The following is a 112451-nucleotide window of genomic DNA, read 5'->3' as shown; positions in this document are numbered from 1 at the left end:
GGCACGCCGTGCACCAGAATGCCGCCGCCGACCAGGAACATGGCCGCGGTGCCCGCAACCGACAGCCCCTTCATGAGCCACGGCGCCGCAGCGAGAATGCCTCGCCCCAAAGCCTGCGCGGCCTTGCTGGCTTGCTGGCTCAAATACAGGCCCGCGTCGTCGAGCTTCACGATGCCGGCAACCAAACCGTAGACGCCGACGGTCATGATCAGCGCAATGCCCGCGAGCACCGCAAGCTGCGTGGTGAAGGGCTGGCCCTGCACGGTGCCCAGCGTGATGGCGATGATTTCGGCCGAGAGGATGAAGTCGGTGCGCACCGCGCCCTTGATCTTGTCCTTCTCGACCGCCACCACGTCGACGGTCTCGTCGGCCACGGCGCGCTCGTGGCGCGCGGTGTCGGCCTCGTGCTCCTTCTTGTGCAGGAACTTGTGCGCAAGCTTTTCGAAGCCTTCGAAGCAGAGAAAGGCGCCGCCGATCATCAGCAGGGGCGTCACCAGCCAGGGCAGCCAGGTGCCGATGGCCAGCGCCGCGGGAACGAGGATGGCCTTGTTGATGAACGAGCCCTTGCACACCGCCCAGACCACCGGCAGTTCGCGGTCGGCCTTGACGCCCGAGACCTGCTGCGCATTGAGCGCAAGGTCGTCACCGAGCACGCCGGCCGTCTTCTTGGCAGCGAGCTTGGTAAGGATCGAGACGTCGTCCAGGACGGTCGCGATGTCGTCGAGCAGCAGAAGCAGGCTGGTGGCCATGGAAAGGTCGGTATGGAAAAAAGAACCGGCGAGCTTAGCCGCAAGCGCGGCCCGCGCCGGCAATACCCGTACGCGGGCGCGTCAAGGCGCGCCGGCCGCGGCGAGTCGTCAGGCGACGCTGCGCTTGAGGCGGATTTCTTCGACCCGCACGGTGCCCAGCGCGGTGGTCTTGGCGGTCTTCATTTCGCGCTTGAAGCCGGCGAGCTCATGGAAGCGCATGGCGCGGTCGTTGCGAATGGGCACCCATACGGTGACCGTGGTGCAGCCCTCCTCCTCGAGGCCTTCACGCGCGGCGTCCCAGAGGGCGACGCCGATGCCCTTGCCCCAGTGCTCGGGCTTGACGTAGATAGCCCAGATCTCGCCCGTGGTGGACGGCGTCTTGGGGTCGCGCGAGCGGTCGAAACCGACGAAGCCGACGATTTCGCCGTCGAGCACTGCCACCTGCACCTGCGGCTCGCTGAACTCGATGGCTTCGCGCCACTTGGCTTCGCGCGAGGCGGGAGCCAGCAAGCGCAGCTCTTCTTCGGGCAGGATGCCTTCGTAGGCAGCCTTGGCGGCCAGGGCGTGGACTTCGGCGACGGCCTTGGCGTCGCGCATGGTGGCGGGGCGAACTTCGTAATCTGACATGGATGCGGAAAATCAAATGGAACCGCGTATTGTCGCCGCACCGCTAAACTGCCCGCTACTTACGCCGCATACGCAGCATCAAAAGGAGTCGATATGGCCAAAGGTCAACAGCGCGCAAACAAGGAAGCCAAGAAACCGAAGAAGGACACCTCACCGCCCAAGCCGGTAGGCACCGGCGGCATCGAGCCCGTCCGCACGATCACCACGGCGGTGATTCCGCGCGGCAAACTCAAGAACAAGTGACCGAAGAGGCACCAGCGGGGCCTGTGCCGCCACCGGCGCCCGCCAAGCCGGCCCAGCCTCGCAACCCGCTGCACGGGCTCACGCTGGAGGCCATCGTGACGGCGCTGGCCGACTACTACGGCTGGGAGCGGCTCAGCGAGCTGGTTCCCATCCGCTGCTTCGCGATCGACCCGAGCGTGGGCTCCAGCCTCAAGTTCCTGCGCAAGACGCCCTGGGCACGCGAGAAGGTCGAGAGCCTCTATCTCTTCATGCTGCGCGAACAGCGCCGCGAGCAGCAACAACAGCAGCAGCCGCCGCCACAGGAATGAGGGTTCGACTCGAGCCGTCGGGCCTTGGTTTCGAGACCGAGGCCGGCACCACGCTTTTGAAATCGGCCGAGGCGGCCGGCATCGAGATGCCGAGCTCCTGCCGCAACGGCACCTGCCGCACCTGCATCTGCCAGCTGGTGTCGGGCGCCATCCGCCACGTCATCGAATGGCCCGGCCTGAGCGCCGACGAGAAAGCCGAGGGCTGGATCCTCCCCTGCGTGGCCGAGGCGCAGGGCGACCTCACGATCGATGCGCCCAAGGCGTTCTCGGTGTTCTGAAAAAGGCCGCCGCGCAGCTTCGCCCTACTTGATGGCCGCCGCCGGCATCGCGACCACCAGCCGATCGCGCTGCGCCAGCGACGGGAACAGCTTGAACCAGCCCAGCGCCACCATCATGGTGCCCACGCCGCCCACCACTACCGAACCCACCGGCCCCAGGAGCGCTGCGGTAGCGCCCGATTCGAACTCGCCCAGCTGGTTGCTCGCACCGATGAAGATCGAATTGACCGCGCTCACGCGGCCGCGCATGGCATCGGGGGTTTCGAGCTGGACCAGGGTCTGGCGGATCACCACGTTGACCATGTCGGCGCCGCCCGACACCACCAGTGCGATCAGCGAGACGATGAAGCTGCGGGAAATTCCGAACACCACCATGCACAGCCCGAAGAGCCCGACGGCCATCAGCAGCGTGCGACCGATGTTGCGCTCGATGGGCCGGCGCGTGAGCGCGATCGACATCACCAGCGCACCCACCGCCGGCGCCCCGCGCAGCAGGCCGAGCCCCCAGGGTCCCGTGTGCAGGATGTCCTTGGCGTAGATCGGAAGCAGCGCCACCGCACCGCCCAGGAGCACCGCGAAAAGATCCAGCGAAACGGCGCCGAGCACCGGCTTGCGCCTCCAGATGAAATCGACGCCGGCGAATACGGTGGCAAGAGTGACCGGCTCGCGGGCGGCCGGCGTATGGGCATAGCGAAGCCGCAATACGAGGCCGCAGGCCACCGCGAAGCACAGCACGCTGGCGCCGTACACCACCTGCATGCCTGCCACGAAAAGCAGGCCGCCGAGGGCCGGCCCGCCGATGATCGCGCCCTGCATGCCGGCCGAGCTGAAGGCCATCGCGCGTGGCAGCATCGTGGGCGGCACCAGGAGCGGCGTCAGCGCCTGCTGCGCAGGCATCTGAAAGGCCCGCACAGCGCCCAGCACCAGCGAGAGGCCCAGCAGCAGGCCGCGTGTGTCGAAGCGCTGCACCACCGCGAGCAGCAGCACCAGCGCCACCAGCCCCTGCACCGCGAAGCAGGCCGCCACGATGCGGCCCCGGTGATGGCGGTCGACCACGTGGCCGGCCAGGAGCGCCAGCAACAGCGCGGGAACGAACTGGTAAAGGCCCACGAGCCCGAGGTCCCAGGCGCTGCTGGTGAGCTCGTACATGTGCCAGCCGATCGCCACCATGAGCATCTGCGAGGCCGCGGTACCGAAGAGGCGCGCCACCCACATCCGCATGAAGGGGCGCTCGCGCGTGAGTTCGGAAAAACTCGGTGACGGGGAGCCAGAAGCGGGGGCGGAAGCAGGGCCGGACATTCGTTCGAGGATAGCCCAGGCTCCATGAGCCGCGCATGAGCGTGGGCTCTCTACACTCTCGGCACCCATGCCGGACACCGATCTCATCGAACTCATCTACCAGGACGCGCACCTGCTCGTGCTGAACAAGCCCGCCGGTCTGCTCTGCGTGCCCGGCCGCGGCGAAGACAAGCAGGATTGTTTGAGCGCGCGCGCCATGCAGCAATGGCCCGACGCCCTGATCGTCCACCGGCTCGACATGGCCACCAGCGGACTTGTTCTGATGGCGCGCGGCGGCGCCATGCAGCGTGCGCTCAGCGACGCCTTTGCCAACCGCCTGGTGCATAAGCGCTACCAAGCCATCGTGGATGGCGCGATGCCGGTGCGAGACGAATGGTCGGTCATCGATGCGCCGCTGATGGCCGACTGGCCTCGGCGCCCGCTGCAGAAGGTCGACCCGGCGGGCAAGCCCAGCATCACGCGCTGGCGAGCATTGGACTCATCGCCAGCAGGCGACCTCGCCGCTGCCACGCACGTGCTGCTGGAGCCGCTCACGGGCCGGTCGCACCAGCTGCGCGTGCATCTGCTCTCGATCGGCCATCCGATTCTGGGCGATGCGCTCTATGGCAGTGCCGAGGTTCAGGCGCGTGCGCCGCGCCTGCTGCTGCATGCGAGCGAACTGGGCTTCGTGCATCCGGCGACGCAGCAGACCCTTCGATTCGAAAGCCCTCCGGACTTCTCGCTGCTCAGCCGCCCTTGACCACCAGCACGGGCATGGGCGCGTCCTGCAGCACGCGCTGCGTGACGCTGCCGAGCAGCAGCTTCTCGATGCCACTGCGGCCATGCGAACCCATGACGATCAGGTCGGCCGCGATGGCAATGGCGGTGTCGACGATGCCTTCGTGCACCACGTGGCCGTCGATCACGCGCTGGTCGCTGTGCAGGCCCTCGGCCGCAAGTGCCGCAACGCCTCGCGCCAGCGCCGCATTCGCGCTCGCGGTGGCCGCCGCCAGGTACTCGTTCTGGCCCAATGCGTAGTCCGCCCCCACGCCGATGAAGGGATAGTTGTCGATCACGTGGATCAGCGTAATCCGGCTCCCGAACGCCAGCGCCAGGCCGCTGGCCTTGCTGACCGCGAGCATGGAAGTTTCGGAGCCGTCGATCGGAACCAGGATGTGATTGAACATGGCGGACCTCACTTTATCGTTCGCGGACAGACGCGGCTCGCAACCGAACCGTCCCTCGAATTTACCCCCTGCGCGGAGGCGTGACTGTAGGACTCAAGCCAGCAGGCTCAATCCCCCTGGAAACCCTGAGCGCGGCAAGTGACCACAAGGGTATCGCGCCAGCCGGCGGTACCCTCGTCGAGCGGCTGGATGGGCGTGGACTCGTGGATCACGCGTGCGTCGTCGAGCAACAGCAGCGTCCACGGCTCGGTCATGGTGAAGCGCTCGCCGCGCCGGCCGTTGGCCTCGAACACGCGCGTCTCGCCGCCCTTGACGCCGCTGCGTCCGACCAGCGCCACCGCCACCAGGTCGACGCCGTCGCGGTGCGCGCCTTCGGGCGTGGGCCGGCCGATGCCGCCCGCCGTGTCGATGCGGAACTGATGCGCTTCGACGAACCATGGCTGCGCCTTGGTGCCGCGCATGCCGCTGGCCGCTTCGCCCAGGCGTTGCAGCAGGCGCTGCCATACCGGCTGCGCCACGGTGGCCTCGTGCATGGGCGCAAACCAGCGCTGCATGCCGCCATGCAGCGCGTTGTATTCGACCGGCTGCCAGTGCGCACGGTGCGGCACCTGCGCGATCGCTTTGCCTTCGACGGTGAAGCACGCGTGGCGCCTCGTGCGGTAGCGGCCGCCGTCCTTCAGGTATTCGTCCGGTGGAAGATCGTTCCAGTCGGCATGCAGGCCCTCGAGCTGCGCGAGCGGCACGCCGAGCCAATCGCTCACGCCCTGCGGGCTCAGCACCGCATAGCCTTGTTCGCGCAGGGCGGCCGGCAGTTCGCCCGGCTGGATGAACGGCGGTGCGAACGCGGCCGTGGTCACGAGGCGCTGACCTTCACGTCTTTCCAGAATGCCACGCGGTCGCGGATTTCCTCGGCTTCGGGCTTTGGATCGGCGTAGTACCAGGCGGCGTCGGTGTGGAGTTCGCCGTTGACCAGCAGCGAGTAGTAGCTGGCTGTGCCCTTCCAGTGGCAGGTGGTCTTGTGGTTGCTGAAGGTGACGTGGTCGCGGTTGAGCGCGCTCATCGGGAAATAGTGGTTGCCTTCGACGAGCACGGTGTCGTCGCTTTCGGCGATGGTGACGCCGTTCCAGGTTGCTTTCATGTCTTGCTCTCCACGGGGAAGGGATATTGTGCCCTCTGCCTTTGGCATAGCTTTCTGTCCGGGTGTAGTGGCCTTTTTTCTTCCCGAGGCCGGGTGTCGCCCCGGCGGGCGACTCACTTTCTTTTGCTTCGCCAAAAGAAAGTAAGCAAAGAAAAGGCGACCCCACTGTCTGCGACCCTTCGCTTCGCTGCGGGCAACCTGCGGTGCTCGGGTTTCGCGGGGTCTCGCAGAACTCGCTTCGCTCAAACAGCTGCGAGCCCTGATCCGCGAAACCCTGCGCTCCTCGGCGCATACAGAGGGGCTTGGAAACCGAACGGGCCTTTGCTTCGCTCGGCCACCAGGCCACCGCGGCGCTGCGCGCCGCGGTGGCTGGGATTGGCTGTCTGTATTGAATTGGCTGTTGGTCTTGGGGCCGAGCGAGAGCGAAGGCCACCCGCTCCCACCCCTTCTGTATGCGCCGAGGAGCGCAGATGGAGGCGGGATCAGGGCCGCAGCTGTTTGAGCGAAGCGAGTTCTGCGGACCCCCGCTGGAGTCGAGCACCGCAGGTTTCCCGTAGCGAAGCGAAGGGACGCAGACAGTAGGGGTCGCCTTTTCTTTGCTTACTTTCTTTTGGCGAAGCAAAAGAAAGTAAGTCCGCCGCCGGGCGGATATCCCGGCCTCGGGAAGCAAACCAACCCAACAAACAAATCAGGCCCCCAACCAATGCACACTAAAAAGCCTCTCAGGATCCGTCCAAACCGCCAAAGGCCGAAACCCCGCCTTCACAGCCAGCGCCCTCAACCCCTCCACAGTGAACTTGTGCGAGTACTCCGTATGAATCGTCTCACCCTCGACAAACCCGAACCGCTCACCGTTCAATGAAACCGCCTGGTCGCGCCGGCTCACAAGATGCATCTCGATGCGCTGCTTCGGTGCGTTGTAGAACGCCGCGTGCGCAAAGCCGTCGACATCGAAATCGGTGTCGAGCTCGGCATTCGCACGCCGCAACAGATTGAGGTTGAACGCGGCGGTCACGCCTTGCGCGTCGTTGTAGGCCGCATGCAGCCGGTCCGGGTCCTTCACCAGATCGACGCCGATCAGGAGCCCTCCGCCGCGGAGCATCCGCGCCGCAAGCTGCAGAAACGCCAAGGCCTCGTCAGGCTCGAAGTTCCCGATGGTCGAGCCCGGGAAAAAGCCGACGCGCTTGCCCGCGCCCGGCAATGGCGTGGGCAGCACCAGGGGCATCGTGTAGTCGGCCGCAATCGGCTGTACCGCGAGCTGCGGATAGTCCGCCTTCAGCCGCTCGGCGGCGGCCTCCAGGTGTTCCCCCGAGATGTCGATGGGCAGGTAGCGCCGGGGCGATTCGAGCGCATCGAGCAGCAGCCGCACCTTGGTGAGCGAGCCGGCACCGAACTCCACAATTTCCGCGCCGGGACCGATCTGCCCGGCGATCTCCCCGGCGCATTCGCCGAGGATGCGCAGTTCGGTGCGCGTGGGGTAGTACTCGGGCAATTCGCAGATGCGGTCGAACAGCTGCGAACCCGCCGCGTCATAAAAATACTTCGGCGAAATCCGGCGCGGCTTGCGCGCAAGACCAGCCTGCATCTCGCGGCCGAATTCGGAGAGCGGCACGGGCGCAGTGGGCTGGCGCTTCTGCTGCTGCGCGGCGGCGGTGGCAAACGAAAAGGAGGACGAGGATGTTGGATTGCGCATGATTCAGACGTCTTTCGCGAGCCGCAGCCCCGAGAACTGCCAGCGCGCGGCCGGCGGAAAGAAGTTGCGGTAGCTGGGCCGCGTGTGCCCGGCCGGGGTGGCGACGCTGCCACCGCGCAACACCAGTTGACCCACCATGAACTTGCCGTTGTATTCGGCCGCGATACCGGGCATGGGCCGAAACCCGGGGTACGGGTCATAGGAGGACCGCGTCCACTGCCAGACATGGCCGGCCATTTGAGAAATGCCGGGCGCGTCGAAGGCGGCCTCCCATTCGAACTCGGTGGGCAGCCGCGCGCCGGCCCATTCGGCGTACGCGGCGGCCTCGTAGAAACTGAGCTGCGACACTGGTGCATCGGCCTCCATCGGCCGCACGCCGTGCAGGCCGAAGACCTGCCAGCCGCCCTGTTGCTGCTGGGTTCCGAGCCGCGGGTCGTTGGCCTCGATCCAGTACGCGGGGTGCCGCCAACCCTGCGCCTGCACGGCAGCCCAACCGTCGGAGAGCCAGAGCTCCGGCCGCTGGTAGCCGCCATCGGCAATGAACTGCGCGTAGTCGCCGCAATTCACCAGCCTGTCGGCAATGGCATAGGGCTGCAGCAGTGCCTGATGACGCGGCGTTTCGTTGTCGAAGGCAAAGCCTTGTCCTTCATGGCCCACCTGCACCATCCCGCCTGGCTGCGGAAGCCAGCGCATCGCCGGCGGCACGGCGGCAAGCCGCAACGCGGGCCCGGCGGCGGGCTTGTAGGCCGGCAGCAGCGGGTTGCATGACAGCGCATGAAGAATGTCGGTGAGCAGGAGCTCCTGGTGCTGCTGCTCGTGGTTCAGGCCGAGCGTGACGATGGGCTCGATGGTGGCCCAGTCCTGGTCGCCGATGTCGCTGTCGAGCAGCCTGAGCACCGCTTCGTCGACATGGCCGCGGTAGGCATGCACCTCGTCGACTGAAGGCCGCGTGAGCAGCCCGCGCTGCGGCCGTGGGTGACGCGGGCCGAGCGCCTCGTAGTACGAATTGAAGAGGTAATGAAAACGTGTATCGAACGGCCGATAGCCCGGGGCGTGCGGCTGGAGCAGCACGGTTTCGAAAAACCACGTGGTGTGCGCCAGGTGCCACTTGGTCGGGCTCGCGTCGGGCATCGACTGGATGCATTGGTCTTCGGCGGAGAGCGGCGCGGCGAGTGCCAGGCTGGCGGCGCGCACTTCGCGAAACCTGTCGCGCAGTGCGCTTGCCGCCTGGGTGATCGGCCGGGAAAGCGTCATGGTGTCTCCAGTCGGGTCAACCGCAATTTGTAGCCGATCGGTGTTGCCGCATCACGTAGGACAAGTGCCCGCCCTGCCCTATGCTGCGGGGGCCGCCCGATCGGTGGGGCAGCCACTTTGGCACAAGATGGGCTGGCGTGCAGGGCGCCTGCGTATCATCCGCTCGATGCAAACGAACAACGCCTCCGCCCGCCCCCGTGTCGTCATCGTCGGCTGCGGATTCGGCGGGCTCGAAGCCGCCCGCAAGCTCGAAAGCGCCGACGTAGACGTGACGGTGATCGAGAAGACCAACCACCATCTGTTCCAGCCCCTGCTCTACCAGGTGGCGACCGCCGGGCTGGCCGCACCGTCGATCGCGGCGCCGGTGCGCACCTTGTTCCGCCAGCAGCCGCGCATCACCACGCTGCTCGGCGAAGTGAGCGCCATCGATACCTCGGCGCACGCGGTGCATTTGGCCAACGGGAACCGCGTCCCGTACGACCACCTGGTCGTCGCGGCCGGCGCCACGCACAGCTATTTCGGCCACGACGAATGGGCGCCCGTCGCGCCCGGCCTCAAGACGCTGGCCGATGCCTTCGAGATCCGCCGCCGGGTGCTGATGTCGTTCGAGGCGGCCGAAACCGCCACCGACCCGCAGCGCCGCCGCGCCCTGCTCACCTTCGCGGTGATCGGCGCCGGGCCGACCGGTGTCGAAATGGCGGGCACGCTGGCCGAGATTGCCAAGCACACGCTCTCCGGCGAGTTCCGTCATATCGACCCCGGTAGCGCGCAGGTGCTGCTGATCGAAGGCGGGCCGCGCGTGCTGCAGGCCATGCCCGAGAGCCTGAGCCAGAAAGCGCTGGATCAACTGGAAAAGCTCGGCGTCGAGGTGCGGCTCAACGCCCGCGTTACGGCCATCGATGCCACCGGGCTCGAAGTGCAGTCAGGCGGGGGGACGGATGGCACGCCGGCCACCGGCTACCGCATCGACACCAGCTGCGTGGTGTGGGCGGCGGGTGTCGCGGCGTCTCCGCTCGGCCGCATGCTGGGCGAGGCGACCGGTGTCGAGTGCGACCGCGCCGGCCGCATCAAGGTCGAGCCCGACCTGAGCCTGGCCGGCCATCCCGAGATCAGCGTGGTCGGCGACCTTGCCGCGGCCCTGAGCCATGCGCCCGGCAAGCCGCCCAAGCCGGTGCCCGGCGTGTCGCCCGGCGCCAAGCAGATGGGCCGCGCGGCGGCCGCGAACATTCTGCACCGCATCAAGGGTGAGCCGACCGTGCCCTTCCGCTACCGCGACTACGGCAACCTGGCCACCATCGGCCGCAACTCCGCGGTGGTGGACCTGGGCACGCCCTTCGGGCCGCTGCGCTTCAGCGGTCGCCTGGCATGGCTCTTCTGGCTGTTTGCGCACGCGTATTTCTTGATCGGCTTCCGCAACCGCATCGTGGTGATGATGGACTGGGCCAGCGCCTACTGGAGCTTTCAGCGCAATGCGCGCGTGGTGGCGGACGTGCAGGGCAGGAGCGAGTCGTAGGACCAGCGCATGACCCGCCAGCGGACGGACGCGGCAGGGCTCAGAACAGCAAGTCGCTCGATTGGCTTTCGCGCTGGCGCCGCCGCCATTCCCAAGGCGGCGTAGGCCTGGCACCCGCCCACAACCCCAGGCCCTGCGTGCGCGCACTGTCCTGCAGCTTGAACAACCCGCCGCCGCGCCGCGTGGCGATTCCGTTGAAGTCGTACACCCAGGCCCAGCCTTCAGTGACCAGATGGGTGCCCGCGTCGTGCCCTTTGCAGCTCACATCGGCGACCGTGCGGCCATAGCGATCGGTGTCGCGCTCCTCAATCACGGCCTGCTCGAAATAGCAGAGGCGGCTCAGCGCCTGCCGGCTGCGTTGGCCATACGGCTGCGATCTTTCAGGTGCGTCGATCGCGGCAATGCGCACCTTGACCTCTTCGTAGGAACCGAAGCGGCCGCAGCGCGCGGTGAGCGTGTCGCCGTCGCTGATGCCGACCACCAGGCAGGTTCGAGGGGCGGACTGCGACAGCAGGGGCAAAAGCGCAAGGCAGATGACGGGGAAAAAGCGCAAGCGCATGAGCGGAGAAACCGTGGCAATCAAAGGCACGGATTCTCGGCGCGAAGTGCAGGGGCGCCGGGGCAGGAACCCGCTGTTACGCGGCGCTGCCGGTCTCGTCTTCCTGCAGCAGCCGCCACATCACCTTGCCGCTCCCGCTCTTGGGCAGCGCGTCGACGAACTGCACCTTGCGCGGGATCTTGTAGACGGCCATGTTCTCGCGGCACCAGTCGATGATCTCCTGCTCGGTGGTGTCCTTGTGCGTAGCGCGCAGCACCACCACGGCCTTGACCGATTCGCCGCGATAGTTGTCTTTTGTGGAGATGACGCAAGCTTCCTGGATGGCCGGATGGCGGAACATCAGCAGTTCGACCTCGGCCGGCCACACCTTGAAGCCGCTCGCGTTGATCATTCGCTTGAGCCGGTCGGTGATGAAGAAATAGCCATCCTCGTCCATGCGGCCCATGTCGCCTGAGCGGAAGAAGCGCTTGCCTTCGAACTCGACAAAAGCGGCACGGGTGGCGTCGGGGCGCTTCCAGTAGCCCTGGAACACCTCGGGGCCGTGGATGATGATTTCTCCCGATTCGCCGATGGGCATTTCGGCCAGCGTGTCGGGATCGACCACGCGCGCATCGGTGCTCATGAACGGAATGCCCAGGCACTGCTGCTTGGGGTTGTCCGACGGGTTGGTGTGCGATGGCGCCGCGGTTTCTGTGAGGCCGTAGCCCTCCTGGTACTTGAGCCCGTATTGTTCGAAGAGGCGCTGCGCCACGGCCTGCGGCATGGCCGCGCCGCCACCGCCGATGTGGGTGATGCTCGACAGGTCGTAGCTCGCGAAGTGGGGGCTGGCCATGAGGTCGATCACCATGGTCGGGATGTTGGTCCAGCTCGTCACCTTCCAGCGCGAGATGAGGCGCCCGGCCACGTCGCGGTCCCAACGCGGCATGATGACCAGCGTGCCCCCCGCGACGATAGAGGTGTGCATCATGCTCACCACGCCCGTGATGTGGAACATGGGCACCACGGCCAGCACCACCGCTTCCGACGTAGCCTGGCCCCAGAGTTGACCAGCCACCGCGTTGTGCATGAGGCTCGAGTGATGGTGCACGCAGCCCTTGGGCAGGCCGGTGGTGCCGCTGGTGTAGGGCAGCAGCGCCATGTCGTTGGCGCCCACCACGTGCTCGGGTGCGGCATGGCCCGCGGCCATCGCGTCGGTCCAGCCCATAGCCTTGCCGCCCGCCAGTTCGGGCAGGGGATGGCGCGTGGTGAGCCATTCCTTCCATGCCGGCGCGGGGGCGTCGTCGCCGTTCGCGTCGGCGTCGAAGGCATCGGTGAACTGGGTCACGATCATGTGGGCCAGCTGCTGCTCTGGCGGGAGCGCATTGCTGGCCTTGGCCAGCTCCCCGGCCAGGTCGCCGGTGGTGATGGCCACCTTGGCGTCGGGGTCGACGATGTAGTGCTTGAGCTCCTCAGACCGGTTCATCGGGTTGACGGGCACCACCACCGCGTTGGCACGCAGGATCGCGAAATGCGCAATCACGAGCTGCGGGCAGTTCTGCATGTTCAGCACCACGCGGTCGCCGCGCTTCACGCCCATGGCATGCAGCGTGCCGGCGAGGCGCTCGGCCTGGTCGGCGAAATCGCGGTAATTCACCACGCGGCCGAAGAACACCAGCGCAGCCTTGTCCGGATAGCGCGCCGCCGATGTCGCGAGGTTGTGCCAGAGCGAGGTTGCGGGCACGGTAATCGAATGCGGAAGGCGCTTGGGCCAGAACTTGTAGTGCGGGCGTTGTTGCATGGTCGGGGGCAGTCGGTCGAAGGGAGAGAAAAAGGAACAGTCCGCAGCCTAAGGCGGCCCGTCCGCCGCTCCCATCGGGGAAGCCCCCGGGGCCGTCACCTTGGCGACGCCCATTTGTTTCAACGCCGCGATCCGCACCGCACGCGCCTTGCGACTACAGACAAGCGCGGCATTCCGCGCGAACCTTCGGCTCCCCCCACCGTCACCCCTATGAAGGAGAGATTTCATGCCAGCAGACAAGCACGCAAGCGTTCACTGGGAAGGCGCCGGCAAGACCGGCAAAGGCCAGGTCAGCACCGAAACCGGCGCCCTCAAGGACTATCCCTACGGCTTCGCAAGCCGCTTCGAAGACGACAAGCGCGGCACCAACCCCGAGGAGATCGTCGGTGCGGCCCATGCGGCCTGCTTGACGATGGCCTTTGCCTTCGCGCTCGAGAAAGAGGGCTTCACCGCCACCAGGATCGACACCAAGGCCGCTGTGCGCCTGGCCAAGGACGGCGAAGGCTTCAAGATCGACCGCATCGCGCTCGAGCTCGACGCCGCCGTGCCAAAGCTCGACGAAGCCAAGTTCCACCAGATCGCGGCCGCCGCCAAGGCCGGATGCCCGTTGTCGAAGGCGCTGGCCAGCGTGCCGGAGATCACGCTGAAGGCCACGCTCGCGGGCTGAGCGCTGCTTATGATCGTCTCCACTACAAGAGGAGACGATCCATGGCCCACCGCCACCCGGTCCGCGCCGCCATCCTGGCGGCCTTTTCAGTCGCGTCGTTCGCATCGTTCGGCGTGGGTGGCCTTGCACAGGCCGCCTATCCCGACAAGCCGATCAAGGTCGTCATCGGCTTTCCGGCCGGTGGCCCGCTCGACCAGCATGCGCGCCTCTTGACCGACAAGCTGCAGGCCGTGCTCGGCCAGCCGCTGATCGTCGACTATAAGCCCGGCGCGGGCGGCTCGGTAGGCGCCGATGCGGTCGCCAAGAGCCCGGCCGACGGCTACACCCTGCTGCTTGCCAACACCGGCGTGGCCGTGATCAACGGCGCGCTCTACAGCAAGCTGCCCTACAACACGCAGCGCGATTTCGTGCCCATCGCGCGCACCGCGATGCAGCCCCTCGCCCTCTTGGTCACGCCCAAGCTGCCGGTGCAAGACCTCAAGCAGTTCGTCGACTACGCCAAGGCGCGGCCCGGCCAAGTCAACTACGGCTCGGCCGGCAACGGCGGCATCAGCCACCTGGTGCCCGAGATGTTCAAGACCGCGACCGGCATCTTCATGGTGCACATACCTTACCGCGGCAGTGCACCAGCCTTTACCGACCTGATGGCCGGGCAGGTGCAGTTCATGGCAGAGTCGATTCCGCAGGCCGCCAACTACCACAAGCAAGGCAAGGTGCGCGCCCTGGCCGTGACCAGCCGCGAACGCAACCCCGCCCTTCCCGACGTGCCGACCGTCATCGAATCCGGCATCAAGGGCTTCGAGGTGGTGGGTTTCTACGGCTTTCTTGCGCCCAAGGACACGCCCAGGGACGTTGTCGCCAAGCTCAGCGACGCGTTCAGGCAGGTGTTGACCAGCCCCGAGGTGCGCGAGCGCATGGTGAGCCAGGGCGCGGACCCGGCCTTCCTGGGCAGCGAGGAGTTCGCGCGCTTCCTGGCGACGGAAATGCCGCGCTGGGAAAAGGCGGTGAAGGCTTCGGGCGCCCGAATGGACTGACCAAACGCCCGCATTTTGGGCGGCTTGTGCGCAGCCGCTACCCATTTCGGTGCACATATCTTGCATACCAGTTGGCACAAAAGCTGCTGGTATGCAGGCCTATGGCCATCTCCGCATCCGAAATCAGTGCACGCATCGTCGAAGCGGTGATGGCGCAAAAGCTCGCGCCGGGTTCGCGCCTGGGCGAGCAACAGCTTGCCATGCTGTTCGACTGCAGCCGCACCATCGTGCGGGAGGCGCTCACCCGCCTGGCCGCACGCGGCATCGTCACCGTGAGCGCGCGGCGCGGCTGGTTCGTGATCGAACCCTCCCAGGACGAGGCGCGCGAAGCCTTCGAGGCCCGGCGCGTCATCGAGCTGGGCCTTATCCGCAGTGCAGGCAGCACCGGCAAGATCGACAAGGCCGCACTGCGCCAGTTGAAAGCGCACCTCCAGCGTGAAAAAACGGCGCTGAAGGAAAACGACGTCGGCAACCGCAGCTTCCTGCTCGGCGACTTTCACGTCTGCCTTGCCGAATGCCTGGGCAACACCCTCCTGGCCGACACGCTGCGCGACTTCACGGCGCGCACCACGCTGATCGCCATGCTCTACCAGTCTTCGCACGATGCCGTGCAGTCCTGTGAGGACCACGTGCAGATCGTTGCCGCACTCGAACGGGGCGATCACGCCGCCGCCGAGGCATTGATGGCCGCGCATATCGGCACGGTGCAGTCGGCGCTGCGCGTGCAGGCACCCACCGATCCGCTCGCGCAACTGCGCGATGCCCTGGCACCGCTTCAGAACACCTCGGCCAAGCCGAAGCGGCGCAAAGCCGCACCCTCCCCCGACGACACCGATTCAACGACTTACCTAGGAGCCCTGCTATGAACTTCTCTTCGTCCAAACGCCACCTCACGCTCGCGCTTGCTTCCGTCGCCATGCTGGCGGCGGCCGGTGCCGCCCAGGCTCAGAACGCCCTGGACAACGTGCTGAAGGCCAAGACCGTCAAGATTGCCGTGCCGACCGACTACCCGCCGTACGGCTCGGTCGACAAGAACATGAAGCCGCAGGGCCTGGACGTCGAAATGGCCGAGCTGATCGCCGCCAAGCTGGGCGTGAAGGTCGAGCTGGTGCCCGTGACCAGCGCCAACCGCATTCCCTATCTGCAGACCCGCAAGGCCGACCTCGTGATCTCCACGCTGGGCAAGAACGCCGAGCGCGAGAAGGTGATCGAGTTCTCTTCGGCCTATGCTCCCTTCTTCCAGGCCGTGTATGCGGCCAAGAGCATGAAGCTCACCAGCTTTGCCGACATGGCCGGCAAGACCGTCGCCGTGACGCGCGGCGCCATGGAAGACCAGGAACTGAACAAGGTGGCGCCGCCGAACGTCGACTACCGCCGCTTCGAGGACAACAACGCGACCATCGCAGCCTTCGTGGCCGGCCAGACGCAAACCATCGCAACCAGCGCAGCGGTTGCCGGCGACATGCTCGCCAAGAACCCGAAGGTGAGCGCCGAGTTCAAGCTGCTGCTGAAAGACAGCCCCTGCTACGTCGGCGTCGCAAAGGGCGAAACCGCATTGAAGACCAAAGTCAACGAGATCATCGCGGCGGCCAAGAAGGACGGCACGCTCGATGCCATGTCGAAGAAGTGGCTCGGCAAGGCGGCCGGCGACCTGCCCGTCTGACCCACCACGCTGAACCTCCGATAAAGGCGCCGCCATGGAATTCGACTTCGGTGCAGTTCTCGTCGACTGGCGGCTGCTCGCCAAGGGCGTTGCCTGGACGATCGGCCTGACGGCCATTGCCACGGTCATCGGCATGGCCGTGGGCGTGGCCTGCGCATGGGCGCGCGCCAACGGGCCGCCGTGGCTGCGCTGGGTGGCTGGCAGCTACGTCGAGCTGATCCGCAACACGCCCTTCATCGTGCAGCTGTTCTTCATCTTCTTCGGGCTTCCGGCCGCGGGCGTCAAGCTCACGCCGGAGACGGCATCGATCATTGCGATGGTGATGAACCTCGGGGCCTACTCGACCGAGATCATCCGCGCCGGCATCGAGGCCACGCCCAAGGGGCAGATCGAGGCGGCCGTGAGCCTGGCGCTCAACAAGGTGCAGGTGTTCACCCGCGTGGTGCTGCCGCCGGCGCTCAAGAAGGTGTGGCCCGCCATGGTGAGCCAGATCATCATCGTGATGCTGGGCTCGGCCGTCTGCGGACAGATCTCCACCGAAGAGCTGAGCTATGCAGCCAACCTCATACAGAGCCGCAACTTCCGCGCTTTCGAGTCCTTCATCATCGCCACGCTGATCTACCTGGCACTGGCGGTGGCGCTGCGCAAATTGCTCAACTGGGCCGGGCCGAGATTCTTCTTCGGCCGCTGAACGCAGGAAGCCACACCATGGTCGATTTTTCTCTCTGGGACATCCTGCGCAACCTGCTGATGGCGCTGCGCTGGACGGTCGTTCTGTCGTTCATCGCCTTCGTTGGCGGCGGACTGGTCGGCGGCTTGCTACTGTTTTTGCGTCTGCGCGGCGGCAGCGTCATGAACCGCACCGTCGGCATCTACGTGCAGCTGTTCCAGGGCACGCCGCTCCTGATGCAACTGTTTCTAGCCTACTTCGGCATCGCGCTCTTCGGCATCGACGTGTCGGCGTGGACCGCGGCCAGCGTGGCGCTCACGCTGTACACCAGCGCCTTTCTCACCGAGATCTGGCGCGGCTGCGTAGCCTCCATTCCCAAGGGCCAGTGGGAGGCTTCGGGCAGCCTGGCCCTGAGCTTTGCCGAGCAGATGCGCCACGTGATCCTGCCGCAGGCCGTGAAGATCGCGATCGCGCCGACCGTCGGCTTCCTGGTGCAGGTCATCAAGGGCACCGCGCTCGCCTCGGTCATCGGCTTCGTCGAACTCACCAAGGCCGGCAGCATGATTTCGAACGCCACCTTCAAGCCCTTCGTGGTGTTCAGCTGCGTGGCGCTGCTTTATTTCGTGCTGTGCTTCCCGGTAAGCCTGTACGCCAAGAACCTCGAGAGGAAATCCCATGGCCGCCGTGCTTGAATCCCCCGTCTCCTCCGCCGCGCCCATCGTGCGCGTGACCGCGCTGCGCAAATCGTACGGCACCAACGAGGTGCTCAAGGGCATCGATCTCGACGTGAAGCGTGGCGAGGTCATCGCCATCATCGGCAAGAGCGGCTCTGGCAAGAGCACGCTGCTGCGCTGCATCAACGGGCTCGAGGTGTTCCAGGAAGGCTCGCTCACGGTCGATGGCAAGCCCCTGCTGCACGAAAGCGCCATGGCCATGCGCGAGCTGCGCCAGCGCGTGGGCATGATCTTCCAGAGCTTCAACCTGTTTCCGCACCTCTCGGTCGGCAAGAACGTGATGCTCGCCCCCACGCTGGTGAAAAAGCGCGGCGGCATGGAGGCGGCATCTCAGGCGCGCAAGCTGCTCGAGCGCGTCAACCTCGCCGAGAAGTTCGACGCCATGCCCGACCAGCTCTCCGGCGGACAGCAGCAGCGTGTGGCCATTGCTCGCGCGCTCGCCATGGAACCCGCCGTGCTGCTGTGCGACGAAATTACGTCCGCGCTAGACCCCGAGCTGGTGGGCGAAGTGCTACGCGTGGTCGAGTCGCTGGCCGACGAAGGCATGACGCTTCTCATGGTCACGCACGAGATGAGCTTTGCGCGCAAGGTGAGCGACCGGGTGATCTTCATGCACCAGGGCCGGGTGCATGAGATCGGCCCGCCGGCCGAACTGTTCGGCAACCCGCAGACAGCCGAGCTCAAGCAGTTTCTTTCTTCGCTGCACGACTGAGGCGGCACGGCACCTCTACTTGCGAGTCTGCGCCTTCGTGCGCTTGCGCACGGCCATGCCAGGCGGCGGCTCGAAGTTGTCGTCGGGGCCGAGGCCGGTGGCGACCCCGAGCCGGGCCGCCAGGTGCGCGGCGTCGTAGGGTGCGTGCACCTTCACGTCGTTGTCGAAATAGCAGTACACGTCGCGTCCCTTGCGCCCTGACAGTCGGCGCAAAGGCGCGGCCAGCCTGGCATCCTTGACCTGGCCTCCATGGCGCCATGCATCGATGCGCTCGGCCCAGCGATCGAGCGCCTCGTCGCTGTAGCCGCTGGCGTAGAGCTCCTTGTCGCCATGCAGCCGCATGTAGACGAAGTCGGCGCACAGGTCTTCGAGCAGCGGCCAGCGCCCTGCCGTGTCGGCAACGACCAACGCGACTTTCTGCCGGCGCAGCAGCGCGATGAATTCCGGATTCGCGAAACTGTCATGCCGCACTTCCAGTGCATGGCGCAGGCGCAGTTTCGCGGGCACCTTCAACAACGTACGGTCGTCATCGACCTTCTCGTTGTGCTGGCGCGCGAGCGCCAGCGCGGAACGGCCGTCCCGGGGCAGCAGCGTGAAGAATTCCTCCAGGCGATCGGCGTTGTAGGCAAAGTACGGCGGCAGCTGCCACAGGATCGGCCCGAGCTTGGAGCCCAGTGCGAATACGCCCGAGGCAAAGAAGTTGGCGAGCGCGGTACGAGGTTCCTTGAGTCGCAGGTTGTGCGTGATGTAGCGCGGCCCCTTCACCGCAAAGACGAAGCCGTCCGGCGTCGCGTCGTGCCATGCCTGGTAGGACTCGGGCCGTTGCAGCGAATAGAACGAGCCGTTGATCTCGATCGTCGGCAGCATGCGCGAGGCAAAATCGAGCTCGAGGCGCTGCGCCAGACCCTGCGGATAAAAGCGCCCCCGCCATGGCGCATAGCGCCAGCCAGAAATTCCGATTCGCGTGGCGCCCTGCATCGTTCGTCTTTTTCTTGCCAAAGCCCCGAACGTGGCTCGCCGAACAGCGCCGGCGCGTAGGAAATATTCCCTTCCGCATAGCAGCATGGGGAGCCTGCGAACGCGCCGGGGGCCGCTGGCTGGAACCACGCAGGCTGTGGCAAGCTCCGAGAAGTATGCAAATCCCTCCCATGCCCTTCAACTCCCGCCGCTGGATGCTGCGCGCGCTGCTCGGCGCCACGGTCCTGCAATCGCCGCTTTCGGCGCTGGCAGGTTTCAATTTCTTCCTAAGCGAATACACCGCAACCCGCGACGAATTGCAGGCGCAGATCGCCAAGCGCTTTCCGGTGGCCGAACGCTATGCCGAGATCTTCATGGTCGGCCTGCGCGATCCTCAACTGGGTCTGGATGCGCGCGGCAACCGCGCGGCCATCACGGCCACGCTGACCATTGCGAGCCCCCTCTTGGCCGTATCGCCGGTGCAGGGCGTGGTTTCGGTGAGCAGCGCGTTGCGCTACGACACCGCCACGCGCGCGCTGCGGCTCGACCAGCCGAAGGCCGAGCGCCTCGAATTGCAGGGCGTGCAAGGCCGCGATGCCGAGCGGCTGCAAAAGATCGGCGCAGTGGTCGCGCAAGAACTGCTGCAAGGCCAGGTGCTGCGCAGCTTTACCGCCGAAGAACTCACCGTCGGCCGCAAGACCTACGAAATCGGCGACATCACGGTGCAGGACGACGGCATCAAGGTGCAGCTCAAATGAAATACCCCCTGCTTGCCGCCGCACTGCTGATTGCAGGCTGCGCGGCCATCCTCCCCAAGGCAAAGCAGCACTTCGACCTGCAGGCCCACCGTGGCGGGCGCGGCCTCGCACCCGAGAACACGCTGGCGGCTTTCTCGAAAGCGATCGACCTTGGCGTGAACACGCTCGAACTCGACGTCGGACTCACGGCCGACGGCGTGGTCGTCATTTCCCACGACACCGCGCTCAACCCCGACCACACGCGGGACGCAAACGGCGCGTGGCTCGCTCCGAAGAGCGGCGCCACGGTCCGCTCGCTCACGCTGGCGCAGCTTCAGAGTTACGACGTGGGCCGCCTCAATCCCGCGAGCAATTACGGCAAGCAGTTCGCATTGCAGATCCCGCAAGACGGCGAACGCATTCCCACCCTGGCCGTCCTGTTCGACCACGTGCGCGCACGCGGTGCCGCAGCCACTACCGTGCGCTTCAATATCGAGACCAAGATCGATCCGGCCAAGCCGGAGGAGACCGCCGCACCCGAGCCGATGGTGCGCGCGCTGCTCGCCGAGATCGACAAGGCGCAGATGGGCGGCCGGGTCACCGTCCAGAGCTTCGATTGGCGCACGCTCGCGCTGGTCGGCCAGCTGGCGCCGCAGTTGCCGCGCGCCTATCTCAGCAGCGCGCGCACGCTCAAGGACAGCCGCTGGACAGCAGGGCTCGACGCCGCAAATTTCGCCTCGACACCTCAACTGGTCAAGGCCGCTGCGGGCAAGACGGAAGGCCCGGTGATCTGGTCGCCGGCCTACAACGACCTGACCCCGGAGGCCATCAAGGAGGCACAGGGCCTGGGTTTCAAGGTGCTGCCCTGGACCGTGAACCAGCGCGCCGACATGCTGCGGCTGATGGACTGGGGCGTGGACGGCATCATTACCGACTACCCCGATGTGCTGCGCGACTTGATGCGCGAACGCGGCTTGTCGTTGCCGCCACCCGGAAAGGCCGCGTCATGAACACCGCCGCACGGCAACTCGAAGACCTCGGCAGCCGCATCGCGGCATTGCAAAGCGGCAGCGGCTCGGCCTCCGTGCTGTCGAACGAAGCGCGCGCCAGCGCGGACCTGCTGGGCGCCCTGCCGCCGCGCTACGCGGAAGTACTGCTGAACCTGCTCGATCGGCTCGAATCGAGCGCGCTCTTCAGTGAGGAGAGCTGCTCCTTCAGCCAGAAAGACCTGCTCGACAATCTGCAGGTGTGGGTCGACAAGGCCCGCGGGCAGCTCGTGTCTTGAGGAGAACCCATATGCAAAGACGCACACTTCTTCTGCGCGCCGGCCCGGTGCTGGCGCTCGCCTCCACCGCGGCATGGCCGCTCGCCGCATTGGCCGCGGCGCCGATGGTCGAGATCTGGAAGGACCCGAACTGCGGGTGCTGCCAGGATTGGGTCAAGCACCTCAATGCAAACGGCTTCGCAACGCGCGTGCACGACGACGGCAACACCGCTGCGCGCGCCCGGCTCCGCGTGCCCGACAAATTGGGCTCGTGCCACACCGGCATGGTGGGCGACTATGCGCTCGAAGGCCACGTGCCTGCCCGCGAGGTACACCGGCTGCTGCGTGAAAAGCCGAAAGCGATCGGCCTTGCCGTGCCGGGCATGCCGGTCGGCTCGCCGGGGATGGACGGCGCGGTCTATGGAAACCGGCGCGATCCCTACGACGTTCTGCTGGTGCTGGCCGACGGCGGCACCCGCATTTACCAGGGCTACCGCTGAACCGGTACGGCTCGGTCAGCTGAAGCGGCCAGGATCGAACGGGGCCAGCGCCGTCTCGGGCGCGGTGCCGGCCAGCAACTGCGCCGCCAGCCTGCCGGTGCGCGCGGAGCCGCAGAGGCCCACGTGTCCATGCCCGAAGGCGAGCACGACGTCCGGGCTGGCCGCGGCGGTGCCGATGCAAGGCAGCCCATCGGGCAGGCTGGGCCGGTGGCCGAGCCAGTGCTTCACCACGACCGAAGCCCCCGGCTGATCGGCCAGGGCGGGAAACATCGATTGCAGGTGGCGATGCAGGATCTCGGCGCGGCGCCAGTCGGGCGCGGCCTCGAGTCCGCCGATCTCGACCTGCCCGGCCGCACGCAGGCCGCCGTCCATCCAGTGCGCGATGAGCTTGCCGTCGGCCACCATGGTCGGCGTGCGCGGACCCACGGCAGCGCCTTCGACCACCACGTGGTAGCCGCGCTCCGATTCGAGCGGCACCGGAGAGCCGGCCGCCGCGGCGAGAGCGCCCGAGCGCGCGCCCGCGCAGATGGCGGCAGCGTCGCAGGCGATCTCGCCGGCTTCGGTTTGCACCGCGCGCAGCCGCCCGCCTTCGATACGAAAGCCCGCGGCGCGCGCCGCCACGCGCTGTGCACCGACCTCCATCGCATGTCGCGCCAGCGCGGCCACATAGGCGCCCGGGTTGCGGCAGTGGCCGGCCTCGGGCACGAAGATGCCGAGCGTGTAGCGCGCATCGAGATCGGGTTCGCGCTGCCGCAGTTCCGGCTCCAGCCATTCGTCCCATTGCACGCCGGTGCGCCGGCGCACGCGCCAGCCGAGCGCGTCGCCCTCGAACTCTTCACGCGACCGGTACGCATGCAGCAGTCCGCGCTGCTCGATGAGTTGAGGCACACCGGCCTCGGCGGCGAGCCTGGCGTGCAGCGCCGGCGCATCGGCAAGCAGCGTGCGCAGTGCGTCGGCCGTGCGCTGGACGCGCGCCTCGGTCCAGCCCGAGACCAGGTAGCGCAGCAGCCAGGGCAAGGCGCGCGGCAGGTAGCGCCAGCGCAGCGCGAGCGGCCCGAGCGGATCGGCCAGCCAGCCTGGCACCTTGCGCCACGCACCGGGCAGCGCGGGCGGCACCACGGAATGCGACGACAACCAACCCGCATTGCCGTAGCTCGTGGCTTGCGGGCCGCCCGGCTCGCCGGGCTCCACCACCGTCACGCGCAGGCCGGCGCGCAAGGCCTCGATGGCCGTCGCACTGCCCACGGCTCCCGCGCCGATCACGACCACGTGGCGCCCGGCGCCGCCCGCGGAGAAACTTCTTGCAACTGTCATGGCCGCCTATCGTAGAGGGGCGGTCCCATAATCGGCCGCCATGTCCGTTCCCTCTTCCGATCTTTCGCCTTCAGGCGCCATCACCGATGTCGCCGGCATCGAGGTAGGCCATTTTTCCGACACGCGCCGGCCCACCGGCTGCACCGTGATCCTCGCGCGCGAAGGCGCTGTTGCAGGCGTCGACGTGCGCGGCGCCGCGCCCGGCACGCGCGAAACCGACCTGCTCTCGCCCGGCAACCTGGTGCAGCAGGTGCACGGGATCATGCTGGCGGGCGGCAGCGCCTGGGGCCTGGCCGCGGCCGAGGGCGCGATGCGCTGGCTCGAGGAGCGGAACATCGGCATGGACGTGCGCTTCGGCATCTTGCCCATCGTGCCGGCCGCTGTGCTGTTCGACTTGCCCATGGGCGACGCGCGCATTCGCCCCGACGCCGCATCCGGCTATGCGGCCTGCGAAGCGGCGAGCGATGAAGCCCCGGCCGAAGGCAACGTGGGCGCCGGCAGCGGCGCACTCGTGGGCAAGCTCTTCGGCGTGCATCGCGCGATGAAGGGCGGCATCGGCACCGCTTCGGTCACCGTGGGCGGCGTGACGGTGGGCGCGCTGATCGCTGTCAACGCGCTCGGCGACGTGATCGATCCCGACACCGCGCAGCCGGTGGCCGGTGCGCGCACCGAAGACGGGCTTGCACTGCTCGACACCCGTCGCGCCCTGCTGCGCGGCGAGCAGCCCAAGCCGCTGCTTGCGGGCACCAACACCACGCTGGGCGTGATCGCAACCGACGCGGTGCTGACGAAGGTGCAGGCCAACCGCCTCGCCAGCGTGGCGCACGACGGTCTCGCGCGCGCCATCAACCCGGTGCACACGATGAGCGACGGCGACACGCTCTTTGCGCTGGCCACCGGCCGCGTGCCGCTCGAAGGCAATGCCCCCGGCATGACCGTGCTCGGCACCATGGCCGCGGAGGCGGTGGCGCGCGCCACCTTGCGCGCGGTGCTGGCCGCGCGTTCTGTCACCGTGGGCGAAATGCACGTGCCGTGCGCAGCCGACCTCGCCACTACCAAAATTTGAATTGATTCCCATGGCCATGCCCAAGACGCTGAAGCTGATCCTGCTCTCGATCCGCGACCTGATCGCATCGGCCGGCCCGATCGTGTTCCTCGTGATCGGCCTGCTGATTGCCGCCTACTGGTGGCTGCAGCCGCAGCCACCCGGGCACGTGACCCTGGCCACCGGGCCCACAGGCAGCGCCTATTCGCAGTTCGGCAAGCGCTATGCCGAACTGCTCAAGAGCAGCGGTATCGAGGTGGAGCTCAAGGCCACCACGGGATCGTCCGAGAACCTGGAACTGCTTCGCAGCGGCGGCGCCGACGTGGGCTTTGTGCGCGGCGGCAGCGCCGATCCGGTGGCCGACGAGGAAGCCGGCCTCACGTCCCTCGGCAGCCTGTTCTACGAGCCGATCTGGCTCTTCTACCGAGCGGATAGCGCACAGAAGATCGACCGCAAGACGAGCACGCTGACATCGCTCGCGCAACTGCGCGGCTTGCGCGTGAATGTCGATCTCGCGGGCAGCGGCCTGCCCGAGATCATGGAGCGGCTCTTCAAGGCCAATCACCTCGACCCCGACGCGCTACAGCTCTCCAACCTCGAACAGGCGGCCGCCGCCGAAGCGCTGCAGGCCGGCCTGCTCGACGCCATCGTGCTGGCCTCCGCGCCGCAGTCGCCGCAGGTGCAGCGCCTGCTGCGCGCGCCCGACATCAAGCTCATGGATTTCGGCCAGGCCGACGCCTATACGCGGCGCTTCCCGTTCCTCTCGGCGGTCACGCTGCCGCGCGGCGTAGTCGACCTTTCTAGGGACCTGCCGCCCTCCGACGTATCGCTGCTCGCGGCCACCACCTCGCTGCTCTCGCGCGACGAGACGCACCCGGCGCTGCGGCAGCTTTTTGCTCAGGCCGCGCAAGGCATGCACAGCGATGCCGGCTGGTTCAACCGCGCGCGCGACTTTCCCAACACGCGCACCAGCGAACTGCCCGTGAGCCCGGAGGGCGACCGCGCGATCAACGGCACGCCGCCGTTCTGGCAGCGCTACCTGCCGTTCTGGGCCAGCAATCTGATCGAGCGCATGTGGCTGGTGCTCGGCGGCCTCTTGGTGCTGATGCTGCCGCTGAGCCGCGTGGTGCCGCCGCTCTACCAGTTCCGCGTGCGTCGGCGTGTGTTCCGCTGGTATGCGCGGCTGCGCGACATCGAGGCCAAGGTCGATGCGCGGCAAGGCGAGCGCAAGGAGTTGCTCGACGAACTCGACGAGCTCGACCGCGTGGTGAACAAGGTGGCCGTTCCACTGTCGTATGCCGATGAGCTCTATGCGCTGCGCAACAACATCCACACGGTGCAAAAGCGCGTGCAGATGCGCTGGCCGGAACCGGGCGACTTCGCGCCCCGAACGCCGCTGCCGAAGGAAGCCGCAGAAAGCGCTTGACTTGGAGCGCGCTCGAACTTCGAGAATTCCCGCCATGGAAGTCAGCTTGACCATCGCGGAAGTCGCGCAACGCACCGGCCTCACGGCCCACACGCTGCGCTACTACGAGCGCATCGGGCTGATTGCCGCGGTGCCGCGTGCACCGGGCGGTCAGCGGCGCTATGCGAGCGCCGACATGGACTTGCTGGCTTTCCTGTTGCGCCTGCGCGAGACCGGCATGTCCATCCAGGGCATGCAGGCCTTCGTCAGGCTTCGAAGCCAGGGGGACGCCAGCGTCGGCGAACGGCGCGAGATGCTCGAGGAGCACCTTGCCGAAGTTCAGGCCCGGGTGGCGGCGCTGCAGCAATCCATGCAAGCGCTGTCGCTCAAGATCGACCACTACCGCGCGGTCGAGAAGACGAAGAAGCGTCCTCCACCATCGGGCAAAGCCCGGCAAGGAAAGACGAGCAATGACGAACACACAACAGGACCAGGGCCACAACGACAACCTGCGCTACACGCGTGGCCTGGCCAAGCTCCACGAGATCGACGGTGAAGGCGGCGTCAAGGTGGTCGAAAGCCTGGCCGACATCGCGCCGGACTTTGGCCGCCTGGTGATCGAGTTTCCGTTCGGCGACATCTACTCGCGCCCCGGCCTCGACCTGCGCTCCCGCGAGATCGCGACCGTGGCCGCGCTCACCGCCATGGGCAATGCCGCGCCGCAGTTGAGGGTGCACATCCAGGCTGCGCTGAACGTCGGCGTGACGCGCTCCGAGGTGGTCGAGGTCATCATGCAGATGGCGGTGTACGCAGGCTTCCCGGCGGCACTGAACGGCCTCTTCGCCGCACGCGAGGTGTTTACGGCGGACGATGAAAAAAGCGCGCAGCCCCTTGCGGAACCGCACGCTCTTGCTGAAGCGACCTGAGGCTTACTTCAGAGCCTTGTAGCGCATGCGCTTGGGCTTGGCACCCTCTTCGCCGAGGCGCTTCTTCTTGTCGGCTTCGTACTCCTGGTAGTTGCCGTCGAAGAAGGTCCACTGGCTGTCGCCTTCGGCGGCCAGGATGTGCGTGGCGATACGGTCGAGGAACCAGCGGTCATGGCTGATGACCATGACCGTGCCGGCGAACTCGAGCAGCGCGTCTTCGAGCGCACGCAGGGTTTCGACGTCGAGGTCGTTCGAGGGTTCGTCCAGCAGCAGCACGTTGCCGCCCGCGATCAGCGTCTTGGCCAGGTGCAGGCGACCGCGTTCACCGCCCGACAGCGTTCCGACCTTCTTCTGCTGGTCGGCGCCGTTGAAGTTGAAGCGGCCCGCATACGCGCGGCTCGCCATCTGGAACTTGCCGACGTTGATGATGTCCAGGCCGTTGGAAATGTCTTCCCACACGGTCTTGTTGTTGGCGAGCTCGTCGCGGTGCTGGTCCACGAAGGCCATCTTGACTGTCGAGCCGATGATGACTTCGCCGCTGTCCGGCTGTTCCTTGCCCGCGAGCAGCTTGAAGAGCGTCGACTTGCCGGCGCCGTTCGGGCCGATGATGCCGACGATCGCGCCCGGCGGCACGGTGAAGCTCAGGTTGTCGATCAGCATGCGGTCGCCGAAGGACTTGCTGACGCCGTGGAACTCGAACACCTGTTGGCCCAGCCGCTCCGCCACAGGAATGAAGATTTCCTGCGTCTCGTTGCGCTTCTGGTATTCCATGTCGCTCAGCTCTTCGAAGCGAGCCAGGCGGGATTTGCTCTTGGCCTGACGCGCCTTCGGGTTCTGGCGCGACCACTCCAGTTCCTTCTTCAGCGCCTTGGCGTGGGCTTCTTCGCTCTTCTGCTCCTGCGCCAGGCGTTCGCCCTTCTGCTCGAGCCAAGTGCTGTAGTTGCCCTTCCAGGGAATGCCGCGACCGCGGTCCATTTCAAGGATCCACTCGGCCGCGTTGTCGAGGAAGTAGCGATCGTGGGTGATGGCCACCACGGTGCCCGTGAAGCGCTGCAGGAACACTTCGAGCCACTCCACCGATTCGGCGTCCAAGTGGTTGGTCGGCTCATCGAGCAGCAGCATGTCGGGCTTGGACAGCAAGAGGCGGCACAGCGCCACGCGCCGCTTTTCGCCGCCTGACAGCAGGCTGATCTTCGCGTCCCACGGCGGAAGGCGGAGGGCATCGGCGGCGATTTCCAGTTGATGTTCGGAATCGGTGCCGGCGGTGGCGATGACGGCTTCAAGTTGGGCCTGCTCGGCCGCCAGCGCGTCGAAGTCGGCGTCTTCGGCACCATAGGCGATGTACACCTCTTCGAGGCGCGCCTTGGCCGCAAACACCGCACCCATGGACTCTTCGACCGATTCGCGCACCGTGTGCTCGTTGTTGAGCTTGGGTTCCTGCTCCAGATAGCCGATCGTCATCCCCGGCATGGGCAGCGCCTCGCCCTCGAACTCCTTGTCCACACCCGCCATGATCTTGAGCAGCGTGGACTTGCCCGAGCCGTTCAGGCCGAGCACGCCGATCTTGGCGCCGGGGAAGAAAGAGAGCGAAATGTCTTTCAAGAGCTGCCGCTTGGGCGGCACGGTCTTGCTGACGCGGTTCATCGAATAGACGTATTGAGCCATCTGGGGGTAGTTACCTTGGGTAGCGGAGATTCGGAAAGCGCGGGTGCCGAAAGCGATTTTCGGGCGCGGCAAACCACGCATTATCGACTCATGCGACAATAGGCACCGTTGCCGGGTCCAGTTGCCCGCAACACCGGCTCTCTGCCGGGGACGAAGAAAGCCCTTTATCACGACGGGTTTTTCGGCTCCCACCCCTGACCTTCATCTGCCTTGACTGGCTCGGCGTTGCAAAAAGCGCCAAGCGGGCCGATGCCACTGCGCCGTGTATGGCGCTTATTGTTTCCAATGAATTTTGACGAACTGAAGCTGGCTCCCGCCATCTTGAAGGCTGTGCACGAGCACGGTTACGACACCCCCACCCCCATCCAGGCGCAAGCCATTCCCGCGGTTCTCGACGGGCACGACCTGCTCGGCGGCGCCCAGACCGGCACCGGCAAGACGGCCGCCTTCACCCTGCCGATGCTGCACAAGCTCAGCACGGGCGCGAGCGCCACCAACAAGTTCGGCGGCATCGGCATTCGTGCCCTGGTGCTCACGCCCACGCGCGAACTCGCGGCCCAGGTCGAAGAGTCGGTCCGCACCTACGGCAAGTACCTGGAGCTCGACTCCACGGTGATCTTTGGCGGCGTGGGCATGAATCCGCAGATCAGCAAGCTCAAGAAGGGTGTCGACATCCTCGTGGCCACCCCCGGCCGCCTGCTCGACCTGCAGCAGCAGGGCATGCTCGACCTGAGCCAGGTCCAGATGCTGATCCTGGACGAAGCCGACCGCATGCTCGACATGGGCTTCATCCACGACGTGAAGAAGATCCTCGCGCTGGTGCCCCGGGAAAAGCAGAGCCTGCTGTTCTCGGCCACCTTCAGCGACGAAATCCGCGACCTGGCGGCCACGCTGCTCAAGAACCCGCAAAGCATCCAGGTGACTCCGCGCAACACCACCGTGCAGCGCATCACCCAGGTGATTCACCCCGTGGGCCGCGGCAAGAAGAAGGCGCTGCTCGCGCACATCATCAACGAGAACAAGTGGAGCCAGGTGCTCGTGTTCACGCGCACCAAGTTCGGCGCCAACAGCGTGGCCGAATTCCTGACCAAGAACGGCATCGAGGCGATGGCGCTGCACGGCAACAAGAGCCAGAGCGCGCGTACGCAAGCGCTGGCCGGCTTCAAGAGCGGCGACATCCGCGCGCTGGTGGCCACCGACATCGCAGCCCGCGGCATCGACATCGACGAGCTGCCGCACGTCGTGAACTACGAAATCCCGAACGTCAGCGAAGACTACGTGCACCGCATCGGCCGCACCGGCCGCGCCGGTTCGAGCGGCGAGGCCGTGAGCTTTGTCTGCCTGGACGAAGAAGGCTTCATGCAGGAAATCGAACGCTTCACCAAGCAGACGATTCCGGTGCAGTTCGTCGAAGGCTTCGGTCCTGAAGACGGCGAACGCGCCGAACCGATCGCCATGGGTCGCCAGACGATCTGGGGCGGCGCCGGCCGTCCGCCGAGCCGCGACGTGATGCAGGCGGCCGCCAAGGCTGCTCGCACCGAAATGCTGCAACGCATTCGCGAGAACAAGGCCGGCCAAGGCGGCGGCGAACGCGCTGGCGGCGGTGGTGGCGGCAACGGCGGCGGTCAACGCCGTGGTGGCGGCCAGGGCGGTGGCGGTCAAGGCCGCAACGCCAATGGCGGCGGCCAAGGCCAGGGGCAAGGCCCGCGCGGCCAGGGTGCACGCCCGCCGCAGGGCCGTGGCCCGCAAGGTCCGGCACGCACGCCGCACCATGCACCCCAGCATCATCATCAACAACAGAATCATCTGCCGCATGACGAGCGCCAACCGCGCCATCACGGCAACAGCCACAGCCCGACGCAAGCCAACCAGGTCGCGCACCTGCGTGCTGAAGCGGTTGCAGGCGGCGATGGCCAGCCGGATCCGTTGCGTACGAGCGTCGACCACATGGGTGGCGGCCGCGGACGTGGCCGTCCGGGCGGCGGCGGTGGTGGTGGTGGCTACGGCGGCAACCGTTCGGGCGGCGGTGGCCGTTCGGGTGGTGGCGGTGGTTACGGCGGCGGCGGTGGCGGTGGTGGCAATCGCTCCGGCGGTGGTGGCGGTGGCCGTTCTTTCGGCCGCTAAGCGGAACCTCGGGTAGAACCAACTATCCCGCAAATGAACAAGGGCACCTCGGTGCCCTTTGTTTTTCTGTCCGGGCCATCAGCGCGGCGGCGCCGTGTTCGCGCGTATGTTCTTCGCGATCCGGGTGGCCAGCGCGGCGACCGCATCGTCGTAGCTGCGGGCCACCGCCTGCGGCTGCGCCACCAGCTCGCCAAAGCTTCCCCAGCGGTCGCGCGCATTGGCCGGCACGCTGCCGGAAGAATCGCCGCTGGCGTCGGCACCGTAGTAGATGGTCTCAGAGTAGACGGTGTCTCCATCCTTGGCGGTCATCAGATAAGCGCTCAGGTTCACGCGCGGCACATAGTCGGTCGAGAAGCGCGCGGAAGACATGCCGATTTCGTTGAAATAGACGTGCAGCACCGGCTCCGAGGTCGGCAGCAGTCCGTAGTCGATGTTGTCGGGCGAAGCCGCCGGCCTGGAAACACCTTCGAGCGCCTGCGCCTGATAGCCCTGCGCATTCAGCTGCGCGACCAGCGCCGCCGTCATCTTCGGGCCCATGTCCTTGCGGACGGCCTCCATGCGCTCGTTGAATTCAGAGCCCTTGACGCGATCGGCAATCGACTGCCACAGTACCCCGAGCGGGATGCCCTTGTTCTCGGTGTGAAGCTTCTTGATCGGCGCTACCGGAATCACCATGACGCGGGTGACGACGGGAAGCTCTGGCGCAATTGCGGGCCTGGAGCCGCAGCCCGCGAGCGCCAGCAGCCCAGTGAACACCGAGGCCAGCAGCACGCAGTGCGATGCGGAACAAGCGGTCGATCGATCCTTCATTTTTGTTTCCTCCCAATAGACAAGCCGGACACCGAATTGTCGTTTTGCTGATCACGGCACGACCGTGGTCCAGATTCGGAACCGGCACTTTTCTCGCGTTTTGTGGAATGCACCACACAAGCGTCTCGACGGATGCTTCGCCTATGAGTACAAAAGGCGTCCTCCCATCGCGGCACGCCGCCGGACACAATTCGCGAGCCATGCAATACATTCCGCCCAACTACGCCACCCTCTTCGTCGCCACATGCAACCTGCTCAATCTCGCGAACCCGCATCGGGTGTTCTACGAGAACCAGGATCCGTACGACGAACGCGAATACGAGCGCAAGGTCGACTGGATCGGTGAGCGTTTTCGTGCGCTCAATGCCGACGTGCTCGCGGTGCAGGAGGTCTGGGACGAGAGCGCGCTGAAGGCCGCCATTGCGCGCAGCGGCTTGCGCTACGACTTCGTCTCGGTGCCGGGTGCCGAGAACACGCCGCCGCACAACGGCGCACAGGGCACGCCGCGGGTCGGCATTGCCACGCGGCTGCAGGTGGACCGGGTGCAATCATTCGTCGACTTTCCGCCTGGTTTCGGGGTCGAGGTGCCCGGCCTCGGCCCGCACACGCGCTTCGAGCGTCCGCCGCTTCTGGTCACGCTGCGCATGAAGCACGGGCAGCAGGTGCACGTGCTCACGGTGCACCTCAAGTCGAAGCGGCCCAAGTTCCTGCAGGACGCGCAAGGCAATGCCCTGGAAGACCGCGAGGACCGGAAAGTCGGCGTGATGGCGTCGCTGCGCTCGCTCGTCATGCGCGGCGCCGAAGCAGCCGCCCTGCGTTGCATCGTGCTCGACCTGCTGCAGGGTACGAACACGCCGCTGGTGGTGATGGGCGACTTCAACGACGACCCGCACAGCGTCACAACGCAACTAGTGGCCGCCACGTCCGAAGTGGCCTACGACAAGGCTGCGCGCGACGTGGCGCTCTTCAACGCCTACGAAATGCAGGGCGAATCGGCGCTCAAGAAAGACGTGGCCTACTCCCACATCCACCAGGGCTTTCCAGCCGTGCTCGACCAGGTCTTCGTGAGCGAAGAGTTCGTGGCGACGAGCCGCAACAGCCTGGGCGACGTGCGCAGGGTCGACTACTTCAACGACCACCTGCACGAAGGGCGCGACCGCTCGCGCTCGGACCACGGCTTCGTGCGTGCGCTGCTCCGGCTGCGCACGGACTGAGCCGAAAGTCCAATATAAAAGCTCAGGGCATGCGCCGGCCGCTCTGGCGGTCGAACAGGTGCACCCGGTCGACGTCGATTGCAAGACCTATGGTCTCATCGGGCTGCGCGTCGACGCGGCCATGCACCGCCAGCACCAGTTTCGCCTCGCCCACCTGCACCAGCAGTTCGGTCTCGGCGCCCGTGGGCTCGACCACGATCACCTGCGCATTGACGCCGCTGCCGCCGCCCAGCGTGATGTCGCCCGGGCGGATGCCGTAGTGCACCGGCTGGCCATCGGGTGCCGAGGTGCGAGGCGGCACGGGCCAGCGCGCGCCGTGCGCCTCGACGTAGCATTCAGCGCCCGAGCGCCGGACGGTGCCTTCGATCACGTTCATCGACGGCGAGCCGATGAATTGCGCGACGAACAGGTTGTCGGGGCGGTCGTACAGGTCGAGCGGAGTCCCAATCTGCTCGACGATGCCGTCGTGCATCACCACGATGCGGTCGGCCATGGTCATGGCTTCGATCTGGTCGTGCGTCACGTAGACGGTGGTGGTCTTCAGGCGCTGGTGCAGCGCCTTGATCTCGGCGCGCATCGCCACGCGCAGCTTGGCGTCGAGGTTGGAGAGCGGCTCGTCGAACAGGAACACCTTCGGGTCGCGCACGATGGCGCGCCCCATGGCCACGCGCTGGCGCTGGCCGCCCGACAGCTCGCGCGGATAGCGTCCGAGCAGCGGATCGAGGTTGAGGATCTTCGCAGCCCGCGACACGCGCTCGTCGGTCACCGACTTCTCGGCGTTGCGCAGACGCAGGCTGAAGCCCATGTTCTCGCCCACCGTCATGTGCGGATAGAGCGCATAGCTCTGGAACACCATGGCGATGTCGCGGTCCTTCGACTCTAGGTCGTTGACCACGCGGCTGTCGATCATGATCTCACCGCCGCTGATGTCTTCGAGGCCCGCGAGCATGCGCAGCAAGGTCGACTTGCCGCAGCCCGAAGGCCCGACCAGCACCACGAACTCGCCGTCGGTGATGTCGAAGCTAAGGCCCTGGATGATCTGGACCTTGCCGAAGGATTTCTGGATATTGCGAAAGGATACGGAAGCCATTTTTATTCCCAGGGTTCGCTCAACTCTTGACGGCACCGGCGGTGAGCCCGCCCACCATGTAGCGCTTGAAGGCGTAATAGATTGCCGCGGGCGGCAATGCGTAGATGAGGCCCGTGGCCATCAGCAGCTCCCACGGCGAATCGTCGGCCGAGAGGAAGTTGCCGAGCGCCACCGCCAGCGTCACGCTCCTGTCGTTGGACAGCAGCAGGAAGGCGTAGAGGTACTCGTTCCATGCCAGCAGCAGCGAATAGGTGCCCACCGCCACCAGCGACGGCACCATGAGCGGCAGGTACACGAGGCGGAACAGCTGCAGCGGCGAAGCGCCGTCCATGCGCGCGGCCTCGTCGAGCTCGTAGGGCAGCTTGTCCGACGCCTGCTTCAGCACCCAGATGCAGTAAGGCGATGCAATGGTCACCATCGCGAGGATCAGCGCCCACTGGCTGTTGAGCAAGCCATAGTTGCCCATGGTCTTGTACATCGGCACCGCAAGAAAGGCCGCGGGAATGAAGTAGGTGAAGAGCGCCAGGTTCATCACGGTGCGCCCGCCGCGCACGCGTAGCCGGCTGATTGCGAACGCGGCCGTGGTCGCGACGAACAGCGTGAGCGCGCCGACGGACAGCGCGATCAGCAGCGAGTTCCATAGCTGGAGCCAGAAGTGGTCGAGGTAGAAGTGCTTCTGCTGGAACACGATGCGGAAGTTGTCCAGCGTCGGGTTCTTGGGCCACAGGTGGCCCGAGGTCGCGGAGTCCTTCGACGAGATCGCGAAGAGCACCATGTGGTAGACCGGGATCAGCGTCCAGAGCAGCACCGGAATGCCGATCAGCAGCAGCTTGGCCTCGGTCGCTATGGCCTTGGGGGTCCAGCGCTTCATTTCGAAAGCCTTTTCATCATGAAGTAGACAAGCGGCAGCACGAGGGGCAATGCCACCACGATGGAAGCCATCGACAGGTCGACCTGGTCGAGCCGCAGATAGCGGATGCCCAGCGTTGCGAGCACGTGCGTCAGGTCGGCAGGTCCGCCGCCGGTCAGCAGGTAGACGCTGTTGAAGTCACCCAGCGTCCAGATCATCGAAAGAATGAGGGACGTGACGTACAGCGTCTTCAGCGCGGGCCAGCTCACGAAGCGGAACTTCTGCCACGACGAGGCACCGTCCACGGATGCGGCCTCATATTGTTCGGTAGGAATGGCCAGCCGCCCGGCCACCAGGATCAGCGTCCAGAACGGCAGCGACTTCCACACGTGCACCACCATCGCGAAGGCCAGCGCAAGGGTGGGATCGTTGAGCCAATTGGGACCATCCGCGCCCGTCAGGCGGAAGATGGTGCTGTTGATCACGCCCCACTCGGGGTTGAGCATGAAGCGGATCGACAGGATGGTGGGAATCGACGGCATCGCCCATGGCAGGATGAAAATCGCCGAGATGATCTTGATCCACCATCGCGATGTCACGAAGAAGCCCGAGAGCACAAGCGCAATGAGCATCTTGATGTTGATCGCCACGACCAGGAAGATGGCCGTGTTGATCACCGAGCGGAAGAAGATCGGGTCTTCGACCAGCTTGACGTAGCTTTGCGGGTGGCGCGCGAGCCACAGCCCGTACCCCACGGGGTAGAGCACGAAAACCACGAACACCAGCAGGTAGGGCACGACCATGACCGCGCCCCAGAACTGCCAGCGCGCGTGCCGCGCCCCAAGATTGACGGTAGGCGCCGGGAGCGGCGCGGCGGTGGCAGTGGAGCTCATGCGAGTCAGCCCGGTGTAGGTGGTTTTCGAAGAAGCGGCTTACTGCGCCGCGACCGTCTTGATGCGCGCGATCATCTCGTCGACCGCCTTGTCCACCGGCACCTTGTCGGTGACGACGCGGCTCATGGCCTTGGCCCAGACGTTCTCGTTGTTGAGCACAGTGAACTTGTAGTTCTTGGTGAACTCGAAGGTCACGGTGCCGGCGGCGTACTGGTTGAAGACCGAGAGGCGGTGCGGATCGGCTTTCCAGAAGTCACGCTGCTGCGCGGCCTTGGTGACCGGGAACCAGCGGCCCAGCGAACCCTCGACGTACGGCGTGAGGTTTTCTTCCTGCAGCAGGAAGGCGACGAACTCCTTGGCACGGGCCTTGTTCTTGGCGTCCTTGAACACCACGCCGGTCTTCACCGCGCTGCGGTAGACCATCTTGCTGCCGTCCGGCTTGCTCGGGAAACCCGCAGTGCGAATGCGCTCGGTGTAGTTCTTGCGCGCTTCCTCACGCTGCTCGGGCGTGAGCGACGCGTTGTTCGAGTCGTCGAGCCACTTGGCGGCGATGGAGATGGTCGCGTTGTGCGTCATCAGCGTCGTCTTGTTGTGGAACGCGACGTTGTTGTCCGGGTCTTTCCAGCTGGTTGCCGACGGCGGCGTGCAGCCCTTGGTGTAGGGCGTGGTGTAGTCGGTCAGCGCGCCGATCAGGCCGGTGCGGACCTTCGGGTCGTCGACCAGCAACTTGCCGTTGTCGTCCACCAGCTTGACGTTGTACGCGTCCATGAAGGTCAGGAACGAATAGAACGAGTCGCTCGAATCCACGCCCATGGGCATGCCGATGCCGAAGGTGCGCTTGCCGCTCTTCTGGCGGCTGGCGGTTTGCGCCTTCTCGCACCAGAAGGTCCAGTAGTCCTTCCAGGTGGTGGGAATGTCGGTTTCCTTGAGGCCCGCCTCGGTGAGCATGTCGAGCCAGTACTCGACGTGCATCGTCTGCTGCTTGATCGGGAAGGCGTAGTACGCCTTGTTCTTGGTCTGCTCGTTGTAGAGGTACGCGGTCTCCAGCGTGTTGGGCGCAAAGCGGTCCTTCATGGGCGAGAGCACGCTGCTGAGGTCTTCGAGCTTGCCGTCGTAGGCCCACTTGCCCGTGACCTGGAAGTCGTACACGTCGGCGTACGCCACGTCGGGCGGGCTGCCGGAATCGAGCGCGGACACGGTCTTGGGGATCATGTCCTGGATCGGGTACTGCGAGAGTTCGATCTTCACGTTCTTGTTCTTGTCCTCGAACTTCTTGATGGCGGCGAACAACGCATCGTCCTCAGCCTTGTAGAAGCCCTTGACCCACCAGACGGTGAGCTTTTCCTGCGCGGCAGCGGGGCCTGCCGCCGCCAGCAACCCCAGTGCGAATAGCGTCGGCGCTATCAGCGATTTGACGACTTTCATGCTGTCTCCTCTTCTTCGGTGGAAATGCTCGAAACACGAGCGTGGTGAAAAACCTGTTGCAAAAAGCTGCACCGGCCGGCTAATGCGCCTTGAGCCGAGGCGGTGGGCGGCTGAGCCGCGGCAGCCGCCGGCGCGAACCGAGCACGTCTTCGATGTCCTGGCGCGCGCCGTCGATGAGGCGGATGACCGCTCGCTCGGCCTTGGCCGGATCGTGCGCAATCACCGCATCGAGCACCGCGCGGTGCAGCGGCAGCGAGAGCGCGGGACCGTCGGGCTTGGTGGTCGAAATTTCGAAGCTGGTGCGCAAGAGCGCGTTGAGCGCCTTGCTCATCTGCGCCAACATGCGGTTGCGTGCCGCGCTCAACAAGCCGGTGTGAAAGCGCAGGTCGAAGGTGACGTAGTCGCCGCCGTTCTCCACGGCCTCTTTCATGCCGGCGTAGGCGCGTTCGATCTCGTCGATGTCCTCCGGGTTGGCGCGCTCGGCCGCGAGCCGCACAGCCGCTGGCTCGACCACGCGCCGCAAATCCTGCAGGTCGCGCAGGAACTCGGGCGTGAGCCCGGCGCGCGACTGCCAGGTGATGACATCCGGGTCGAACCAGTTCCACTTGTCCTGGGGCAGCACGCGCGTACCCACCTTCGGCCCTGTCACGATGAGGCCCTTGGCGGCGAGCGACTTGATCGCCTCCCGCACCACAGTCCGGCTCACGCCCAGTTCCTCGCCCAGAATGGGTTCAGCCGGGATTGACGCACCGATCGCATAACGGCCGGCCACGACAGCTTCGCCGAGCAGCTCGAGCGTGCGACCGTGGATGTTCTTGATCATGTGCGTGATGTGAAATTTGATATGCCGACGCTCGAAAACACTAAGGGTCCGGCAGGTTCTTCGCACTTATCATATGATGATTGAAATGACTGATCGGCAGGACAAACCCTGAGGTTTGGAGTCGTAAGCGGTCGTAAACGGAGACAACCGATGAGCACTTCCCCCAAGAAAAAATCCAGTGATCTGCGCAGCCAGCAATGGTTTGGCCGCAATGACCGAGACGGTTTCATCTACCGAAGCTGGGTCAAGGGCAAGGGCGTGCCGCATGACCAGTTCGACGGCCGCCCGGTCATCGGCATCTGCAACACTTTCAGCGAGCTCACGCCCTGCAACTCGCACTTCCGCACGCTGGCCGAGCAGGTCAAGATCGGCGTGTACGAGGCGGGCGGTTTCCCGCTCGAGTTCCCGGTGATGTCGCTCGGCGAAACGCTGCTGCGTCCAACGGCCATGCTGTATCGCAACCTCGCGAGCATGGACGTGGAAGAAAGCATTCGCGGCAATCCGCTCGACGGCGTGGTGCTGCTCATGGGCTGCGACAAGACAACGCCCGCCCTCATGATGGGCGCGGCCAGCGTCGACCTGCCGACCATCGGCGTATCTGGCGGGCCGATGCTCTCGGGCAAATGGCGCGGCCAGGAACTGGGCTCGGGCACCGGCGTGTGGCAAATGAGCGAGCAGGTGCGCGCCGGCACGCTCAAGCTGCAAGATTTCTTCGAGGCCGAGAGCTGCATGCACCGCAGCCACGGCCACTGCATGACGATGGGCACCGCGAGCACCATGGCCTGCATGGTGGAGTCGCTGGGCATCGGCCTGCCCGGCAATGCGGCCTACCCGGCCGTGGACGGGCGGCGCAACGTGCTGGCGCGCATGGCCGGCCGGCGCATCGTCGACATGGTGCATGAAGACCTCCACATGTCCAAGATCCTCACGCGCGAGGCCATCGAGAACGCCATCAAGGTGAACGCGGCCATCGGCGGCTCCACCAACCTCGTCATCCACCTGCTGGCCATTGCGGGGCGCATCGGCGTCGACCTCAAACTGGACGACTTCGACCGGCTCGCCTCCGAACTGCCCTGCCTGGTCGACCTGCAGCCCTCCGGCCGCTTCCTTATGGAAGACTTCTGTTACGCAGGCGGGCTGCCGGTGGTCATCAAGGAGATCGCGCAGTACCTGCACAAGGACGTCATCACGGCCAACGGCCAGACGCTCTGGGACAACGTGAAGGACGTCGAGAACTACAACCCGCAGGTGATCCGGCCGCTGGCCGAGCCGTTCAAGGAAAACGCCGGCATCTGCGTGCTGCGCGGCAACCTCGCGCCCAACGGCGCCATCATCAAGCCCAGCGCCGCCACGCCGGAACTGCTGGTGCACAAGGGCCGTGCGGTGGTGTTCGAGAACGCCGACGACTTGCACCAGCGCATCGACGACGAGAACCTCGACATCGATGAGCATTGCATCATGGTGCTGAAGAACTGCGGCCCGCGCGGCTACCCCGGCATGTCCGAGTCGGGCAACATGCCGCTGCCCCCGAAGGTGCTGCGCAAGGGCATCACCGACATGGTCCGCATCAGCGACGCGCGCATGAGCGGCACGGCCTACGGCACCGTGGTGCTGCACACCGCGCCTGAGGCCGCAGCGGGTGGCCCGCTGGCGGTGGTGCAGGACGGCGACATCGTCGAGCTCGACGTGCCCAATCGCAAGCTGCACCTGCATGTGAGCGACGAAGAACTCGCGCGCCGTCTCGAGAAATGGGTTGCGCCCAAGGCGCCGCTCGATTCCGGCTACTGGAAGCTCTACGTCGACACGGTGCTGCAGGCCGACCAGGGCGCCGACCTGGCCTTCCTGCGCGGCCGGCGCGGTGCTTTCGTTCCAAGGGACAATCACTAGCACTGGGGCACACCCCAGGCTTTCCCCATGGAGTCGCATTGACATGAGCAGATTGGTGGCGGTCGACTGGGGCACGAGCTCCTTGCGCGGCGCGCTGCTCGATGCCGGCGGCCGAGTGCTCGAGGAGCGCAGCGATGCGCGCGGCATTCTCAAGGTGTCGGCGGGCGGCTTTCCGGCGGTGTTCGAGTCGCTGTTCGCCGACTGGATGCAGCCCGCGGGCACGCGCTGCCTGATCTCCGGCATGGCCGGCAGCAAGCAGGGCTGGATCGAGGCGCCCTATTGCGCCTGCCCCGCGGGGCGCGTCGAGGTGGGCCACCGGATCATCGACATCGACGTGCGGCCGGGTTCGCGCATTTCCATCGTACCGGGCCTGCGCGACGAGCACGACGGGGTTCCCGATGTCATGCGCGGCGAAGAGGTCCAGATCTTCGGCGCCATGGCGCTCATGGATGTCGACGAAGGGGTCTTCGTGCTGCCGGGCACGCACAACAAGTGGGCCACGGTCAAGAAGGGCCGCGTCAAGGGCTTTCGCACCTTCATGACCGGGGAGTTCTATGCGTTGCTGAGCCAGCACTCGATTCTTGCGCGCACGCTCGATGCCGATGCACCGCTCGATGAGGCCGCCTTCGTGGAAGGCGTCACGCGTTCGGACAACGGCCAGGGCCTGCTTCACAACGCCTTCGGCGCGCGCACGCTGGCGCTGTTCGAGCGCATGCCCACGGAGGAGCTCGCCAGCTATCTCTCGGGTCTCTTGATCGGCGAAGAACTGCGTACCCAATCGCTGCATGCCTCCGGCGAAGTGGTGCTGATCGGCTCCCCCGCGCTCACGCAGCGCTACACACTGGCGCTGCGCGCCACCGGCATCGCCACGCGCACGATGGGCGCCGAAGCCACCTGGGCCGGGCTGCATGCACTGTCCGGTTTTCTCGACGCAGACAGAACCATCTCATGACGACTCCTCAAGAAAAATTCAAGGCCGCGATGCGCGAGCTGCCCCTGGTCGCCATCCTGCGCGGGCTCACGCCGCCCGAGGCCGCCGACGTGGGCGACGCCATCGTCGAGTCCGGCTTCCGGCTGCTCGAAGTGCCGCTCAATTCGCCCAAGCCCTATGCCAGCATCACGCTGATGCGCACGCGCTTTCCCGAGGCCCTGGTGGGTGCCGGCACGGTGCTTGACGTGCAACAGGTGCGCTATGTGCATTCGGCCGGCGGCGAGCTGATCGTGTCGCCCAACTTCAACGCCGAGGTGGTCGCCGAAGCCGTGCGGCTGGGCATGGTCTGCCTGCCCGGAGTGATGACGCCGACCGAAGCCTTCGGCGCACTGGCCGCAGGTGCGACCGGGCTCAAGTTGTTTCCGGCCGAACTGGCATCGCCCGCGGTGGTGAAGGCATTGCTTGCGGTGCTGCCCGCCGGCACGCCGCTGATGCCCGTGGGCGGTATCACGCCCACCAACATGGCCGAATGGCGCGCGGCTGGCGCGTCCGGCTTCGGCATCGGCTCGGCGCTCTACAAGCCCGGCAAGCAGGCGTCGGACGTGCGTGCCGACGCCCAGAGATTCGTCGCTGCCTGCACGGGCGCAATCCACGCCTGAAAAGCTTCACCTCTTCGTCGTTTTCTTCTTCATCCAACATCCACGAGGTCCCGTCGATGTCCGCAGATTCAGACTACGCCAGCCCCGCCGTGCGCAAGTTGCGCGAAGACCTTTCGCTTGCCCTGCGGGCGGCCGCCCACCACGGCCTCTCGGAAGGCGTCTGCAACCACTTCAGCGTGATGCTTCCCGGCGCGCAAGACCGCTACCTGATCAATCCGCGCGGCCTGCACTGGAGCGAAATCGGCCCCGACGACATCGTGCTGATCGACGTGCACGGCGAAGTGCTTGCCGGCCGCCACAGGGTGGAACCGACCGCCCTTTTCATCCACGGCGCAGTGCACCGGCTGACCGGCCACGCGGTCGTGCTGCACTGCCACATGCCCTACGCCACCGCACTCACGCTCACGGCCGATCGCGCGCTCGATCCCACGCTGAGCCAGAACGCGATGCGCTACATGAACCGCATTGCAATCGACGCGGTCTACAACGGCCTGGCGCTCGATGACGCCGAGGGCGAACGCATCGCACGCGCCATGGAAGGAAAGGACGTGGCTTTCCTGGCCAACCACGGCGTGATTGTGGCGGGCGCCACCATTGCGCATGCCTACGACGATCTCTACTATCTGGAACGCGCCAGCCTGCATCAAGTGATCGCGCAGTCGACCGGCAGGCCGCTGATTCCGGTCGACGCGAAGCTGGCTGCGCATGCCGCGGCGCAGATCCAGGGCGAACGCGAGCAGTCCGACCTGTTCTTCGAGGCGCTGCGGCGCATGCTGCCGGCCCCGCCACACGGCTGACGTCCGTTCGGCCGGTTTCGCATCGGAAATGCGGCGCTTACGATGGCGTACCGGCCGCGCAGCGGCTTACAGCTCTTCATCCGATTTCGCTCCAGCCTTACACAACGTTCACATGGAGCCACGACGATAGGGCTTCCAACCACTCCATTGGAGTTGCCATGAAAAAGCTCACTCTCGCAATCGGCGCCGCGGCCCTGCTCTCGCTGGCAGCTCTCAGCGCACCGGCGCAGGCCCAGACCGGCGGCCGCTTTATTCAGACCCAGGTGTATGTGGTGCCCGCACCGCCGCCGCCGCCGCGCCATCAGTACTACGTGGCGCCGCCCCCGCCGCATCACTACTACGGCCCGCGCTACAGCGACCATGACCGATACGAGCATCGGCATCGCCGCTGGGAAGAGCGTCGCTACGGCCGTCGGGACGATGACGGCGACGGCGTGCCCAACCGCTACGACCGCCGGCCCGAGAATCCGTACCGCTACTGATTCTTCGGAGCACGAGGCCCGGGCCTGTGCGGCGGCAGATGCCGCCGCATAGCCTGGCGAATCGCCGGCAGGCCTCGTGTCTGTTCAGGCTTGCGCCACGCGCCGCAGCAGCCCGGCGGTGGTGCGCGGCCAGCCCACGCGGCCGAACCATGCGCCGCCCGCAATGGCCGAAGCGATGACCGTGCCGTACAGCACCATCGCAACACCCTGCGCCGCAAAGACGCCGGTCAGTCCCCCGCCCGCGCGAAAGACGAGCCAGCCGCCGATGCCCGCCACCGAAAGACGCGTCAGGTTGCCCAGCACCGGCCACAGCAGGCGCCCTGCCCCTTGCGAGGCGAAATACAGCACCAGCCCGACGCCGAAGAAGCCATAGAGCGGCCCCACCAGCCGCAGGTAGTGTGTACCCGTTTCGAGCATGGCGGGGTCGCTGCCGAACAGCAGTAGCCAGGGCCGCGGAAACAGTGCCGCCGCCAGGCCGATGCTTTCGGTGAGCACAAAGGCAATGGCCGCGCCGGCCCAGGTGGCGCGCAGCGCGCGTTCACGCTGGCCGGCGCCCATGCAGGTGCCGACCATGGCGACCAGCGGCGCGCCCAGGCCAAACACCAGCGGCACCAGCAGATATTCGAGCCGCGACGCGGTGCCATAGCCTGCCAACGCACCCGGTCCGAAATGGCCGGTCAATGCGGTGGCGGTGCCGATCGACAGGTTGGTGGCCACGGTCGCCACGGCGGCCACCAGGCCGACGCGCAGGATCTCACGGAACAGCGGCCAACGCAGTTTCAGCGCCGCGAGCGTAGGGCGCAGCAGGCTGCGTGGCGACCGCAGGTAGACGATGAGCGCCACCGAGCCCAACAGGTAGTACAGCAGCAGCGCCATCGCGCCGCCCGCAATGCCCATGCCCGGCAGCGGCCCCCAACCGAAGATCAAAATCGGCGACGCGGGAATGAGGAACAGCACGCCCACCACCGTCACGTTCGCCGGCACCGACATGTTGCCGGTGCCGCGGATGACGGCCGAAAGCGAGTTGAAGAGCCACACCAGCACCGCGCCCGCGAACACCCAGTTCGAATAGGTCAGGGCCGCATCCAATGCCGCGCCGGTGCCGCCCATGACGCCGTACAGCCGGCGTCCGCCGAGCAACAGCGCGAGCGAGAAGCACAGGCCGAACCCGAGCGCGATGACCACCGCGTGCCACACCAGCGCATCGGCGTCGGCGCGGCGGCGCGCACCCAGCGCACGGGCAATCGACGAGGCGATGCCGCCGCCCATGGCGCCGCTCGAGGTCATCTGCATCAGCATGACGACGGGGAACACCAGCGCCATGCCCGCCAGCGCATTGGTGCCCAGCTTGCCGACAAAGTAGGTTTCGATGAGCCCCACGGAGGCTTGCGCCAGCATCACGAGCACATTGGGCGCGGCCAGGCGCAGCAGCGTCGGCACGATCGGCGCTTCGAGCATGCGGCGCGTGCGCGGATCGAGTTCTTGGCTCATTCATTCACCTCCGTGCTGTGCACCGTGGTGCGCGCTCACGCCGCCGCCAGCTTCGAACGCACGAGCCGCGCTTCGCGGATCGGCAGGTGCACCAGCGCGGCGCCCGCGGCGAGCGCGATGTCGATGTACCAGACGATGTCGTAGTTGCCCGTGGCCTGGAAGACATAGCCGCCCAGGAACGCACCCAGGAAGCCGCCGACCTGGTGCGCCAGCATCACTATGCCGAACAGCATCGCCATGTTGGCCGGCCCGAACATCTTGGCGACGAGGCCGGCGGTCGGCGGCACGGTCGACAGGAAGGTCACACCCATCACGGCGGCGAACACCAGCATGACCACGGTCGTCTTCGGCGCCAGCAGGAACACCAGCACGGCGATGGCGCGTGTGGCATAGACCATTGAAAGCAGCGACTTCATGCGCCAGCGCCCCACGGCCCAGCCCATCGCAAGGCTGCCGACGATGTTGAAAAGCCCGATCATCGCGAGCGCCCAGCCACCGACTTCAGCCGGCAGCCCGCAGGCTGCGACGACGCCGGGCAAGTGCGTGGCAAGGAAAGCGACGTGAAAGCCGCAAACCAGGAAGCCCAGACTCAGGTAGCGGAAGCTGGGCGTCGCGAGCGCCTGGCCGATGGCTTGGCGCGCACTCAGCGGCTTTGTGCCCGATGCGGCCGCTGAAGCCGCGGCCATCGCGTTCGAATTGCCCTTGAGCACCCATGCGGCCGGCAGCGCCAGCAGCACCAGCACGCCGAGCCACTGCATGGCGCCGGCCCAGCCCACGGCCGCCGTCAGGCCAACGGCGATCGGCGCCATCGCAAACTGTCCGAAGGAGCCGCCGGCATTCACCATGCCTGTGGCCAGGCCGCGCTTGTTCGCCGGCACCAGGCGCGTGGTCGCGGCCATCAGCACCGAAGGGCCCGCCATGCCGGCGCCGCCGGCCGCGAGCACGCCGATGGCGAAGATCAGGCCCGCCGTGCTCGTCATGAGCGGCGTGATGAGCGTGCCGACGGCCACCAGCAGCACGCCGATGAACACCACGCGTCCGGTTCCGATGCGATCGGCCACGGCGCCAGCAAAGGGTTGCGTGAGTCCCCACCAGAGCTGCCCGAACGCGAACGCGAGGCTGATGCTGCCGATGCCGAGCGCGGTCGAGGTGTTGAGCGCCGAGAGGAACAGCCCCATCGTCTGGCGCACGCCCATCGTGAGCGCGAAAGCGCCCGCGGCTGCCAGCAGCACGAGCCACAGCGCATGGCGCCGCAAAGAGGTTTCATTCATCGCGGGCTCCTGTTTGGTCTTCCGGCTGTCCATCGCCCAGCCCTGCGCGCTGCAGCAGTTCCAGGCTCTCGTCGAGAAGGGTATGCAGCGCCAGCACGCGCTCCGTGCCGAGGATGTCGTTGAGCGCCAGTTGCGCGCCGTGCCACAGGCGCTGCGCCTCGGCTCGCTTCTCGCGGCCTGTATCGGTGATCGCCAGCATGCGACTGCGCGCATCGGGGCCCTCGGTCTGCACCAGGAAGCCCGCCGCCAGCAGAGGCTTGAGATTGCGCGTGAGCGTGGAGGCGTCGACGTTCATCTCGCGCGCCAGGTCGACCGGGCGCAGCGGCCCGAAATGCAGCACGTGCGAGAGCAGTGAATACTGCGTGGTCTTGAGCCCGCTGGGCGCAACGTGCGCGTCATAGAGGCGCGACGCCAGCCGGGAGAGCCTGCGCAGGCGGAAATTGGTACATCCTTGGGGCTTCAGCTGAGGCTTCAGAGCGGTGTTCATGGTTTCATTGTAGCTACAATGATTGTATATGCAACTATCAAGGATTTTTTCATGAGCGAGCCCCACTCCATCGACGCCTGGATCGCCCAAGAGGCAGAGGTCGTCCAACGCCTCGATGCGGGACCCGGCCCTGGCCTGGCACGGCCTGAGCAGATCGCCGGCAAGACCGGGCTCGAAATGATGCAGGCCATGCTGAAGGGCGAAATCCCCTATGCCGCTATCGCCAAGACGCTCGATTTCACTCTTCTTTCGGTGAGCCGCGGCGTGGCCGTGTTCCAGGGCACGCCGCTGCCGCAACACCTGAACCCGCTCGGCACCATCCACGGCGGCTGGATTGCCACCGTTCTCGATTCTGCGCTGGGCTGCTCGGTCCACACCATGATGCCGGCAGGCCGCGCCTACACGACGGCCGAGCTGAGCGTGAACTACGTGAAGGGCATCACACCCAAGGTGCAGCGGGTTCGCGCCGAGGGCAAGGTGATCCACTGTGGCCGGCAGCTCGCCACTGCCGAGGCGCGGCTCGTCGGACCCGACGGCACGCTGTACGCGCACGCCACCACCACCTGCCTCGTTTTCGAGATGCCCGCGCCGCGCTGAACCGGGATTTGCCGCCATGCCCTCGACTCCCCACGATCCCACGCTTGCACCGGCCTTCAAGGCCCTGCTCGACGAGCGCTACAGCTGCCGGGGCTACCTGGCGGAGCCGGTCCCGCGCGAAACGATCAAAGCCATCCTGCAGCTGGCGCAGCGCACCGCGTCATGGTGCAACTCGCAGCCCTGGCAGGTGATCGTGACCGGCGCCGCGGCCACCGAGCGGCTGCGCCAGGCCTTCGACTCCGAGGAAGCAGCTGCCGATGCTGCGTTCGATATCGCACCTCCCGCGGAGTACCGCGGCGTGTACCGCGAGCGCCGGCGCGAATGCGGCTTCCAGCTGTACGAAAGCGTCGGCGTGGCGCGCGGCGACCGCGAAGCCTCGGAGCGGCAGGCGCGGAAGAACTTCAGGTTCTTCGGCGCGCCGCACCTGGCCCTCGTCACCACCGAAGCGCTGCTCGGCACCTACGGCGCGGTGGACTGCGGCGCCTACGTCAACAACTTCGTGCTCGCGGCGCGCAGCCTGGGTGTGGCCAGCATCGCCCAGGCGGCCGTGGCCTCGCGCGCGAAATTCCTGCGTCGCTGGTTCGACATTCCGGACGATCGCCAAGTGGTGTGCGGCATCGCGTTCGGCTACGAGGATCCCTCGCATCCGGCCAATCGCTTCCGTACGACGCGCGCGCCGCTGGAACAGGTCTGCCGCTGGGTGGATTGAACGCGTAGCAGTGAACGTCTGGCGCGGCAGCTTCATCCGGGTAGTCCTGCGCCGTGTAAGTGCAAGGACGTAAAAAGCTCCCCACGGGCAGTGATAATGATTCTCATCGTCAGTCGCGTGGCTGCGATGCTTTTTCAAAACACGTCTCTGCACCTGGAGGATCCTTCATGACCGACCGCTTCGGCGTCCAAGGCCGCGCCGCCCGCGCACTGATCGGCGTCTCCGCCGCCTGGCTGGCGGCCGCCGCCCTGCCCGCCTACGCCGCCAACGACGAACTCACGCTCTACACGACGCGCGAGCCCGCGTTGATCCAACCGCTGATCACCGCCTTCAGCACGCAGAGCAACATCAAGGTCAACACCGTGTTCGTGAAGGACGGCCTGCTGGAGCGCGTCAAGGCAGAAGGCGCGCGCTCGCCGGCCGACGTGTTGATGACGGTGGACATCGGCAACCTGATGGACCTGGTCGACGGCGGCGTGACCCAGCCGGTGAAGTCGGCCGCGCTCGAATCGGCCGTGCCCGCCAACTTGCGCGGCGCCGACGGGCAATGGTTTGCACTCTCGCTGCGCGCGCGCGTGCTCTACGCCGACAAGAACCAGCCGCTCACCAGCTTCCGCTATGAAGACCTGGCCAACCCGAAGTGGAAGGGCAAGGTCTGCATCCGCGCGGGCCAGCATCCCTACAACACTGCGCTGGTCGCGGCGATGATCGCGCACGACGGCGAGGCCAAGACCGAACAATGGCTGCGCGGCGTCAAAGCCAATCTGGCCCGCAAGGCCACGGGCGGCGACCGCGACGTGGCGCGCGACATCCTCGGCGGCATCTGCGACATCGGCCTGGCGAACTCCTACTACGTCGGCCAGATGAAGGGCTCCAAGGAAGGCACCGATGCGCGCAAATGGGGCGACGCGATCAAGGTGGTCCGCCCGACCTTCGCCAGCGCAAAGAGCGGCGGCACCCACGTCAATATCAGCGGCGCGGCCGTGGCCAAAAACGCGCCGCAACGCGCCAACGCGGTCAAGCTGCTCGAGTTCCTGGTGTCGGAGCCGGCGCAGACGCTCTACGCGCAAGCCAACTACGAGTACCCGGTGCGCAAGGGCGTGGCGCTCGACCCGATCATCGGCGAGACGATCGGCGAGCTGAAGGCCGACACGCTGCCGGTGGCCGAGATCGCCAAGTACCGCAAGCAAGCCAGCGCTTTGGTGGACAAGGTCGGCTTCGATCAGTGACCGAGATGGCCGGGCACGCGTTCCTGGTGCCCGAATGCTGATCGGGCAGCGCCACTTGCCGGGCCTGCATGCTGCAGGCCCGCTCTGGCGCTCGGCCTCGTTCGCCATCGCCGTCGGTGTGCTGGCGCCGGTGCTCACGCTGGCGTGGCTGGCATTCGGCTCCGGCGTGGGGCACTGGGGGCCGCTGTTCGCGCACGTGTTGCCGCGGGCCGCACTCAACACCGCCGTGCTGCTGGCGGGCGTTGGCACGCTGGTACTGGTGATCGGCACCGGCTGCGCCTGGCTGGTCACGGCCTGCGACTTTCCGGGCCGGCGCGTACTGCACTGGGCCCTGCTGCTGCCGCTGGCAATGCCGACCTACATCGTCGCTTTTGCCTACCTCGATCTGCTGCACCCAATCGGCCCGGTGCAGGGCGCGATCCGCTGGGCGCTGGGCTTCGACAGCCCCCGCCAGTTCCGCCTGCCCGACTTGCGCTCGATGCCGGGCGCGATCTTCGTGCTCGGCTTCGTGCTCTATCCCTACGTCTACATGACCGCGCGTGCCATGTTCATGACGCAGCCCGCGCACCTGATGGAGGCTGCCCGCACCTTGGGCGAGAGCCGACGGGGCGCGTTCTTTCGCGTGGCGTTACCGCTGGCACGGCCGGCGCTTGCCGTGGGCCTGAGCCTCGCGCTGCTTGAGACGCTGAACGACATCGGCGCTTCGGAATTCCTGGGCATCAATACACTCACGGTCGCGGTCTACACCACGTGGATCACCCGCTCCGACCTGGCCGGCGCCGCGCAGATCGCCTGCGCCATGCTGTTCGTGGTGGTCGCGCTGGTCTGGCTCGAACGCAATGGCCGCCAGCACCAGCGCTTCGGTTCGGCGCAACGCATGCGCGCCATACAGCCCCGCCGCCTGCACGGCGCTGCCTCCTGGCTCGCAACCGCCATCGCCACGCTGCCGGTGCTGATCGGGTTCGTGGCGCCGGCCCTCTATCTCGTCTTTGAAAGCGCCAAGCGGCTGCACCAGGGCGGCGGCGTATCGCAGGGCCTGCTCGCAAGCCTCGGCAACACGCTGGCCCTGGCGGCCGGCGTCACGCTCGTGGCGGTGGCCGCGGGATTGGTCGTCGCATGGGCAGCGCGCAGCCAGGGCTCGCGCCCCAACCGCGCGCGCTGGCAGGCGCGCGTGGCCACGCTGGGCTATGCGGTGCCGGGCACGGTGCTCGCCATCGGCCTGCTCACGCCGGCGCTTGCGGTCGACGCGGCGCTGGCCAACCTGCTCGGCCTGCAAGGCCTGCCGCTCATGGGTGCGGGCATCGTGCTGGTGGTGGCCTGCGCGATCCGCTTCCTCGCCATGCCGGTCGGCGGGATCGAAGCCGGGCTGGCGCGTATTCCGCCCGCCATCGAACAGGCCTCGCGGCTGCTGGGCGAGACCAGCGGCGGCACGCTGCGGCGCGTGCACCTGCCGCTTCTGCAGCCCGCCATTGCGACCGGTGCACTGCTGGTCTTTGTCGACGCCATGAAGGAGCTGCCCGCCACGCTGCTGCTGCGGCCCGCCAATTTCGACACCCTGGCCACCTGGCTCTATGCCGAGGCCGCTCGCGGCACGTATGAAGAGGGCGCCATTGCCGCACTCGCCATCGTCGCGGTGGGCCTGCTGCCGGTGATGCTGCTGGCGCGCAATCAACTGGGCACGCCATCGGCCCTGCCCGGTCCGGACAAGACATGAGTTCCCCTCTTTCCATCGAATCGATCCAGCTCGCCTACGAAACACCGCGCGGCCTGCACACCGTGGTGAGCGACTTCTCGCTGTCGCTGCCCGCAGGTGAAATTGCATGCCTCTTCGGACCTTCGGGGTGCGGCAAGACCACGGTGCTGCGCGCGATTGCGGGCTTCGAGCCGCTGCGAGCCGGCTCCATCCGGCTCGGCGAAGTGCTGCTCTCTTCGCGAGAGGTGCACCTGCCGCCCGAGCAACGGCACGTGGGCATGATGTTCCAGGAATACGCGCTGTTTCCTCATCTGTCGGCGGGCCAGAACGTGGCCTTCGGCCTCCGCCGTTCGAGCCGTGCGTTGCAGCAGGCGCGCGTGGCCGAGATGCTGGCGCTGGTCGGCCTGGCCGATGCCGGCGAGCGCTTTCCGCATGAGTTGTCGGGCGGCCAGCAGCAGCGCATTGCGCTGGCCCGCGCGCTGGCACCGTCACCTGCGCTGCTATTGCTCGACGAGCCCTTTTCGAACCTCGACGGCGGCACGCGCGAGCGCCTGACGGCGGAGGTGCGCGGCATCCTCAAACGCGCCGGCCAGACCGCCATCCTGGTCACCCACAACGAGGCCGAGGCCCACGCCATGGCCGACCGCGTCGGGGTGATGCACGGGGGCAGGATCACGCACTGGCTGGATACCGCTCAATAGCACAAGCGGCCCATTTGGCGAATGGGCTTTTCGGGAAAAGGTTGTTCGGGGCCGCAAGAATCGCGGCGCACTCCCTTCACTTTTTTCTTCCGGAAACGCAACCGCCATGTCCAAGCCACTCACCCTCGTCAGCCACCTGCTGTGCCCTTATGTGCAGCGCGCGGCCATCGCACTGGCCGAAAAGAACGTGCCGTTCGAGCGCGTCGTGATCGACCTTGCCAACAAGCCCGATTGGTTCGTCGCCATCTCGCCGCTCGGCAAGGTGCCGCTGCTGCGGCTTCAGCGGCCCGACGGCAGCGAAGCGGTGCTGTTCGAGAGCAACGTGATCTGCGAATACTTGGAAGAAACGCAGCCGGGGCCGCGCCTGCATCCCGAAGACCCGCTCACCCGCGCCGAGCACCGCGCGTGGATGGAATTCGGCTCGGCCATCCTCGGCGACCTGTGGGGCTACGAAACCACGCGCGATGCCGAAGTGTTCGAGCAGAAGCGCCTGGCGCTGGCCGCCAAGTTCGAGCGCGTCGAAGCCGCGCTGGGGGCGGGGCCCTTCTTCGCGGGCGTCCATTTCAGCCTGGTGGACGCCGTCTTTGCGCCGATCTTTCGCTACTTCGAAGTGTTCGATGAGATCAGCAACTCACACATCTTCGACGCCTTGCCGAAGGTGAACGCATGGCGCCATGCGCTGGCGGTGCGCCCCAGTGTGCAGAGCGCCGTGGTGCCGGAGTATCCGCAGCACCTGCGCGAGTTCTTGCGCAAGCACGAGGCGCACTTGCTCGAGCTCGCGCAATAACGAAAATCGGCGTTCCTTCCCCTCACCAGAAATACCACGAGATGCGATTCCTCCACACCATGCTGCGCGTCGGCAACCTCCAGCGCTCGATCGACTTCTACACCCAGGTGCTGGGCATGAACCTGCTGCGCACCTCGGAGAACCCCGAGTACAAATACAGCCTCGCCTTCCTCGGCTACGGCAACGGCAACCCCGAGCAGGCCGAGATCGAGCTGACCTACAACTGGGGCACAGAAAACTACGAGCTGGGCACCGCCTACGGCCACATCGCGCTTGGCGTGCCCGACGCCTATGCCGCCTGCGAGAAGATCAAGGCAGCCGGCGGCAAGGTCACGCGAGAAGCCGGCCCGGTGAAGGGCGGCACCACGGTGATCGCCTTCGTGACCGATCCCGATGGCTACAAGGTCGAATTGATACAAGACAAATCGAAAGTCGACGGCCGGCCGGGAGCCGGAGCCGACGCATTGCGCGCCTCTTAGCCCCGCGCTGCGGCCTGACGCCGCCCCCGCGCCCGGACCAAGCGGCCCCCAAGAGGGCGGCCGTTTAAAATGAAGCGCGGCGAATTGAGGATACAAATGATCACCTTTTCGCGGGCGATCGGCATATTCTTTGCTGGTATTTTCTCCGGGTACGGCGCCGATGCTCAATGCTCCGCGCGCCGTTTCCCGAAATCGCAATCAAGCACCTTTAGAGTTCGGCAAGCCCGTCCATTCGGATGAATCTCCGGTGGCGCGCCTTTGAACTATTTTCTACCTTTGCGCTTCTTCCAAGCGGCCAGCCATTGACCATTCTCAGCATCCGCGGCAAAGCCATTGATCCGGCTATATCGCTCATCATATTTTTGTTTGCCGCCCTGATTGTGGGAGCAATACCTTTTGCTTACCACGACACGGCCGCTCAGAATTTTCCTGATGAAGAAACGCTGTTGAGTTTTTTCGGCGCCGACTCCTGCCAGATCGCCTCCACGTCGGTGGAGGAAAGAAACTCCTACGCATGCAGCGCTTTCCTCCTCGAATCGGTGGGGCTGAGTGCCAAGACGGCTCCGATTGCGGGCGCCCTGCTGAGCGTCTCGCTCACCCTCATACCGATATTTCAATTCAGCCGGATATCCCTCGGCGTTTTTCTTGTTTCGCTGGGATGGGGTTTCATCAGGGCCATTTTTCTTTCGGTCCTTTCGAAGGACATGCTCTCCGCCTGCGTGGTGCTGCTTTCGATCATGGCGGCGCAGCACAGCGGGTTCGGGCTCACGTGGTTTTTATCTTCCACGGTCTACGGCTGGGTGGTCAGAAAATACTGGCTGCTGGTCAGCGCCACCTGGCTCGGATTGAGACTCGTAAGAAATCAGCTCACCGTATTCAGGCTGTTTGTTGTCATCGTTTTGATCTACATCGCGCTGTCGCTGACGTTCCAGATTGCATTGGGCGCAACGCTCGACTTCGCCCGCGCCGCGGTCAATGAAAACAGAGACGTGGGCGCCGAAGGATCGCGTACGGTCATCGATGCGGTCATTGCTTCCGACAATGCGATGCTCCAGGCACTGAATGCCACGATCACATTTTTCCGCCTGGCATTTCCTCTCGAGCTTTTGCGTTTTGGATCGGTCAGCCAGTTGGCATTCATTTCGATCATGCCCTTTACCTTCATCTGGATGGTGAAAGCGATCGTCAAGGGCGTCAAATCCGACAGCAAAAATCTGATCCAGGCCGGCAAGGTGGCGTTGGCACCGCTGGCTTTTCTCATCATCGAGGGCGTGTTCGAGCCTGATTTCGGTTCGTTCGCCCGCCACTTCGCCATCGTGAGCCCGCTTGTTTTTTCAGCCTTGGCGCTGGTGCAGAAAAGCGAACTGGCGCAGGAAAAACTGCTGCGGCGCAGGCAAGCCGTCACTTCTACGACCGCCCCCACGACGACTCCCGCCGCTGCGGCCTTTGCTCGTCCCCTTGCCCAGGATCGCACTTCGTGAAGTCCCAATCCATTGCGGTCGATCAGCCCCAGTACGTCGAATCCATCCAGGCCGGACGAGGCATCGCCGCCCTCCTGGTCGTCATTCACCACGCGGCCCAAAAGGCGCATGCTTTGTCCGGCGGCGCGATTCCCCTGTTCGATTTCGGGATCATCGGGGTGGATGTCTTCTTCATGATCAGCGGCTTCATCATCTACTTCGTCACCGCGAACAAGACGATGACGCACGTGGAGTTCATGGAAAAGCGGATCGTGAGAGTCTTTCCGCTTTACTGGGGACTCTCGCTGCTGGCGCTGCTCGTTTTCATCATTGCGCCCAAGCTGATCAACAGCAACGCGAAAGAAGCGACGGACGTCGCCGCGTCCTTCTTTTTGTGGCCGACCTCGGCGCCCTATCTGGTCAACAACGGCTGGACGCTGACCTACGAGATCATCTTCTACGGGCTGTGGGCACTTGTCGCACTTCCCGTGGCAAAGCCAAGGAACGCCTACATCGCCTGCCTCGTATTGGCCGTCGCATCGTTCATCGGGCTGCTCTCCGGTATCGACCCCAAGGTGATGAATTTTTCCTTGTTCGTGGAGTTCGCGTTCGGCGTCGCCATTGGCGTCACATTCAAGAAGGGGCTGCTGCGGCAGCACATTCCCTTGTCGATTGTCTTGACCACCGCCGGCGCTCTTCTCGCCTACCTGGCCATTTCGCGAGGCTTGGGAAACAGCGAATTCCGGGGGTTTGCACTGGCAATCCCGTCGGCCATGATGTTCATCGGAATCATCATGCTCGGATCGGTGTGGGCCAAGGCACGCACGATTCTGGCCATTGGGGACAGCTCCTATTCGCTGTACCTTTTTCACCCGTTCATATTGGTGGCCATTCCCATCGCGGTAAAGGCGCTCGGACTCGCCTCGCCGGCCCAAATCCTTGCCATTGCCGCTGCGGTCTGCGTCGCCTCGTTCTGGGCTTCGCACATGGTCTACAGGTTCGTGGAATTCCCGCTCACCCAGATGATGCGAGGCATGATCAAGTCCGCGAAATCCCTGGGCGCAGCCAGGGCCAGGTGAGCGTCACGCTCAGCAGCCCAACAGATCCGCCAGCTGGTTGATGTCGCGGGCGTGCAGGTTGTTCTCAGCGTTGGGAGAAACGTCCTTGGACTGCGCGCTGCCGAATTCGTGGGGCCGTTCGATGTAGGCGGTCTTGAGGCCGCACACACGCGCCGCGGCCAGGTCGTCGTGATGCGCCGCGGCCAGCATGACCTGCCCGGGCGTCGCGTCGAAGACGCCCGCCACGCCCAGGTAGGTGCGCGGGTCGGGCTTGTAGGCCTTGAACACCTCGGCCGAGAGCACGCAGTCCCAGGGCAGCCCGGCCCGCTTGGCCATTTCGGTGAGCAGGCCGATGTTGCCGTTGGAGAGCGTGCAGATGGTGAACTTGCTCTTCAGGCGCGTGAGCCCCTCGACCGCATCGGGCCAGGCCGGCAACCGATGCCAAGCGCGGCTCAAGTGGCGCTTGGCGGCGGTATCGAGTTGCCCGGTCAGGCCGAAATCGTGCAGCACCTGCTCGAGCATGCTGAGGTGCAGTTCGTCGAGCAGCGTGAAGCCTCCCTCGCCCGCTGCGATGCGCTCCATCACGGACCTCATCGCGGGCAAATAGCCGGCGCGCCAGGCCAGTGCGAAGGTGGCGCCATCGACACCGGGCAACGCAAGCTCGGCCTCGGCGGCAATGCCGCTGTGCCAGTCGACCACGGTGCCGAAAACGTCGAACGCGATGACCTTCAGGTCGCTCGCGTCGAAATCCGCGCGCATGGTCAGCGCGGCAGCTGGCTCGCCGCGCGTGCCAGTTGCTCGATCAGCGCCCAGTTGCCGTCGCGGATGGCGTCGGTCGGCACGATCCAGGAACCGCCCACGCACGCCACGTTGGAGAGCGCGAGAAACTCGGCCGCATTGCCCGCGTGGATACCGCCGGTGGGGCAGAAGGTGACATCACCGAACGGCCCTTGCCACGCCTTGAGCATGGGCAGGCCGCCCGCCTGCAGCGCCGGGAAGAACTTGAGCTCGGTGTAGCCGTCTTCCTGCGCCAGCATGATCTCGCTGCCCGTGGCCACGCCCGGCAGCAACGGCAGGCCGAGGTCGTGGCAGGCCTTGCCGACCGCGCGCGTGTAGCCCGGGCTCACGCCAAACCTGGCGCCGGCGAGCGCCGAGGCCTGCGCATCGGCGGCGCTGCGGATGGTGCCCGCGCCAGCCACGGCATCGGGCACGTCGCGCGCAATGGCTTCGATGCATTCCAGCGCCTGCGGCGTGCGCAGCGTGACTTCGAGCATGCGGATGCCGCCGGCCACCAGCGCGCGCGCCAACGGGACGGCATGTTTGACGTCGTTCAGCACGATGACCGGGATGACCGGTGCATCGCGCATGACGTCGAGCGCGGTGAGTTTGTTGTTTTCTACAGCCATGAGCAGGCTCCTTCTTCAGCAGTCAATGCATTGCGGCGCATGCCGGCGAACAGTTCACGGCCAAGGCCGTGGCCGTCGGCGATGCGCTTTGCCTCGGGCAGCGTAGTGGTCTCGCGCTCGGCCCATTCGTCGTCGGGCACCAGCACGGCCAGCGTACCCGCCACGGCGTCCAGGCGGATCACATCGCCGTCGCGCACCTTGGCGAGCGGCCCGCCCGCGGCGGCTTCGGGCGACACATGGATAGCGGCGGGCACCTTGCCCGAGGCGCCGCTCATGCGGCCGTCGGTGACCAGCGCCACGCGAAAGCCCTTGCCCTGCAGCACCGAAAGCGGCGGCGTGAGCTTGTGCAGCTCGGGCATGCCGTTGGCCTGCGGGCCCTGCCAGCGAACCACGCACACCACGTCGCGATCAAGCTCGCCGGCCGTGAAGGCGTGGTGCAGCGCGGCCTGCGAATCGAACACACGCGCGGGCGCCTCGATCACGTGGCGGTCGTCGGGCACCGAAGACACCTTGATCACGCTGCGCCCCAGGTTGCCGTTGAGCAGCTTGAGGCCGCCGGTAGCGCTGAAAGGGCTCTCGACGGGCCGCGCGACGGCTTCGTCCTTCGACGGTGCGGCGGAATTCCAGACCAGGCGCTTGTTATCGTCCGCCAGGGACGGCACATTCGCAAATTCGCGGATGCCGCCGGCTCGCACGGTCAGCACGTCGGCGTGCATCAGGCCGGCGTCGAGCAGTTCGCCGATCACGAAGCCCGGGCCGCCTGCGGCCTGGAAGGCGTTCACGTCGGCGCTGCCGTTGGGATAGACGCGCGTCAGCAGCGGAATCACGTCGGAAAGGCGCGAGAAATCGTCCCAGTCGATCACGATGCCTGCGGAACGCGCCACGGCCACCCAGTGGATCAGGTGGTTGGTGGAACCGCCGGTGGCGAGCAGCGCCACCATGGCATTGACGATGCAGCGCTCGTCGACCATCTCGCCGATGGGAGGGCAATTGAATTTCGCCTCGCTGGCGCGACCCAGCACCGAGCGGACGGCCTCGCGCGTGAGCGTTTCGCGCATCGCGTCACCGGGCTGGATGAAGGCGGTGCCGGGCACGTGCAGGCCCATGGCCTCGAGCAGCATCTGGTTGCTGTTGGCGGTGCCGTAGAAGGTGCAGGTGCCCACCGTGTGATAGGCCGCCATCTCGGCGTCGAGCAGGCCCTGCCGGCCTACCAGGCCTTGCGCCGCCTGCTCGCGCACCTTGGATTTCTCGCCGTTCGACAGGCCCGAGGGCATGGGGCCGGCGGGCACGAACACCGTCGGCAGATGCCCGAAGTGCAGCGCACCGATCAAGAGGCCCGGCACGATCTTGTCGCACACGCCCAGGAGCAGCGCGCCGTCGAACATGTCGTGCGTGAGCGCCACCGCGGTGCTCATGGCGATCACGTCTCGGCTGAAGAGGCTCAACTCCATGCCGGGCGTGCCCTGCGTCACGCCATCGCACATGGCCGGCACGCCGCCGGCCACCTGCGCCGTGGCGCCGAGGCTGCGCGCCTCCTGCTTGATGATGTCCGGGTAGCCCTGGTACGGCGCGTGGGCCGAGAGCATGTCGTTGTAGGCGGTGACGATGCCGATGTTGGGCGCGCGCTCGGTCACCACCCTGAACTTGTCGTTGGCCGGGATGCCGGCCACGGCGTGCGCCACGTTGGCGCAGCCCATGCGGTCGGAACCCCGGTCGCGGTTGCGGATTTCAGTCAGGCGCTCGAGGTACGCGCTGCGCGGCCCCCGGCTGCGTTCGCGAATGCGATCGGTAACGTCAAGGACGGTGGGATGTGTGCTCATGGGGATGTGTTCGGTCGCGTGGCCGGCATGTCGGCACTGTCGCTTTCGCGACCTTCGACTCGAAAGTCAATAGTACCAAGACAGCAGGCACGGGGCCGATGGAAATCCACCACCCCGGCGATACGGATTTACCGTCCGCGCCAGTCGAGCGGCACGAGCGGGGGTTGTCAGTCGACCAGCTTGACCTCGACGCGGCGCGCCTCGGCGTTGTTGCCCGACCCCGCGGTGACCGCGGGCTTCTGCAGGTCGACCTTGCTGGCCGGCACGCCCAGGCCTACCAGCACGTCGCGCACCGTGTCGGCGCGCTTCTTGGCAAGCTGCTCGTTGGTGGTCGCGTCGCCCGTGGTGTCGTGAAAGCCGGAGACCACCGCCTTGCGGCCGCTCTCCACGCCCTTGATGACCGCCGCCAGCGCCTCGGCCGCCCCGGGCGCGAGATCGGCACTGCCTGTGGCGAAATAGAAGTTCACCACGCCGTTGGCCACGCGGATGCTCGCGCCGTCAGGGATCACGACCGTCACCGTCTCGGTTACTTCGGCCACCGTTGCGGTGGGAGCGGGCGCCGCTGCAACGGCCGCCACAGCGGGCTTGGCAGTGGCCGGCGCCGCGGCGTGCCCCTTGTGCCAGACCGCGATACCCACGACAAAGAAGATCACCAGCGCAATCAATGCCAGGAGAAATCCGAGGATGAAATTTTGCTGGCTGTCGTCGTCACTCATGAGGGGGCGTACTCCGTAGGAAAGTAGAGGTCGGTAAATAATGGTGCGGTGAACCATGATCACGAAATTGTAGGCGCCGCCCCTTCGGGACCTGCGCCAGACCCTGGGCCACCGGGACTGGACCCCATGCCCCGGCCGCTGCGCGACCCGCAGCCCATGCTCGAACAGGCCATTGCCGACTGGGGTGGCCGCGAGGATCTGTGGCTCTTCGGCTATGGCTCGCTCATCTGGCGCCCGGAGTTCGACTTTGTCGAGCGTCGGCAGGCCTGGGTGCACGGGTGGCATCGGGCACTGAAGATGTGGAGCCGCATCAACCGCGGCAGCGTGCAGACGCCGGGTCTCGTCTTCGGCCTGCTCTCGGGCGGCAGCTGCCGCGGCATGGTGTTCCGGGTGCCTTCGGCGCACGGCCTGGATACGCTTCGCAGGCTCTGGCTGCGCGAGATGCCGACCGGCGTGTACGACCCCAGGTGGCTGCAGTGCAACACGCCCGAAGGCCCCGTGCGCGCGCTGGCCTTCACCCTGTCGAGGCGCAGCCCCAACTTCACCGGCGAACTCAGCGACGATCGCTACCGCCACATCTTCACCCATGCGGTCGGCCGCTACGGCAGCTCGCTCGACTATGCGCGCCAGACCTTGCTGGAGCTGCGCCGGCATTCGATCCACGACGCGGCCCTGGCGCGGCTGGTGGCGCTGGCGCACGAGAAGCAGGAACAGCAGGAGCAAGACGCCAAAGAGGCGCAGCAAAAGCAGTCCGAGGCAGCCGCCGATTGCGGTACGCCGCCGGGTCCGGTATATGTTCCGGGGTCTCCGAACCCATCTTCCAAAAAGGAAAAACCATGAACCATCGCCTTTTCGCCGCCACCGGCACCGCTCTTCTCGCCGGCGCCCTGCTCTCCGCCTGCGGCGGTATGAGCAGCATGATGGGCGGCAAGCCGAGCGCGGCCGCCGAACTGACGCCGACCGCGGCGATCTCGCCCAATCCGACACGGGGCTCGGTGACCTTCACCGCCCTGGACCACGGCGTGCGCGTGGCCGGCGAAGTGCGCGGCCTGGCACCGGGCAGCGAGCACGGTTTCCACATCCATGAAAAGGGCGACTGCGGCGACAACGGCAATGCCTCGGGCGGCCACTTCAACCCCACCGGCGGCACGCACGGCAAGTTCGGCGCGCCGGGGAGCCATGCCGGCGAACTGCCGAGCCTGGTGGCCGACGCCAGCGGCGTGGCGCGCTTCAGCGTCGACGATCACACCATTTCGCTGACCGAAGGCGCCACCAACAACGTGGTAGGCCGCGCGCTCGTGGTGCACCGCGACCGCGACGATTTCACGACCCAGCCGGCCGGCAACTCCGGCCCGCGCACCGCTTGCGCGGTGATCACGCGGCGCTGACCGGCTAGCCAGCGCCCGCCGAACGCTCCCGCCACAAGGCCTCGGCGCGTGCCAGGGCCTCGGGCGTGTCGATGTCGGTCACGATGCCGACGTCGTCGACCACCAGGTCAGCCACCGCGTCGATGGCGCGCATTGCCTTCAAGACCGGTGCCGCGCCAAGGTTTCCACGCAGCGCCGCAAGCTGGGCCCGGCAGCCGGCCGAAAAGCCCACCGGATGCCCGCGCTCGCCTCTGTATTGCGGCTGCGCCGCGCAGATACGGCCGGTGAGCGCCGCGGCCACGGCGCGCAGTGTCTCGGGGCGCACCAGCGGCAGGTCGCCCGGCAGGATCAGCCAGCCTGCGGCATCGGGTGTGGCGCGCACCGCGGCGGCAATCGAATCGCCCATGCCCGGATGCCCGGCGTCTTCGAGCCGCCACGGCAGGCCACTGGCGCGCACGGCGTCGAGCGTGCGTTCGAGCAGCGGCTTGCCCGCGAGCGACGCCTGCAGCTTGGAACCGATGCCCCCGGCCGCGATGAAGCGCTCGCCGCGGCCCGAGGCCAGCACGATCACCAAGGGGGAAGTCGCCTTTGCCGCCATGCGCCGAGTATGTGCCCGGAATGCACTGGATGCCGTGTGGCGGTGCATGCGCAACAATGCCGCCATGACTTCTTCTCCCACCAACGAAACGTTGGCTGCGCTGCGCAAGAGCTACGAGCGCGCCGAACTCGGCGAAACCCACAGCGCCGACGACCCGCTGAAGCAGTTCGAGCGCTGGCTCGGCGAAGCCATCGACGCCCAGGTGCCCGAGCCCAACGCGATGACTCTGTGCACCGTGGCCAGCGACCTGCGACCTTCGAGCCGCATCGTGCTCATCAAGGGCTTCGATGCGCGCGGCATCGTCTGGTACACCAACTATGAAAGCCGCAAGGGCCGCGAGCTCTCGGGCAATCCGTATGCCGCCTTGCAGTTTCACTGGGTCGAGCTCGAGCGCGTGGTGCGCATCGAGGGCCGCGTGGAAAAAACCAGCGCCGAGGAAAGCGATGCCTACTTTTCGAGCCGCCCGCTCGATTCACGCATCGGCGCCTGGGCCAGCCCGCAGAGCGAAGTGATCAGCGGGCGCGACGTGCTGGTCAAGAACGCGGCCGTGGCGGCCGCCAGGCACCTGCTCTCGCCGCCGCGCCCGCCGCACTGGGGCGGCTATCGCCTCGTGCCGGATCGCTGGGAGTTCTGGCAGGGCCGCAAGAGCCGTCTGCACGACCGGCTGCGTTACCGGCTCGAAGGCGCCGCGTGGGTGCGTGAACGCCTTGCGCCCTGAATTTTCGTCAAGCCTCGCAGCCGACGACCTTGAACTCGACGCGCCGGTCGAGCGCATCGCTCGCATCGTCCGCACCCGTGCCCACGATGTTTTCGCGGAACCCCATGCCGGACTCGCGCAGTTTCTTCGAGAGCGGCGGCGCCTCGCCCACCAGCCGGCTCTTTACGCTGACCGCGCGCTGCAGCGACAGCCGCTCGTTGACCGATTCCGAACCGGTGCGGCTCGTGTGACCCGTGACCACCACGCATGAATCGATCTGCGCAGCCTGGCGCGCGATCTGGCGCAGCCACATCGGGTAGGCGGCGCTGATCTTCGGGTCGGCCAGGAAGTCGGTCGAGCCGGGCTTGAACAGGAACTTCACGCTCAGGTTGTTGGTTTCCAGCCCGAGCCGCGCGATGGTGCCGAAGGTCTTCTCCGCGTCCGCGGTGCGGCCGAGCTGGGCCTGCGTGAGGTACAGGCCGCTGTAGATACGCAGCTGCTGGCCGTCGGACCGGCGCGAGGCGGCTTCGTAGCGGCTGAGCGCTTCGCTCATGCGGCCGGCTTCATAAGCTGCCGTGGCTTCCTGCAGCACCGTCGACGTGGGCAGGCGCTCCAGGTACAGCGCATCGGCGGCCTGGCCCGGCTGTGTTTCGGCGGTGCGGATGTAGCCCTCCACGCCGCGGTCCTTGCCGTTCACAGGGCTGTCGCGAAAGAACGCAGTCGGCCGCGTGTCGAGCGTTGCATCGCTGATGCGCGCCACCGATTGCGCAATGACCACGCCGCTCTTGATCTCGGTCAGCGCCAGGTTCAGGCGGTAGCGCCCGTCGGCCGCGTCCTTGTCGCGCACCAGCGTGCCGTTGAGCACGTATTGCGCGCGCTCGATCTCGGCATTGTTGAACGGCGTGACGGTGAACTGCTTGAACTGCGACTGCATGCGCTGGACGATGCGCTGCTCGGCCACGCGCGTGACTTCGGTCTGCTGGCCGCTCGAGCCCTCGAGCAGCGGGTCGATCACGATGCGGCTTTGCTTGATCGTCGACTCCACCTTGGCCAGGAAGGCCGGCAGCTTCTGAGTCTGCACGATCAGGTCGTCCACCGCCTGGTTGACGGCCTGGTCGAAGGGCATGGCATTGCTCGGGGCCGGACGATGCGCGCACGCAGCAAGAAGCACGGCGGCGCATAGCGCCAATACGCGCAGCGCCGTGCGAATGGGGCGGGTGGTGTTCATCATCAGCATTGACTCCTCAATATCTTCATGTCTTCGTCCGACAGCGGCTCGCCGACCGCCGCGCGCATGTTGATTTCGGTGCAGCGCCTGGAGGGCGGCGGCCGTTTGGGCGCGGCAGCCTTCTCCACCTCCTGTGCCAGCGGGGCTGGGGGAGTCGCAGCCACGGCAATAGCCTGCGGCCTCGGTTTGGCATTCGGCCGCGTTGCCGCGGCAGGTGCAGGCTTGGGCTCCTCCGTTGGCTTCGCCGCTGCTGGCGGAATTGGCGTCGACTCGCGCGGCACCGCGGCCGAAAGGCAGGGCGTCCGGCACGGCTTGGTGTCCGCCGCCGCCTGCAAGACAACACAGTACAGCGCCATCACCATCGCGATCGGCGCCATGACGGAAAACGGCGAAGACCGCGCCTTGTAAATCATCAGCGGGCAAATGTAGAGCGGCAGGCGCCGCTCGCCATCTCGCCAAATGGCCACCCTGCCGAACGGCATAGGCGCCCGCCGTGCACGCGGTCGGCGCCTCGGTAGCGCTAAAGACTTATGAAAAATTCAGGGAAGCCACTGCACCAGGGTCATGACCAGGGTCAGCGTGGCCAGCGCGAGCACTGTCGACATCGCGACGCTGGCCGTGACCAGGTCTTCGGCCGTGCGGTAGCGCTGCGAAAAGAGAAAGACGTTGGCGCCGATGGGCAGCGCCGCCGCCACCACCATCACGGTGAGCGGAATGCCGCGCACGCCCAGCAGCCAGCCGATGCCGGCCACCAGCAGCGGATGCAGCAGGTTCTTCACCAGCGACTGCACCATGGCGCCGCGCCAATGCCGGCCGATGGGCGTCAGCGCGAGCGTGATGCCCACCATCACGAGCGCGACGGGACCGAAGGCCTGGCCGAGCAGCATGATCGGCTTGTCGATGGATTCGGGCATCGCGAGCCCCGTCTGCGCGAACAGCAGCCCCGCGATGATCGGCAGCGGCACCGGGTGGATGATGGCGTTGCGCAGCGCCCGCATCACGGTGCGCGCCATGGGGCGCTTCGCTTGGCCGCTCACCGCCGCATGCTCGCGCGCCACGGCCAGTTCCAGCACCACCGTGGCGCTGGTCAAAAGCACCAGCGAGTGCAGCGAGATCAGCGTGAGCAACACCACCATGCCCTGCTCGCCATAAGCGAGACCGACCAGCACGATGCCGATCATCACGGTGTTGCTGTAGGTGTTGGCCAGCGCAATGACGGCCGCTGTGCGGTTGAAGCCGCGCAGCGCCAGCGTGGCCGCGAACAGCAGGCCCGACGCAATGAAGTACGCCGCCACCGGCTTCAGGCTCAGCTCTTGCACGTGCACCGTGCTCATGGCGCGAAACAGCAGTGCCGGCGCCAGCAAGAGAAAGATCAGGTTGGAAAGGTCCTTGACGGCATTGCCGCCGATCCAGCGGCGCCGGCCGGCCAGGAAGCCCGCGGCAATGAGAAAGACGACGGGAAGGAGCGAAGAGATGACGAACGAATTCACCCGCCGAGGATAGCCTTTTGCCCGCCCCTTCCTCCCGCCGATGACAGAAGGAAGGAGCGGGACCGGCGCCTTAGAACGTCACGCGCAGGCCCACCTTCAGCGAACGCCCCGGCAGCGGCGCGTTCGGATACACCGTCGTCGTGAGGATCGAGGTCGGGCTGTAGGCCAGCTTGTTGGTGATGTTGTCGACGCGCGCATACCAGGTGAGGTTGGCGCGCTGCACCTTCATGCGATAGGAAATCGAGGCGTTCCACAGCGTGTAGGCATCGGTCTCCCGCGCGCCGACGCTCGGCACATGGCGCTGCGCCGCGTTGTAGTCGAAGCCGAAGCGCGCGCTCCATGGGCCGTTGCCATACGCCAGCGTCGCGCCGGCGCGGAACGGCGCGATGCGCGGCAGCGGCTCGCCGGTGTCGAGGTTCTTCGCACGCACCACGTCGCCGCGCCATTCCAGGTCGAGCGTCGAGGCATCGGCCATGCGCGCGAAGCCTTCGGTGCCCAGGAGGCGCAGGTTGCCGCTGGCCTCGATGCCGGTGAAGCGCGCGCGCACGCCGCTGTAGAGGTACTCGGCCAGCGTGTTGGTCGCCGCGGGGTCGGTCACCACCTGGCCTTCTTCATCGAGCGTGCGGCCCGAAGCCGTCAGGCCGATGTAGTTGCGAAACTGCGTGACGTAGGCGTTGACGCGGGCCGTGTTGGCGCCCGACTTCCATTGCGCGCCGAGATCGAAGCCGGTCGACTTTTCTTTCTGCAGGTCGGGATTTCCGACCTCCCAGGCGGCCGTTGCCACGTGCGGCCCGTTGGCGAGCAGCTCGTAGTCTTTCGGCGCCCGCTCGGTGTAGGCGAGGTTCGAGGTGAGCTGCCACTGCGGCGTCAGGTTGACCAGCGCACCCAGGGCCGCGCTGTGCGGGTTGAAGGTGCGCTCGCCAACGGCAAAGCGCGTCACCGTCGGATCGTCCGGGTAGCCGAGCGACGTCACGCGGACTTTCTCGGTGCGCGCGCCAAAGCTCAGGCGGCCCCACGAAGTGCCGAGTTCTTCATACATGAACAGCGCGTTGGAGCGGGTGCGGCTGTGCGGGGCAAAGGCTTCCTCGCCGTCGGCGGCAAAGTGGTTGCTTTCGCTCGCAAAGCCGACCAGGCCTTCGAAGTTGCCGATCTTGCGGTGGCGTGCCTCGATGCGCAGGTCGTTGCTCATGTTTGAGAACGTGGTGCCGGCTTCGCCGCCTTCGTATTCCGTGTGGCGGTAGTTGGTATGGCTGGCCTTGACGTGAACGGTGCTGATGATGCCGCCCGGGCGCCACTCGCCTTCGAGCGCGTAGCGGTCGGACTTCATGCCGATGGTCACGTCGTCTTCGGCCACGGTGCCGTAATTGCTGCGGTAGGTGCTGGCCGAGGCGCCGATATAGCCCTGGTCGAAGAACAGCGTGCCGCCCACCGCGCCGCCGTGCGCCTCGTTGGCCGAGTTGCAGATCTTGCGCGCCAGCCAGGGGCGCCCGGGCTTGCTGCACTCCAGGTCGATGGGCGCCGAGACGTCCTTGGCGTCGCGGTTGAACGCATCGACGTGCAGCGCGAAGCGGTCGTTGCCGCCCTCCAGCACCACGCCGCCGTTCTTCTCCTTGCTGCCGGTCGAAAAGCCCAGGTCGGCGCGGCCGCCGAAACCGTTGATGGGCTCGGTGGGAATGCGGTTGTCGATCACGTTGACTACGCCGCCCACGGCGCTGCCCCCGTACTGCAGCGCCGAAGGCCCGCGCAGCACTTCAATGCGGTCGGTGACCAGCGCGTCCACCGGCACGGCATGGTCGTAGCTCAACGCCGAAGCGTCAGGAGCGCCGCCGCCGTTCTGCAGGATGCGGATGCGGTCGCCGTCCTGGCCGCGGATGATCGGCCGGCTCGCGTTGGGGCCGAAGTAGCTGCTGCTCACGCCAGGCAGGTTGTTGAGCGTTTCGCCCAGCGTCGATTCGGAGCGCATCAACAGCTTGTCGCCCGACAGCGTGGTGGTGGGTGCGATCAGCTCGCTGGCGCCCAGCGGATTGCCGGTGACGGCGATCTCCGGCAGGCTGGCTGCTGCGGCCGCGTCGGCGGGTTGCGCCTGGGGTGCCGGCTGGGCTTGGGCCATGCTCGCAAAAGAGGCGAGCGAAAGAACGGCAGCGCCGATGGCGTTGCGACGGAAATTGGGAATCATGAATGAGCACTCGTTGAATCAAGGGACGATCTGCCGCCACCCGCAAAGGCGCGGGTGCAGCAACCGGAACACAGGGAAGATTCAGCGAGTGGAAGGCGGGCCGCGCGCGTCGAACAGCGCAACCCAACGGGCGATGGCCTCGCCCTGCAGATAGGCGAAGGTGGCCGACGGCAGCAGCACCGGCAGCACCACCGTGGGAACGCCCAATGCTCCCGAACCGTGCGACAGCTGGTCGTACAGCCGGCATTCAGCATCGGAGTGGTCGCCGAACAGGCCGGCGAGGCCGCGGGCTGCATGCTCGTGCGCGCCCTCCGCATGAACGGCCTGGGCAGTGGCATCGGCGGTTACATGGGCATGCGCCAGGCCGGGCACGTGCAGCGACCGGTGCATGAGCCCCAGCGTGCCCGCGAACCACAGCGCCACCATCAGCGCGATGGCGATCGCGCGGGTCGACAGGATCGACCGGTTCGGCGTTGGGCTGAGCGCGACGTGCATGAAAAGCAGGGCCTGGGGAGCGATCAGCCTTTGACCCGGGACGCGAAAGTCTTCTGGAACTTCTCGACCTTGGGGCCGACCACGAAGGCGCAGTAGCCCTGGTTCGGGTTGTTCAGGAAATAGTCCTGGTGGTAGGCCTCGGCCGCCGTGTAGTTGGCGAGCGGCGCCACCTCGGTCACGATCGGCGAGCCGTAGGTCTTGCTCGCCTCGATCTCGCGGATGACGTCTTGTGCCACCTGCTTCTGCGCGTCGCTCGTCACATAAATGCCGCTGCGGTATTGCGTGCCGGCGTCGTTGCCCTGGCGGTTCAGGGTCGTGGGGTCGTGCACCACGAAAAAGATCTCGAGAATTTCGCGCAGGCTGATGACGGCCGGGTCGAATTCGACCTTCACCACTTCCGCATGCCCGGTTCGGCCGGTGCAAACCTGCTCATAGCTCGGGTTGACCATCTGGCCATTGCAATAGCCCGATTCGACGTCCACCACGCCCTGCACGCGGTCGAACACGGCCTCGGTGCACCAGAAGCAGCCTCCGCCGAGCACGACGGTTTCGGTGGGCGACGGTGAGGAAGTCATAGGCTGCTCCGGCAGGTAGGAAAAAGGCGAACCCGATATTGTCGCGGCTTGACGGCCCGGATGCCGGTCACTACATTACTAACCCGTCAGTCATTAATCTCATGCCCACGCCCCGCTCCCTTGCCGACAAGCTCTGCCCGGTGCGCTCCAAACGCGAGCGCCGCAAGGAGGCGCGCCCCGGAGAGCTCCTGGCCGCGGCGCTCGACCTTTTCGTCGAAAAAGGCTTTGCCGCCACCCGCTCGGAGGAAGTCGCGGCCCGCGCGGGAGTCTCCAAGGGCACCCTCTTCCTTTATTTTCCGAGCAAGGAAGAGCTCTTCAAGGCCGTGGTGGTCGAGAACCTCAGCGGTCGGTTCTCCGAGTGGAACGACGAGTTCGAGGCCTTCGAGGGCACCACGGCCGACATGCTGCGCTATTGCATGCGCATCTGGTGGGAGCGGGTCGGCATGACCAAGGCATCGGGCCTGACCAAGCTCATGATGAGCGAAGGCGCCAATTTTCCCGAATTGGCCGAGTTCTACCGCCAGGAGGTGGTCCGTCCGGGCCATGCGCTGCTGCGGCGCATCCTGCAGCGCGGCATCGACCGCGGCGAATTCGCGCCGGTCGATGTCGACCATGCCATCTACGCCGTGCTTGCGCCCATGATCTTTCTCATGCTTTGGAAGCATTCGGCCATGATCTGCGTCGATGGGCAAGCCTCGCTCGACCCTGAAAAATTCCTTGCGACGCAGGCCGAGACGGTGCTGTACGGCCTCACACGGCGGCCCGGAGCAGCGGAATGACAAGCAAATGGATCACAGGTGTCCCGCGGGTCGGGGCCTGGCAACCTAAAATTGAAGGTTTGTCCTGAGCCCCACAAGGAAAAGCCCGAATGAACCCGACCCCCACCCTCGAGCGCTTGCGCTTCAACATGATCGAGCAGCAGATCCGGCCCTGGGATGTGCTCGACCTGGAAATTCTCGACCTCCTGGCCAGCATTCGGCGCGAAGACTACGTGCCGCCCGAGCATCGCGCGCTGTCCTTTTTCGACATGGAGCTTCCGCTGGGCGACGGCTCCGTTCCCGGCCAGGTGATGCTCTCGCCCAAGGTCGAGGCGCGCATGCTGCAGGACCTGCACGTGCAAAAGCACGAGTCGGTGCTCGAAATCGGCACCGGATCGGGCTTCATGGCCGCCCTGCTCGCCCATCGCGCGGCCCAGGTGCTGTCGCTGGAGATCGACCCCGTGCTGGCCGCCCGCGCCGCCGAAACGCTGCGCCAGAACGGCGTGGCCAATGTCGAGGTGCGCCATGCCGACGGCGCCGTGCCGCTGCCGAGCGGCCCGAGCTTCGACGTGATCGTGCTCAGTGGCTCCGTGGCGCGCATTCCGCAGAACCTGCTCGGCTCGCTCAAGGTGGGCGGCCGTCTCGCCGCCGTCGTGGGCGACGAACCGATGATGCGCGCCCACTTCGTCACCCGGAGCAGCGAAAGCAAGTGGGACACCATCCAGCCGTGGGACACCGTGGCACCGCGGCTGCTCAATTTTCCCGAGCCTTCGCGCTTCTCCTTCTGAACGGGACCACCGCATGATCGATCAAGTCCGCCCCGCCGACCTGGCCGCCTGGTATGCGCAGAACCCCGGCGCGGCGCCCGTGCTGCTCGACGTGCGCGAACCCTGGGAGCTGCAGACCGCGAGCGTCGCTCCCCAGGGTTTCACGCTGGTCGCGATCCCGATGAATGAAATTCCGGCGCGCATTTCGGAGCTCGGCGAAGGCCAGCGCATTGCATGCCTTTGCCATCACGGCGCGCGCAGCCAGCGCGTGGCGGCGTTCCTGAGCCAGAACGGCTTTGCCGAATTGGCCAACGTGGCCGGCGGCATCGACGCCTGGTCCGCACAGCACGACCCCGCCGTGCCGCGCTACTGATTCTTTCTTCAAGGACGTTCAATGCCTTCCAGGCCCAGGCTTTTGCCTCTCTCCGCAGCGCTCGCAAGTCTCTTTGCCACCCTGCTCGCATTGCCGGCCCAAGGCCAGACACTGAACGAACTCTACGAATCCGCGCGCGGCTTCGACGCCACCTACCAAGGTGCGCGTGCCCAGTACGACGCAACCGTGGCGCGCGCCGCGCAGGCCAAGGCCGGCATCCTTCCCGCCGTAGGGCTCACGGCTGGCGCGAGCCGCAACACGCTAGACATCGACACGCTCACCGGCGCCGGCCGCGGAACGAGCACGCCGCGCGACTTCAGCACACAGAACGTCGGCGTCAATGCCACGCAGCCGCTCTACCGGCCCGCCAACTGGGCCACCTACGAGCAGGGCAAGCGCCAGGCCGAGATCGCCGAGGCGGTGCTCACCACGGCCGAGCAGGACCTGATCGTGCGCGTGAGCCAAGCGTACTTCGACGTGCTCGCAAGCCAGGACACCCTGACGCTGGTGCGCGCGCAGAAAGCGGCCGTGGCCGAGCAGCTCGCATCGGCCAAGCGCAACTTCGAGGTCGGCACTTCCACCATCACCGACACGCGCGAAGCGCAGGCCCGCTACGACCTCGTCATTGCGCAGGAAATTGCCGCCGAGAACGACCTGCAGGTGAAGAAGGTGGTGCTCGACCAGCTGGTCGGCCGACCCGGCAGCGTGCCGGTGCCGCTGGCACAGCCGGTGGTGCTGCCCACCGCCATGCCGGCCAACATCGAGGCTTGGGTCGCGCAGGCCGATGAAGTGCATCCCGCCATCCGCCAGGCGCGGCTCGGCCTGGACGTGGCGGGGCTGGAAATACGCAAGGCCGAAGCCGGCCACAAGCCCACGCTCGATGCCAACCTGGGCTACAACATCACGCGCAACCCGCAAGGGACCGCCACCAGCACCGTGGGCACGCGCATCAACGCCGCCTCCGTGGGCGTGGTGTTCAACCTGCCGCTGTTCGCGGGCTTTGCCACCGAGAACCGAATCAAGGAAACGCTCGCACTCGAAGACCAGTCGCGCAGCGTGCTCGAAGGCACCCGCCGCAGCGTGGCGCAGGCCACGCGCGCGGCCTATCTCGGCCTGGTGTCGGGCGCGGGCCAGGTGAAGGCGCTCGAAGCGGCCGAGGCTTCGAGCCAAAGCGCGCTCGATGCCAACCGGCTCGGCTACCAGGTGGGCGTGCGCATCAACATCGATGTGCTCAATTCGCAGAGCCAGCTGTTCCAGACCAAGCGCGATCTCGCGCAGGCGCGCTACAACGTGCTGTTGGGTAACCTGAAGCTGCGCCAGGCCAATGGCACGCTCACCGTTGAAGACATGAACGCGATCAATGCGACGCTGGCGAAAAACGGGAGCACGCCTGCGCCGTCGCTTGGCGAACGCCCGCAGGGCGTGCCGGTCACGCCGCCTCCCATTCCCGTCGTGCCGCCGGTGCCGGTGCCGCCGTTCAATCCGCCGGCGCCGGTCATGCCTTCGGCACCGCCGCCGCCAGTCATCCTGAATCCGCCAGCGCGCTAGAACGCCGCGAAGCGTGCGAGCCGCCGGATCCGCGCGGCTCCCTCAGAGAAACAGGTACTCCCTCGTGACGCTGGTGCACCCGCCGGGCGTGCGCATCAGGTACACATGACTTGTCGGGCTTGCCGCCATCACTCCGATGCGCAGTCCGATGACGGGAACGCTGATGGTTGCGGACCCGGCCTTCAGTGCGTAGTCCTGGCATGACATGCGCCATAGCTGGACGACTTCGTAGACGACGTCGCAGCCGCCCCGAATCGTGGGAGCGAAGGTGGCCGACACCAGATCGGAAACGCCCTCACGGGCACGCTCTATCGCCACGGTCCAGGCGCTGGCGTCGGGGGCCACCGGATGGCTCATTGAAAGGACTGCGTAAGAGCCCTCCGGGCCCGTGAGCAAAGGCCCGGCCCGGCGCACGGCATTGAGACACGTGCCAAGCCCGGATTGAGCCGCCAGGCGCTGCAGCGTGCCCGGCTCCGGCGCTTCCTGCGCCAGCGCCGGAGAGTTCAGGAAGCACCCGAGCAGCGCCGCGGCGATGGCCCCCCTGGCGCCGCTGCGAAGAAAGAGCAAGCGCCCTCCAGATGCTGGCGGACCGCCAACCGCAATGATCTTTTTCTCCACCGTCGCCCTCCTCAACAATCACGATGTCGCATTGTGGGAGGAGTGCCTTCGCGGCATTGGGCTTATTTCACGAAGTCATCGCCTCTTTTCCTTCGGCGAAACAATCGTGAATTTTTAACTGTTTGTCAGGTCACTCCAGCGTTGGCTCTGCTCTGGAATCGTCCAGGGGCGCGCTTTCGGTGACCACGGGATCGGCGGCCTGCGCGATGGCCAGCACCGCCGCAGCCGTGCGTTCGGCCGCACCGCGGTTCGAGGACGAGAAGGCCAATGCCGCCTCCGCCATGGCGGCGCGGCGCTCGGGGTTCTCGACCAGCTTGAGCGCCGCGGTCACGGCCTGCTCCATGTTCTCGACGCGCAAGGAAGCACCCGCCGCGAGCGACAGCTGTGCCGCCTCGGCAAAGTTGAAGGTCGATGGGCCCATGACCACCGGGCAACCGCATGCGGCGGGCTCGATGAGGTTCTGTCCGCCCAGCGGCTCGAAGCTTCCGCCGAGTAGCGCGACGTCGGCCAGGCCATAGTAGAGCGCCATTTCGCCGAGCGAATCGCCGAGCCAGATCTCGGCTTCGGCCGGCTCGCCCGCGGCGCTGCGGCGCGCCACTGCAAAACCCTGCGATTCGATCAGCGCGGCCACTTCGTCGAAGCGCTGCGGATGGCGCGGCACGATCATCCATTGCACGTCGTGCACACGCTTGGCAATCGAACGAACGGCGCCCTGCTCGGGCGGCACGGGCGAGGTGGCGCCAAAGCGCTTGAGCACGTCGAGCAGCATGCGCTCCTCGCCGTCGCGCGAACTCGCGAGCACCACCATCGGTCGCGGCAGCCGTTCGCGCAGCGCCACGGCGGTGGCTAGCTGGCGTGCATCGGGCGAGGCATCGAACTTGAGGTTGCCGTAGATGCCGGCCACCTTGGCGCCGAGCGACACCAGCCGGTGCGCATCGGCTTCGGTCTGCGCCCACACGGCGGCGAGTGCCGAGTACGCGGGCCGCGCGAGCCAGCCGAGGCGCTCGGCCGCGGCCAGCGATTTCTCGTTGAGCCGCGCGTTGGCCAGCACCAGCGGAATGCGGCGCTCGGCGCAGGCGGCGGCCATCTCGGGCCAGACTTCGGTTTCCATCAGCACGCCGATGCGCGGCTGGAAGCGGTCGAGAAAGCGCGCCACGGCACCCGGCGTGTCCCACGGCTGCCAGACCTGCGTATCGCCGGGTTCGAGCAGCTTGGCGCCCTCTTCGCGGCCCGTGGCGGTGCCATGCGTGAGCAGGATCGGTATGCCCGGATATTGCCTGCGCAGCTCAGCAATCAGGATGGCGGCCGCGCGCGTCTCGCCGAGCGAAACCGCATGCACCCAGCACTGGCCTTCGCCGGTGATGGCATCGTCGTAGTGGCCGAAGCGCTCCTCGACGGCCACGGCGTAGCCGGGCTCGGCCACCGCGCGGCGCCGCAGCTTGCGGCGAACCAGCGGTTGCACGGCGGTGGTGAAGGCGCCGTAGAGGCGCAGCAGCAGCGAACGCACGGGGCTCAGTGCGACGCTTCGGCCAGCGTCGCGTCGGCTTTGACGGTTCGAAGGAGCGCGAGCATTTCGGCTTCGATGCGCTTCAGGGCCGCATCGGTCTGGCCCTCGAAGCGCAGCACCAGCACCGGCGTGGTATTGGAAGCGCGGATGAGCCCGAAGCCGTCGGGCCAGTCAACGCGCAGGCCGTCGATGGTCGAGACCACGGCGGGTGCCGCAAAGCTCGCGCCGGCAAGCAGCTTGTCGACCACCGCGTGCGGTTCGCCTTCGGCGCACTTCACGTTGAGTTCGGGGGTCGAGAAGCTCGTAGGCAATGCATTGAGCGTGTCGCTCGCGTTCGGCGTCTTGCTCAGGATCTCGAGCAGGCGGCAGCCCGCATAGGTGCCGTCGTCGAAGCCGAACCAGCGCTCCTTGAAGAAGATGTGGCCGCTCATCTCTCCGCCGAGCGGTGAATCGATTTCCTTCATCTTCGCCTTGATGAGCGAATGGCCGGTCTTGAAGATCATCGGCTTGCCGCCCGCCGCCTCGATGGCCGGCGCCAGGCGCTGCGAGCACTTCACGTCGTACACGATGGTGCCGCCCGGCACGCGCGAGAGCACGTCCTGCGCAAAGAGCTGCATCTGGCGGTCGGGAAAGATGTTCTGGCCGTCCTTGGTAACGATGCCAAGGCGGTCGCCGTCGCCGTCGAAGGCCAGGCCCAGTTCGGCATCGCCCGTGGCCAGCGCGGCCATCAGGTCCTTGAGGTTCTCGAGCTTGCTCGGATCGGGGTGGTGATTGGGAAAGTCGCCGTCGACTTCGCTGAACAGCTCGGTCACCTCGCAGCCGATGGCGCGAAAGATGGCGGGTGCCGTGGCGCCCGCGATGCCGTTGCCCGAATCGACCACGATCTTGAGCGGACGGGCCAGCTTGATGTCGCCGACGATGCGCTGCGTGTAAGCCTCGGTCACGTCGACCTTGCGCACGCTGCCGCCGGGTGCGAGCTTCGCGCTGCCCTCTTCCATCACCTTGCGCAGGCCCTGGATCTCGTCGCCGTAGATGGCACGCCCCGCCAGCACCATCTTGAAGCCGTTGTAGTCCTTGGGGTTGTGGCTGCCCGTGACCTGGATGCCGCTCGAGCACAGCGTGTGGGCCGCAAAGTAGAGCATGGGCGTGGTCACGGCCCCCACGTCGATCACCTCGACGCCGGTGGCAACCAGGCCGCTGATCAATGCCTCGACGAGCGCGGGGCCGGACAGGCGGCCGTCGCGGCCCACGGCCACGGTCTTTTCACCGGCCGCGCGGGCGGCGCTGCCGAAAGCCCGGCCGAGCGCTTCTGCGACCTCTGCATCCAGCGTGACGGGCACCACGCCTCGGATGTCATAGGCCTTGAATATCGATGCGCTGAGTTGCATGGAGGGCATTCCCTGTTGGTTCTGGAGACCGGGCCATTGTAGGCAAGCGTTCCAGCGCCCACATGTCCGAAAACGGCCAGTTGAAACGACTCGAAACCTTATCATTTGCCCATGCCTACCCCTCACGCCTCCACCGAAGCACTCGAGAGCGACGCCTGCTACCTGGCAATGAAGACGCACGACGCGCGCTTCGACGGCTCCTTCTTCACCGCGGTGACCTCCACCGGCATCTACTGTCGGCCTGTCTGCCGCGTGAAGTTGCCGCGGCGCGAGAACTGCAGGTTCTTTCGCCATGCGGCACAGGCCGAGGCCGAGGGCTTTCGCCCCTGCCTGCGCTGCCGGCCCGAACTCGCGCCGCGTGCCGCCAGCTGGTCGACCGAAGACGCCTCGCGCATCCTCGCATTGCAGGCCGCGCGGCTCATCGACGAACCCGATGCATGGGCCGAAGAAGGCCCCGGCGCGGCGCAGATCGCGGCGCGGCTCGGCGTGAGCGACCGCCACCTCAGGCGCATCTTCGAGGCGCAGTTCGGCGTGTCCCCGTTGCAGTATCTGCAAACGCGGCGCCTGCTGGCCGCCAAGCAGCTGATTGCCGACACCCGGCTGCCGATGACGCAGGTCGCACTGGCCAGCGGCTTTGCGAGCGTGCGTCGCTTCAATGCGGCCTTCGTGGAGCATTACGGCCTCAACCCCAGTGCGCTGCGGCGCGCCGGCGGTGCCGAGGGCGGCGAAGGCAAGGCGATTGAAGTGCGCCTGGGCTTTCGTCCGCCTTACGACACGGACGCAATGCTCGGCTTCTTTGCACGGCGCGCGCTGCGCGGTGTCGAGGTCGCAAGCACGGCCGACGGCAAGGCGCCTGTCAAGGGCAGCACGCCGACTTATGTTCGCCTGGCCCGGACGCTGCGCGTGCAGCAAGGCGGGCAAACGCATGCCGGCTGGCTGCAACTGCGCTTCGACATGGAGCGCGAGCAGATGCTGCTCTCGGTGAGCGATTCTCTCGCTGCGGTGCTGCCGATCGTGATCAGCCGCGCACGCGCAATGCTCGATCTCGATGCCGAGCCGATGGCCATCAACGCCGCGCTGCACGAGGCCTTTCCGCACGGCGACGGGCTGCGCGTGCCGGGCACGGTCGACGGCTTCGAGCTTGCGGTGCGCGCAGTGCTGGGCCAGCAGATCACGGTGGCCGCGGCGCGCACGCTGGGCTCGCGGCTGGTCGAGGCATTCGGCGAGCCCATGGCCACGCCCATCGAAGGCCTGGACCGCTTGTTCCCCACGCCCGCCGCAGTCGCCGCGGCAAGCGGCGATGCACTCGGGCAGCTCGGCATCGTGCGGCAGCGGCAGGCCGCACTGCAGGCCATTGCCCGCGAAGTCGCTGCCGGCAAGCTGGCGCTGCATGCGGGTGCCGACGTGCCATCGACCATCGCGGCGCTGCAGGAACTCCCCGGCATCGGCGCCTGGACGGCGCAATACATCGCGATGCGCGCGCTGCGCTGGCCCGATGCGTTTCCCGCGGGCGACGTCGCGCTGCAGAAGGCGTTGGGCGTGACCACCGCGCGCGCTGCCAGCGAGGCATCGCAGGCATGGCGGCCGTGGCGCGGCTATGCGGTGCTGCGTGCCTGGCATGCGCCGTCGCCCACCGCGGCCGCGGCGTCGTCCACCGCCGAGCCATCTTTCAACAACCTCACAACGGCAGGCCTCACAACCTGAAATGTCATGAAGTTCAAGAGCAAAGTCATCTACACATCGCACATCGAAACGCCGCTCGGCGGCATCACGATGGCGGCCACCGAAGAAGGCCTGGCGGGCATCTGGTTCGACCAGCAACGCCACTGGCCCGACACCACCGGCTGGCAGACGCGGGACGACCATCCCGCGCTTGTCGAAGCCGGTGCACAGCTGCGCGATTATTTCGCCGGCAAGCGCGACACCTTCGACGTGAAGCTCGACCTTTCGCACGGCACCGCGTTCCAGCAGAGCGTGTGGCAGGCGCTGCTCGCCATTCCCGCGGGCAAGACCATGACCTATGGTGCGCTGAGCGCCAACCTGGGCAATCCGGCCGCGGTGCGCGCGGTGGGCGCGGCAGTGGGGCGCAACCCGATCAGCGTGATCGTGCCCTGCCACCGCGTGCTGGGCGCCGACGGGTCGCTGACCGGTTACGCTGGCGGGCTTCATCGCAAGACCGCGCTTCTTGAGCTGGAATCGAAGTAAAGCCGCTTCCAAGGCGACGCGCACCATCGAGAACGTATGAGCACGACAACAAAAGACAACACTCCCGCCACCACGCCTTCGACCAAGCCCAAAGCGTGGCTGCTAGACCTCGTGCTGCTGGGCGCGCTGTGGGGCGCGTCCTTTCTTTTCATGCGCATCGGCGCAGCCGAGTTCGGTGCCTTGCCGGCGGCCGCGGTGCGCGTGGCAGTGGCCACGTTGTTCTTGCTGCCGCTCTTGTTCCTGCGCGGCCACGGCCCGGCGCTGGGGCAGCACTGGAAGGCATCGATGGCGATCGGCGTGCTGAACTCCGGCATACCCTTCGCGCTCTTCTGCTTCGCGCTCCTGACCATCAACAGCGGCCTGGCGGCGGTGATCAACGCCACGGTGCCGATGTTCGGCGCGCTGGTGGCATGGGCCTGGTTTCGCGACCGGCCCGACGGCTCGCGCATCGTCGGCCTCGTCATCGGCTTTGCGGGCGTGGCCATGCTGGCAAGCCGCAGCGCGGGCCTGCACGCCGATGCGGGCGGCAACGCCGCGCTGTGGGCCGTGCTGGCCTGCCTGGGCGCCTGCGCGAGCTACGGCGTGGCGGCCAGCGCCACGCGGCGCTACCTGGGCGGCGTGCCCGCATTGGCCACCGCCACCGGCAGCCAGATCGGCGCCACGCTGTTCCTCGCGCTGCCCGCGCTGTGGTTCTGGCCCACGCAGATGCCCAGCCTGCGCGCATGGCTGGCCTTGCTTGCGCTGGGCGTGGCGTGCACCGGCCTCGCATACATCCTGTTCTTCCGGCTCATCGCCAATGCGGGTCCGGCGCGCGCGCTCACGGTGACTTTCCTGGTGCCGGTGTTCGCGGTGTTCTATGGTGCGGTGTTCCTTGGCGAGAACATCACCCAATGGATGCTGATCTGCGCGGCCGTCATCGTCTGCGGTGTGGCCCTGTCCACCGGCCTCGTGAAGCTGTGGCCGGGCGCGGGCTCGCCGGCGGCTACATCGCCCCCGCGACCACGTTGACGGACAGCGCGAGCACCAGCATGTTGAAGGCGAAGGCCAGCACGCTGTGCACCAGCGTGATGCGGCGCATTTCCCGCGACGTGGCCTGCACGTCGGACACCTGCGTGGTCATGCCGACGACGTAGGCGTAGTAGAGAAAATCGAAATAGTCCGGGTCCTGCCTGCCCGGAAAATCCAGTCCGCCGTCGGGCGAGCCGTCCCGCTGGTCGATGTAGTAGCGATGCGCATAGTGAAAGGCGTAGATCGTGTGCATCATGAGCCACGAGCCCACCAGCGCCACGAGCCCCAGCGCGATATGCCCTGCGCGCACCGGCCCGCTCATCAGCTTGACCTGCTGAAGCAGCATCGCAATGGCCACCACACTCGCACCAATGACCACCAGCATCGACACCAATATCACCACATTGGGTTGATCGAGCGACTGTGCGCGCTTGCGGGTTTGTTGTGCATCGAAAGTATCGGCCAGCCACCATGTGAGCACGAGGAACACCACGCAGTTGGTGCACCAGCCCGCCAGTCCGCGTGCCATACCGTCGAGCGGCCAAGCGATTGCCGCGACGGCGATGCCCGCCACACCCGCATAGAGAAGACGCTGCGGACCTGTTGTCGCGGAAAGATGTTTGCGCATGCTCAAAGCTTAACTCTCTAGTACTTTTTCAGGCATGTGGACGCCAGCGTCGACGCCGTCCTACATGTTCGAGCGGCATTCGGCGCATGGGCGTTTTGCAGACGCACCATTAACGTGGCGATCATCAAAAGGGAGCAGCTGCCCGGAAGCCCTGCGCGCATAAAAATTGCGTGGCGAGCCCGAGGCTTTTTTTGTCCTCTCCTCTCACACAAGGACCTCCTCATGCTGTTGCTCCGCTCCCGCCCGCTCGCCAGCCCCGTACGGTTGACGAAGCTGGGCACACTGGCCGGTGTCGGGTTTCTCTTTGCTCCCGCATTGGCCTTGGCCGAACCGTCGCCTGCGCTCGACCGTTTCAGCTTCTCGGTGGGGGCCTTCAGCGCCGATCCCAAATTCAATGCGTCGGTCAGCTCGCCGTATGGTGCGCTTCGCACGCGCGACCTCGAACCCGGCCGCGTGACCATGCCGCGCGTCACGGCCGACCTGCTGATCGGCGACAGCCACGGCCTCTCGTTCGACTACTACCGCTACAAGCGCGACTACTTCGGCCAGGCCGGGGGCAACGAGTCCTTCGGCGGCTTCGGCACGGTCAGCGCGGTGGGCAATGCCAACCTCAACGTGAAGCTCGACTTCGCGAAGCTCTCGTACAAGTGGTGGCTCGGCTCGGGCAACACGGTGTTCGGCCTGGGTGCGGGCGCGGCCTACTACAGCATCGACGTCGGCACCAATGCCAACGTCGCGGTGAACGGACGGATCCGCACATTGAACGAAGACTCGAGCGACAACGCCGTTGCGCCATTGCTCGAGGTCGGCGTGCGGCATGCCATCAGTCCCGACCTGCGTCTTTTTGCCGACTTCTCCGGCGTGCGCAAGGGAGGCGGCCGCTTTCACGGCAGCATCTACAACGCCTCTGCCGGCGTGGAGTGGTTTCCGGTAAAGAACGTCGGCCTGGTGCTGGCCTATGGCGCCACCCACATCGACATGGCGCGCGAAACCAGTACGGCGGAAACCCGCGTCAAGGTCAAACTGAACGGGCCGTCGGCCTTCGTCAAGGCAAGGTTCTGAATCTCTGGCGGCGCGGCCCCTGCCATGCGCGGGGAGCAGTGCGCATAGGTGCTTGCGATCATCGGCGGCCGCGCCATGGCCCCCTATGATCTTTCGATGTACATCCCAGCCCCACCCCGCTTCGACAACCTCGATGGGTGCGCCGCCAGCGCGCGCCGCACCCGCAAGCCGCGCTCGCTTGGCCTTGCCGTCCCTGCGGCGGCGCTGCTGCTGGCCGCGGGCGCACCGGTGCACGCGCTGGTCATCGGCGTGACGGAAGGCGTGAGCTACCAGGTCACCGAGAGCCAGATCGCGCCGCGCTTCGAGCCCATTGCCGAGGTGCTGAGCAAGGCACTGAAGCAGCCCGTGACCATCAAGGTGTTCATTACGTACAACGGTGCGCGAGAAGCCCTGAAGGAACAGCAGGTCGACATCGCGTTCATCCACCCGGCCCACGTGGCGCTCGAAGCGGTCAAGAGCGGCCGCTACCAGGCACTGGCCTGGACCAGCGGCTTCACCGCATACAAGGTGTCGCTGCTGTGCAAGGAGCCGCAGCCCATCGCCGATTGGAAGGGCATTGCGGGCAAGGGACTGGTGATGCCCGACGCCGACTCGATCACCTCGGTGATCACGCGCGCCATGCTGCGCGAGCACGGCCTGCAGCCCGCCGCGCTCAAGCTCACCAATACCCGCTACCAGGACGCGGTTCCGTTCTACGTGCAGAACGGCTTCGCGGCCTATGGCGCCACCGCGGCATCGGGCGTGGTCAAGACCTGGAAAGATGGCGGCGGCAACGTGTGCGCGGAGTCGCGCCCGGTTCCCATCAAGCAATGGGTGGCGTCGCGCAAGCTCGACGCCGCCACGGCAAGCGCCGCGCGCGAAGCCCTGCTGGGGCTGGCACAAAGCGATGCCGGCAAGCGCGCGCTCGCCACATCGACCTACACTGGCTTTGTCGCACCCTCCCCCGAAGCCGAGACAGCCCTGATGACCTGGCTCGGCATCTGAAAAAAACCGGCGGGGCGCGGCGTCCCAACTCCGCTTTTCATGAACCGCCCATGACCGACCTGTCCCGCTTCCCCATCACCCAGAAATGGCCCGCCCTCCACCCTGACCGGCTGCAGCTCTATTCGCTGCCCACGCCCAACGGGGTGAAGGTGTCGATCATGCTGGAAGAAACCGGCCTGCCCTACGAGCCGCACTTGGTGAGCTTCGAGACCCACGACCAGATGTCGCCGGAGTTTCTGTCGCTCAGCCCGAACAACAAGATCCCCGCCATCCTCGATCCCGACGGGCCCGGCGGCAAGCCGCTCGCGCTGTTCGAGTCGGGCGCGATTCTTCTCTACCTGGCCGACAAAACCGGCCGGTTCATCCCGCAGGATGCCGCGGGCCGCTACGAAACCATCCAGTGGCTGATGTTCCAGATGGGCGGCATCGGCCCGATGTTCGGCCAGCTCGGCTTCTTCAACAAGTTTGCCGGCAAGGACTACGAGGACAAGCGTCCGCGCGACCGCTACGTCGCCGAAGCGAAGCGGCTGCTCAGCGTGCTCGACAAGCAACTCGAAGGCCGCAACTGGGTGACGGGCGACAGTTACACCATCGCGGACATCGCCATCTTCCCGTGGGTACGCAACCTGATTGGCTTCTACGAAGCAGGCGACCTGGTGGGCTTCAACGACTTCAAGAACGTCGCGCGCACGCTCGAAGCCTTCGTGGCGCGGCCCGCCGTCGCGCGCGGCCTGGGCATCCCCAAGCGGGGCTGATTTCCGGCCGAAGTTCTTCGGTGTGGGAGGCTCCGCCGCCCAGCCGAAAACAGAACTACTCATTTTTCGGCCGAGTGTCTTTTTCAGGGCACGCGCTGACGGTTCGCGCATCCTTTCCCGCCTCGTTCAGCAGCGGTTAAGGTTACACTTCAATAAGAATAATTCTTATTCAAAGTACCGAGTCACCTCGCGGATTGCGCCGGTGACCGGCCCGGGAACCACCACTGCGAAAGCTTGCAAGAAGGCGATCGGATGCGCGACCTCGTCCAGGAACTCGTGGCTCACTATGCGGACTTGCGCCGTCAGCTGACGCGCGACCTGCGGGACCCCCACTACGCGGCGGACATCGCGCAGTCGAGCTTCGAGCGGGTGTATGCGCACGCGCTCAAGTTGAACCACGACACCCGCATCGATACGGCATCGGACGGCACGCCGAGCGGCGGCATCGAGTCGCCGCGCGCCCTGCTGTTTCGCGTGGCGCGCAACCTGTGCGTGGACGACGCCCGCCGGCGCAAGGTGGCGCAGGACTGGGTCAGCACGCATTTCAACGTCGGCTCGCGCCAGACGGTGCCGTCCTGCGAATTCATCGCGTCGCAGCAGCAGGTGCTGGCACGCGTGGTCGAGACGCTGGAGACGCTGCCACCCCGCCGGCGCGAAGTGTTCCTGCTTTTTCGCGCCTACGGACACACGCGCGCCGAAATCGCCCAGCAACTGAACATCACCGAGATGGCCGTGGCCAAGCATCTGCTGCGCGCGGCCATCGACTGCTCGCGCGTGTTCGCCCGGCTTCGCTCGGAACTGATCGAACAGACGACCGTCTCCAACCGCACGGGCTTCGACGCGAAGCTGGCCGAAGACTTCGCCTGAGCGGCGCATCGTGGCAAGCGCGCCGGACGAAAAGCTCATCGAACGCGCGCTCGCGCTCATCGTCGAGAGCGAAAGCGCGCCGCACGACGCCGCGGTTGCCGCGCGCCTGGCCTTGGCCCGGTGGCGCAGCAGGTCAACCGAACATGCGGCCGCCGCCCAGGAAGCACGGCGGCGCTGGGATGCCCTTGGCGGCATCGCAGCCGAGTGGCGCGACTTGCGGAAGTAGCGCCGCAACCCTTCACTGCAGGCGCTTCTCTTCATGCCGCGCCTCCTCCAGCGCAGGCTTCATGAGCGCAGCCCCGGTCAACGCCCACAGGGTCAGCACGTCGTCCAGCGCGCTGATATTTTCGGGATCGACGCCGAGCCAGCGCACGAGTTGCTCCGCGCGCTCGGGCGAGGGCTCGTCATGCAGCGTGCAGAAGAGCGTCCAGGCGACGTTGAAGGCGGGGCCATCGGGAGGCCGGCTCTTGTGGGTCTTGTCTTTCATTCCCCTCCTTCACGCGGCGAGGCTTTCCCGCGATTCGCGCACCCTGTCTTCCGCGATCTTGCCCGCATGCATCGTGATGACGCGATCGGCCAGGTGAAAGTAGCGGTCGTCGTGCGAGATCACCACCAGCAGGTGTCCCTTGGCACGCAGCTCGGGCAAGAGCTCGGTGTAGAAGAGGTGGCGGAAGGTCGGGTCCTGGTCGGCGGCCCACTCGTCGAACACCAGCACCGGGCGGCCTTCGAGGTAGGCGTGCACCAGCGCCAGCCGCTTGCGCTGGCCGGTCGAGAGGTCGGTGGTGCTGAACGCGCCGTTCTTCAGGCTAACCTTGTGGGCGATCTCCAGCCGTTCGAGATAAGGCAGGGCCGTTTCGGGCAGCACCTCCATGCCGGCACCGCCCTCGCTCTCTTCGCCCGCTACCAGATCTTCGAACAGGTAGAAGTCCGAGAACACCGTGGTGAAGAGCTGCCGGTAGTCGTCGCGGCCCTCGGGCTTCACGACCGAACCGTCGATCAGAACCTCGCCCGCCTGCGGCGCATAGAGGCCCAGCAGCAGCTTGATCAGCGTGGTCTTGCCCGAGCCGTTGTCGCCCACCACGAACACCATCTCGCCGCGGCGCAGCTTCAGGTCGATCGGCCCGAGCGTGAAGGCCTCGCCGCCCTCGGGTGCGTCGAAGGCATAACGCACGCCGCGCATGCCGATCTCGTTCTTCAAAATCACGCCGTTGGACGCGCGCTCCAGGTGCAGGTGCGGTTCTGGCGTGGCAAAGCGTGCCGACAGGTCGCCGATGCGCTGGAAGGCGACCTTGGCGCGGCCCACGCCGGGCAAGGTGAGCGCGATCTGGTCCAGCGGCCCCTTGAGGAACAGCAGCACCAGCACGAAGCCGCTGACCACCGCAGGCTCGGTCGTGCGGAACGCCGCCCAGCCCAGGATCAGCGCGATCAACAGAAAGAACAGCGCCGAGCCGAAAGCGGTGGCAATCACATAGGTGTTGATCGCACGCCCGTTGACCACGCGGATGGTGTCGACGATGCGTTCGATCTGCCCCGCGAACATGCGCGTGCGGCGGGTGCGCTGCATGCGCAGCTCCTTCGCGCCTTCGCTGATGGCGCGGTAGGCTTTGTGCAACTGGTCTTCCTGTTCGCGCGCCTTCCAGAACCCGGCCTCGCCGCGGATCTGCGCCATGAGCTGCACGGTGATGCCGATCACCAGCGCCACCAGCATCAGGCCGAACAACGGCAGTGAAAGAAACGCGAGATAGCTCAGGCAGCCCAGCGCCACGGCCAGCGCAATCAGCGTTCCGGACAGTGCAAAGGCTACGTCGCTGATCATGTCCACGTCCTGCGACAGCACCGGCATGAGGCGGTGCGTGCGGTAGCGCTCCAGCGCATCGATGGGCGCCGAGAGAATCTTCTGCGCCAGGCTCTTGCGCACCTGGGCCACCAGGCGCTGCCCGACGAAGTTGGTCGACACGTCCGACGCCATGCGCCCGAACAGCGCCACGCCGCACAGGCCGATGAAGGTCAGCAACAGGCCACCCGCCAGCCCGCCGGGCTGGTTGAGCACCCGGTTGATGGTGCCGAGCAGCGCGACCGTGGCGGCACCGGCGCCGACGCCCGTGACCGCGGACAGCACGATCCACGGAAGAAAGGGTTTCAGCAGGCGCCCGATCTCGGCGCCGTTGCCTGTGGTGGTAGTTGTCATGCAAAGGCTCTTTCCGCCCGGGGGCGACAGCGGTGGCTTCGTGCCACCTACTGCCTAGACGGCTGAGCCGCGGCAATGTTCAGCGCGGCGCCACATGAACAGCCGCCGCGCGAATCCGTCTTGAAGGGATGACCCCGCGGAACGCCGACCCATGATCCCGCTGCTGGAGCCGTTGTTCCAGGGCGAGCTGGCCGCGCATGGCGAGAAGCTGCAATGCGCGGACACGGTGCCCGCCGATGCGGTGCGCGTGGCGGAACTCGCACGGTCACCCGCGCTGCTCGCCGACGTGCTGCAACGCAACGCGCGCTACAGAGGTGTCAGCGGCGCCGATTGGCGCCCCGTCGCCTCCGCGTGGAGCCTCGAATACATCGCGATGCTGTTGCCGCCGGTGATGGCCGCGGCCAGCATGCTGCGGCACGTGTTCCCCATTGCGGCGGAACACACCTGGGTGCGGCTGGATGCGCACGGCGGCCCGGTCGGATTTCATATCCGGCACCCGGGCCAGTCGCAACTTGGGGCCGATGCCGCCGAGCGCTATGAACCGCTGCTGTGGCAGCACCTCGCCCCACTCTTTGCAGCCCTCTGCGGCCTCACGCGGCTCGCGCCCAAGATCCTCTGGAGCAACACCGTCCGGCTCATGGAACCGGTGTTCGACGTGGCGCTGGCCGCAACCGGCGGCGCGCCGTCGATTGCAGAGGACTGGCAGCTGCTGCTTCACACCGCGACTTGGCCGCGCGATCTTCGCGCCAACCCGCTCCACGGCCGCCAGCGAAACGCGGCGGTGAAGCTGCACCGCGAGTGCTGCCTCAACTACCTGTTGCCGCACGAGCACCACTGCAACGCATGCCCGCTGGCGCCGGAGCACCGCGGCTTCGGGTGAACAGATTGCGGGCCATTCCGTCTTCGTTCTATCCATTCATTCCACACCTATGTCCAAGGCCAAGCTCGTCTACATCCTGTCTTTGAGAAACGCCGCGGCCGACAAGGCCGGCCAGCATGTTGCGTACAAGGGCGAGCAGCGCTACATGGCGTCCCCGCTCGAGTACCTGGCCCGGGCGCTCGATGAAACCCCGCTGGGCGACGCCTATTCGCTCGAAGGCATCGTCATCGACGACGACCCGCGCTCGCCGCGCGACCAGGCCGCGCTGCTGGACTACGGCTTCTCGTGCCAGCCCGGCAAGAAATGGATCTTTCCGAGCGGGCTCAAGACGCAGGGCAAGACGCTCACCGACATCTTCCATTCGGTGCCTTCCGAATATCGGCGGCTGCCGCTCGACGCGGCCGATCGCGTGGCCGGCAAGAGCCGCTTCGAGCGCACGCTGCTCGACAAGCTGCTGACGCTGCAGGCCGATATCGTCGTGCTCGACGGGCTGCTCGTGATCCTGGACGAACTGGTGCGGCCCGGCGCACCGTTCCACCGCAAGATCGTCAATATCCATCCGGGCATCACGCGCATCGAGTCTCCCTACGAACGCCGCGGCGCCTACGCCACGCTCGATGCGCTGCACGGCGCGCAGGGCCGCAAGATCGTCGACTGGGCAACGATGGAGAGCGCCGCCGTCGCGCCGCTGTTCAAGACAGGCGCCTCGCTGCACTACGTCGATAACGGCATCGACTCCGGTGAGGTGATCCACGACGCGCTGCGCACCACCATCGACCCCGAGGACACCATCCTCGAGCTGCGCTGGAACAACTTCAACCACAGCCTATTCCCCGCCCTGCACGAGGGCCTGGCCCTGCTTGCAGAGCAACGGCAACCGCTCACCGAAAGGATCGCATGACGTCCGCTCTCCATGTTTCCTACGCGGACGGCATGCCGCACGCGATCACGCGCGAGGGCGAGATGCTCAGCGTGCGCAACACGCAGGACGGCTCGCGCTCGCTATGGAAGACCGGCCAGGGCGCCACGCTTGAGTGGGTGGACGGCAGCGACGCCTCCACGGCTCATCTGCTCGCGGCACTCGAAGGCGCGTTCGAATACCAACCGGCGAACAAGACCTTCACCGTGGCCCCGAGCCATCCGGCCGCAGCACTCGTGCAGGCCGGCGTGTTGCTTCAGGCCGAAGATGGCAAGGCCCTCGCATGCCGCGACATGCTGTGGCAGCAGCCCTCTCTCTGGCTGCCCACCGTGCACCCGCCCATCGCGCTTCAATACGCATTGAGCAACGGAAAGCGCCACCCCGTGCGACCGCCCAAACCGCGCGGCGTGCTCTACCAGCGCTTCATCCCCTGGCTCGGCAAGACTTTTTCGTTTCGCAGCTTCGACTTCGAGGCCGACCTCGCGATGTTCAACCGCTGGATGAACGACCCCGACGTGGCCGTGATCTGGGAGGAAGAAGGCGACCTCGACAAGCACCGCCAGTACCTTTCGGCCATCGACCGCGACCCGCACATGCATTCGATGATCGCCTGCCTCGACGACGAGCCCTTCGGCTACTTCGAGATGTACTGGGCCAAGGAGAGCCGCATCGCGCCGTTCTACGACGTGGACGACCACGACCGCGGCTGGCACGTGCTGATCGGCGAGCCTGCGTTCCGCGGCAAGGCCTTTGCCACCGCATGGCTCACCTCGATTTCGCACTACATCTTTTTGTGCGACCCGCGCACCCAGCGTGCCGTGGGCGAGCCGCGCATCGACCACCTGCAGCAGATCCGAAACCTCGACAAGTCCGGCTACGCCAAGGTGAAGGAGTTCGACCTGCCGCACAAGCGCGCGCTGCTCGTGGTGATGCTGCGCGAACGCTATTTCACCGACGCCCTGTGGCTGCCCCGCAGCGACGGCGCCGCCACGCCCGCCCAACACTCTGTGTAAAGGAAAACCGCCATGGTGATTCACGACCTCATCGGCATCGGCTTCGGCCCTTCGAACATCGCGCTGGCCATTGCGCTGGACGAGAAACGCCGCGACGGCCGCCGCGTCGATGCGATGTTCATCGAGAAGCAGGCCGGCTTCGCCTGGCACAAGGACATGATGCTGGACCAGGCGCACATGCAGATTTCCTTCATGAAAGACCTGGCGACGCTGCGCAACCCGACCAGCCGCTTCACCTTCATCAACTACCTGCACGAGAAGAAGCGCCTGCAAGACTTCATCAACCTGAAGACCTTCTTCCCCAGCCGCCACGAGTTCAACGACTACCTGGGCTGGGCCGCGGCCCAGTTCGAGGACGCCTGCGTGTACGGCGAGGAAGTCTTCGAGGTGCTGCCCGAAAAGGAAACGCACGGCGGCGAGGTTTCATTACTGCGCGTGCGCTCGCGCGACGGTAGCGGCCAGGTGACCGAGCGGCTCGCGCGCAACCTGGTCGTCAGCATCGGCGGCATGCCCAACATTCCGGAGGGCTTCGGGCCGCTCCGGGACGACCCGCGCGTGTTCCATTCGAGCAGCTACCTGCGGGACATGGCCCGCCTGCCCGAAGCCGCAAAGATCGCCATCGTCGGCGCCGGCCAGAGCGCGGCCGAGATTTTCATGGACCTGCAGGGCCGGCCGCACGCGCCGCAGGTCGACCTGATCATGCGGGCCCGCTCGATCCGCCCGTCCGACGACAGCCCGTTCGTGAACGAGGTGTTCAACATCGAGTTCACCGACTACATCTACAACCAGACCGAGGACGAGCGCGCCGCGCTGATCGACGAGTTCGGCCACACCAACTACGCCGTGGCCGACCTCGACCTGATCCAGCAGATCTTCAAGATGTTCTACGAGCAGAAGGTCCGCGGCGAGAACCGCATGCGCTTCCTGCGCCGGCACGAGATCCGCGACGTGCATGCCACGGTCGACGGCATCCACCTCACCCTTTCCGACCAGGACACCGGCCGCGACAGCACCTCGCGCTACGACGCCGTGGTGCTGGCCACCGGGTACGCGCGCGAACAGCACAAGGCACTGCTGACGCCGCTCGCCCCGTACCTCGGAGATTTCTCGGTCGATCGCCACTACCGCCTCGGCAGCACGCCGGACTTCCATCCGGCCATCTTCCTGCAGGGCGCCTGCGAGTCATCGCACGGGCTGAGCGACACGCTGCTGTCGGTCACATCGGTGCGCACGGGCGAAATCGGCAATGCGCTGCTCAAGGCGATTCCGGCGGCCAATGCCGCAAACAGCGCCCTCCGCGAGCGCCAGCCGGTCCGCGCCTAGGCACGTCCTGCCCCCCGGGGAGGGTAGGCAAAAAGAAAGGAGACAGCCCGCTGTCTCCTTTTTTTTAAGTCAAACGTCTCATGTATGGAAGCACCAAGGCGCCGGAATCGGCCGCCTTGGGCGCCGAAACGTGAACACGTCGTATTCAAGCACCCTGGAGTCATCAACCTTATGCGTCCCCTGCCCCGTCAACGTCTATTGAATACCGCGCTTGCCGCGGCCTTCGGCACAGCCTTTTCACTTTGCAGCGTGAGCGCCTCGGCGCAAGCCACGGGACAGCAGCCGCGCGCCGCCGACCCGACCCTGCCCGCAATCACCGTGAACGCCACCACGGAAGAATCCGCCACCGGCCACGTCAACGGCTACCTGGCCAAGCGCAGCACGGCAGGCAGCAAGACCGACACGCCGATCGTGGAGACGCCGCAGTCGATCTCGGTGATCACGGCCGACCGCATGGACGCCATCGGCGCCACCAACGTCAAGGATGCGCTCGGCTACACGCCGGGCGTCAACATCGCCCCGTTCGGTGCCGATTCGCGCTACGACTGGATCGCGATCCGCGGCTTCGACGGCTATGCGCCCGGCTTCTACCTGGACGGCCTGCCGCTGCGCAACAACGGCACCTGGGGCATCTGGAAGACCGAGAACTACGGCAGCGAGCGCATCGAAGTGCTGCGCGGCCCGACCTCGGTGCTCTACGGCATGGCGAGCCCGGGCGGCGTGGTCAACATCGCGAGCAAGCTGCCGACGGCCGAGCCGCTGCGCGAAATACAACTGCAGTACGGCAATGATGCCCGCCGCCAGGTGGCCGGCGACTTCTCGGGGGCGCTCGATGCGGAAGGCAAGGTGCTCTACCGCATCACCGGCGTCCTGCGCGACGCCCAGCTGCCCGGCGGCAGCTCGCGCGACGACCGCACCTACATCGCGCCTTCGATCACCTGGAAGCCTTCGAGCGACACCACCTTCACGCTGCTGGCCCAGTACCAGAAGAACCGCGCAGGCGCCTACAGCCGGATCCGGCCCGTCGAGGGCTCGCTGAGGCCGACGCGCATCGGCACCTTCATTCCGAGCGACCTGAACGTCGCCGACCCGAGCTTCGATCACTTCAACCACGACCAGAAGATGATCGGCTACCAGCTGGAGCATCGCTTCAACGACACCTTCACCGCACGCCAGAAATTGCGCTACGGCAAGCTCGAAGTCGATTACCGGACTCTGCAGTCGCCGAGCTTCGCTGCCATGGACCCGACCAACGCGCTCAGCCCCGCCAACTACCGGTACCTGAACCGGGGCGTGTTCGGCAGCCAGGAAAGCACGACCTCGCTCACCATGGACAACCAGTTGCAGGCCGACCTGCGATCGGGGGACTGGCAGCACAAGGTGCTGGTGGGGCTGGACTACCAGCGCACCCGCATCGACCAGTACACCTTCAGCAGCATCGTCGGCGCGCCGCTGCTCGACATCTACGCCCCCGTCTACGGCGGCGCCATCGACCTTCCCGCCCCGTACGTCAATGGCGTGAACCGGCTGGCGCAGACCGGCATCTACGTGCAGGACCAAATCAAGTGGGGCGACCGGTGGTCGCTCACGCTGGGTGGCCGCTACGACACGGCGCAGAGCAGCAACTACAGCCGGCTCGACGGCACCACGCAGCGCATTTCTGAGCACAAGTTCACCAAGCGCGCGGGCCTCGTCTACCTGGCGCCGAACGGACTCGCGCCCTATCTGAGCTACTCCGAATCGTTCGCGCCCATTGGCGCGCTCGATCCCGCCACCAAGACGCCCTTCAAGCCGGAAAGCGGCCGCCAATACGAGGCCGGCATCCGCTACCAGCCGCCGGGCGGCAAATCGCTCTACAGCGCGGCCATCTTCGACCTGCGCCGCAAGAACTACATCACCTACGACGCGAGCTTCATGCCCAAGCAGACGGGCGAGATCTCGGTGCGCGGCCTCGAACTCGAGGCCACCACCGAGCTCATGCCGCGGCTGAACCTCACGGCCTCGTACGCCTACACGCCGCGCGCCATAGTCACGGCCAGCAGCAGGGTCGAGGAGATCGGCAAGCAGTCGATGTCGGTTCCGCGCAACCGCCTGTCGGTGTGGGCGGACTATCGCTTCAGCAACGGCCTGAAGGTGGGCGTGGGCGCGCGCTTCAACGGCTCGACCCATGGCGACGGGGAAATCGTCGCACCGGCCAAGGTGCCGTCGTACACGCTGCTGGACGCGATGATCGGCTACGACATCGACCGCTGGACGCTGGCGCTGAACCTGCGCAACCTGACCAACAAGACCTACGTCGCGAATTGCGCCTACGCTTATTGCTACCTGGGCACGCAGCGCACGGCGGTGGCAACGGCCACCTACCGCTGGTAAGCCCGGCGTTCCAGAGCAAAGGCCGGATGCCCTCGCGGGCATCCGGCCTTTTTTGCGTGAGGCCGCGGCGTTGCCGCGCTACGCGGGGTCGAGCGCCAGCAGGCGGCTCTTCACGATGGTGCCGAACTGCGCGTCGCGGATGATGTCCAGGTGGCCGGTGCGCGCCACGACCTCGGTCGAGAGCACGCGCGCACGCTCCGGCCAGCGGCGCAGCACACCGGGCGCCTGCAACGAGCGTTCGGCATAGAACACCTGCACCGGGAGGTCGGTCTTCGCCTCTGCATAGCGCGCGGACTGCACGCGGCTGTCGAGCGTGGCCCACAGCAGGTACTCGTAGGCCTCGTCGCCGGCGCCGTCGAGCGGCGACACCCAGGCCGGGGCCAGCAGTTGCTCGGCCACCCAGGTCCGCTCGGCATCGGTCATGCGGGCGAATAGCGCTTTCCATTGCACCGCCATGTCCGACTTTGCGAGCCAGGTGGCCAGCACCTCGTCGGCCCTCAGCCGCTCTGCCAGCGTCAAGTTGCCCGCCGGAACCATCGGCTCCGACTCGAACACATCGACCGCGCCGAAGAACACGATCTCGATGCGCCCCTGCAGCTGCCGCGCCACTTCGAAGGCCAAGTCACCGCCCAGCGACCAGCCCAGCAGTGCGCAGTGACCCCCGATGGCGGTTGCAACGATGAAGTCCGCATATTCGGCCGCGAGCTCGCGAATGGCAAAGCCGCGCCAGCGTTTGCGTGTGTAGACGTGGCTCACGAAGGCATACACCGGCCGGTCGCCCTGCACAGCGCGCGCCAGCGGTTGGAACTCGCGCGAGTTGACAATCAGGCCGGGCAGGCAGAACAGCGGCACGCCCGTGCCGCCTTCATGCAGGCACACCGCATCGTTCGCACTCTCGGCCCGTTGGCTCACCCGCGCGGCCAGTTCCCGGAGGCTGCCGGCCTGCATCACATCGGCCAGGCTCAGGTGACTGCCGCCGGGAAGTTGCTTGCGGATGCGCGCGATCAGCTTGAGGCTCAGCAGCGAATCGCCGCCCAGCTCGAAGAAGTTGTCGCCGCGCCCCACGCGCGCCACGCCCAACACCTCGCGCCAGATCGCGGCCAGCGCCGCTTCGGCATCGCCTTGCGGCGCTTCGTACGCGAGCTCGCTGCCCAGCCCTTCCGGCTCGGGCAGCGCCTTGCGGTCCACCTTGCCGTTGGCGTTCAGCGGCAAGGCCTTGAGCGTGACGATCAGGCGCGGCACCATGTAGTCGGGCAGCACCTGGCCGAGGCGCTCGCGCAGCACTGCGCTGTCGATGGCCTGGTCCGCATGCATCGCGATGTAGGCCACGAGCGATGTGCTGCTCGGGCCTTCCTTCGCCACGACCACCGCCTCGCGCACTTCGGGCTGCGCGAGCAGTCGCGCCTCGATCTCGCCCAGCTCGATGCGCAGGCCGCGGATCTTCACCTGATGGTCGATGCGGCCCAGGTACTCGATCTGCCCCTCGGCATTCCAGCGCACGAGGTCGCCGGTGCGGTAGAGCCTTCCGCCCTTGCCGTCGAACGGATCTGCCACGAACCGTTCGGCGCTCAGGCCCGGCCGGTTCAGGTAGCCCCGCGCGAGGCTTACGCCCCCGAGGTAGAGCTCGCCCGCCACGCCGCGCGGCACGAGGTTGAGTTCGGCATCGAGCACGTACGCCTGCGTGTCGGTGATCGGCTGGCCGATGGGCACCAGGCTCTGGCCATCGTCGCGACAGGTCCAGCGCGTGACGTGGATGGTGGTCTCGGTCGGTCCGTAGAGGTTCTGCAGCGTGGCGCCACTGAGGCGTTGCAGCGTCTCCTTCTGCGTCTCGGCCGGCATCGCCTCGCCGCCGCAGATGATGTGCCTGAGGCGCGTGCTGGCCTCGATGCCTTCGTGCGCAAGAAAGGCCTGCAGCATCGAGGGCACGAAGTTGAGCGTGGTGACCTGGTGGCGTTGGATCAGTTCGACCAGCCGGGCCGGATCGCGGTGGTCGCCGGGGTTGGCGACCACCAGCCGCGCGCCCGATGTCATCGGCCAGAACAGCTCCCACACCGACACGTCGAAACCGAACGGCGCCTTGTGCAGCACCGTGTCGTCGCGCGTGAGCCCGTAGGTCCGCTGCATCCAGGCCATGCAGCTGTGCAATGCATCGTGCCGGATGGCCGCGCCCTTGGGCTTGCCGGTGGAACCCGAGGTGTAGATCACGTAGGCGAGGTTCTCGCCGTGCAGCGCGACCTGCGGATCGGCATCCGACTCGCCGCCGAAGTCGATGCTGTCGATCTCCAGCGTGGTCAGGCTGCTGCGGTCGTCAAGGCAGTCGCGCGTGGCGCGGTGCGCCAGCAGCAACTCGATGCCGCTGTCCTGCACCATGTAGGCGAGGCGCTCGGCCGGATATTCAGGGTCCAGCGGCAGGTAGGCGCCGCCGGCTTTCAGGATGCCGAGCAGGCCCACCACGAGTTCGACCGAGCGCTGCATGGCGATGCCCACGCGCATGTCGGGCTTGACGCCGAGCGCGATCAGGCGATGCGCCAAGCGGTTGGCGCGGCGGTTGAGTTCGTCGAAGCTCAAGGCCTCGTCGCCGAAGAGCAGCGCGGTGGCCTGCGGCTGCGCGCGGGCCTGTTTCTCGATCGTCCGGTGCACGGGCTCGTGCTGTGGCTCGCGCTGTGCGTTCACGCTCCATGCCGTGAGCTGCGCTTTTTCGGGCGCGTCCATCAGGTCGACGTCGCCCACCGCGTGCGCGTCGTCGCCGGCCAGCGCACCGAGCATCGCGACGTAGTGCGCGGTCATGCGTTCGACGGTGCCCTGCTCGAACAGCTCCGAGGCATAGATGAAGCTCGCGTGCAGCCGCCCGTCCGCGTCCTCGCTGGTGCTCAGCACCAGTTCGAACTGCGCCACTGGTGCCGCCAGCGCATAGTCTTCCAGTTCGAGGTCGGGCAGCCGCTTCAGTGTGCGGGAGTCGGTCCGGTCGTGGCTGAACATCACCTGGAACAGCGGGCTCACGCTCAGGCTGCGCTCGGGCTGCAGCGCCTCCACCAGCTGTTCGAACGGAAGGTCCTGGTGCGCCTGCGCGCCCATCGCGGCCGCCTTCGCCTGCGCCAGCACCTTCGCGAGGCTCATGCGGCTTTCGACCGCGCTGCGCATGACCTGCGTGTTGACGAAGAGCCCGATCACGCCTTCCGTCTCCGCGCGGTGGCGGTTCGCCACCGACACGCCGACACGGATGTCGGGCTGACCGGTGTAGCGGTGCAGCAGGGCCTGGAACGCGGCCAGCAGCACCGCGAAGAGCGTTGCGCCCTGGGCGCGTGCGCGCTTGTGCAGGGCCTGCACCAGCTCGGGCGCAAGGTCGACGCCGTGCCGGGCCGCGGTGTAGTGCCCGCTCGGTCGCCGGCTGTGGTCAGTGGCGAGCTGCAACACCGGGTTGCCGGTGCCCAGGCGCTCGGTCCAGTAGGCGAGCTGCCTGTCCTTCTCGCCCGCTTCCAGCCAGTTGCGCTGCCATGCCGCGTAGTCCACGTAGCGGATCGGCAGCGGTGGCAGGTCCACGCCATCGCCGCGCACCCGCGCGCGGTACTGCGCCACGAACTCGCCCACCAGCAGATGCAGGGAGCCGCCGTCGGACACGATGTGGTGCATCACCAGCACCAGCACATGCACCTGCGGCGCGAGCCGGATGACGCCCACCCGCATCAGCGGGCCGGTCGTGAGGTCGAAGGGCGTGGCGCTCAGGCGGCGGGCTTCTTGGTGCACACGCGCTTCCACGTCGCCCTGCGCAGCGGCCAGATCGATCACCGGAATCTCGAGATCGACGCGGTCTTGCACGATCTGTTCGCACAGCCCTTGCGCGTCCGGCTGGAACACCGTGCGCAGCGATGCATGGCGTTCGACCAGCGCCGCAAAACTTTGCTTCAGCGCATCGATGTCCAACGCCCCGTGCAGCTTCAGCGCGCCGGAGATGTGGTACGCCGTGCTCTTCGGATCGAGCTGCCACAGGAACCACTGGCGCAACTGCGCATAGGACAGTTCGGCCCGGCTCCCAGCCGGCACGGCCACGATGGGGAGCTTGGCGAAATCCACGCCCTGCTTTTGCAGGATGGCCAGAAAGGCCTTCTGCTTTTCCCGGGGCAGACGCGCGAAACGGTCCGCGATGCTGTGCTTGTCGATCTCCATCAATCCTCCAGAAGGTCGAGCAGCGCGGCCATCCGGGCCAGGTCCTCGGACCCTCCCGCCGCCGCGGCGCCGACCTCTTCCTGCACGACGCCGGCCATCGCGGCCAGCGTCGGGTTTTCGAAATAGCGCTTGAGCGGCAGCTGGATCGCGAGCTGCTTCTGCACCTTGGTCTGCACGGCCAGCAGGCTCAGCGAGTGGCCGCCCAGCTCGAAGAAGTTGTCGTTGCGTCCGACGCGCTCCACCTCGAGCACCTCGGCCCAGATGGTGGCGAGCGCGCTCTCCACCTCGCCCACGGGCGGCGCATACGCACTGCCGCTCGCCAGCTCCGGATCGGGCAGCGCCTTGCGGTCGACCTTGCCGTTCGAATTCAGCGGCACGGCATCGAGCACCATGAGGGCAGCCGGCACCATGTAGTCCGGCAGCTTCTGCAGCAGCCGCTCGCGCAGCACCACGGCGTCCGCCGTCTGCCCCGCGCGTGCGGACACGTAGGCCACGAGCCGCGTGCCGCCTGCGCCCTCCTTCGCCAGCACGACCGCTTCGCGCACTTCGGGCTGCGCCAGCAGTTGCGCCTCGATCTCGCCGAGCTCGATGCGGAAGCCGCGAATCTTCACCTGGTGGTCGATGCGCCCGAGGTAGTCGAGCTGGCCGTCGCCGCGCCAGCGCACCAGGTCACCGGTGCGGTACAGCCGTCCACCCGCGGGGCCGAAGGGTGCGGCCACGAAACGCTCCGCGCTCAGGCCGGCCCGGTTCAGGTAGCCGCGCGCCAGGCCCGCGCCCGAGACATGGAGCTCGCCCGCCACGCCGACCGGCAGCGGGTTGAGGTCGCCGTCCAGCACCCACATGCCGAGGTCCGGAATGCACGCGCCCACCGGGCTGCTCTGTTCGTCGAGGTCGGCGCGCACGATCGGCCGGTAGGTCACGTGCACGGTGGTCTCGGTGATGCCGTACATGTTGACCAGCTGCGGCTGCCGGTCGCCGAAGCGTTCGATCCACGGACGCAGGCTCTCGGGCTCGAGGGCTTCGCCGCCGAAGATCACGCAGCGCAGCGGCAGGCGATCGCCCGTCGCCAGCGCCGCGCTGTGGATCAGCTGCCGGAAAGCCGAAGGCGTCTGGTTCAGCACGGTGACCTGCTGCGCGCGCAGCAGCGCCACGAAATCGTCGGGCGAGCGGCTGACCCAGAACGGCACGACCACCAGCTTGCTGCCGGTGCACAGCGCGCCGAAGATTTCCCACACCGAGAAGTCGAAGGCGTAGGAGTGGAAGTTCGTCCACACGTCCTGCGGACCGAAGCCGAACCAGGGCTGCGTCGAGTCCAGCAGCCGCGTCACGTTGCGGTGGGTCAGCTGCGTTCCCTTGGGACGGCCCGTGGAACCCGAGGTGTAGATCACGTAGACCAGCTGATCGGCATGCACCGCCACCTCGGGCGCGTCCGTGGGCTCCTCGGCCAGGTCGGCCGTGTCGAGCGCCAGCACATGCACGTCGTCCTGCAGCGGGAGCTTCGGCGCCACGTGGCTTTGCGTGAGCAGCAGGCGGATGCCGCTGTCCGCGATCATGTAGGCCAGGCGATCGGCGGGGTACTCGGGGTCGAGCGGCACGTAGGCGCCGCCGGCTTTCAGGATGGCGAGCAGGCCCACCACCATCTCGATGGAGCGTTCCACCGCAATGCCCACCTTGACCTCCGGCGCCACGCCGAGGCCGATGAGCCGGTGTGCGAGCCGGTTGGCGCGCAGGTCGAGTTCGGCGTAGCTCAAGCTTTCATCGCCGAAGACCACCGCCGTTGCATCCGCATGCAATGCGGCCTGCCGTTCGAACCAGCGATGCACGGGTTGCCCGGTGTCGGCGGCGTGCATGTTCTTCGCAGCTTCGGGTTGCGACGAATCGCCCTCGTCCTGCAGCCCGATGTCGCCCACCCGCGCGCCCGGTGACTGCGCGAGCGCTTCGAGCAGCATCTCCATGCGGCGCGCCAGCGTCTGCACGAGCGCCTCGCCGAACTGGCTGCGCGCATGGCTGTAGCTCAGCACCAGCGTCTCGCCCTGGTTCACCGAGACGGTCATCGGGTAGTTGGTCTCCTCGCGGTTCCAGACCTCGCCGAAGCGCAGCCTGTCGGGCGCGCCCTGCTTCAGCGCCTGGTCCAGCGGATAGTTCTCGAACACCACGATGCTGTCGAACAGGTCCTGCCCACCCTGCCCCGCCCAGCGCTGGATTTCGTAAAGCGGCGTGTGCTCGTACTCCTGCGCACCGAGGTTCTGCGCCTGCAGCGCGCGCAGCCAGTCGCCCACGCGCTGAGCCGGCTGCAGCGTGGCGATCACCGGCAGCGTGTTGATGAACAGGCCCAGCATCTGCTGCGCACCGGGCAGCTCCACCGGCCGGCCCGCCACGGTGGCGCCGAAGCTCACCGTGCGCTGCCCCGTGTGGCGCGCCAGCAGCAGGGCCCAGGCGGCCTGCACCAGTGTGTTGAGCGTCACGCGTTCGCGCTTCGCCGCTTCCATCAGCGCGCGCGTGCGCGGCGCTTCGATCTCGCAGCGGTGGATGCCGTAGCCCGGCTGCGCATCGCGCGGCTTGGGCAGGGTGTTGGCCAGCCAGGTGGGGCCTTCGGTGCGGCCCAGCTGCTCGCGCCAGTAGCGCTCGTCGGCCGCGCCGTCGCGCTGCTGCAGCCACGCGATGTAGTCCGCGTAGCGCCCGCCCTGGAACGGGACGGCTTCGCCGGCGTAGTGCCGCAGCATCTCGCCCATCAGCTGCGAGGTGCTCCAGCCGTCCAGCAGCAGGTGGTGCATGGTCCAGATGAAGTGATGCTTGCCGTCGTGCGCATGCACGAGCACGAGCCGCATCAGCGGGGGCTGCGCGAGGTCGAAGCCCTGTGCGAGCTGCGCCTCTGCCAAGTCGTCGAGCGCGCGAGCGATGTCACTGTTGCCGCGCCAGTCGTGCTCCACCATCGGCAACTCGATCTGCCGGGCCACCCATTGCAGGGCAGGCTCGTCCACGAGGAAGCCGGTGCGCAGCACCTCGTGCCGCTCCAGCATCGCACGCCATGCGGCCTTGAAGCGCGCAACGTCGAGTCCGTCGATGTCGACACGCAGCTGATTCAGGTAGGCGCTGCCGCCGGGCGCATAGAGGCTGTGGAACAGCATGCCCGCCTGCATCGGCGAGAGCGGGTACAGGTCCACCAGGTTCGCCACCGCAACCGGCAGGGCATCGAGCTGCTGCGGGCCGATGCGGGCCAGCGGAAAGTCCGATGGTGTCACGCCCTGCGCACCGCTCGTGCAATGCGCCACCAACGCTTCGAGCTCCTGCTGGAAGCGCTGCACCCAGCCGGCCACGGCGCTGCGGTCGTGGCGCGCGTGGCTGTAGCTCACGCGCAGCGTCAGCACGCCTTCGTAGACCTGGCCGTTGACCGCGAACTCGTGCGTCAGCGGCGCGCCCGGATCGACCGGCGCACCGCTCGGTTCTTGCGCGAGCACCCATTGCGCGCGCTCGTCGGAGCCGGCGTCGAACTGGCCGAGGTAGTTGAAGACCACCTGTGCCTGGGGCAACGCGCGCAGCGCCTGCTGTTGCGCGGCGTTGCCCAGGTGCTTGAGCACACCGTGCCCCAGCCCCTTGTCGGGGATGCGGCGCAGGCTTTCCTTCACGCGCTTGATCGCTTCGCCCGGTTCGCCCAGCGGATCGAGCGCGACCGGGAACAGGGTCGTGAACCAGCCGACGGTGCGCGACAGGTCGATGTGCTCGAACAGGTCTTCGCGGCCATGGCCCTCGAGGTCGACCAGCACCGTGGCGTGGCCGGCCCATGCGCACAGCGCGCGGCCCAGCGCGGTCAACAGCATGTCGTTGGCCTGCGTGCGATAGGCCGCGGGCGCGTCCTTCAGCAACGCCTGCGTCGTCGCCTTGTCCAGCCGGAGCTCGACCGTTTGTTGATCGGCGACGGTGTTCGATCCCTCCGGGCGGGCGCACGGCAGGCTCGCGGGAACGTCCGCCAGGGCCTGCCAATGACCGATCCCTTCGGCATGGTCTTGGGCGTAGCCCTGCAGTGCAGTGGTCCAGTCCTTGTAGATGCTGCTCTTGGCGGGCAGCACGATGGCATGCCCCGCGAGGCTCTTGCGGTAGGCGTCCTGCAGGTCTTCCAGCAGGATGCGCCACGACACGCCATCGACCACCATGTGGTGGATGGCCACCAGCAGCCGCGATTCGCCACCCGGCAACTCGACCGCGAGCGCACGCACCAGCGGTCCGCGCGCGAGATCAAGGCTGCGCTGCGCTTCGTCGCAGAGCGCTTCGAGCTGCGCCGCATCGCGGGCCTGGCGCACCCACAGCAGTTCGTCGAGCTCGCTCTGCGGCATCGCGGTATAGCGCTGGTGCCACGCGCCTCCGGCATCCTGGCTGTAGCGCAGGCCGAGGCTGTCGTGGTGCTGCACCACCGCTCGCAATGCCTGCTTGAAGCCCTGCAGCTGCAACGGCTCGGGGCACTTCAGCAGCACCGCCTGGTTCCAGTGGTTGCGCACCGGCATCTGCATCTCGAAGAACGCATGCTGGAACGGCAGCAGCGGTGCTTCACCCTGCGCATCGCCAGCGGCCGGGCGCTTGGCATCGCCCACGGGCTCGGCCGTGCCCGCAAGCTGGGCCACGGTCTGGCGTTCGAAGATCTGCTTGGGGCTCACCTTCCAGCCCGCGAGGCGCAGCCGCGCCACGATCTGCAGGCTCAGGATGGAGTCGCCGCCAAGCTCGAAGAAGTTGTCGTTTCGGCCCACGCGCTCCAATCCGAGCACGCCGGTCCACACTTTGGCGATGGCCTGTTCGGCCTCACCCTGCGGCGCTTCGTAGGCCTTCTCGTCCTGCGCAAGTGCGGGCTCCGGCAGGGCCTGGCGGTCGACCTTGCCGCTGGGGCTCAACGGCAGCGCATCGACCACGACGATGGCCGAAGGCACCATGTAGTCGGGCAGCGCGCGAGAAAGTCGCTCCTTCAACACCGCCACGTCGACGGACCGTTCCGCCTTCAGCGACACATAGGCCGCGAGCCGCGCACCGCCCGGCCCGTGGCGCGAGATCACCACGGATTCGCGCAGCTCGGGCTGGGCCAGCAGCTGCGCCTCGATCTCGCCGAGCTCGATGCGAAAGCCACGGACCTTCACCTGGTGGTCGATGCGCCCCAGGTATTCGAGCTGGCCGTCGTCGCGCCAGCGCACCCAGTCGCCGGTCCGGTAGATCCGTCCGCCGGCATCGTCGAAAGGGTCGGCCACGAAGCGTTCGGCCGTGAGCGCGGCGCGATGCAGGTAGCCGCGCGCAAGGCCCTCGCCGCCGAGGTACAGCTCGCCCGCGACATTGCGCGGCACGAGGTTGAGGTCGGCATCGAGCACGCGCGCGCTGCGGTCGCCCACGGGGCGGCCGATGGGCGCGTAGCCCTCTTCGAAGCGCGCCGCGCCATCGACCTTCCACAGCATCGGCGTCACCACCGCTTCGGTGGGGCCGTAGCCGTTGATCAGCAGTTCGGGCTTCAGGTGCCGGCGCACCGCGTCGAAGCCCTCGCGCGACATCGCCTCGCCGCCGAAGGAATACAGCTGCACCGGCGGGCAACGGCCGGTGTCGCGCGCCCAGTCGGCCAGCTGGCGCAGGTAGGCCGGCGGAAAGCCGGCATTGGTCACGCCATGGCGCTGCATCGCGTCCAGCGTCTGTTCGGCGGTCCACAGCGACGTATCGCGCAGCAACAGCGACGCGCCGCAGCACAGCGCGGTGAAGAGACGCTCGTGCGCGCCATCGAAAGAGAAAGAGAGGAAGTGCAGTTCGCAGGACTGCGGCCCCATCTCGTACAGCACGGCCGTCTCGACGCAATGCGCGGCAAAAGGCCCGTGCGACACCATCACGCCCTTGGGCATGCCCGTCGAGCCCGAGGTGTAGATGATGTAGGCCAGGTTGCCGGCATGCACTGCGATTTCAGGCGAGCGGTCCGGCTCGGCGCCCAGGTCGAGCGTGTCGATCTGCAGCACGCGCACGTGTTCGCCGCAGGGAATGCGTGCCTTCACATGGCTTTGCGTCACGAGCAGGTCGATGCCGCTGTCCGCGACCATGTAGGCCAGGCGGTCCGCGGGGTACTCCGGGTCCAGCGGCACGTAAGCGCCGCCAGCCTTCAGGATGCCAAGCAGGCCGACCACCACGTCGAAGGAGCGCTCCACCGCGATGCCGACGCGTGTGTCCGGCTTCACGCCAAGCGCGATCAGTCGGTGCGCCAGGCGGTTGGCGCGGCGGTCGAGCTCGCCATAGCTCAGCACCTCGTCGCCGAACAGCAGGGCTGTGGCCCCGGGGCGCTCGCGCGCCTGCCGCTCCATCAGGCGATGCACGGGCTCGCTGCCCTGCCCGGCCGGTGCGTTGACACCCCACTGCGCGAGCAGATCCTTCTCGCCGGCCGCGAGCATGTCGATATCGCCCACCGCCTGCGCCGGGCTGTCGGCCAGCGCACCCAGCACCGACAGGTAGTGCCCCGCCATCCGCGCGATGGTCTGCGCATCGAACAGCTCCTGCGCATAGTGGAAGCTGGCCTGCACATGGCCCTGCGCATCTTCGATGGTGCTCAGCGTGAGCTCGAATTGCGCGGACTGCCCGCCCAGTTCGTGGTCCTGCATCGTCAGGCCCGGCAGGTTCTCCAACGCGCGATGGTCGCGCCGCTGGTGGTTGAACATCACCTGGAACAACGGCGCCGTGCCCAGGCTGCGCTCGGGCTGCAGGGCCTCCACCAGCTGCTCGAACGGCAGGTCCTGGTGCGACTGCGCGCCCAGCGCCGCATCGCGCGTGGCTTCCAGGGCCTGCAGCAGGCTCGTGCGGCTGGTCAACACATTGCGCAGGACCTGCGTGTTGACGAAGAAGCCGATGACCTTTTCAGCCTCCACGCGATGACGGTTGGCCACCGGCACGCCGACGCGGATGTCCTGTTGCGCGGTGTGGCGGTGCAGCAGCACCTGCAGCCCCGTCAGCAGCACCATGAACAGCGTGGTGCCCTGGGCCTGTGCGCGCCGATGCAGCGCATCGACCACCTTCTGCGGAAGAACGATGTCATGGCGGGCGGCGCGGTATCGGCCGTCCGTGCGCCGCGCGCGGTCCGTCGGCAACTGCAGCACCGGATGCTCGGTGCCCAGATGCGCTTTCCAGTAGTCGAGCTGGCGCTCCTTCTCGCCGGCCTCCAGCCAGTGCCGCTGCCAGACGGCGTAGTCGGCGTACTGGATCGGCAAGGGCGCAACCCGCGACGGCTGCCCGTTGGCCCGTGCACGGTAGTGCGCCACGAACTCGTCCACGAGGATCTGCAGCGACCAGCCGTCGGACACGATGTGATGCATCACGACGACGAGCAGGTGCGTCTGTGGGTCCAGGCGGATCAGCGCGACCCGCAGCAGCGGATCGGCCGTCAGGTCGAAGGGTTTCTCGGCGATGCGCCGGGCTTCTTCCTGCGCACGCGCATCGCGTTCGCCGTCCGCGAGCATGCCGAGGTCGATGAGCGGAATCTCCAGCCCCGCGCGCTGCTGCACCACCTGCTCGACCAGGCCTTCGGCATTCGCGCGGAACACCGTGCGCAGCGATTCGTGGCGTTCGACCAATGCGTCGAAACTCGCCTGCAGCGCGTCCCTGTTCAAGAGGCCCTGAAGCCGGAGCGCGCCGGTGATGTGATAGGCCGAGCTGCCCGGCTCCAGTTGCCAGAGGAACCACTGGCGCATCTGGGCATACGAAGGCGCGCAGGCAACACGCGCCGCCTCGTCGCGCGCAAGGATCGGAAACTGCCCGATGGTCAGCCCCTCGGCACGGATCTTCTGGTACACCGCGCGGCGCTGCGCCGGGTTCAGCCTGGAGAAACGCTTGCCGATCTGGTCATGGGTGGCCGCGATGTCCATCAAGCGATCTCCAGGCTGTCCATGAAGGCGTCGATGTCGGAGAGAGACTGGGCCACGGGTTTCCTTTCGCCGGCACCTGCAATGAGTCCGGCCATGTCCATCAGGACAGGCTGTCGAAAAATGTCGGCGACCGTCAGGTCCGCATGCATCGCGCCCTGCACCCGGGCGACCACCTGCACGGACATGAGCGAATGCCCGCCGAGCTCGAAGAAGTTGTCGTGGCGGCCCACGCGCGGCACGCCGAGCACCTCGGCCCAGACGGCCGCCAGCGCTTCTTCGGTGCCGCCCTGCGGCGCCTCGTAGGCCTGGGCGCTTGCGCGCTCGGGTTCTGGCAGTGCCTTGCGGTCGACCTTGCCGTTGGGGTTCAGCGGCAGGGTCTCCAGCACCATGACGAGGCCGGGCACCATGTAGTCGGGCAGCGCCCGGCCCAGGTGTTCGCGCAAGCGCGCGGTGTCGATGGCTTGCCCGGCCTGCGCCGAGACATAGGCCACAAGCCGCGCGCCGCCTGCGCCCTGGCTCGCAACGACGACGGCCTCGCGCACTTCGGGCTGCGCGAGCAGTTGCGCTTCGATCTCGCCCAGCTCGATGCGAAAGCCGCGGATCTTCACCTGGTGGTCGATACGGCCCAGGTAGTCGAGCTGCCCGTCGCTGTTCCAACGCACCAGGTCGCCGGTGCGGTAGAGCCTGCCACCGCCTTCGCTGTCGAACGGATCGGCCACGAAGCGCTCGGCGGTCAAGGCCGCGCGCTGCACATAGCCGCGCGCGAGCCCCGCGCCGCCCAGGTACAGCTCGCCCGCAGCGCCCGGTGGCATCAGGTTCAGCTCGGCATCAAGCACATAGGTCTGCGTGTCGTCGATCGGCTGCCCGATCGCCACCTGGCTGCGCCCGTCGTCGCGGCAGGTCCAGTGGGTCACGTCGATGGCGGCTTCGGTGGGGCCATAGAGGTTGCAGAGCGCGGCCTGCGGCAGTCGCCTGAACACTTCGTTCTGCGCTTCGGCGGGCAGTGCCTCGCCGCTGCAGACGATGCGCCGCAGACTGGTGCAGGCTTCGACACCCGGGTGCGCGAGAAAGGCCTGGAGCATCGAGGGCACGAAGTGCAGCGTGCTCACTTCATGCGTGCGGATCAGCTGGGCGAGACGCGCCGGCTCGCGGTGGTCGCCGGGGTCGGCCACGGCCAGCCGGGCGCCGAACATGAGCGGCCAGAAGAATTCCCATACCGACACGTCGAAGCTGAACGGCGTTTTCTGCAGCACGGTGTCCGACTCGCCGAGCTGGTAGGCCTGCTGCATCCAGACCAGCCGGTTGTAGAGCGCGCCGTGGCGGTTGGCCGCGCCCTTGGGCTTGCCGGTCGATCCCGAGGTGTAGATCACATAGGCGAGGTTCTCGCTGTGGAGCGACACGGCCGGGTTGCCTTGCGGGTGGCCGCCGAGGTCCAGCGTGTCGAGCGCCAGCATCGGCGTGGCGGCCTGCAGCGGCAGGCGTTCTTTCAGGCGGCTCTGCGTCAGCACCAGCGCGAGCGCGCTGTCTTCCACCATGTGGGCGATGCGGTCCACCGGGTATTCCGGATCGAGCGGCACGTAGGCGCCGCCCGCCTTCAGGATCGCGAGCAGGCCGACCACGAGCTCGGTGCTGCGCTCCAATGCCACGCCGACCTTCGCCTCGGGGCGCACACCCTCTGCGATCAGGCGGTGCGCCAATTGATTGGCACGACGATTGAGTTCGCCATAGCTCAGGACTTCATCGCCGAAGATCAGCGCGACGGCATCCGGGCGTTCGGCCGCCTGTTGCTCGATCAGGCGATGCACGCATTGCGCCTCACCGCGGCGATGGGTGTTGACGCCCCACTGCGCGAGCTGCTTTTGCTCCGCGTCGCCCAGCAGCGCCAGTTCGCCCAGCTTCGACGCCGGCAGGCGCACGAGCGCTTCCAGCACGCGCTGGTAGTGGCCCGCCATGCGCTCGATGGTCTGCGGCTCGAACAGCTCGGCCGCATAGCGGAAGTTGGCCCGGATGCCGCCGTCTTCGCGTTCGATGGTTTCCAGCGTCAGCTCGAAGGGCGCCGCACGTTCCTCGAGGTCGATGCGCCGCACCTGCAGACCGGGCCAGCCGCGCAGCGGCCTGTCCCCCTGCCCGAGGTGGTTGAACATCACCTGGAACAGCGGCGCGGCGGTGTGCCCGTGCTCCGCGCGCAGCGCCTGCACCAGGCGTTCGAACGGCAGGTCCTGATGCGCCTGGGCTTCGAGCGAGGTGTCTCGGACCTGCGCGAGCAGTTCGGCCAGGCTCGTCTGCGCATGCAGGCGCGCATCGAGCACGAGCGTGTTGATGAAGATGCCGATGACGCCCGAAGTCTCCGGTCGGCTGCGGCCCGCGACGGGCACGCCGACGCGGATCTCGTTCTGGCCGGTGTAGCGGAACAGCAGGGCATGGAAGGCCGTGAGCAGCGCCATGAACAAGGTGCCGCCCTGCGCGCGCGACAGCTGCTTCAGTTCCTGCGCGAGGCCGACGGGCAGGTCGAGCGAATGCTGCGCCGCGCTGTAATGGGCCTCGGCGGAACGTGGCCGGTCGGTGGTCAGCGCGAGCACCGGCTGGCTGGCACCGAGGCGCTTGCGCCAGTAGGCCAGCTGCCGTTCGCCTTCGCCCTTGCCTTCGCTGTTCTCCAACCACCTGCGCTGCCATTGGCTGAAGTCGACGTAACCGATCTCCGGCTCAGGCCGCGTGTCAGGCATACCCTGCGTCCGCAAGGCATAGGCCTCAGCGAGGTCGTCGAGCATGAGCTGGACCGACCACGCATCGGAAATGATGTGATGCATCATGAGCAGCAGCTGGTGCTCGCCATCCGACATCTTCAGCAAGGCGCAGCGCAGCAAGGGGCCGGTCGTCAGGTCGAAGGCGGTGCGGCAGACCTGCGCCACCGCCGCGTCGTAGCGTGATTCGCGCGCAGCGGCATCGAGCACGCTGAGGTCGACGAAGGGAATGTCGATGCGCACTTCCGCCAGGACGCGCTGCTCGGGCAGGCCTTCGGGGCCGGGGCCGAACACGGTACGCAATGCTTCGTGGCGCCTGGCGATCGCCTGCATCGCATCCTGTAGCGCCGCCACATCGAGCGCCCCCGAAAAACCCAGCCCGCCACCGACGTGATAAGCCGTGTTCGCTGGGTTGAGCTGCCACAGGAACCACTGGCCCTGCTGCGCGAAGGACACGGGCACGGGGCCGTCGATGGGGCCGCGCACGATGGCCTCGCGCGCGGGTGCCGCGTTGCCGCCCTGCTTCAGGCGGCGCTGCAGCAGGCTCAACTGCTCGGGCGACAGCCTCGCGCGCCGTTCGGAAAGAAGAGGTGTCTCGCTCATGATGAAAAACTTGCAGTGATGCGATCCGCTGCCGGATGCAGGTCGTCGGGGGTCGGGGCCTCGCGTTCGATCTCCTCGATCAGCCGCAGCTCGACCAGCGCGGCCAGCTCGGCCACGGTCGGCGCCTTGAAGAAATCGGCCGGCTGCAGCTCCACGCCATAGGCTTTGCGCACGCGGGACAGCAGGCGGATCGCGAGCAGCGAGTCGCCGCCCAGTTCGAACAGGTTGTCGTGCACGCCCACGGGCGCAATGCCGAGCGCTTCGGTCCACAGCGCGGCCAGCCCTTCTTCCAGTTCGCCTTCGGGTGCGGCATACGGCGTGGGCAGCACGGGGCGCGGGTGGCTGGTGCGCGCTTCGGCCGCCGGCGCGGCGTCCAAGGCGTCGAGCAGGTTGGCCAGCGGGCGCAGCCGCGGCGCCAGCGGCGAAACGGACACCACCGTCTGCGGCAGGTCGGGGCCGTTGACGATGCGCTCGAAGGCGAGCACGCCGGTGCGCTCGTCGAGGCCGACGCCCTCGGGAAGGTCCATGTCGGCCGCGGCGCCGACATCGCGCCAGGCGTCCCAGTTCACCGAAAACACCGGCAGTGCGGAACTGCGGCGATGCGCCATCGCCAGCGCATCGAGGTAGGCGTTGGCAGCGGCATAGTCGCTGCGACCCAGGCCGCCGAGGAGCGTGGCGATGGAGGAGCAGAAGAGCACGAAATCCAGCGGCTCGCCGCGCAGCGCATCGAGCAATGCACGCGTGCCCGCCACCTTCGGTGCGAAGGCGGCTTCCACTTGCGACCGGGTGCGTTGGATGATCATGCCGAGCCCCGGGTCCATCACGGCGTGGACCACGCCGTTGACCGCGCCGAAGCGCGCATGCGCCGCCGCCAGGGCGTCGCGCAGCTGGGCGGGGTCGGTGACATCCGCGGTCACGGTCAGCACTTGCGCGCCGGCGGTTTCGAGTTCGATCAGCTGCCGCAGCTTGCGGCGCAGTGCGGCGGGCTGGTCGGTCGCCGCGGCGATGCGCTCCCAATCACCGCGCGCGGGCAGCGGTGTGCGGCCGAGCAGCACCAGGCGGGCCTTCCATGCGCGGCTCAGGTGCCGCGCCAGCGCCAGGCCCACACCGCCCATGCCGCCGGTGATGAGGTACACGCCGCCCTCGCGAAGCCGCGGCGTGGCGGGTTGTGCCGGCAGCGGTTCGTAGTTCTTGGTCCAGCGATGCGGTCCGCGATAGGCGACGACAAAGTCGTCGTGTGCGGACGCCGCTTCATCGGCGACGCGGCGCGCCAGGTCGCTTTCGGCCGAGCTTTCCGGCGCGGGCAGCACCACGTCGACAACGCGACAAGCGATCAACGGATATTCCTGGCCCAGCACCTTGGCGATGCCGAGCAGCGTCGCCTTCTCGGGCGCCAGTGCCTCGGTGCCGGCGACATCCTCGATGCGGTCGGTGACGATGGTCAGCGCCAGCGGGGCGCGGCCCGATCCGCCCACGGCGTCCAGCGCATGGGCCAGTGCAAGCAGGCTGAAGCAGCCGGCTTCGAAGACCTCCGCATGCGATGGCGCGGGCCGGTCGCCGTCCAGGCTCCACAGGTGATGGAGGCTGTGCACCGGTCCCGCTTCGGCTTCCACCGCGCGCAGCAGGGCTTCGTGGTCGGCGCGTTCGCCCGATCGCACCGTGTACTGCCCCGGCGCGGTGCGCGCAAAGCGCGTGCCTCGCAAGGCCAGCACCACCTGTTCGCCGCGCTCGCGCAGCGTGCGGGCCAGCCGGTCGGTGAAGCTGTTGGCATCGCCCAGGATCAGCGTGCAGCCTCTGCGGTCGGCCTGCTGCGCAGCAGGCGGCAACGGTGTGCTTCGCTGCCAGCTCGGCGCATAGAAAAGACCGGGGGCGGCACTCGGCGATGAAGGCCGTGCGGCATCCCCGGCCTCGACCCAGTAGCGCTGGCGCTGGAAGGCATAGGTCGGCAGCGGCACGCGGCGGCGCTCACCATTTTCGTGGAGCGCAGACCAGTCGATGCTGACGCCAGCGGTCCACAGGCCTGCAACCGCGTTGGCCAGCTGCTGGCTGTTGCGCGCGGTCTGCTGTGCGTGGGCCTGACTGGCCCAGAGGCCCGCGGCCGCGCCGCTGCCCGGATGCTGGCGCGCGAGCCCCGTCAGCGTCTCGCCGGGACCGACTTCGAGCACCACGCGGCCGGGCTTGTCGAAGATGTGGCGCAGGCCATCGGCGAAACGCACGGTGTTGCGCAGGTGCCGGCCCCAGTACGCGGGGCTGGTCGCCTCCTGCGCGGTGATCGGCAGGCCGGTGAGGTTGGAGATGAAAGGGATGCGCGGCGCGTGGCGCGGCACCGAGGCAATCAGTTGCTCGAGCGCGGTCACGGCCGGATCGACCAGGCGCGAATGGAAGGCCACGGCGACATGCAGGCGGCGCGGCAGATGCTGGCGCGCGCGCAGTTCATGCTCGGCACGCGCGATGGCTTCGGGGGTTCCGGCCAGCACGCAGAGCTGTTCGCCGTTCACAGCGGCGAGGTCGCAGCCCGCCGCGAGGAACGGCGCGAGTTCGGACTCGGGCAGCGGCACGGCGAGCATGGCGCCGGCCGAAAGCACCTGCACGAGGCGCGCACGCTGCGCGACGATGCGCAGCGCATCTTCCAGCGAGAACACGCCCGCCACGCAGGCGGCGACGTATTCGCCGAGGCTGTGGCCCATCATCAGCGCGGGCTTCACGCCGCAGTGCAGCCACCACTGCGCCATGGCGTACTCGACGGCAAAGAGCGCCGGCTGCGCGACCTCGATGTGGAACAGGCGCTCGTTCGCCAGCGCTTCGTCGCCGGCGGCGGGGAACAGCAGCGGGTGCAGGTCGATGCCGCTCTGCGCGCGCAGCAAGGCGATGCAGCGATCGAGCGCCTCGCGGAACACGGCGCGCTCACGATAGAGCGCCGCACCCATGAAGGCATGCTGGCTGCCGCTGCCCGGAAACAGAAAGACCACCTCGGGCGCGGAGGCCGGCGCCTGGCGGGATGCGGCGGCCGGGGACGACAGCATCTGCGCAGCCATCTCCGCGTCGTTCGCCACCATCGCGCTGCGCCATGCGAAGGCGCGGCGTCCGGTTTGCAGCGTGTGCGCCACGTCTTGCAGCGCCTGCGCGGGCTGTGCCTGCAGATGCGCCGCAAGTTGCGTCCGGCCTTGGGCCAAGGCAGTCTCTCTCTTGGCCGACACGGGCAACACCTGCCAGGCCGGTGCCGTCGCCGCATTCGCAGCGACCGGTGCTTCTTCGAGCACGACGTGCACATTGGTGCCGCCGATGCCGAACGAACTCACGCCGGCACGGCGCGGCACCCGCCCCTCGACCCAGGGCCGCGCCTCGGTGTTCACATAGAACGGGCTGGCCGCGAAATCGATCTGCGGATTGGGTTGCTCGAAATGCAGGCTCGGCGGCAGCACGCGGTGCTTGAGCGCCATCGTCGCCTTGATGAGCCCCACCACGCCGGCGGCGGCATCGAGATGGCCGATGTTGGTCTTCACCGAACCCACGGCGCAGTAGCCGCGCCGCTCGGTGTCGGCGCGAAAGGCCTGGGTGAGCGCGGCGATCTCGATCGGGTCGCCGAGCGTGGTGCCGGTGCCATGCGCCTCCACATAGCCAATGGTGTCCGCCGCCACGCCCGCGATGAGCTGCGCCGCGCGGATGACCTCGGCCTGCCCGTCCACGCTGGGCGCGGTGAAGCCGACCTTGGCGGCGCCGTCGTTGTTGGCAGCCGAGCCCTTGATCACCGCGTGGATGGTGTCGCCGTCGCGCAGCGCATCGTCGAGGCGCTTGAGCACGACCACGCCGGCGCCGCTGCCGATCAGCGTGCCCGCGGCCTTGGCATCGAAGGCGCGGCAGTGGCCGTCGGGCGACAGGATGGCGCCCGCCTGGTAGCGATAGCCGCCCTCCTGCAGCAGGTTGAGCCACACGCCGCCCGCGAGGGCCATGTCGCAGTCGTGGCCCAGCAGGGCCTGGCATGCGGTGTGCACGGCCACCAGCGATGTCGAGCAGGCAGTCTGCACGGTGACCGCGGGGCCGCGCAGGTCGAGCTTGTAGGCGACGCGCGTGCACAGCGAGCCGCTGGAGTTGCCGTTCATCAGCCCCAGCAGATCGGCAATGCCACTCTCCGCGCCGAGGCCGAAGGACGGCAGCAGGTTGCGGATCAGGTACAGGTTGATGCCCTCGCCCGCGTAGACGCCGACCTTGCCCGGCCAGCGCGCAACGTCGCAGCCCGCGTGTTCGAGCGAGGCCCACGCGCATTCCAGGAAGACGCGCTGCTGCGGATCGAGGGTCTCGGCTTCGCGCGGCGTGTAGCCGAAGAAGCCCGCGTCGAACTGGTCGAAGCCGTCGAAGCGCACGCCGGCCTTCACGTACTCGGGATCGTCCAGCAGGCTCTGCGGCACGCCGCGCGCGCGCAGTTCGTCGTCGGTGAAGCGCGAGACCGACTCCACGCCGCCCTGCACATTGCGCCAGAAGGCGTCCACATCGTCGGCGCCGGGAAAGCGGCCGGCCATGCCGACGATGGCGATCTCGATGCCCGTCGGTTCGGAGAGGTCGTGGGGGGTGGACATCAGTTGACTCTCTCCGCTGACTTGCGGCGTTGAAGCATGGCGGCGCGCTGACGCAGCGCCCTGTCGTCGCTGGCCGCGGCCGCGGCGGCAGACGACGCGGCACCGGCCGGCGCCTGCTCGATCCACTGGGCCAGCGATTCGATGGTGGGGTACTTGAAGAGATTGACCACGGGGATCGCGGCCTGCAGCCGGTCTTCCAGCAGGCGGTGCGCGCGGATCAGCAGCAGCGAGTGGCCGCCGAGGTCGAAGAAGTTGTCGTGCAAACCAACCTGCGCGATCTGCAGCACCTCGGACCAGACGGCCGCCACGGTCTGCGCGACATGGCCCTGCGGTGCTTCGTAGGCCAACTCGCTGGCGAAGGCCGGCTCCGGCAGCGCCTTGCGGTCGACCTTGCCGTTGGCGTTGAGCGGCAGGCTGTCGAGCACGGCGAAGGCGCGCGGGACCATGTAGTCGGGCAGCACCTGTGCAAGGCGCTCCTTGAGCACCGCAGTGTCGATGGCCTGCTCCGCATGCGCCGCGAGGTAGGCCACGAGGCGTGCGCCGGCCGGGCCTTCCTTCGCCACCACGACGGCCTCGCGCACCGCGGGCTGCGCGAGCAGCTGCGCCTCGATCTCGCCGAGCTCGATGCGGAAGCCGCGGATCTTCACCTGGTGGTCGATGCGGCCCAGATACTCCAGCTGTCCTTCGCCATTCCACCGCACGAGGTCGCCCGTGCGGTAGAGCCTTCCGCCGCCTTCGCTGTCGAACGGATCGGCCACGAAGCGCTCCGCGCTCAGGCCCGCCCGCTTCAGGTAGCCGCGGGCCAGGCTGATGCCGCCCAGGTACAGCTCGCCCGCGACACCCTGGGGCACGAGGTTCAGGTCGGCATCGAGCACGTGGGTGCTGGTGTGGCTGATCGGCTTGCCGATGGGCACCTGGCTCTGGCCGTCGTTGCGGCAGGCCCAGTGCGTGACGTGGATGGTGGTCTCGGTTGGGCCGTAGAGGTTCTGCAGCCCCGCGCCGTGCAGGCGCTCGAGCGTCTCCTTCTGCGTCTCGGCCGGCATCGCCTCGCCGCCGCAGATGATGTGGCGCAGGCGCGTGCTGGCCTCGATGCCTTCGTGCGCAAGAAAGGCCTGCAGCATCGAGGGCACGAAGTTAAGCGTGGTGACCTGGTGGCGCTGGATCAGCTCGACCAGCCGGGCCGGATCGCGGTGATCGCCGGGGTTGGCGACCACCAGCCGCGCGCCCGATGTCATCGGCCAGAACAGCTCCCACACCGAGACGTCGAAGCCGAACGGCGCCTTGTGCAGCACGGTGTCGGCACGCGTCAGCTGGTAGATGCCCTGCATCCACACCATGCAGCTGTGCAGCGCGCTGTGGCGGATGGCCGCGCCCTTGGGCTTGCCGGTGGAGCCCGAGGTGTAGATCACATAGGCGAGGTTCTCGATGTGCAGGCCGACCTGCGGATCGCTGTCGGGTTCACCGCCGAGGTCCGCTGCATCGACTTCCAGCACGGTCAGCGCGCGGCGGTCGGGCACGCAATCGACGAGGCTGCGCTGCGTGAGCAGCAGCCCGATGCCGCTGTCCTGCACCATGTAGGCGAGGCGCTCGGCCGGGTATTCCGGGTCCAGCGGCACATAGGCGCCGCCGGCCTTGAGCACACCGAGGATCGCCACCACCATCTCGACGGAGCGCTCCATCGCGATGCCCACCAGCACCTCGGGCCTGACGCCCAACGCGATCAACCGGTGCGCCAGGCGGTTGGCCCGGCGGTTCAGTTCCGAGAAGCTCAGCGTCTCGTCGGCAAAGAGCAGCGCGGTGGCGTCGGGCTGCGCACGCGCCTGCCGCTCGATCATGCGGTGCACCGGCTCGGGCTGCGGCTCGCGGTGCGTGTTCACGCCCCATTGCGCCAACCGTGCCTGCTCCGGCGCGCCGAGCAGGTCGATGTCGCCGACCGGCTGCTCGGGACGATCGGCCAGCGCCTGCAGGATCGCGACGTAGTGGCCCGCCATGCGCGCGATGGTGCCGGGCTCGAACAGCTCGGCCGCATAGATCACGGACAGCGACAGATGGCCATCGGGCCGTTCGCGCGCCTCGAGCGTGAGTTCGAACTGCGCCGCGAGATCGGGCAGCGCATGGTCGCTCGCCGCGATGCCGGGCAATTGCGCGAATGCGCGGTAGTCCTCGAATAGGTGGTTGAACATCACCTGGAACAACAGGGTGTGGCTCAGGCTGCGCTCGGGCTGCAGCATCTGCACCAGTTGCTCGAAGGGCAGGTCCTGGTGCGCCTGCGCGCCCAGCACGGCGTCCCGGGCCTGCGCGAGCACGCGCGAGGCGCTCAGGCGGCCGTGGACCGAATTGCGCAGCACCAGGGTGTTGACGAACATGCCGACCACGCCCTCGACCTCCACGCGGTTGCGGTTGGCGATCGGCGCACCGATGCGGATGTCTTCCTGCCCCGTGTAGCGATGCAGCAGCGACTGGAAGCCCGCGAGCAGCACGATGAAGAGCGTTGCGCCGTGGGTGTCCGCCACGCCGCGCAGCTTGCCGAGCAGGCCGGCCGGCAGCTCGAAGGCATGGCGCGCGGCGCTGTAGCCGGCCTGCGCCTTGCGCGGATGGTCGGTGCGCAGGTCGAGCACCGCGTGCGTGTCGCCGAGCTGCGCGCGCCACCAGGCCAGCTGACGCTCGCCTTCGCCGGCGGCAAGCCATTCGCGCTGCCAGAGTGCGTAGTCGGCGTACTCGATGCGCGACGCGGGCAGGCGCCTGGGCTTTCCGCTCAGGTGCGCGGCGTAGCCCGCGGCCAGCTCGTCGATCAGCAGCTGCATCGAGGCGCCGTCGGAAATGATGTGGTGCATCACCACGGCGAGCACATGGGTCTCGTCGGCGGTGCGGATCAGCGCAGCGCGCACCAACGGGCCCTGCGTCAGGTCGAAGGGCTCGGCCTTGAGGCGT

Annotated in this window: 100 protein-coding genes (2 of these 100 cut by a window edge); 57 read left to right on the top strand and 43 right to left on the bottom strand. The window is 67.0% G+C overall.

Annotated features, from left to right (window positions below):
• Both BLR24_RS09365 and BLR24_RS09360 read right to left on the bottom strand, forming a co-directional pair.
• On the bottom strand, positions 1 to 749 hold the 5' portion of the coding sequence (locus tag BLR24_RS09365; protein ID WP_093016034.1) for a DUF808 domain-containing protein. 160 nt of this gene lie to the left of the window's left edge; 749 of the gene's 909 nt are visible here — the first part of the coding sequence; the start codon lies at positions 747 to 749; its stop codon lies off the left edge, out of view.
• Between the two features lie 108 nt (positions 750 to 857).
• The gene (locus tag BLR24_RS09360; protein WP_093016032.1) at positions 858 to 1376 is read right to left on the bottom strand and encodes a GNAT family N-acetyltransferase; all 519 of its coding nucleotides are present in this window, start codon (positions 1374 to 1376) and stop codon (positions 858 to 860) included.
• Positions 1377 to 1469: 93 nt separating this feature from the next.
• On the opposite strand from BLR24_RS09360, the gene BLR24_RS30670 reads away from it, so the two are divergent.
• The 3 genes from BLR24_RS30670 to BLR24_RS09350 are packed head-to-tail and all read left to right on the top strand — an operon-like array spanning position 1470 to position 2205.
• Positions 1470 to 1619, top strand: a complete 150-nt coding sequence (locus BLR24_RS30670) for a hypothetical protein (RefSeq protein WP_015866429.1) — start codon at positions 1470 to 1472, stop codon at positions 1617 to 1619.
• Positions 1616 to 1927, top strand: coding sequence for a VF530 family protein (locus tag BLR24_RS09355; RefSeq protein WP_093016029.1), 312 nt, complete (start codon positions 1616 to 1618; stop codon positions 1925 to 1927). Before BLR24_RS30670 ends, BLR24_RS09355 begins: the two co-directional genes overlap by 4 nt.
• Positions 1924 to 2205 (top strand): 2Fe-2S iron-sulfur cluster-binding protein, encoded by a 282-nt coding sequence (locus tag BLR24_RS09350; protein WP_093016026.1) that lies wholly within the window; start codon positions 1924 to 1926, stop codon positions 2203 to 2205. The genes BLR24_RS09355 and BLR24_RS09350 overlap by 4 nt, the downstream gene beginning before the upstream one ends.
• 24 nt (positions 2206 to 2229) lie before the next feature.
• Here the strand turns inward: BLR24_RS09350 and BLR24_RS09345 are convergent, their stop codons facing one another.
• On the bottom strand, positions 2230 to 3504 hold the full coding sequence (locus tag BLR24_RS09345; protein WP_302848489.1) for an MFS transporter: 1275 nt from the start codon (positions 3502 to 3504) through the stop codon (positions 2230 to 2232).
• 67 nt (positions 3505 to 3571) lie between these two features.
• On the opposite strand from BLR24_RS09345, the gene BLR24_RS09340 reads away from it, so the two are divergent.
• Positions 3572 to 4243: an RluA family pseudouridine synthase gene (locus BLR24_RS09340; protein ID WP_093016020.1), complete on the top strand. Its 672-nt coding sequence runs from the start codon at positions 3572 to 3574 to the stop codon at positions 4241 to 4243.
• Here the strand turns inward: BLR24_RS09340 and BLR24_RS09335 are convergent.
• The 5 genes from BLR24_RS09335 to egtB form a co-directional block, all read right to left on the bottom strand.
• Positions 4230 to 4670 carry a universal stress protein gene (locus BLR24_RS09335; protein WP_055799091.1) on the bottom strand — a complete coding sequence of 147 codons (441 nt, stop codon included), beginning with the start codon at positions 4668 to 4670 and terminating at the stop codon, positions 4230 to 4232. The genes BLR24_RS09340 and BLR24_RS09335 overlap by 14 nt on opposite strands.
• 107 nt (positions 4671 to 4777) lie before the next feature.
• Positions 4778 to 5527: a 2OG-Fe dioxygenase family protein gene (locus tag BLR24_RS09330; protein ID WP_093016017.1), complete on the bottom strand. Its 750-nt coding sequence runs from the start codon at positions 5525 to 5527 to the stop codon at positions 4778 to 4780.
• The gene (locus tag BLR24_RS09325; protein WP_055799097.1) at positions 5524 to 5808 is read right to left on the bottom strand and encodes a DUF427 domain-containing protein; all 285 of its coding nucleotides are present in this window, start codon (positions 5806 to 5808) and stop codon (positions 5524 to 5526) included. The genes BLR24_RS09330 and BLR24_RS09325 overlap by 4 nt, the downstream gene beginning before the upstream one ends.
• A gap of 688 nt (positions 5809 to 6496) precedes the next feature.
• Complete coding sequence (gene egtD / locus BLR24_RS09315) at positions 6497 to 7501, bottom strand: L-histidine N(alpha)-methyltransferase (RefSeq protein WP_093016014.1); 1005 nt, start codon at positions 7499 to 7501, stop codon at positions 6497 to 6499.
• Between the two features lie 3 nt (positions 7502 to 7504).
• Positions 7505 to 8755 (bottom strand): ergothioneine biosynthesis protein EgtB, encoded by a 1251-nt coding sequence (egtB, locus tag BLR24_RS09310; protein ID WP_093016010.1) that lies wholly within the window; start codon positions 8753 to 8755, stop codon positions 7505 to 7507.
• 166 nt (positions 8756 to 8921) lie between these two features.
• Between egtB and BLR24_RS09305 the strand changes: the two genes are divergently transcribed.
• Positions 8922 to 10268 carry an NAD(P)/FAD-dependent oxidoreductase gene (locus BLR24_RS09305; RefSeq protein ID WP_093016330.1) on the top strand — a complete coding sequence of 449 codons (1347 nt, stop codon included), beginning with the start codon at positions 8922 to 8924 and terminating at the stop codon, positions 10266 to 10268.
• Positions 10269 to 10308: 40 nt separating this feature from the next.
• On the opposite strand, the gene BLR24_RS09300 is transcribed toward BLR24_RS09305, so the two are convergent.
• Positions 10309 to 10827 (bottom strand): thermonuclease family protein, encoded by a 519-nt coding sequence (locus BLR24_RS09300; RefSeq protein ID WP_093016328.1) that lies wholly within the window; start codon positions 10825 to 10827, stop codon positions 10309 to 10311.
• Between the two features lie 76 nt (positions 10828 to 10903).
• Entirely contained in the window at positions 10904 to 12604 is a 1701-nt protein-coding gene (locus BLR24_RS09295) for a long-chain fatty acid--CoA ligase (protein ID WP_093016007.1), read from the bottom strand.
• 226 nt (positions 12605 to 12830) lie between these two features.
• Here BLR24_RS09295 and BLR24_RS09290 point away from each other — a divergent pair, with 226 nt between their 5' ends.
• From BLR24_RS09290 to BLR24_RS09260, 7 genes are all read left to right on the top strand, one after another.
• Positions 12831 to 13271 (top strand): OsmC family protein, encoded by a 441-nt coding sequence (locus BLR24_RS09290; RefSeq protein ID WP_093016004.1) that lies wholly within the window; start codon positions 12831 to 12833, stop codon positions 13269 to 13271.
• Between the two features lie 41 nt (positions 13272 to 13312).
• Positions 13313 to 14305 (top strand): Bug family tripartite tricarboxylate transporter substrate binding protein, encoded by a 993-nt coding sequence (locus BLR24_RS09285; RefSeq protein WP_254787220.1) that lies wholly within the window; start codon positions 13313 to 13315, stop codon positions 14303 to 14305.
• 101 nt (positions 14306 to 14406) lie between these two features.
• Entirely contained in the window at positions 14407 to 15171 is a 765-nt protein-coding gene (locus BLR24_RS09280) for a GntR family transcriptional regulator (RefSeq protein ID WP_093016001.1), read from the top strand.
• Positions 15168 to 15968, top strand: coding sequence for a transporter substrate-binding domain-containing protein (locus BLR24_RS09275; protein WP_093015998.1), 801 nt, complete (start codon positions 15168 to 15170; stop codon positions 15966 to 15968). The genes BLR24_RS09280 and BLR24_RS09275 overlap by 4 nt, the downstream gene beginning before the upstream one ends.
• 34 nt (positions 15969 to 16002) lie before the next feature.
• Positions 16003 to 16659 carry an amino acid ABC transporter permease gene (locus BLR24_RS09270; protein WP_093015995.1) on the top strand — a complete coding sequence of 219 codons (657 nt, stop codon included), beginning with the start codon at positions 16003 to 16005 and terminating at the stop codon, positions 16657 to 16659.
• 17 nt (positions 16660 to 16676) lie between these two features.
• On the top strand, positions 16677 to 17330 hold the full coding sequence (locus BLR24_RS09265; RefSeq protein ID WP_093015992.1) for an amino acid ABC transporter permease: 654 nt from the start codon (positions 16677 to 16679) through the stop codon (positions 17328 to 17330).
• Positions 17314 to 18084 carry an amino acid ABC transporter ATP-binding protein gene (locus BLR24_RS09260; RefSeq protein WP_093015989.1) on the top strand — a complete coding sequence of 257 codons (771 nt, stop codon included), beginning with the start codon at positions 17314 to 17316 and terminating at the stop codon, positions 18082 to 18084. Before BLR24_RS09265 ends, BLR24_RS09260 begins: the two co-directional genes overlap by 17 nt.
• A gap of 15 nt (positions 18085 to 18099) precedes the next feature.
• Here the strand turns inward: BLR24_RS09260 and BLR24_RS09255 are convergent, their stop codons facing one another.
• Positions 18100 to 19062 carry a DUF72 domain-containing protein gene (locus tag BLR24_RS09255; RefSeq protein WP_093015986.1) on the bottom strand — a complete coding sequence of 321 codons (963 nt, stop codon included), beginning with the start codon at positions 19060 to 19062 and terminating at the stop codon, positions 18100 to 18102.
• A gap of 170 nt (positions 19063 to 19232) precedes the next feature.
• Between BLR24_RS09255 and BLR24_RS09250 the strand changes: the two genes are divergently transcribed.
• From BLR24_RS09250 to BLR24_RS09235, 4 genes are read left to right on the top strand one after another with little or no spacing between them, the layout of a single operon-like run.
• Entirely contained in the window at positions 19233 to 19799 is a 567-nt protein-coding gene (locus BLR24_RS09250; RefSeq protein WP_254787219.1) for a DUF1439 domain-containing protein, read from the top strand.
• Entirely contained in the window at positions 19796 to 20788 is a 993-nt protein-coding gene (locus BLR24_RS09245; protein WP_093015978.1) for a glycerophosphodiester phosphodiesterase, read from the top strand. The genes BLR24_RS09250 and BLR24_RS09245 overlap by 4 nt, the downstream gene beginning before the upstream one ends.
• Entirely contained in the window at positions 20785 to 21063 is a 279-nt protein-coding gene (locus BLR24_RS09240) for a hypothetical protein (protein ID WP_093015975.1), read from the top strand. Before BLR24_RS09245 ends, BLR24_RS09240 begins: the two co-directional genes overlap by 4 nt.
• A gap of 11 nt (positions 21064 to 21074) precedes the next feature.
• Complete coding sequence (locus BLR24_RS09235; protein ID WP_093015972.1) at positions 21075 to 21542, top strand: DUF411 domain-containing protein; 468 nt, start codon at positions 21075 to 21077, stop codon at positions 21540 to 21542.
• 15 nt (positions 21543 to 21557) lie between these two features.
• On the opposite strand, the gene BLR24_RS09230 is transcribed toward BLR24_RS09235, so the two are convergent.
• Positions 21558 to 22856 carry an NAD(P)/FAD-dependent oxidoreductase gene (locus BLR24_RS09230; protein ID WP_093015969.1) on the bottom strand — a complete coding sequence of 433 codons (1299 nt, stop codon included), beginning with the start codon at positions 22854 to 22856 and terminating at the stop codon, positions 21558 to 21560.
• Between the two features lie 40 nt (positions 22857 to 22896).
• On the opposite strand from BLR24_RS09230, the gene BLR24_RS09225 reads away from it, so the two are divergent.
• The 4 genes from BLR24_RS09225 to BLR24_RS09210 are packed head-to-tail and all read left to right on the top strand — an operon-like array spanning position 22897 to position 26232.
• Positions 22897 to 23922 carry a P1 family peptidase gene (locus BLR24_RS09225; protein ID WP_093015966.1) on the top strand — a complete coding sequence of 342 codons (1026 nt, stop codon included), beginning with the start codon at positions 22897 to 22899 and terminating at the stop codon, positions 23920 to 23922.
• A gap of 10 nt (positions 23923 to 23932) precedes the next feature.
• Positions 23933 to 25327, top strand: a complete 1395-nt coding sequence (locus BLR24_RS09220) for a TAXI family TRAP transporter solute-binding subunit (RefSeq protein WP_093016323.1) — start codon at positions 23933 to 23935, stop codon at positions 25325 to 25327.
• Positions 25328 to 25361: 34 nt separating this feature from the next.
• Positions 25362 to 25862: a MerR family transcriptional regulator gene (locus tag BLR24_RS09215; protein WP_093015963.1), complete on the top strand. Its 501-nt coding sequence runs from the start codon at positions 25362 to 25364 to the stop codon at positions 25860 to 25862.
• Complete coding sequence (locus BLR24_RS09210) at positions 25777 to 26232, top strand: carboxymuconolactone decarboxylase family protein (protein ID WP_093015960.1); 456 nt, start codon at positions 25777 to 25779, stop codon at positions 26230 to 26232. The genes BLR24_RS09215 and BLR24_RS09210 overlap by 86 nt, the downstream gene beginning before the upstream one ends.
• Positions 26233 to 26235: 3 nt before the next feature.
• Here BLR24_RS09210 and ettA read toward each other — a convergent pair whose 3' ends face one another.
• Positions 26236 to 27897, bottom strand: a complete 1662-nt coding sequence (gene ettA, locus BLR24_RS09205; RefSeq protein ID WP_093015957.1) for an energy-dependent translational throttle protein EttA — start codon at positions 27895 to 27897, stop codon at positions 26236 to 26238.
• A gap of 285 nt (positions 27898 to 28182) precedes the next feature.
• Here ettA and BLR24_RS09200 point away from each other — a divergent pair, with 285 nt between their 5' ends.
• Entirely contained in the window at positions 28183 to 30021 is a 1839-nt protein-coding gene (locus BLR24_RS09200; RefSeq protein ID WP_093015954.1) for a DEAD/DEAH box helicase, read from the top strand.
• A 78-nt stretch (positions 30022 to 30099) separates the two neighbouring features.
• Here BLR24_RS09200 and BLR24_RS09195 read toward each other — a convergent pair whose 3' ends face one another.
• Positions 30100 to 30831 (bottom strand): hypothetical protein, encoded by a 732-nt coding sequence (locus BLR24_RS09195; RefSeq protein WP_254787218.1) that lies wholly within the window; start codon positions 30829 to 30831, stop codon positions 30100 to 30102.
• A gap of 200 nt (positions 30832 to 31031) precedes the next feature.
• Here BLR24_RS09195 and BLR24_RS09190 point away from each other — a divergent pair, with 200 nt between their 5' ends.
• Positions 31032 to 32045, top strand: a complete 1014-nt coding sequence (locus BLR24_RS09190; RefSeq protein WP_093015951.1) for an endonuclease/exonuclease/phosphatase family protein — start codon at positions 31032 to 31034, stop codon at positions 32043 to 32045.
• A gap of 22 nt (positions 32046 to 32067) precedes the next feature.
• Here the strand turns inward: BLR24_RS09190 and BLR24_RS09185 are convergent, their stop codons facing one another.
• From BLR24_RS09185 to BLR24_RS09165, 5 genes are all read right to left on the bottom strand, one after another.
• The gene (locus BLR24_RS09185; protein ID WP_093015948.1) at positions 32068 to 33135 is read right to left on the bottom strand and encodes an ABC transporter ATP-binding protein; all 1068 of its coding nucleotides are present in this window, start codon (positions 33133 to 33135) and stop codon (positions 32068 to 32070) included.
• A 19-nt stretch (positions 33136 to 33154) separates the two neighbouring features.
• Positions 33155 to 34006 carry a carbohydrate ABC transporter permease gene (locus BLR24_RS09180; protein WP_093015945.1) on the bottom strand — a complete coding sequence of 284 codons (852 nt, stop codon included), beginning with the start codon at positions 34004 to 34006 and terminating at the stop codon, positions 33155 to 33157.
• Positions 34003 to 34878: a carbohydrate ABC transporter permease gene (locus tag BLR24_RS09175; protein ID WP_093015941.1), complete on the bottom strand. Its 876-nt coding sequence runs from the start codon at positions 34876 to 34878 to the stop codon at positions 34003 to 34005. The genes BLR24_RS09180 and BLR24_RS09175 overlap by 4 nt, the downstream gene beginning before the upstream one ends.
• Positions 34879 to 34917: 39 nt before the next feature.
• Entirely contained in the window at positions 34918 to 36303 is a 1386-nt protein-coding gene (locus BLR24_RS09170) for an ABC transporter substrate-binding protein (protein WP_093015938.1), read from the bottom strand.
• Between the two features lie 79 nt (positions 36304 to 36382).
• Positions 36383 to 37126, bottom strand: a complete 744-nt coding sequence (locus tag BLR24_RS09165; protein ID WP_093015935.1) for a FadR/GntR family transcriptional regulator — start codon at positions 37124 to 37126, stop codon at positions 36383 to 36385.
• Between the two features lie 150 nt (positions 37127 to 37276).
• On the opposite strand from BLR24_RS09165, the gene BLR24_RS09160 reads away from it, so the two are divergent.
• The 5 genes from BLR24_RS09160 to BLR24_RS09140 all read left to right on the top strand — a co-directional run bounded on the left by BLR24_RS09160 (position 37277) and on the right by BLR24_RS09140 (position 41882).
• Positions 37277 to 39013: an IlvD/Edd family dehydratase gene (locus tag BLR24_RS09160; protein WP_093015931.1), complete on the top strand. Its 1737-nt coding sequence runs from the start codon at positions 37277 to 37279 to the stop codon at positions 39011 to 39013.
• A gap of 43 nt (positions 39014 to 39056) precedes the next feature.
• Positions 39057 to 39965, top strand: a complete 909-nt coding sequence (locus tag BLR24_RS09155; RefSeq protein ID WP_093015928.1) for a 2-dehydro-3-deoxygalactonokinase — start codon at positions 39057 to 39059, stop codon at positions 39963 to 39965.
• Positions 39962 to 40603 carry a 2-dehydro-3-deoxy-6-phosphogalactonate aldolase gene (locus BLR24_RS09150; RefSeq protein ID WP_093015925.1) on the top strand — a complete coding sequence of 214 codons (642 nt, stop codon included), beginning with the start codon at positions 39962 to 39964 and terminating at the stop codon, positions 40601 to 40603. Before BLR24_RS09155 ends, BLR24_RS09150 begins: the two co-directional genes overlap by 4 nt.
• Positions 40604 to 40641: 38 nt before the next feature.
• Positions 40642 to 41400, top strand: a complete 759-nt coding sequence (locus tag BLR24_RS09145) for an aldolase (protein WP_302848497.1) — start codon at positions 40642 to 40644, stop codon at positions 41398 to 41400.
• Positions 41401 to 41558: 158 nt separating this feature from the next.
• Entirely contained in the window at positions 41559 to 41882 is a 324-nt protein-coding gene (locus tag BLR24_RS09140; RefSeq protein WP_093015919.1) for a hypothetical protein, read from the top strand.
• Positions 41883 to 41966: 84 nt separating this feature from the next.
• On the opposite strand, the gene BLR24_RS09135 is transcribed toward BLR24_RS09140, so the two are convergent.
• The 3 genes from BLR24_RS09135 to BLR24_RS09125 are packed head-to-tail and all read right to left on the bottom strand — an operon-like array spanning position 41967 to position 45131.
• The gene (locus BLR24_RS09135; RefSeq protein WP_093015916.1) at positions 41967 to 43373 is read right to left on the bottom strand and encodes an MATE family efflux transporter; all 1407 of its coding nucleotides are present in this window, start codon (positions 43371 to 43373) and stop codon (positions 41967 to 41969) included.
• 35 nt (positions 43374 to 43408) lie between these two features.
• A complete protein-coding gene (locus tag BLR24_RS09130) occupies positions 43409 to 44644 on the bottom strand; it encodes an MFS transporter (protein ID WP_093015913.1) in 1236 nt (411 codons plus the stop codon).
• Positions 44637 to 45131: a MarR family winged helix-turn-helix transcriptional regulator gene (locus tag BLR24_RS09125; protein WP_093015910.1), complete on the bottom strand. Its 495-nt coding sequence runs from the start codon at positions 45129 to 45131 to the stop codon at positions 44637 to 44639. The genes BLR24_RS09130 and BLR24_RS09125 overlap by 8 nt, the downstream gene beginning before the upstream one ends.
• A gap of 51 nt (positions 45132 to 45182) precedes the next feature.
• Here BLR24_RS09125 and BLR24_RS09120 point away from each other — a divergent pair, with 51 nt between their 5' ends.
• The 9 genes from BLR24_RS09120 to BLR24_RS09080 all read left to right on the top strand — a co-directional run bounded on the left by BLR24_RS09120 (position 45183) and on the right by BLR24_RS09080 (position 53865).
• The gene (locus tag BLR24_RS09120; RefSeq protein ID WP_093015907.1) at positions 45183 to 45728 is read left to right on the top strand and encodes a PaaI family thioesterase; all 546 of its coding nucleotides are present in this window, start codon (positions 45183 to 45185) and stop codon (positions 45726 to 45728) included.
• A gap of 16 nt (positions 45729 to 45744) precedes the next feature.
• Positions 45745 to 46437 carry a nitroreductase gene (locus BLR24_RS09115; protein WP_093015904.1) on the top strand — a complete coding sequence of 231 codons (693 nt, stop codon included), beginning with the start codon at positions 45745 to 45747 and terminating at the stop codon, positions 46435 to 46437.
• 167 nt (positions 46438 to 46604) lie between these two features.
• Positions 46605 to 47666 carry a Fe(3+) ABC transporter substrate-binding protein gene (locus BLR24_RS09110; protein ID WP_093015901.1) on the top strand — a complete coding sequence of 354 codons (1062 nt, stop codon included), beginning with the start codon at positions 46605 to 46607 and terminating at the stop codon, positions 47664 to 47666.
• Positions 47667 to 47700: 34 nt separating this feature from the next.
• The gene (locus BLR24_RS09105; RefSeq protein ID WP_093015898.1) at positions 47701 to 49380 is read left to right on the top strand and encodes an ABC transporter permease; all 1680 of its coding nucleotides are present in this window, start codon (positions 47701 to 47703) and stop codon (positions 49378 to 49380) included.
• Positions 49377 to 50060, top strand: coding sequence for an ABC transporter ATP-binding protein (locus BLR24_RS09100; protein ID WP_093015895.1), 684 nt, complete (start codon positions 49377 to 49379; stop codon positions 50058 to 50060). Before BLR24_RS09105 ends, BLR24_RS09100 begins: the two co-directional genes overlap by 4 nt.
• 106 nt (positions 50061 to 50166) lie before the next feature.
• Complete coding sequence (locus tag BLR24_RS09095; RefSeq protein ID WP_093015892.1) at positions 50167 to 50847, top strand: glutathione S-transferase family protein; 681 nt, start codon at positions 50167 to 50169, stop codon at positions 50845 to 50847.
• A 41-nt stretch (positions 50848 to 50888) separates the two neighbouring features.
• Positions 50889 to 51326 (top strand): lactoylglutathione lyase, encoded by a 438-nt coding sequence (gene gloA, locus BLR24_RS09090; protein ID WP_093015889.1) that lies wholly within the window; start codon positions 50889 to 50891, stop codon positions 51324 to 51326.
• Between the two features lie 302 nt (positions 51327 to 51628).
• The gene (locus BLR24_RS09085; protein ID WP_254787217.1) at positions 51629 to 52807 is read left to right on the top strand and encodes a hypothetical protein; all 1179 of its coding nucleotides are present in this window, start codon (positions 51629 to 51631) and stop codon (positions 52805 to 52807) included.
• Positions 52804 to 53865, top strand: a complete 1062-nt coding sequence (locus BLR24_RS09080) for an acyltransferase family protein (RefSeq protein WP_093015886.1) — start codon at positions 52804 to 52806, stop codon at positions 53863 to 53865. The genes BLR24_RS09085 and BLR24_RS09080 overlap by 4 nt, the downstream gene beginning before the upstream one ends.
• Positions 53866 to 53874: 9 nt before the next feature.
• Here the strand turns inward: BLR24_RS09080 and BLR24_RS09075 are convergent, their stop codons facing one another.
• From BLR24_RS09075 to BLR24_RS09060, 4 genes are all read right to left on the bottom strand, one after another.
• Positions 53875 to 54603: a haloacid dehalogenase type II gene (locus BLR24_RS09075; protein ID WP_093015883.1), complete on the bottom strand. Its 729-nt coding sequence runs from the start codon at positions 54601 to 54603 to the stop codon at positions 53875 to 53877.
• Between the two features lie 2 nt (positions 54604 to 54605).
• A complete protein-coding gene (gene eda / locus BLR24_RS09070; protein ID WP_093015880.1) occupies positions 54606 to 55250 on the bottom strand; it encodes a bifunctional 4-hydroxy-2-oxoglutarate aldolase/2-dehydro-3-deoxy-phosphogluconate aldolase in 645 nt (214 codons plus the stop codon).
• The gene (gene edd / locus BLR24_RS09065; RefSeq protein ID WP_093015877.1) at positions 55241 to 57070 is read right to left on the bottom strand and encodes a phosphogluconate dehydratase; all 1830 of its coding nucleotides are present in this window, start codon (positions 57068 to 57070) and stop codon (positions 55241 to 55243) included. Before edd ends, eda begins: the two co-directional genes overlap by 10 nt.
• A 167-nt stretch (positions 57071 to 57237) precedes the next feature.
• Positions 57238 to 57786, bottom strand: a complete 549-nt coding sequence (locus BLR24_RS09060) for an OmpA family protein (RefSeq protein ID WP_093015874.1) — start codon at positions 57784 to 57786, stop codon at positions 57238 to 57240.
• Between the two features lie 126 nt (positions 57787 to 57912).
• Here BLR24_RS09060 and BLR24_RS09055 point away from each other — a divergent pair, with 126 nt between their 5' ends.
• Both BLR24_RS09055 and BLR24_RS09050 read left to right on the top strand, forming a co-directional pair.
• Positions 57913 to 58626, top strand: a complete 714-nt coding sequence (locus BLR24_RS09055; protein ID WP_093015871.1) for a gamma-glutamylcyclotransferase — start codon at positions 57913 to 57915, stop codon at positions 58624 to 58626.
• Positions 58623 to 59174, top strand: a complete 552-nt coding sequence (locus BLR24_RS09050; protein WP_093015868.1) for a superoxide dismutase family protein — start codon at positions 58623 to 58625, stop codon at positions 59172 to 59174. The genes BLR24_RS09055 and BLR24_RS09050 overlap by 4 nt, the downstream gene beginning before the upstream one ends.
• Positions 59175 to 59178: 4 nt before the next feature.
• On the opposite strand, the gene BLR24_RS09045 is transcribed toward BLR24_RS09050, so the two are convergent.
• Positions 59179 to 59751 carry a nucleotidyltransferase family protein gene (locus BLR24_RS09045; protein ID WP_093015865.1) on the bottom strand — a complete coding sequence of 191 codons (573 nt, stop codon included), beginning with the start codon at positions 59749 to 59751 and terminating at the stop codon, positions 59179 to 59181.
• 64 nt (positions 59752 to 59815) lie between these two features.
• Here BLR24_RS09045 and pdxH point away from each other — a divergent pair, with 64 nt between their 5' ends.
• Complete coding sequence (pdxH, locus tag BLR24_RS09040; protein WP_093016319.1) at positions 59816 to 60469, top strand: pyridoxamine 5'-phosphate oxidase; 654 nt, start codon at positions 59816 to 59818, stop codon at positions 60467 to 60469.
• Between the two features lie 7 nt (positions 60470 to 60476).
• Here pdxH and BLR24_RS09035 read toward each other — a convergent pair whose 3' ends face one another.
• A complete protein-coding gene (locus tag BLR24_RS09035) occupies positions 60477 to 61685 on the bottom strand; it encodes an OmpA family protein (protein ID WP_093015862.1) in 1209 nt (402 codons plus the stop codon).
• 18 nt (positions 61686 to 61703) lie between these two features.
• Between BLR24_RS09035 and BLR24_RS30885 the strand changes: the two genes are divergently transcribed.
• Positions 61704 to 62084, top strand: coding sequence for a hypothetical protein (locus BLR24_RS30885; RefSeq protein ID WP_093015859.1), 381 nt, complete (start codon positions 61704 to 61706; stop codon positions 62082 to 62084).
• Positions 62085 to 62215: 131 nt separating this feature from the next.
• On the opposite strand, the gene BLR24_RS09025 is transcribed toward BLR24_RS30885, so the two are convergent.
• From BLR24_RS09025 to msrA, 4 genes are all read right to left on the bottom strand, one after another.
• The gene (locus BLR24_RS09025; RefSeq protein ID WP_093015856.1) at positions 62216 to 63166 is read right to left on the bottom strand and encodes an AEC family transporter; all 951 of its coding nucleotides are present in this window, start codon (positions 63164 to 63166) and stop codon (positions 62216 to 62218) included.
• A 70-nt stretch (positions 63167 to 63236) separates the two neighbouring features.
• Entirely contained in the window at positions 63237 to 65342 is a 2106-nt protein-coding gene (locus tag BLR24_RS09020) for a TonB-dependent receptor (RefSeq protein ID WP_093015853.1), read from the bottom strand.
• 81 nt (positions 65343 to 65423) lie between these two features.
• Complete coding sequence (locus BLR24_RS09015; RefSeq protein ID WP_093015850.1) at positions 65424 to 65837, bottom strand: hypothetical protein; 414 nt, start codon at positions 65835 to 65837, stop codon at positions 65424 to 65426.
• A 23-nt stretch (positions 65838 to 65860) separates the two neighbouring features.
• Positions 65861 to 66412: a peptide-methionine (S)-S-oxide reductase MsrA gene (gene msrA, locus BLR24_RS09010; protein ID WP_093015847.1), complete on the bottom strand. Its 552-nt coding sequence runs from the start codon at positions 66410 to 66412 to the stop codon at positions 65861 to 65863.
• A gap of 101 nt (positions 66413 to 66513) precedes the next feature.
• On the opposite strand from msrA, the gene BLR24_RS09005 reads away from it, so the two are divergent.
• The 4 genes from BLR24_RS09005 to BLR24_RS08990 all read left to right on the top strand — a co-directional run bounded on the left by BLR24_RS09005 (position 66514) and on the right by BLR24_RS08990 (position 69858).
• Entirely contained in the window at positions 66514 to 67191 is a 678-nt protein-coding gene (locus tag BLR24_RS09005) for a TetR/AcrR family transcriptional regulator (protein WP_093015844.1), read from the top strand.
• A gap of 89 nt (positions 67192 to 67280) precedes the next feature.
• Complete coding sequence (locus tag BLR24_RS09000) at positions 67281 to 67958, top strand: protein-L-isoaspartate O-methyltransferase family protein (RefSeq protein WP_093015841.1); 678 nt, start codon at positions 67281 to 67283, stop codon at positions 67956 to 67958.
• A gap of 13 nt (positions 67959 to 67971) precedes the next feature.
• Entirely contained in the window at positions 67972 to 68310 is a 339-nt protein-coding gene (locus tag BLR24_RS08995) for a rhodanese-like domain-containing protein (RefSeq protein WP_093015838.1), read from the top strand.
• A 21-nt stretch (positions 68311 to 68331) separates the two neighbouring features.
• Positions 68332 to 69858 carry a TolC family outer membrane protein gene (locus tag BLR24_RS08990; protein WP_093015835.1) on the top strand — a complete coding sequence of 509 codons (1527 nt, stop codon included), beginning with the start codon at positions 68332 to 68334 and terminating at the stop codon, positions 69856 to 69858.
• Positions 69859 to 69900: 42 nt separating this feature from the next.
• Here the strand turns inward: BLR24_RS08990 and BLR24_RS08985 are convergent, their stop codons facing one another.
• The 3 genes from BLR24_RS08985 to BLR24_RS08975 form a co-directional block, all read right to left on the bottom strand.
• On the bottom strand, positions 69901 to 70425 hold the full coding sequence (locus BLR24_RS08985; protein ID WP_093015832.1) for a hypothetical protein: 525 nt from the start codon (positions 70423 to 70425) through the stop codon (positions 69901 to 69903).
• 181 nt (positions 70426 to 70606) lie between these two features.
• Complete coding sequence (locus tag BLR24_RS08980; RefSeq protein WP_093015829.1) at positions 70607 to 71983, bottom strand: 3-deoxy-D-manno-octulosonic acid transferase; 1377 nt, start codon at positions 71981 to 71983, stop codon at positions 70607 to 70609.
• A 5-nt stretch (positions 71984 to 71988) separates the two neighbouring features.
• Positions 71989 to 73371: a phosphomannomutase/phosphoglucomutase gene (locus tag BLR24_RS08975; RefSeq protein WP_093016317.1), complete on the bottom strand. Its 1383-nt coding sequence runs from the start codon at positions 73369 to 73371 to the stop codon at positions 71989 to 71991.
• Between the two features lie 111 nt (positions 73372 to 73482).
• Here BLR24_RS08975 and BLR24_RS08970 point away from each other — a divergent pair, with 111 nt between their 5' ends.
• From BLR24_RS08970 to BLR24_RS08960, 3 genes are read left to right on the top strand one after another with little or no spacing between them, the layout of a single operon-like run.
• Complete coding sequence (locus tag BLR24_RS08970; protein WP_093015826.1) at positions 73483 to 75075, top strand: DNA-3-methyladenine glycosylase 2 family protein; 1593 nt, start codon at positions 73483 to 73485, stop codon at positions 75073 to 75075.
• A 6-nt stretch (positions 75076 to 75081) separates the two neighbouring features.
• Entirely contained in the window at positions 75082 to 75576 is a 495-nt protein-coding gene (locus BLR24_RS08965; RefSeq protein WP_093015823.1) for a methylated-DNA--[protein]-cysteine S-methyltransferase, read from the top strand.
• A gap of 36 nt (positions 75577 to 75612) precedes the next feature.
• A complete protein-coding gene (locus tag BLR24_RS08960; RefSeq protein WP_093015820.1) occupies positions 75613 to 76584 on the top strand; it encodes a DMT family transporter in 972 nt (323 codons plus the stop codon).
• Here BLR24_RS08960 and BLR24_RS08955 read toward each other — a convergent pair.
• Positions 76559 to 77212 (bottom strand): DUF1345 domain-containing protein, encoded by a 654-nt coding sequence (locus tag BLR24_RS08955; RefSeq protein WP_093015817.1) that lies wholly within the window; start codon positions 77210 to 77212, stop codon positions 76559 to 76561. The genes BLR24_RS08960 and BLR24_RS08955 overlap by 26 nt on opposite strands.
• Positions 77213 to 77434: 222 nt before the next feature.
• Between BLR24_RS08955 and BLR24_RS08950 the strand changes: the two genes are divergently transcribed.
• The 5 genes from BLR24_RS08950 (at position 77435) to BLR24_RS08930 (ending at position 81106) form a co-directional block, all read left to right on the top strand.
• Positions 77435 to 78274, top strand: a complete 840-nt coding sequence (locus BLR24_RS08950) for a hypothetical protein (RefSeq protein WP_093015814.1) — start codon at positions 77435 to 77437, stop codon at positions 78272 to 78274.
• A gap of 75 nt (positions 78275 to 78349) precedes the next feature.
• Positions 78350 to 79258, top strand: a complete 909-nt coding sequence (locus BLR24_RS08945; RefSeq protein ID WP_254787215.1) for a phosphate/phosphite/phosphonate ABC transporter substrate-binding protein — start codon at positions 78350 to 78352, stop codon at positions 79256 to 79258.
• A 50-nt stretch (positions 79259 to 79308) separates the two neighbouring features.
• Positions 79309 to 80013, top strand: a complete 705-nt coding sequence (locus BLR24_RS08940) for a glutathione S-transferase N-terminal domain-containing protein (protein WP_093015808.1) — start codon at positions 79309 to 79311, stop codon at positions 80011 to 80013.
• A 252-nt stretch (positions 80014 to 80265) separates the two neighbouring features.
• Positions 80266 to 80880, top strand: coding sequence for an RNA polymerase sigma factor (locus tag BLR24_RS08935; RefSeq protein WP_093015805.1), 615 nt, complete (start codon positions 80266 to 80268; stop codon positions 80878 to 80880).
• Between the two features lie 10 nt (positions 80881 to 80890).
• Positions 80891 to 81106 carry an iron dicitrate transport regulator FecR gene (locus BLR24_RS08930; RefSeq protein ID WP_093015802.1) on the top strand — a complete coding sequence of 72 codons (216 nt, stop codon included), beginning with the start codon at positions 80891 to 80893 and terminating at the stop codon, positions 81104 to 81106.
• Between the two features lie 12 nt (positions 81107 to 81118).
• Here the strand turns inward: BLR24_RS08930 and BLR24_RS08925 are convergent, their stop codons facing one another.
• Positions 81119 to 81367: a hypothetical protein gene (locus BLR24_RS08925; RefSeq protein WP_055797958.1), complete on the bottom strand. Its 249-nt coding sequence runs from the start codon at positions 81365 to 81367 to the stop codon at positions 81119 to 81121.
• Positions 81368 to 81376: 9 nt separating this feature from the next.
• Complete coding sequence (locus BLR24_RS08920) at positions 81377 to 83068, bottom strand: cyclic peptide export ABC transporter (RefSeq protein WP_093015799.1); 1692 nt, start codon at positions 83066 to 83068, stop codon at positions 81377 to 81379.
• A 151-nt stretch (positions 83069 to 83219) separates the two neighbouring features.
• On the opposite strand from BLR24_RS08920, the gene fhuF reads away from it, so the two are divergent.
• The 5 genes from fhuF (at position 83220) to BLR24_RS08895 (ending at position 89576) form a co-directional block, all read left to right on the top strand.
• Positions 83220 to 83948 carry a siderophore-iron reductase FhuF gene (gene fhuF / locus BLR24_RS08915; protein ID WP_093015796.1) on the top strand — a complete coding sequence of 243 codons (729 nt, stop codon included), beginning with the start codon at positions 83220 to 83222 and terminating at the stop codon, positions 83946 to 83948.
• A gap of 49 nt (positions 83949 to 83997) precedes the next feature.
• Positions 83998 to 84849 (top strand): formyltransferase family protein, encoded by an 852-nt coding sequence (locus BLR24_RS08910; RefSeq protein ID WP_093015793.1) that lies wholly within the window; start codon positions 83998 to 84000, stop codon positions 84847 to 84849.
• A complete protein-coding gene (locus tag BLR24_RS08905; RefSeq protein ID WP_093015790.1) occupies positions 84846 to 85880 on the top strand; it encodes a GNAT family N-acetyltransferase in 1035 nt (344 codons plus the stop codon). The genes BLR24_RS08910 and BLR24_RS08905 overlap by 4 nt, the downstream gene beginning before the upstream one ends.
• Before the next feature lie 12 nt (positions 85881 to 85892).
• Positions 85893 to 87203 carry a lysine N(6)-hydroxylase/L-ornithine N(5)-oxygenase family protein gene (locus tag BLR24_RS08900; protein ID WP_093015787.1) on the top strand — a complete coding sequence of 437 codons (1311 nt, stop codon included), beginning with the start codon at positions 85893 to 85895 and terminating at the stop codon, positions 87201 to 87203.
• 171 nt (positions 87204 to 87374) lie between these two features.
• Complete coding sequence (locus tag BLR24_RS08895) at positions 87375 to 89576, top strand: TonB-dependent siderophore receptor (RefSeq protein WP_093015784.1); 2202 nt, start codon at positions 87375 to 87377, stop codon at positions 89574 to 89576.
• 78 nt (positions 89577 to 89654) lie between these two features.
• On the opposite strand, the gene BLR24_RS08890 is transcribed toward BLR24_RS08895, so the two are convergent.
• The 5 genes in view from BLR24_RS08890 to BLR24_RS08870 are tightly spaced (each overlapping or abutting the next) and all read right to left on the bottom strand, a layout consistent with a single transcriptional unit that may run on beyond the window.
• Positions 89655 to 93740 (bottom strand): non-ribosomal peptide synthetase, encoded by a 4086-nt coding sequence (locus tag BLR24_RS08890; protein WP_175543228.1) that lies wholly within the window; start codon positions 93738 to 93740, stop codon positions 89655 to 89657.
• Positions 93740 to 101602 carry a non-ribosomal peptide synthetase gene (locus BLR24_RS08885; RefSeq protein ID WP_093015781.1) on the bottom strand — a complete coding sequence of 2621 codons (7863 nt, stop codon included), beginning with the start codon at positions 101600 to 101602 and terminating at the stop codon, positions 93740 to 93742. The genes BLR24_RS08890 and BLR24_RS08885 overlap by 1 nt, the downstream gene beginning before the upstream one ends.
• The gene (locus BLR24_RS08880; protein WP_093015778.1) at positions 101602 to 104946 is read right to left on the bottom strand and encodes a non-ribosomal peptide synthetase; all 3345 of its coding nucleotides are present in this window, start codon (positions 104944 to 104946) and stop codon (positions 101602 to 101604) included. The genes BLR24_RS08885 and BLR24_RS08880 overlap by 1 nt, the downstream gene beginning before the upstream one ends.
• Complete coding sequence (locus BLR24_RS08875; protein ID WP_093015775.1) at positions 104943 to 109520, bottom strand: type I polyketide synthase; 4578 nt, start codon at positions 109518 to 109520, stop codon at positions 104943 to 104945. The genes BLR24_RS08880 and BLR24_RS08875 overlap by 4 nt, the downstream gene beginning before the upstream one ends.
• Positions 109520 to 112451, bottom strand: the 3' portion of a protein-coding gene (locus BLR24_RS08870) for a non-ribosomal peptide synthetase (RefSeq protein ID WP_093015772.1). It continues 2366 nt past the right edge of the window; only the last 2932 of its 5298 coding nucleotides appear in the window; its start codon lies beyond the right edge, outside the window; its stop codon occupies positions 109520 to 109522. Before BLR24_RS08870 ends, BLR24_RS08875 begins: the two co-directional genes overlap by 1 nt.

Origin of the sequence: Variovorax sp. OV700, from assembly GCF_900099805.1 — a bacterium.
Taxonomy (GTDB): Bacteria; Pseudomonadota; Gammaproteobacteria; order Burkholderiales; family Burkholderiaceae_C; genus Variovorax.
Note: the sequence above shows the minus strand (reverse complement) of the source record. Positions and strands in the feature narration are given on the sequence as shown.

Coding starts and splice junctions, on each gene's coding strand:
- BLR24_RS09360 (WP_093016032.1), bottom strand. CDS start 1,376: ATGTCAGATTACGAAGTTCGCCCCGCCACCATGCGCGACGCCAAGGCC.
- BLR24_RS30670 (WP_015866429.1), top strand. CDS start 1,470: ATGGCCAAAGGTCAACAGCGCGCAAACAAGGAAGCCAAGAAACCGAAG.
- BLR24_RS09350 (WP_093016026.1), top strand. CDS start 1,924: ATGAGGGTTCGACTCGAGCCGTCGGGCCTTGGTTTCGAGACCGAGGCC.
- BLR24_RS09345 (WP_302848489.1), bottom strand. CDS start 3,504: ATGTCCGGCCCTGCTTCCGCCCCCGCTTCTGGCTCCCCGTCACCGAGT.
- BLR24_RS09340 (WP_093016020.1), top strand. CDS start 3,572: ATGCCGGACACCGATCTCATCGAACTCATCTACCAGGACGCGCACCTG.
- BLR24_RS09335 (WP_055799091.1), bottom strand. CDS start 4,670: ATGTTCAATCACATCCTGGTTCCGATCGACGGCTCCGAAACTTCCATG.
- BLR24_RS09325 (WP_055799097.1), bottom strand. CDS start 5,808: ATGAAAGCAACCTGGAACGGCGTCACCATCGCCGAAAGCGACGACACC.
- egtD (WP_093016014.1), bottom strand. CDS start 7,501: ATGCGCAATCCAACATCCTCGTCCTCCTTTTCGTTTGCCACCGCCGCC.
- egtB (WP_093016010.1), bottom strand. CDS start 8,755: ATGACGCTTTCCCGGCCGATCACCCAGGCGGCAAGCGCACTGCGCGAC.
- BLR24_RS09305 (WP_093016330.1), top strand. CDS start 8,922: ATGCAAACGAACAACGCCTCCGCCCGCCCCCGTGTCGTCATCGTCGGC.
- BLR24_RS09300 (WP_093016328.1), bottom strand. CDS start 10,827: ATGCGCTTGCGCTTTTTCCCCGTCATCTGCCTTGCGCTTTTGCCCCTG.
- BLR24_RS09295 (WP_093016007.1), bottom strand. CDS start 12,604: ATGCAACAACGCCCGCACTACAAGTTCTGGCCCAAGCGCCTTCCGCAT.
- BLR24_RS09290 (WP_093016004.1), top strand. CDS start 12,831: ATGCCAGCAGACAAGCACGCAAGCGTTCACTGGGAAGGCGCCGGCAAG.
- BLR24_RS09285 (WP_254787220.1), top strand. CDS start 13,313: ATGGCCCACCGCCACCCGGTCCGCGCCGCCATCCTGGCGGCCTTTTCA.
- BLR24_RS09280 (WP_093016001.1), top strand. CDS start 14,407: ATGGCCATCTCCGCATCCGAAATCAGTGCACGCATCGTCGAAGCGGTG.
- BLR24_RS09275 (WP_093015998.1), top strand. CDS start 15,168: ATGAACTTCTCTTCGTCCAAACGCCACCTCACGCTCGCGCTTGCTTCC.
- BLR24_RS09270 (WP_093015995.1), top strand. CDS start 16,003: ATGGAATTCGACTTCGGTGCAGTTCTCGTCGACTGGCGGCTGCTCGCC.
- BLR24_RS09265 (WP_093015992.1), top strand. CDS start 16,677: ATGGTCGATTTTTCTCTCTGGGACATCCTGCGCAACCTGCTGATGGCG.
- BLR24_RS09260 (WP_093015989.1), top strand. CDS start 17,314: ATGGCCGCCGTGCTTGAATCCCCCGTCTCCTCCGCCGCGCCCATCGTG.
- BLR24_RS09255 (WP_093015986.1), bottom strand. CDS start 19,062: ATGCAGGGCGCCACGCGAATCGGAATTTCTGGCTGGCGCTATGCGCCA.
- BLR24_RS09250 (WP_254787219.1), top strand. CDS start 19,233: ATGCCCTTCAACTCCCGCCGCTGGATGCTGCGCGCGCTGCTCGGCGCC.
- BLR24_RS09245 (WP_093015978.1), top strand. CDS start 19,796: ATGAAATACCCCCTGCTTGCCGCCGCACTGCTGATTGCAGGCTGCGCG.
- BLR24_RS09240 (WP_093015975.1), top strand. CDS start 20,785: ATGAACACCGCCGCACGGCAACTCGAAGACCTCGGCAGCCGCATCGCG.
- BLR24_RS09235 (WP_093015972.1), top strand. CDS start 21,075: ATGCAAAGACGCACACTTCTTCTGCGCGCCGGCCCGGTGCTGGCGCTC.
- BLR24_RS09230 (WP_093015969.1), bottom strand. CDS start 22,856: ATGACAGTTGCAAGAAGTTTCTCCGCGGGCGGCGCCGGGCGCCACGTG.
- BLR24_RS09225 (WP_093015966.1), top strand. CDS start 22,897: ATGTCCGTTCCCTCTTCCGATCTTTCGCCTTCAGGCGCCATCACCGAT.
- BLR24_RS09220 (WP_093016323.1), top strand. CDS start 23,933: ATGGCCATGCCCAAGACGCTGAAGCTGATCCTGCTCTCGATCCGCGAC.
- BLR24_RS09215 (WP_093015963.1), top strand. CDS start 25,362: ATGGAAGTCAGCTTGACCATCGCGGAAGTCGCGCAACGCACCGGCCTC.
- BLR24_RS09210 (WP_093015960.1), top strand. CDS start 25,777: ATGACGAACACACAACAGGACCAGGGCCACAACGACAACCTGCGCTAC.
- ettA (WP_093015957.1), bottom strand. CDS start 27,897: ATGGCTCAATACGTCTATTCGATGAACCGCGTCAGCAAGACCGTGCCG.
- BLR24_RS09200 (WP_093015954.1), top strand. CDS start 28,183: ATGAATTTTGACGAACTGAAGCTGGCTCCCGCCATCTTGAAGGCTGTG.
- BLR24_RS09195 (WP_254787218.1), bottom strand. CDS start 30,831: ATGAAGGATCGATCGACCGCTTGTTCCGCATCGCACTGCGTGCTGCTG.
- BLR24_RS09190 (WP_093015951.1), top strand. CDS start 31,032: ATGCAATACATTCCGCCCAACTACGCCACCCTCTTCGTCGCCACATGC.
- BLR24_RS09185 (WP_093015948.1), bottom strand. CDS start 33,135: ATGGCTTCCGTATCCTTTCGCAATATCCAGAAATCCTTCGGCAAGGTC.
- BLR24_RS09180 (WP_093015945.1), bottom strand. CDS start 34,006: ATGAAGCGCTGGACCCCCAAGGCCATAGCGACCGAGGCCAAGCTGCTG.
- BLR24_RS09175 (WP_093015941.1), bottom strand. CDS start 34,878: ATGAGCTCCACTGCCACCGCCGCGCCGCTCCCGGCGCCTACCGTCAAT.
- BLR24_RS09170 (WP_093015938.1), bottom strand. CDS start 36,303: ATGAAAGTCGTCAAATCGCTGATAGCGCCGACGCTATTCGCACTGGGG.
- BLR24_RS09165 (WP_093015935.1), bottom strand. CDS start 37,126: ATGATCAAGAACATCCACGGTCGCACGCTCGAGCTGCTCGGCGAAGCT.
- BLR24_RS09160 (WP_093015931.1), top strand. CDS start 37,277: ATGAGCACTTCCCCCAAGAAAAAATCCAGTGATCTGCGCAGCCAGCAA.
- BLR24_RS09155 (WP_093015928.1), top strand. CDS start 39,057: ATGAGCAGATTGGTGGCGGTCGACTGGGGCACGAGCTCCTTGCGCGGC.
- BLR24_RS09150 (WP_093015925.1), top strand. CDS start 39,962: ATGACGACTCCTCAAGAAAAATTCAAGGCCGCGATGCGCGAGCTGCCC.
- BLR24_RS09140 (WP_093015919.1), top strand. CDS start 41,559: ATGAAAAAGCTCACTCTCGCAATCGGCGCCGCGGCCCTGCTCTCGCTG.
- BLR24_RS09135 (WP_093015916.1), bottom strand. CDS start 43,373: ATGAGCCAAGAACTCGATCCGCGCACGCGCCGCATGCTCGAAGCGCCG.
- BLR24_RS09130 (WP_093015913.1), bottom strand. CDS start 44,644: ATGAATGAAACCTCTTTGCGGCGCCATGCGCTGTGGCTCGTGCTGCTG.
- BLR24_RS09125 (WP_093015910.1), bottom strand. CDS start 45,131: ATGAACACCGCTCTGAAGCCTCAGCTGAAGCCCCAAGGATGTACCAAT.
- BLR24_RS09120 (WP_093015907.1), top strand. CDS start 45,183: ATGAGCGAGCCCCACTCCATCGACGCCTGGATCGCCCAAGAGGCAGAG.
- BLR24_RS09115 (WP_093015904.1), top strand. CDS start 45,745: ATGCCCTCGACTCCCCACGATCCCACGCTTGCACCGGCCTTCAAGGCC.
- BLR24_RS09110 (WP_093015901.1), top strand. CDS start 46,605: ATGACCGACCGCTTCGGCGTCCAAGGCCGCGCCGCCCGCGCACTGATC.
- BLR24_RS09105 (WP_093015898.1), top strand. CDS start 47,701: ATGCTGATCGGGCAGCGCCACTTGCCGGGCCTGCATGCTGCAGGCCCG.
- BLR24_RS09100 (WP_093015895.1), top strand. CDS start 49,377: ATGAGTTCCCCTCTTTCCATCGAATCGATCCAGCTCGCCTACGAAACA.
- BLR24_RS09095 (WP_093015892.1), top strand. CDS start 50,167: ATGTCCAAGCCACTCACCCTCGTCAGCCACCTGCTGTGCCCTTATGTG.
- gloA (WP_093015889.1), top strand. CDS start 50,889: ATGCGATTCCTCCACACCATGCTGCGCGTCGGCAACCTCCAGCGCTCG.
- BLR24_RS09075 (WP_093015883.1), bottom strand. CDS start 54,603: ATGCGCGCGGATTTCGACGCGAGCGACCTGAAGGTCATCGCGTTCGAC.
- eda (WP_093015880.1), bottom strand. CDS start 55,250: ATGGCTGTAGAAAACAACAAACTCACCGCGCTCGACGTCATGCGCGAT.
- edd (WP_093015877.1), bottom strand. CDS start 57,070: ATGAGCACACATCCCACCGTCCTTGACGTTACCGATCGCATTCGCGAA.
- BLR24_RS09060 (WP_093015874.1), bottom strand. CDS start 57,786: ATGAGTGACGACGACAGCCAGCAAAATTTCATCCTCGGATTTCTCCTG.
- BLR24_RS09055 (WP_093015871.1), top strand. CDS start 57,913: ATGCCCCGGCCGCTGCGCGACCCGCAGCCCATGCTCGAACAGGCCATT.
- BLR24_RS09050 (WP_093015868.1), top strand. CDS start 58,623: ATGAACCATCGCCTTTTCGCCGCCACCGGCACCGCTCTTCTCGCCGGC.
- BLR24_RS09045 (WP_093015865.1), bottom strand. CDS start 59,751: ATGGCGGCAAAGGCGACTTCCCCCTTGGTGATCGTGCTGGCCTCGGGC.
- pdxH (WP_093016319.1), top strand. CDS start 59,816: ATGACTTCTTCTCCCACCAACGAAACGTTGGCTGCGCTGCGCAAGAGC.
- BLR24_RS09035 (WP_093015862.1), bottom strand. CDS start 61,685: ATGCTGATGATGAACACCACCCGCCCCATTCGCACGGCGCTGCGCGTA.
- BLR24_RS30885 (WP_093015859.1), top strand. CDS start 61,704: ATGTCTTCGTCCGACAGCGGCTCGCCGACCGCCGCGCGCATGTTGATT.
- BLR24_RS09020 (WP_093015853.1), bottom strand. CDS start 65,342: ATGATTCCCAATTTCCGTCGCAACGCCATCGGCGCTGCCGTTCTTTCG.
- BLR24_RS09015 (WP_093015850.1), bottom strand. CDS start 65,837: ATGCACGTCGCGCTCAGCCCAACGCCGAACCGGTCGATCCTGTCGACC.
- msrA (WP_093015847.1), bottom strand. CDS start 66,412: ATGACTTCCTCACCGTCGCCCACCGAAACCGTCGTGCTCGGCGGAGGC.
- BLR24_RS09005 (WP_093015844.1), top strand. CDS start 66,514: ATGCCCACGCCCCGCTCCCTTGCCGACAAGCTCTGCCCGGTGCGCTCC.
- BLR24_RS09000 (WP_093015841.1), top strand. CDS start 67,281: ATGAACCCGACCCCCACCCTCGAGCGCTTGCGCTTCAACATGATCGAG.
- BLR24_RS08995 (WP_093015838.1), top strand. CDS start 67,972: ATGATCGATCAAGTCCGCCCCGCCGACCTGGCCGCCTGGTATGCGCAG.
- BLR24_RS08990 (WP_093015835.1), top strand. CDS start 68,332: ATGCCTTCCAGGCCCAGGCTTTTGCCTCTCTCCGCAGCGCTCGCAAGT.
- BLR24_RS08975 (WP_093016317.1), bottom strand. CDS start 73,371: ATGCAACTCAGCGCATCGATATTCAAGGCCTATGACATCCGAGGCGTG.
- BLR24_RS08970 (WP_093015826.1), top strand. CDS start 73,483: ATGCCTACCCCTCACGCCTCCACCGAAGCACTCGAGAGCGACGCCTGC.
- BLR24_RS08965 (WP_093015823.1), top strand. CDS start 75,082: ATGAAGTTCAAGAGCAAAGTCATCTACACATCGCACATCGAAACGCCG.
- BLR24_RS08960 (WP_093015820.1), top strand. CDS start 75,613: ATGAGCACGACAACAAAAGACAACACTCCCGCCACCACGCCTTCGACC.
- BLR24_RS08955 (WP_093015817.1), bottom strand. CDS start 77,212: ATGCGCAAACATCTTTCCGCGACAACAGGTCCGCAGCGTCTTCTCTAT.
- BLR24_RS08950 (WP_093015814.1), top strand. CDS start 77,435: ATGCTGTTGCTCCGCTCCCGCCCGCTCGCCAGCCCCGTACGGTTGACG.
- BLR24_RS08945 (WP_254787215.1), top strand. CDS start 78,350: ATGGCCCCCTATGATCTTTCGATGTACATCCCAGCCCCACCCCGCTTC.
- BLR24_RS08940 (WP_093015808.1), top strand. CDS start 79,309: ATGACCGACCTGTCCCGCTTCCCCATCACCCAGAAATGGCCCGCCCTC.
- BLR24_RS08935 (WP_093015805.1), top strand. CDS start 80,266: ATGCGCGACCTCGTCCAGGAACTCGTGGCTCACTATGCGGACTTGCGC.
- BLR24_RS08925 (WP_055797958.1), bottom strand. CDS start 81,367: ATGAAAGACAAGACCCACAAGAGCCGGCCTCCCGATGGCCCCGCCTTC.
- BLR24_RS08920 (WP_093015799.1), bottom strand. CDS start 83,068: ATGACAACTACCACCACAGGCAACGGCGCCGAGATCGGGCGCCTGCTG.
- fhuF (WP_093015796.1), top strand. CDS start 83,220: ATGATCCCGCTGCTGGAGCCGTTGTTCCAGGGCGAGCTGGCCGCGCAT.
- BLR24_RS08910 (WP_093015793.1), top strand. CDS start 83,998: ATGTCCAAGGCCAAGCTCGTCTACATCCTGTCTTTGAGAAACGCCGCG.
- BLR24_RS08905 (WP_093015790.1), top strand. CDS start 84,846: ATGACGTCCGCTCTCCATGTTTCCTACGCGGACGGCATGCCGCACGCG.
- BLR24_RS08900 (WP_093015787.1), top strand. CDS start 85,893: ATGGTGATTCACGACCTCATCGGCATCGGCTTCGGCCCTTCGAACATC.
- BLR24_RS08895 (WP_093015784.1), top strand. CDS start 87,375: ATGCGTCCCCTGCCCCGTCAACGTCTATTGAATACCGCGCTTGCCGCG.
- BLR24_RS08890 (WP_175543228.1), bottom strand. CDS start 93,740: ATGGAGATCGACAAGCACAGCATCGCGGACCGTTTCGCGCGTCTGCCC.
- BLR24_RS08885 (WP_093015781.1), bottom strand. CDS start 101,602: ATGGACATCGCGGCCACCCATGACCAGATCGGCAAGCGTTTCTCCAGG.
- BLR24_RS08880 (WP_093015778.1), bottom strand. CDS start 104,946: ATGAGCGAGACACCTCTTCTTTCCGAACGGCGCGCGAGGCTGTCGCCC.
- BLR24_RS08875 (WP_093015775.1), bottom strand. CDS start 109,520: ATGTCCACCCCCCACGACCTCTCCGAACCGACGGGCATCGAGATCGCC.